This window comes from Pandoraea vervacti, assembly GCF_000934605.2.
Classification (GTDB): domain Bacteria; phylum Pseudomonadota; class Gammaproteobacteria; order Burkholderiales; family Burkholderiaceae; genus Pandoraea; species Pandoraea vervacti.
Genome location: NZ_CP010897.2, coordinates 461,371 through 575,549, shown reverse-complemented (window position 1 = coordinate 575,549; position 114,179 = coordinate 461,371). Strand labels below are relative to the sequence as shown.

Annotated in this window: 108 protein-coding genes (1 of these 108 running past the window's edge); 54 read left to right on the top strand and 54 right to left on the bottom strand. The window is 64.2% G+C overall.

The window, feature by feature from the left end; translation table 11 throughout:
• Positions 1-99, bottom strand: partial view of a methyltransferase domain-containing protein gene (locus tag UC34_RS02590; RefSeq protein WP_044453723.1) — the start only. 822 nt of this gene lie to the left of the window's left edge; only the first 99 of its 921 coding nucleotides appear in the window; its start codon is at positions 97-99; its stop codon lies beyond the left edge, outside the window.
• A 214-nt stretch (positions 100-313) separates the two neighbouring features.
• Between UC34_RS02590 and UC34_RS02585 the strand changes: the two genes are divergently transcribed.
• Together UC34_RS02585 and trmL are read left to right on the top strand one after the other, a co-directional pair.
• On the top strand, positions 314-1,159 hold the full coding sequence (locus UC34_RS02585) for a ComF family protein (RefSeq protein ID WP_044453721.1): 846 nt from the start codon (positions 314-316) through the stop codon (positions 1,157-1,159).
• A 10-nt stretch (positions 1,160-1,169) separates the two neighbouring features.
• Positions 1,170-1,640, top strand: a complete 471-nt coding sequence (gene trmL, locus UC34_RS02580) for a tRNA (uridine(34)/cytosine(34)/5-carboxymethylaminomethyluridine(34)-2'-O)-methyltransferase TrmL (protein ID WP_044453719.1) — start codon at positions 1,170-1,172, stop codon at positions 1,638-1,640.
• Between the two features lie 46 nt (positions 1,641-1,686).
• Here the strand turns inward: trmL and UC34_RS02575 are convergent, their stop codons facing one another.
• The 5 genes from UC34_RS02575 to UC34_RS02555 all read right to left on the bottom strand — a co-directional run bounded on the left by UC34_RS02575 (position 1,687) and on the right by UC34_RS02555 (position 4,719).
• A complete protein-coding gene (locus UC34_RS02575; protein WP_044453717.1) occupies positions 1,687-2,214 on the bottom strand; it encodes an O-acetyl-ADP-ribose deacetylase in 528 nt (175 codons plus the stop codon).
• A 164-nt stretch (positions 2,215-2,378) separates the two neighbouring features.
• Positions 2,379-3,398, bottom strand: coding sequence for an NAD(P)H-dependent glycerol-3-phosphate dehydrogenase (locus UC34_RS02570; protein WP_044453715.1), 1,020 nt, complete (start codon positions 3,396-3,398; stop codon positions 2,379-2,381).
• 63 nt (positions 3,399-3,461) lie between these two features.
• Positions 3,462-3,968: a protein-export chaperone SecB gene (secB, locus tag UC34_RS02565; protein WP_010804753.1), complete on the bottom strand. Its 507-nt coding sequence runs from the start codon at positions 3,966-3,968 to the stop codon at positions 3,462-3,464.
• A gap of 65 nt (positions 3,969-4,033) precedes the next feature.
• A complete protein-coding gene (gene grxC / locus UC34_RS02560; protein ID WP_044453710.1) occupies positions 4,034-4,294 on the bottom strand; it encodes a glutaredoxin 3 in 261 nt (86 codons plus the stop codon).
• Positions 4,295-4,311: 17 nt separating this feature from the next.
• Entirely contained in the window at positions 4,312-4,719 is a 408-nt protein-coding gene (locus UC34_RS02555; protein WP_044457658.1) for a rhodanese-like domain-containing protein, read from the bottom strand.
• 232 nt (positions 4,720-4,951) lie between these two features.
• On the opposite strand from UC34_RS02555, the gene gpmA reads away from it, so the two are divergent.
• The 3 genes from gpmA to UC34_RS02540 all read left to right on the top strand — a co-directional run bounded on the left by gpmA (position 4,952) and on the right by UC34_RS02540 (position 8,611).
• Positions 4,952-5,698, top strand: a complete 747-nt coding sequence (gene gpmA, locus UC34_RS02550; RefSeq protein ID WP_044453708.1) for a 2,3-diphosphoglycerate-dependent phosphoglycerate mutase — start codon at positions 4,952-4,954, stop codon at positions 5,696-5,698.
• A 533-nt stretch (positions 5,699-6,231) separates the two neighbouring features.
• The gene (locus UC34_RS02545; RefSeq protein ID WP_044453707.1) at positions 6,232-7,788 is read left to right on the top strand and encodes a S41 family peptidase; all 1,557 of its coding nucleotides are present in this window, start codon (positions 6,232-6,234) and stop codon (positions 7,786-7,788) included.
• A 70-nt stretch (positions 7,789-7,858) separates the two neighbouring features.
• Complete coding sequence (locus UC34_RS02540) at positions 7,859-8,611, top strand: HesA/MoeB/ThiF family protein (RefSeq protein ID WP_044453705.1); 753 nt, start codon at positions 7,859-7,861, stop codon at positions 8,609-8,611.
• A gap of 135 nt (positions 8,612-8,746) precedes the next feature.
• On the opposite strand, the gene ptsP is transcribed toward UC34_RS02540, so the two are convergent.
• The 9 genes from ptsP to UC34_RS02495 form a co-directional block, all read right to left on the bottom strand.
• Positions 8,747-10,483: a phosphoenolpyruvate--protein phosphotransferase gene (gene ptsP / locus UC34_RS02535; protein WP_044453703.1), complete on the bottom strand. Its 1,737-nt coding sequence runs from the start codon at positions 10,481-10,483 to the stop codon at positions 8,747-8,749.
• 143 nt (positions 10,484-10,626) lie between these two features.
• Complete coding sequence (locus UC34_RS02530; protein ID WP_044453701.1) at positions 10,627-10,896, bottom strand: HPr family phosphocarrier protein; 270 nt, start codon at positions 10,894-10,896, stop codon at positions 10,627-10,629.
• Between the two features lie 3 nt (positions 10,897-10,899).
• A complete protein-coding gene (locus UC34_RS02525) occupies positions 10,900-11,313 on the bottom strand; it encodes a PTS sugar transporter subunit IIA (RefSeq protein WP_044453699.1) in 414 nt (137 codons plus the stop codon).
• A gap of 186 nt (positions 11,314-11,499) precedes the next feature.
• Positions 11,500-12,438, bottom strand: a complete 939-nt coding sequence (gene gshB, locus UC34_RS02520; RefSeq protein ID WP_044453698.1) for a glutathione synthase — start codon at positions 12,436-12,438, stop codon at positions 11,500-11,502.
• A gap of 133 nt (positions 12,439-12,571) precedes the next feature.
• A complete protein-coding gene (locus tag UC34_RS02515; RefSeq protein ID WP_044453696.1) occupies positions 12,572-13,831 on the bottom strand; it encodes a hypothetical protein in 1,260 nt (419 codons plus the stop codon).
• Positions 13,832-14,324: 493 nt separating this feature from the next.
• Positions 14,325-15,614 carry a glutamate--cysteine ligase gene (gshA, locus tag UC34_RS02510; protein ID WP_044453694.1) on the bottom strand — a complete coding sequence of 430 codons (1,290 nt, stop codon included), beginning with the start codon at positions 15,612-15,614 and terminating at the stop codon, positions 14,325-14,327.
• A gap of 306 nt (positions 15,615-15,920) precedes the next feature.
• A complete protein-coding gene (amt, locus tag UC34_RS02505) occupies positions 15,921-17,399 on the bottom strand; it encodes an ammonium transporter (RefSeq protein WP_237165302.1) in 1,479 nt (492 codons plus the stop codon).
• An 85-nt stretch (positions 17,400-17,484) separates the two neighbouring features.
• Positions 17,485-17,823: a P-II family nitrogen regulator gene (locus UC34_RS02500; RefSeq protein WP_010804740.1), complete on the bottom strand. Its 339-nt coding sequence runs from the start codon at positions 17,821-17,823 to the stop codon at positions 17,485-17,487.
• Positions 17,824-17,836: 13 nt separating this feature from the next.
• Positions 17,837-18,682 carry a TorF family putative porin gene (locus UC34_RS02495; protein WP_044453691.1) on the bottom strand — a complete coding sequence of 282 codons (846 nt, stop codon included), beginning with the start codon at positions 18,680-18,682 and terminating at the stop codon, positions 17,837-17,839.
• A 396-nt stretch (positions 18,683-19,078) separates the two neighbouring features.
• On the opposite strand from UC34_RS02495, the gene UC34_RS02490 reads away from it, so the two are divergent.
• Both UC34_RS02490 and UC34_RS02485 read left to right on the top strand, forming a co-directional pair.
• On the top strand, positions 19,079-19,327 hold the full coding sequence (locus tag UC34_RS02490) for an accessory factor UbiK family protein (protein WP_069340380.1): 249 nt from the start codon (positions 19,079-19,081) through the stop codon (positions 19,325-19,327).
• Positions 19,328-19,741: 414 nt separating this feature from the next.
• Complete coding sequence (locus UC34_RS02485) at positions 19,742-21,352, top strand: YifB family Mg chelatase-like AAA ATPase (RefSeq protein ID WP_044453689.1); 1,611 nt, start codon at positions 19,742-19,744, stop codon at positions 21,350-21,352.
• Here UC34_RS02485 and UC34_RS02480 read toward each other — a convergent pair.
• Positions 21,312-22,898, bottom strand: coding sequence for a helix-turn-helix domain-containing protein (locus UC34_RS02480; protein ID WP_044453688.1), 1,587 nt, complete (start codon positions 22,896-22,898; stop codon positions 21,312-21,314). The two genes, UC34_RS02485 and UC34_RS02480, sit on opposite strands and share 41 nt — an antisense overlap.
• A 289-nt stretch (positions 22,899-23,187) precedes the next feature.
• The gene (locus UC34_RS02475) at positions 23,188-23,727 is read right to left on the bottom strand and encodes a hypothetical protein (protein ID WP_052811242.1); all 540 of its coding nucleotides are present in this window, start codon (positions 23,725-23,727) and stop codon (positions 23,188-23,190) included.
• A 78-nt stretch (positions 23,728-23,805) separates the two neighbouring features.
• Between UC34_RS02475 and UC34_RS02470 the strand changes: the two genes are divergently transcribed.
• Both UC34_RS02470 and UC34_RS02465 read left to right on the top strand, forming a co-directional pair.
• Positions 23,806-24,513, top strand: coding sequence for a thioredoxin domain-containing protein (locus tag UC34_RS02470; RefSeq protein ID WP_237165215.1), 708 nt, complete (start codon positions 23,806-23,808; stop codon positions 24,511-24,513).
• A 57-nt stretch (positions 24,514-24,570) separates the two neighbouring features.
• Positions 24,571-25,095, top strand: a complete 525-nt coding sequence (locus UC34_RS02465) for a TlpA disulfide reductase family protein (protein WP_044453687.1) — start codon at positions 24,571-24,573, stop codon at positions 25,093-25,095.
• Positions 25,096-25,197: 102 nt separating this feature from the next.
• Here the strand turns inward: UC34_RS02465 and UC34_RS02460 are convergent, their stop codons facing one another.
• The 12 genes from UC34_RS02460 to UC34_RS02405 form a co-directional block, all read right to left on the bottom strand.
• The gene (locus UC34_RS02460; RefSeq protein ID WP_418303919.1) at positions 25,198-26,550 is read right to left on the bottom strand and encodes a sigma-54-dependent transcriptional regulator; all 1,353 of its coding nucleotides are present in this window, start codon (positions 26,548-26,550) and stop codon (positions 25,198-25,200) included.
• Positions 26,547-28,562, bottom strand: a complete 2,016-nt coding sequence (locus tag UC34_RS02455; RefSeq protein ID WP_044453686.1) for a sensor histidine kinase — start codon at positions 28,560-28,562, stop codon at positions 26,547-26,549. The genes UC34_RS02460 and UC34_RS02455 overlap by 4 nt, the downstream gene beginning before the upstream one ends.
• Before the next feature lie 167 nt (positions 28,563-28,729).
• A complete protein-coding gene (locus tag UC34_RS02450; protein ID WP_044453685.1) occupies positions 28,730-30,016 on the bottom strand; it encodes a dicarboxylate/amino acid:cation symporter in 1,287 nt (428 codons plus the stop codon).
• A gap of 44 nt (positions 30,017-30,060) precedes the next feature.
• Entirely contained in the window at positions 30,061-30,855 is a 795-nt protein-coding gene (locus UC34_RS02445) for an ABC transporter ATP-binding protein (protein WP_044453684.1), read from the bottom strand.
• A 13-nt stretch (positions 30,856-30,868) separates the two neighbouring features.
• Positions 30,869-31,660, bottom strand: a complete 792-nt coding sequence (locus tag UC34_RS02440; protein ID WP_044453683.1) for an ABC transporter permease — start codon at positions 31,658-31,660, stop codon at positions 30,869-30,871.
• 86 nt (positions 31,661-31,746) lie between these two features.
• A complete protein-coding gene (locus UC34_RS02435) occupies positions 31,747-32,715 on the bottom strand; it encodes an ABC transporter substrate-binding protein (protein ID WP_044453680.1) in 969 nt (322 codons plus the stop codon).
• 414 nt (positions 32,716-33,129) lie between these two features.
• The gene (locus UC34_RS02430; protein WP_044453679.1) at positions 33,130-33,909 is read right to left on the bottom strand and encodes an IclR family transcriptional regulator; all 780 of its coding nucleotides are present in this window, start codon (positions 33,907-33,909) and stop codon (positions 33,130-33,132) included.
• Complete coding sequence (locus tag UC34_RS02425; protein ID WP_044453677.1) at positions 33,909-34,811, bottom strand: N-formylglutamate amidohydrolase; 903 nt, start codon at positions 34,809-34,811, stop codon at positions 33,909-33,911. The genes UC34_RS02430 and UC34_RS02425 overlap by 1 nt, the downstream gene beginning before the upstream one ends.
• Positions 34,812-35,257: 446 nt before the next feature.
• A complete protein-coding gene (gene lipA, locus UC34_RS02420) occupies positions 35,258-36,265 on the bottom strand; it encodes a lipoyl synthase (protein WP_044453675.1) in 1,008 nt (335 codons plus the stop codon).
• Between the two features lie 24 nt (positions 36,266-36,289).
• Positions 36,290-37,003 carry a lipoyl(octanoyl) transferase LipB gene (lipB, locus tag UC34_RS02415; RefSeq protein ID WP_044453673.1) on the bottom strand — a complete coding sequence of 238 codons (714 nt, stop codon included), beginning with the start codon at positions 37,001-37,003 and terminating at the stop codon, positions 36,290-36,292.
• Positions 37,004-37,184: 181 nt separating this feature from the next.
• Positions 37,185-38,117, bottom strand: a complete 933-nt coding sequence (locus UC34_RS02410) for a DMT family transporter (protein ID WP_084070317.1) — start codon at positions 38,115-38,117, stop codon at positions 37,185-37,187.
• Between the two features lie 229 nt (positions 38,118-38,346).
• On the bottom strand, positions 38,347-38,679 hold the full coding sequence (locus UC34_RS02405; RefSeq protein ID WP_052810870.1) for a DUF2917 domain-containing protein: 333 nt from the start codon (positions 38,677-38,679) through the stop codon (positions 38,347-38,349).
• Between the two features lie 100 nt (positions 38,680-38,779).
• Between UC34_RS02405 and UC34_RS02400 the strand changes: the two genes are divergently transcribed.
• Entirely contained in the window at positions 38,780-39,820 is a 1,041-nt protein-coding gene (locus UC34_RS02400) for a transcriptional regulator GcvA (protein ID WP_044453669.1), read from the top strand.
• Positions 39,821-39,859: 39 nt separating this feature from the next.
• Here UC34_RS02400 and UC34_RS02395 read toward each other — a convergent pair whose 3' ends face one another.
• The 11 genes from UC34_RS02395 to UC34_RS02345 all read right to left on the bottom strand — a co-directional run bounded on the left by UC34_RS02395 (position 39,860) and on the right by UC34_RS02345 (position 50,843).
• Positions 39,860-40,132 (bottom strand): HP0495 family protein, encoded by a 273-nt coding sequence (locus UC34_RS02395; RefSeq protein WP_044453667.1) that lies wholly within the window; start codon positions 40,130-40,132, stop codon positions 39,860-39,862.
• Entirely contained in the window at positions 40,129-40,977 is an 849-nt protein-coding gene (locus UC34_RS02390) for a D-amino acid aminotransferase (protein ID WP_044453665.1), read from the bottom strand. Before UC34_RS02390 ends, UC34_RS02395 begins: the two co-directional genes overlap by 4 nt.
• Positions 40,978-40,996: 19 nt before the next feature.
• On the bottom strand, positions 40,997-42,184 hold the full coding sequence (locus tag UC34_RS02385; RefSeq protein ID WP_052810869.1) for a D-alanyl-D-alanine carboxypeptidase family protein: 1,188 nt from the start codon (positions 42,182-42,184) through the stop codon (positions 40,997-40,999).
• A gap of 259 nt (positions 42,185-42,443) precedes the next feature.
• Positions 42,444-43,073 (bottom strand): alpha/beta hydrolase, encoded by a 630-nt coding sequence (locus UC34_RS02380; protein ID WP_044453663.1) that lies wholly within the window; start codon positions 43,071-43,073, stop codon positions 42,444-42,446.
• Between the two features lie 45 nt (positions 43,074-43,118).
• Complete coding sequence (locus tag UC34_RS02375; RefSeq protein ID WP_044453661.1) at positions 43,119-43,448, bottom strand: (2Fe-2S) ferredoxin domain-containing protein; 330 nt, start codon at positions 43,446-43,448, stop codon at positions 43,119-43,121.
• 290 nt (positions 43,449-43,738) lie between these two features.
• The gene (locus tag UC34_RS02370; RefSeq protein WP_044453660.1) at positions 43,739-45,280 is read right to left on the bottom strand and encodes an MFS transporter; all 1,542 of its coding nucleotides are present in this window, start codon (positions 45,278-45,280) and stop codon (positions 43,739-43,741) included.
• A 293-nt stretch (positions 45,281-45,573) separates the two neighbouring features.
• The gene (locus UC34_RS02365; RefSeq protein ID WP_044453658.1) at positions 45,574-46,746 is read right to left on the bottom strand and encodes a VanZ family protein; all 1,173 of its coding nucleotides are present in this window, start codon (positions 46,744-46,746) and stop codon (positions 45,574-45,576) included.
• A 15-nt stretch (positions 46,747-46,761) separates the two neighbouring features.
• Complete coding sequence (locus UC34_RS02360) at positions 46,762-47,802, bottom strand: ABC-type transport auxiliary lipoprotein family protein (RefSeq protein ID WP_052810868.1); 1,041 nt, start codon at positions 47,800-47,802, stop codon at positions 46,762-46,764.
• Between the two features lie 14 nt (positions 47,803-47,816).
• Positions 47,817-48,785 (bottom strand): MlaD family protein, encoded by a 969-nt coding sequence (locus UC34_RS02355; RefSeq protein ID WP_044453656.1) that lies wholly within the window; start codon positions 48,783-48,785, stop codon positions 47,817-47,819.
• Entirely contained in the window at positions 48,775-49,722 is a 948-nt protein-coding gene (locus UC34_RS02350) for an ABC transporter ATP-binding protein (protein WP_084070313.1), read from the bottom strand. Before UC34_RS02350 ends, UC34_RS02355 begins: the two co-directional genes overlap by 11 nt.
• Entirely contained in the window at positions 49,722-50,843 is a 1,122-nt protein-coding gene (locus UC34_RS02345) for an MlaE family ABC transporter permease (protein ID WP_044453652.1), read from the bottom strand. Before UC34_RS02345 ends, UC34_RS02350 begins: the two co-directional genes overlap by 1 nt.
• Positions 50,844-51,059: 216 nt before the next feature.
• On the opposite strand from UC34_RS02345, the gene UC34_RS02340 reads away from it, so the two are divergent.
• Genes UC34_RS02340 through UC34_RS02330 form a run of 3 tightly spaced genes read left to right on the top strand, consistent with a single transcriptional unit; the run spans position 51,060 to position 54,257 of the window.
• Positions 51,060-52,154 (top strand): biotin--[acetyl-CoA-carboxylase] ligase, encoded by a 1,095-nt coding sequence (locus UC34_RS02340; RefSeq protein WP_063389809.1) that lies wholly within the window; start codon positions 51,060-51,062, stop codon positions 52,152-52,154.
• Positions 52,151-53,401 (top strand): type III pantothenate kinase, encoded by a 1,251-nt coding sequence (locus tag UC34_RS02335; RefSeq protein WP_052810866.1) that lies wholly within the window; start codon positions 52,151-52,153, stop codon positions 53,399-53,401. Before UC34_RS02340 ends, UC34_RS02335 begins: the two co-directional genes overlap by 4 nt.
• A gap of 1 nt (position 53,402) precedes the next feature.
• Positions 53,403-54,257 carry an SPOR domain-containing protein gene (locus UC34_RS02330; protein WP_044453650.1) on the top strand — a complete coding sequence of 285 codons (855 nt, stop codon included), beginning with the start codon at positions 53,403-53,405 and terminating at the stop codon, positions 54,255-54,257.
• A 259-nt stretch (positions 54,258-54,516) separates the two neighbouring features.
• Here the strand turns inward: UC34_RS02330 and UC34_RS02325 are convergent, their stop codons facing one another.
• The 3 genes from UC34_RS02325 to UC34_RS02315 form a co-directional block, all read right to left on the bottom strand.
• Positions 54,517-55,524 (bottom strand): asparaginase, encoded by a 1,008-nt coding sequence (locus UC34_RS02325; protein ID WP_044453648.1) that lies wholly within the window; start codon positions 55,522-55,524, stop codon positions 54,517-54,519.
• The gene (rfaE2, locus tag UC34_RS02320; protein ID WP_044457649.1) at positions 55,521-56,024 is read right to left on the bottom strand and encodes a D-glycero-beta-D-manno-heptose 1-phosphate adenylyltransferase; all 504 of its coding nucleotides are present in this window, start codon (positions 56,022-56,024) and stop codon (positions 55,521-55,523) included. The genes UC34_RS02325 and rfaE2 overlap by 4 nt, the downstream gene beginning before the upstream one ends.
• 146 nt (positions 56,025-56,170) lie before the next feature.
• Positions 56,171-57,043: a ferritin family protein gene (locus UC34_RS02315; RefSeq protein ID WP_174556777.1), complete on the bottom strand. Its 873-nt coding sequence runs from the start codon at positions 57,041-57,043 to the stop codon at positions 56,171-56,173.
• Between the two features lie 716 nt (positions 57,044-57,759).
• On the opposite strand from UC34_RS02315, the gene UC34_RS02310 reads away from it, so the two are divergent.
• The 3 genes from UC34_RS02310 (at position 57,760) to UC34_RS02300 (ending at position 59,592) form a co-directional block, all read left to right on the top strand.
• Positions 57,760-58,365: a chalcone isomerase family protein gene (locus UC34_RS02310; RefSeq protein WP_084070308.1), complete on the top strand. Its 606-nt coding sequence runs from the start codon at positions 57,760-57,762 to the stop codon at positions 58,363-58,365.
• A 30-nt stretch (positions 58,366-58,395) separates the two neighbouring features.
• On the top strand, positions 58,396-58,833 hold the full coding sequence (locus UC34_RS02305) for a nuclear transport factor 2 family protein (protein WP_044453644.1): 438 nt from the start codon (positions 58,396-58,398) through the stop codon (positions 58,831-58,833).
• Positions 58,834-59,004: 171 nt separating this feature from the next.
• On the top strand, positions 59,005-59,592 hold the full coding sequence (locus UC34_RS02300; RefSeq protein WP_044453642.1) for a LysE family translocator: 588 nt from the start codon (positions 59,005-59,007) through the stop codon (positions 59,590-59,592).
• A gap of 4 nt (positions 59,593-59,596) precedes the next feature.
• Here UC34_RS02300 and UC34_RS02295 read toward each other — a convergent pair whose 3' ends face one another.
• From UC34_RS02295 to UC34_RS02270, 6 genes are all read right to left on the bottom strand, one after another.
• Positions 59,597-60,448 carry an AraC family transcriptional regulator gene (locus tag UC34_RS02295; protein ID WP_044453640.1) on the bottom strand — a complete coding sequence of 284 codons (852 nt, stop codon included), beginning with the start codon at positions 60,446-60,448 and terminating at the stop codon, positions 59,597-59,599.
• A 28-nt stretch (positions 60,449-60,476) separates the two neighbouring features.
• The gene (locus tag UC34_RS02290; RefSeq protein ID WP_044453638.1) at positions 60,477-61,775 is read right to left on the bottom strand and encodes a patatin-like phospholipase family protein; all 1,299 of its coding nucleotides are present in this window, start codon (positions 61,773-61,775) and stop codon (positions 60,477-60,479) included.
• Between the two features lie 102 nt (positions 61,776-61,877).
• Positions 61,878-62,891 (bottom strand): PhaM family polyhydroxyalkanoate granule multifunctional regulatory protein, encoded by a 1,014-nt coding sequence (locus tag UC34_RS02285; protein ID WP_052810865.1) that lies wholly within the window; start codon positions 62,889-62,891, stop codon positions 61,878-61,880.
• A 188-nt stretch (positions 62,892-63,079) separates the two neighbouring features.
• Positions 63,080-63,901: an enoyl-CoA hydratase/isomerase family protein gene (locus tag UC34_RS02280; protein ID WP_044453636.1), complete on the bottom strand. Its 822-nt coding sequence runs from the start codon at positions 63,899-63,901 to the stop codon at positions 63,080-63,082.
• A 161-nt stretch (positions 63,902-64,062) separates the two neighbouring features.
• Positions 64,063-65,214 (bottom strand): ABC transporter substrate-binding protein, encoded by a 1,152-nt coding sequence (locus tag UC34_RS02275; RefSeq protein ID WP_044453634.1) that lies wholly within the window; start codon positions 65,212-65,214, stop codon positions 64,063-64,065.
• Between the two features lie 363 nt (positions 65,215-65,577).
• The gene (locus UC34_RS02270) at positions 65,578-66,564 is read right to left on the bottom strand and encodes a fumarylacetoacetate hydrolase family protein (protein WP_044453632.1); all 987 of its coding nucleotides are present in this window, start codon (positions 66,562-66,564) and stop codon (positions 65,578-65,580) included.
• A 220-nt stretch (positions 66,565-66,784) separates the two neighbouring features.
• Here UC34_RS02270 and UC34_RS02265 point away from each other — a divergent pair, with 220 nt between their 5' ends.
• The 4 genes from UC34_RS02265 (at position 66,785) to UC34_RS02250 (ending at position 70,486) form a co-directional block, all read left to right on the top strand.
• On the top strand, positions 66,785-67,648 hold the full coding sequence (locus UC34_RS02265; protein ID WP_044453630.1) for an IclR family transcriptional regulator: 864 nt from the start codon (positions 66,785-66,787) through the stop codon (positions 67,646-67,648).
• A gap of 246 nt (positions 67,649-67,894) precedes the next feature.
• Positions 67,895-68,986, top strand: a complete 1,092-nt coding sequence (locus tag UC34_RS02260) for a DUF3108 domain-containing protein (protein WP_157122978.1) — start codon at positions 67,895-67,897, stop codon at positions 68,984-68,986.
• Between the two features lie 252 nt (positions 68,987-69,238).
• Complete coding sequence (pcaD, locus tag UC34_RS02255) at positions 69,239-70,033, top strand: 3-oxoadipate enol-lactonase (protein WP_044453628.1); 795 nt, start codon at positions 69,239-69,241, stop codon at positions 70,031-70,033.
• Positions 70,034-70,228: 195 nt separating this feature from the next.
• Positions 70,229-70,486 (top strand): BTH_I0359 family protein, encoded by a 258-nt coding sequence (locus tag UC34_RS02250; RefSeq protein WP_044453626.1) that lies wholly within the window; start codon positions 70,229-70,231, stop codon positions 70,484-70,486.
• A 143-nt stretch (positions 70,487-70,629) separates the two neighbouring features.
• Here the strand turns inward: UC34_RS02250 and UC34_RS02245 are convergent, their stop codons facing one another.
• On the bottom strand, positions 70,630-71,022 hold the full coding sequence (locus tag UC34_RS02245) for a rhodanese-like domain-containing protein (protein WP_044453624.1): 393 nt from the start codon (positions 71,020-71,022) through the stop codon (positions 70,630-70,632).
• 154 nt (positions 71,023-71,176) lie between these two features.
• On the opposite strand from UC34_RS02245, the gene UC34_RS02240 reads away from it, so the two are divergent.
• The 4 genes from UC34_RS02240 (at position 71,177) to UC34_RS02225 (ending at position 76,550) form a co-directional block, all read left to right on the top strand.
• Entirely contained in the window at positions 71,177-72,262 is a 1,086-nt protein-coding gene (locus UC34_RS02240; protein ID WP_044453622.1) for a homocysteine S-methyltransferase family protein, read from the top strand.
• A gap of 164 nt (positions 72,263-72,426) precedes the next feature.
• Positions 72,427-75,132: a methionine synthase gene (gene metH, locus UC34_RS02235; RefSeq protein WP_072617548.1), complete on the top strand. Its 2,706-nt coding sequence runs from the start codon at positions 72,427-72,429 to the stop codon at positions 75,130-75,132.
• Positions 75,133-75,255: 123 nt separating this feature from the next.
• On the top strand, positions 75,256-75,966 hold the full coding sequence (locus UC34_RS02230; RefSeq protein ID WP_157123300.1) for an MgtC/SapB family protein: 711 nt from the start codon (positions 75,256-75,258) through the stop codon (positions 75,964-75,966).
• Positions 75,967-76,223: 257 nt separating this feature from the next.
• A complete protein-coding gene (locus tag UC34_RS02225; protein WP_044453619.1) occupies positions 76,224-76,550 on the top strand; it encodes a hypothetical protein in 327 nt (108 codons plus the stop codon).
• Between the two features lie 198 nt (positions 76,551-76,748).
• On the opposite strand, the gene UC34_RS02220 is transcribed toward UC34_RS02225, so the two are convergent.
• Entirely contained in the window at positions 76,749-77,072 is a 324-nt protein-coding gene (locus tag UC34_RS02220) for a DUF1840 domain-containing protein (RefSeq protein WP_044453618.1), read from the bottom strand.
• Between the two features lie 154 nt (positions 77,073-77,226).
• Between UC34_RS02220 and argS the strand changes: the two genes are divergently transcribed.
• From argS to UC34_RS02200, 4 genes are all read left to right on the top strand, one after another.
• Positions 77,227-78,990, top strand: coding sequence for an arginine--tRNA ligase (gene argS / locus UC34_RS02215; RefSeq protein WP_044453616.1), 1,764 nt, complete (start codon positions 77,227-77,229; stop codon positions 78,988-78,990).
• Between the two features lie 60 nt (positions 78,991-79,050).
• Complete coding sequence (locus UC34_RS02210) at positions 79,051-79,725, top strand: SPOR domain-containing protein (protein ID WP_044453614.1); 675 nt, start codon at positions 79,051-79,053, stop codon at positions 79,723-79,725.
• A 267-nt stretch (positions 79,726-79,992) separates the two neighbouring features.
• Positions 79,993-80,673, top strand: coding sequence for a thiol:disulfide interchange protein DsbA/DsbL (locus UC34_RS02205; RefSeq protein ID WP_044453612.1), 681 nt, complete (start codon positions 79,993-79,995; stop codon positions 80,671-80,673).
• 46 nt (positions 80,674-80,719) lie between these two features.
• Positions 80,720-81,577 (top strand): SDR family oxidoreductase, encoded by an 858-nt coding sequence (locus UC34_RS02200; RefSeq protein WP_044453610.1) that lies wholly within the window; start codon positions 80,720-80,722, stop codon positions 81,575-81,577.
• Here the strand turns inward: UC34_RS02200 and UC34_RS02195 are convergent.
• The gene (locus tag UC34_RS02195) at positions 81,566-82,516 is read right to left on the bottom strand and encodes a LysR family transcriptional regulator (protein ID WP_052810863.1); all 951 of its coding nucleotides are present in this window, start codon (positions 82,514-82,516) and stop codon (positions 81,566-81,568) included. The two genes, UC34_RS02200 and UC34_RS02195, sit on opposite strands and share 12 nt — an antisense overlap.
• Positions 82,517-82,687: 171 nt before the next feature.
• Here UC34_RS02195 and UC34_RS02190 point away from each other — a divergent pair, with 171 nt between their 5' ends.
• From UC34_RS02190 to UC34_RS02155, 8 genes are all read left to right on the top strand, one after another.
• Entirely contained in the window at positions 82,688-83,359 is a 672-nt protein-coding gene (locus UC34_RS02190; protein ID WP_044453608.1) for an aspartate/glutamate racemase family protein, read from the top strand.
• Positions 83,356-84,129 carry a cysteate racemase gene (cuyB, locus tag UC34_RS02185; protein WP_044453606.1) on the top strand — a complete coding sequence of 258 codons (774 nt, stop codon included), beginning with the start codon at positions 83,356-83,358 and terminating at the stop codon, positions 84,127-84,129. The genes UC34_RS02190 and cuyB overlap by 4 nt, the downstream gene beginning before the upstream one ends.
• A complete protein-coding gene (hydA, locus tag UC34_RS02180) occupies positions 84,126-85,607 on the top strand; it encodes a dihydropyrimidinase (RefSeq protein WP_044453604.1) in 1,482 nt (493 codons plus the stop codon). The genes cuyB and hydA overlap by 4 nt, the downstream gene beginning before the upstream one ends.
• Positions 85,608-85,652: 45 nt before the next feature.
• Positions 85,653-86,600: an N-carbamoyl-D-amino-acid hydrolase gene (locus UC34_RS02175; protein ID WP_044453602.1), complete on the top strand. Its 948-nt coding sequence runs from the start codon at positions 85,653-85,655 to the stop codon at positions 86,598-86,600.
• A 163-nt stretch (positions 86,601-86,763) separates the two neighbouring features.
• A complete protein-coding gene (locus UC34_RS02170; protein WP_174556776.1) occupies positions 86,764-87,936 on the top strand; it encodes an MFS transporter in 1,173 nt (390 codons plus the stop codon).
• Positions 87,937-87,996: 60 nt separating this feature from the next.
• Positions 87,997-88,584: a flavin reductase family protein gene (locus UC34_RS02165; RefSeq protein WP_044453600.1), complete on the top strand. Its 588-nt coding sequence runs from the start codon at positions 87,997-87,999 to the stop codon at positions 88,582-88,584.
• 267 nt (positions 88,585-88,851) lie between these two features.
• A complete protein-coding gene (locus UC34_RS25275; RefSeq protein ID WP_052810862.1) occupies positions 88,852-89,292 on the top strand; it encodes a hypothetical protein in 441 nt (146 codons plus the stop codon).
• Positions 89,293-89,464: 172 nt separating this feature from the next.
• Positions 89,465-90,784, top strand: coding sequence for an MFS transporter (locus UC34_RS02155; RefSeq protein WP_044453598.1), 1,320 nt, complete (start codon positions 89,465-89,467; stop codon positions 90,782-90,784).
• Positions 90,785-90,910: 126 nt separating this feature from the next.
• Here UC34_RS02155 and UC34_RS02150 read toward each other — a convergent pair whose 3' ends face one another.
• The gene (locus UC34_RS02150) at positions 90,911-91,993 is read right to left on the bottom strand and encodes an MBL fold metallo-hydrolase (protein WP_044453597.1); all 1,083 of its coding nucleotides are present in this window, start codon (positions 91,991-91,993) and stop codon (positions 90,911-90,913) included.
• Between the two features lie 155 nt (positions 91,994-92,148).
• Here UC34_RS02150 and UC34_RS02145 point away from each other — a divergent pair, with 155 nt between their 5' ends.
• The 16 genes from UC34_RS02145 (at position 92,149) to UC34_RS02070 (ending at position 110,170) form a co-directional block, all read left to right on the top strand.
• A complete protein-coding gene (locus UC34_RS02145) occupies positions 92,149-92,583 on the top strand; it encodes a MerR family transcriptional regulator (protein ID WP_044453595.1) in 435 nt (144 codons plus the stop codon).
• Positions 92,584-92,863: 280 nt separating this feature from the next.
• A complete protein-coding gene (locus tag UC34_RS02140; RefSeq protein WP_044453593.1) occupies positions 92,864-93,346 on the top strand; it encodes a PaaI family thioesterase in 483 nt (160 codons plus the stop codon).
• 109 nt (positions 93,347-93,455) lie between these two features.
• On the top strand, positions 93,456-94,637 hold the full coding sequence (locus tag UC34_RS02135; RefSeq protein WP_044453591.1) for an isovaleryl-CoA dehydrogenase: 1,182 nt from the start codon (positions 93,456-93,458) through the stop codon (positions 94,635-94,637).
• A gap of 57 nt (positions 94,638-94,694) precedes the next feature.
• Entirely contained in the window at positions 94,695-96,506 is a 1,812-nt protein-coding gene (aceK, locus tag UC34_RS02130) for a bifunctional isocitrate dehydrogenase kinase/phosphatase (protein ID WP_044453590.1), read from the top strand.
• 65 nt (positions 96,507-96,571) lie between these two features.
• The gene (gene can, locus UC34_RS02125) at positions 96,572-97,252 is read left to right on the top strand and encodes a carbonate dehydratase (protein WP_044453588.1); all 681 of its coding nucleotides are present in this window, start codon (positions 96,572-96,574) and stop codon (positions 97,250-97,252) included.
• A 172-nt stretch (positions 97,253-97,424) separates the two neighbouring features.
• Entirely contained in the window at positions 97,425-98,609 is a 1,185-nt protein-coding gene (locus UC34_RS02120) for an acetyl-CoA C-acetyltransferase (RefSeq protein WP_237165214.1), read from the top strand.
• A 67-nt stretch (positions 98,610-98,676) separates the two neighbouring features.
• On the top strand, positions 98,677-99,354 hold the full coding sequence (locus UC34_RS02115) for an SDR family oxidoreductase (protein ID WP_044453584.1): 678 nt from the start codon (positions 98,677-98,679) through the stop codon (positions 99,352-99,354).
• A gap of 134 nt (positions 99,355-99,488) precedes the next feature.
• Entirely contained in the window at positions 99,489-100,094 is a 606-nt protein-coding gene (locus UC34_RS02110) for a 2-hydroxychromene-2-carboxylate isomerase (protein ID WP_044453582.1), read from the top strand.
• A gap of 19 nt (positions 100,095-100,113) precedes the next feature.
• Positions 100,114-100,521, top strand: coding sequence for a YchJ family protein (locus UC34_RS02105; protein WP_044453580.1), 408 nt, complete (start codon positions 100,114-100,116; stop codon positions 100,519-100,521).
• An 88-nt stretch (positions 100,522-100,609) separates the two neighbouring features.
• On the top strand, positions 100,610-102,217 hold the full coding sequence (locus UC34_RS02100; RefSeq protein ID WP_044453578.1) for a carboxyl transferase domain-containing protein: 1,608 nt from the start codon (positions 100,610-100,612) through the stop codon (positions 102,215-102,217).
• Positions 102,218-102,299: 82 nt separating this feature from the next.
• A complete protein-coding gene (locus UC34_RS02095) occupies positions 102,300-103,091 on the top strand; it encodes an enoyl-CoA hydratase/isomerase family protein (protein WP_044453576.1) in 792 nt (263 codons plus the stop codon).
• A 327-nt stretch (positions 103,092-103,418) separates the two neighbouring features.
• Positions 103,419-104,813 carry an adenosylmethionine--8-amino-7-oxononanoate transaminase gene (gene bioA, locus UC34_RS02090; RefSeq protein WP_044453574.1) on the top strand — a complete coding sequence of 465 codons (1,395 nt, stop codon included), beginning with the start codon at positions 103,419-103,421 and terminating at the stop codon, positions 104,811-104,813.
• Complete coding sequence (gene bioF / locus UC34_RS02085) at positions 104,810-106,018, top strand: 8-amino-7-oxononanoate synthase (protein ID WP_044453573.1); 1,209 nt, start codon at positions 104,810-104,812, stop codon at positions 106,016-106,018. The genes bioA and bioF overlap by 4 nt, the downstream gene beginning before the upstream one ends.
• Complete coding sequence (gene bioD, locus UC34_RS02080; RefSeq protein WP_084070305.1) at positions 106,011-106,796, top strand: dethiobiotin synthase; 786 nt, start codon at positions 106,011-106,013, stop codon at positions 106,794-106,796. Before bioF ends, bioD begins: the two co-directional genes overlap by 8 nt.
• A 45-nt stretch (positions 106,797-106,841) precedes the next feature.
• On the top strand, positions 106,842-107,933 hold the full coding sequence (gene bioB / locus UC34_RS02075) for a biotin synthase BioB (protein WP_157122976.1): 1,092 nt from the start codon (positions 106,842-106,844) through the stop codon (positions 107,931-107,933).
• 215 nt (positions 107,934-108,148) lie between these two features.
• Positions 108,149-110,170 carry an acetyl/propionyl/methylcrotonyl-CoA carboxylase subunit alpha gene (locus UC34_RS02070; RefSeq protein WP_044453572.1) on the top strand — a complete coding sequence of 674 codons (2,022 nt, stop codon included), beginning with the start codon at positions 108,149-108,151 and terminating at the stop codon, positions 110,168-110,170.
• A gap of 110 nt (positions 110,171-110,280) precedes the next feature.
• On the opposite strand, the gene UC34_RS02065 is transcribed toward UC34_RS02070, so the two are convergent.
• A complete protein-coding gene (locus UC34_RS02065) occupies positions 110,281-111,084 on the bottom strand; it encodes an AraC family transcriptional regulator (RefSeq protein ID WP_044453571.1) in 804 nt (267 codons plus the stop codon).
• A gap of 329 nt (positions 111,085-111,413) precedes the next feature.
• Between UC34_RS02065 and UC34_RS02060 the strand changes: the two genes are divergently transcribed.
• Positions 111,414-112,304, top strand: a complete 891-nt coding sequence (locus UC34_RS02060) for an NAD(P)-dependent oxidoreductase (RefSeq protein ID WP_044453570.1) — start codon at positions 111,414-111,416, stop codon at positions 112,302-112,304.
• A 228-nt stretch (positions 112,305-112,532) separates the two neighbouring features.
• Entirely contained in the window at positions 112,533-113,744 is a 1,212-nt protein-coding gene (locus UC34_RS02055; RefSeq protein ID WP_044453569.1) for a porin, read from the top strand.
• Positions 113,745-114,179: the final 435 nt, after the last annotated feature.

The following is a 114,179-nucleotide window of genomic DNA, read 5'->3' as shown; positions in this document are numbered from 1 at the left end:
GGCGTCCGGCCATTTCGACGCGCGGCGATCGAAGGCGGTGCGCAAAAAGCGTGCGGAAAACGCAGAAGACGGGGTTTGGGGAGCGTCGGAGGGCTTCATGGGACAGGCGAAAAGACGAGTCGGCAGTATACTCGCTGCTGTCGGAACGCATCGGTCACCGCCAAGCAGCCCGGGCGCATCCAATCATGGACGGCTTCCGTCGTGAGCATCGACTTGCCGACCTCCGCATGGAATTGCCCGGCAGCCTGCCGCCGACCGGACGCCGTAGCCGCCGCACCCTGCCCTTTCAGCCGTCATACCCACTGCCGTGCCAATGCTCCTATCCCGCTTTCCCACGCTTGCCAGGCTCGCAGGCGGACTGCTGGACATCGTGCTGCCGGACCATTGCGCCGTCTGCCGTCAACGGACGCCGCGCCAGATCTGTGCAGACTGTGCCGCTGGCTTCGATGTGTCCTGCGCCATCGCCCCGTTGCGATGCCGTCGATGTGCGATTGCGCTGCCGCCGCAGTGGCTCATGGAAGACGGAACGTCAGCATGCCGCACCGAAAGTGCGACAATTCGTCGCACCCCTGACACGGCGCTGTGCGGACAATGCCTGCGGCATCCGCCAGCGTTCGACGGCACATTGACGCTCGCAGACTACGTGACGCCCCTCAACAACCTGATGATTCGTCTGAAATACCACGGTGCTCTGCCGCTTGCGCGAGAATTTGGCGAACGCCTCGGCGATGCCATTGCAGCCCACCATCGAAGTCCGGATCGTAACGGCAACCGCGACGCCTGGGCCGACTCGACGGCACCGCTGCTCGTACCCGTGCCATTGGCGCCGTCGCGGCTCGCGTCACGCGGCTTCAATCAGGCGTGGGAACTGACGCGCGTAGCATCCCGGCGAGCGCGTCTGCCAGCGAGCGCCAATATGCTGCATCGCGAACGTACGACAGCGGCACAGCGACGGCTGTCGCGCGACGAGCGCCGACGTAATCTGCGCGGCGTCTTCGTCGCCGACGCTCGCGTGCGCGGGCGGCATGTCGTGCTGATCGACGACGTGATGACCACCGGCGCCACCTGTGACGCGGCCGCTGCCGCGCTCAAGCATGCCGGTGCGGCGCACGTCCTCGCAGCCGTCGCGTTGCGCACACCGCCCCTCCCTAACCTCTAGCCGCCCCCTCATGTTCAACGTCGTTCTCGTCAGCCCTGAAATCCCGCCGAACACCGGCAACGTGATCCGTCTGTGCGCCAACACCGGCGCGCGGTTGCATCTGATCGAACCGCTCGGCTTTCCGCTCGACGACGCTCGCATGCGACGCGCCGGACTCGACTATCACGAGTATGCGCAAATGAAGGTTCACCGGGATTGGGCCGCGTTTCTTGCGGCCGAATCGCCGGACCCCACGCGAATGTTTGCATTGACCACGCGCGGTTCGCGTCCTTTCGGAGAGCTCGCATTCGCGCCGGGAGACTGGTTCGTCTTCGGTTCCGAGACGCGCGGTCTCGATCCGCAATTGCTCGACACGTTCGCCACGACCCAGCGCGTGCGGCTGCCGATGCGTCCCGGCAATCGCAGCCTGAATCTCTCGAATACCGTCGCCGTGGTGGTCTTTGAAGCGTGGCGTCAGCAGGGGTACGCGGGCGGGTCCTGATCGCTGAATTTGCGATAACGCAGATCTGCGTTATCGCGCGGCGACCTCACGTCGCCAACGCTCGCTGGTAGGCGGAGAACATGGCCGCATCGAAGCACACGAACTCCACATGCTCGATGCCGGGAAAATGCGGGAGTGCGTCGCGCACCGTGAACACGGCCAGGGGGACGGCAAGCTCGGCCGGATACCCATACACGCCGCAACTAATGGCCGGGAAGGCGATGCTACGGCATCCGTGCTCAGCGGCCAGACGCAAGCTTTCGCGGTAGCAACTCGCCAGCAGCGCAGGCTCGTCATTGGCGCCGCCATGCCACACGGGGCCGACAGTGTGAATCACGAACTTTGCCTTGAGGCGAAATCCCGGCGTGAGCTTCGCTTGCCCGGTCGGGCAACCCTGGAGTTTTCGGCAGACTTCAAGGAGTTCCGGTCCGGCGGCACGATGGATCGCGCCGTCGACGCCGCCACCGCCGAGCAGCGACTCATTCGCGGCATTGACGATAACGTCGAGCGTCGAGCGCGTGATATCGCCCAGAGAGGCGGTAAGACGAACATGGGAGGGGATGACGTGCGACATGGGCTTGACTCCCTTGTGGCGAGTGTCGACGGCGGGGCGCCGTCGCCGGGAAGCGTGATGACAGGCGGTGATGACCGGCGGTGATGACCGGCCATCCATCGTGCGACAGCGCGGCGATTTACTGTCGGTCGGACAAAACCGTTATTGCCGGCCGGGCGGACGATTCAGCCCTGAAGGCCGTCATCCTCGCGCTCCGCACGGGCATCGCGGCGCAGCAGGGCTTCGACTGCCGCACGGGCAGGCAATCCGTCGAACAGCGTCGCGCAAACGGCGTCGGTGATCGGCATTTCGACACCGTGCGCGCGCGCCAGATCGCGCACCGCACGCGCACATCGTACGCCTTCGGCGACATGGCCGAGCGACGCGAGCACTTCGTCCAGCGTCTTGCCCGAGGCCAGTTGCAGTCCGACGGTACGGTTACGCGACAGATCGCCGGTCGCCGTCAGAATCAGATCGCCCATGCCAGCCAACCCCATGAACGTTTCGGGCTTGCCCCCGAGCGCCACGCCCAGACGCGTCATTTCGGCCAGACCGCGCGTAACCAGCGCAGCGCGCGCATTCAGGCCCAGACCGAGGCCGTCGCTCACCCCGGTGGCAATCGCGAGCACGTTTTTCACCGCCCCGCCGACTTCAACGCCGATGAGGTCGTCGCTCGAATAAATGCGCAACGCGCCGAAGTGGCACGCCGCGATCGTCAGTTCACACAGGGGCGGCGCCGCGCTCGCAATGGTCAGCGCGGCAGGCAGGCCTTGCGCGACTTCACGCGCAAAGCTCGGGCCGGACAACGAGCCGCCGGCGACCGCCGGAAATACCTCCGCGACGATCTGATGCGGCAACAGGCCGGTATCGGCCTCGAAGCCCTTGCAAAGCCAGATGAGGTTCTGCGGCGCATGATCCGCCAGCACCATGTGGCCGGCCAACGCACGCAGTCCGGCCACGGGCACGGCCGCAACACACAATGCACGCTCGCCCGTGCCATGCGCCATAGCCGTCGCAAAATCGGCTTCGAATCGCAGACGGGGGGACAACGGGGAACCGGGGAGGTAAGCAGAATTTTCGTGCGAAGCGCGCAATTGCGCCACGAGGGCGGCATCGCGCGCCCAGAGGACGACGTCATGGCGCGTTGCCATGTGGCTCGCCATCGCGGTGCCCCAGGCACCTGCACCGAATACGGCAATCTTCATGAGAGAGGTCTCGACGCCATCGCCGGCACGGGGCCAGCCATGGCGTCGATGCAGCGCATGCGCTTAGTGGGTCTGCGCGGACGAGCCGTCGGGCATCACGATACCCGGGGCCGGCGTCTCGCCATTGGCCGCTTGTTGCTCGGCCAGTTGCGCCAGACGCTGCTCGTACAGCGCCTGGAAGTTCACTTCCGCCAGATGAATCGGCTGGAAGCCGGCACGGCTGATGGCGTCGGCCACGTTGGCGCGAAGGTACGGGTAGACGATCGTCGGGCAGGCAATGCCGATGAGCGGATCGAGCTGTTCGACCGGCACGTTGCGGATTTCGAAAATACCGGCTTGCTTGCCTTCGACCAGGAACGCGACCTTGTCCTTGATCTTGGCCGTCACGGTGGCGATCACGGCGACTTCGAAGATTTCCTCGGCCAGGCGTTCTGCTGCCACGTCCAGCTGCACTTCAACGGTCGGCATCTCCTGCTCGAGGAAAATCGCGGGCGAATTCGGCTGCTCGAGCGACAGATCTTTCAGGTAGGCGCGCTGGATGCTGAAAAACGGCTGATTCTGGTCGGACATTTCGTTTCCTTGGAATGAAGACAGCCGCGCAATCACGCGGCTGGGCGACTATTTTGCAGGCGGGATCAGGCAGCTTGCAAGAGCGGTACGAGGCCACCGGCACGATCGAGCGCCGAAAGATCGTCGTAACCGCCGATATGGCGCTCGTCGATATAGATTTGCGGTACGGTACGACGCCCGGTCCGCGTCATCATTTCCTCGCGGCGGGCGGGATCCTTGTCGATCAGAATCTTTTCGATTTCCTGAACACCGCGCTGACGCAGCAGACGCTCCGCCATCTGGCAATACGGGCACACTTGCGTGCTGTACATCACGATCTTCGGCATGACTTGCAACTCCTCGATTACTTGACTACCGGCAGGCCGGCTTCCTGCCAGGCGGCAACACCGCCCTGGAGGCTGAATGCCTCAGCATAACCAAGATTGCGAAGGAGCGTCTGCGCGCGCGCCGAGCGTTGACCGCTCTTGCACACGATAAGGACCGGGGCCGCCTTGTTCTTGATGACGCCGGCGACCTTTTGCTCCACGTCGTCGAGCGGCACATTGCGTGCGGAAGGCAAGTGACCGGTGGCAAACTCCTCTGCCGTACGGACATCGAGCACCACGGCGCCCTTGCGGTTGATAAGCTGGGTCGCTTCCATGGTCGACAGACCGCGACCGCCACGCTTGAATACCGGCCAGGCCAGCATGCCGCCCGAAACGAGAGCGATGGCGATCAGCGCGAGGTTGGTGTAATCGGCAAAGAACTTCACAAACCACCTGAAAATAATCAAAAGAATCCGATCATTATAAAATATTCCGTGATTGCGCCGACGAGTGACGTTGCCAATCGTTGCGCCGGACCCCGGCAGCCTCGTTTTCGGGGCGCCGAACCTGTCCGGGAGATGGCGCCAAACCCTTACCAGGCTTGGCTGCGCCACTCGCAACGAACCCCACGCACCCAGCCGGCTGCCCCCGCTTTCCTACTCTGACTGAAGTTTGCTCATGTACAAGCTCGTTCTCATCCGCCACGGCGAATCGACGTGGAACAAAGAAAATCGCTTCACGGGCTGGGTCGACGTCGACCTGACCGAGAAGGGTGTCGCCGAAGCCGGTCACGCCGGCAAGCTGCTGGCCGAAGCCGGCTTCAAATTCGATCTTGCCTATACCTCGGTGCTCAAGCGCGCGATCCGCACGCTGTGGCACGTGCAGGACGCCATGGATCAGATGTGGATTCCCGTGGTGCACAGCTGGCGCCTGAACGAGCGCCACTACGGCGCGCTCGCGGGTCTGAACAAGGCCGAGACGGCAGCGAAGTACGGCGACGATCAGGTGCACGTGTGGCGTCGCAGCTACGACACGCCGCCGCCGCCCCTGGCCGCCGACGACGAGCGCAGCTCCTTTAACGACCCACGCTACGCCAAGCTCAAGCGCGAAGAGATTCCGCTCACCGAGTGCCTGAAGGACACCGTGGCGCGCGTGCTGCCGTTGTGGAACGAGTCAATCGCCCCGGCCGTGCGCGCCGGTAAGCAGGTGCTCATCGCCGCGCACGGCAACTCGCTGCGCGCGCTGATCAAGCATCTCGACAACATCTCGGACGACGACATCGCCGGCCTGAACATCCCGAACGGCACGCCGCTCGTGTATGAACTGGACGCCGAGCTCAAGCCGATTCGTCACTACTATCTCGGCGATCAGGACAAGATCGCCGGTGCGCTGGCCGCCGTGGCCGCGCAAGGCAAGTCGAAGTAAGCATCAAGCGTCGTCTGCGGCGATCCGGCCTCGCGCCGACGCCGCAGACGGCATATCCCCGCTATCCGCCCTCGCGCTGCAGGTCCGACGGCGATCCATCGTCTGTCGCCTGCGCCATATCGGCGTCAGGTTCCACCTCCAGCCCCCGGGCAATCCCGGCCGCTCGCGAGCCCACGGGTGCACCCATGCGCCGCTAGCAATGCGCAACGGTGTGCCAGCGCCCCAATCCGCGACCGAACGTTGCGCCGCGTAATAAGCGGTAACACGTCTAGCCCCGTCGATAGCGTTCCTCGCATCGCGCGGTGCGCGCACCGGCAAGGCCGCGCCCCGCCGACTCAAGCGCCCCAACACCGGGCGACGTTCGCCGAAATTCGCGGTGCGACGTCGCATGGAATGGAACTTTTCGTAGAACCACTCAGGAAAACCCCCTGTCGAATGGGCAATGTCCCGCCTGCGGGCAAACGGTTATACTTCGCCAAAGTGCGCGCGCCCATTGGCGTGCGCCCCAAAATTCCGGGAAATTCCACGCCTATATGCGCCAAACCCTCAAACACATCGGCCTGATCGTGCTGGGCCTCGCGACCGGTGCGGCAGCCACCCTCGCGTTCTCGCAGGCTTCCGCACAAAGCGCTACCACGCCATTGCCGCTCGAACAGCTTCGATTGCTGGCCGAAGTGTTCGGTCAGATCAAGCGCGAGTACGTGCAGCCGGTCGACGACAAGAAGCTGCTCACCGCAGCCATCAAGGGCATGGTGTCGAGCCTCGATCCCCACTCGTCGTATCTCGACAAGGACGAATACAAAGAGCTGCAAGAGCAGACGCGCGGCCGTTTCGCAGGTCTGGGCATCGAGATCTCGCAGGAAGACGGTCTCGTGAAGGTGATCTCGCCGATCGAGGACAGCCCGGCGTTCAAGGCCGGTCTGAAGCCCGGCGACCTCATCACCCGCATCGACGACAAGCCCGTGCGCGGCATGACGCTCGATCAGGCGGTCAAGCGTATGCGCGGCGCGCCGGGCAGCAAGGTCACGCTGACGATTTTCCGCAAGTCGGAAGAGCGCACGTTCCCGGTCTCCATCGTGCGTGCCGAAATTCGTGTCCAGAGCATCAAGGGCAAGTTGCTCGAGCCGGGTATCGGCTACGTGCGCATTACCAGCTTCCAGGAACGCACCGTGCCGGATCTGGCCAAGAAGCTCCAGGAACTGGCCAAGGACCAGCCGCTCAAGGGTCTGATCCTCGACCTGCGTAACAACGGCGGCGGCATCCTCCAGTCGGCCGTGGGCGTGTCTGCGGCGTTCCTGAAGGAAGGCGCCACGGTCGTGTCGACCAACGGTCAGATCGAAGACGCCAAGCAGACCTACAAGGCGACATTCGACAATTACCGTCTGTCGGCAAGCCCGGAAGATCCGCTCAAGGGCGAAGCCCCGATCTGGAAGACGGTCCCGATGGTCGTGCTGGTGAACGCCTACTCGGCGTCGGCATCGGAAATCGTGGCGGGGGCGCTCCAGGACTCGAAGCGCGCCATCATCATGGGCAAGACGACCTTCGGCAAGGGCTCGGTCCAGACCGTGCGCCAGATGGGTCCGGATACGGCGCTGCGCCTGACCACGGCGTACTACTACACGCCGAGCGGTCGCTCCATCCAGTCCATCGGTATCAAGCCGGACGTGCCGGTCGACCAGAACCCGAAGGGCGATCCGGACGACGTGCTGGTGACCCGCGAAATCGATTACCAGAACCACCTGCACAACACGCAGACGCCTGACGAGCAGAAGGAAATCGACGCCCGCGAAGCCCGCCGCCTGGAAGAGCTGCGCCGCCTCGAAGAAGAGAACGCGAAGAAGACGCCGGACGAGCGCAAGAAGGAGCGCGAGGAACGCCTGCCGGATCTGGGTAGCGCTGAGGACTTCATGCTCCAGCAAGCGGTCCACCAGCTCAAGGGCGAGCCGGTCCAGCGCACGAAGTCGCGTCTCGAAGCGAACGCTGGCCCGCTGCCGAAGGACGCTTCGAAAGCCGCCACACCGGCCACCGGCGCCAAGACGGATCCGAAAACGGACACCGTCGTCCCGGCCAAGCCAACGGACAAGAAGTAAGCAACGGCTTTACACTACAAACCGTGCCCGCGAAAGCCGGCACGGTTTTTTTATCCCTTTGCGTTTTGCGATGAACGACGATCAGCTGCTGCGTTACTCCCGCCATATCCTCCTCGACGAACTCGGCATCGAGGGTCAGGAGCGCCTGCTCGCCGCCCATGCCGTCATCGTCGGTGCGGGGGGGCTCGGCTCACCGGCCGCGCTGTATCTGGCGGCATCCGGTGTAGGGCGCATCACGCTGATCGATGACGACGTCGTCGATCTCGCCAACCTGCAGCGCCAGATTCTGCATGACACGCAAAGCGTCGGGCAGCCCAAGGTCGATTCCGGACGCGCACGCATCGCGCAAATCAACCCGGGGGTGAGCGTCGACGTGGTCAACGAGCGTGTGGACGAAGCCCGGCTCGCCGCGCTGGCGCGCACCGCAACCGTCGTGCTCGACGGATCGGACAATTTCGCTACGCGTCACGCCGTCAACCGCGCGTGCGTCGCGGCTGGCGTGCCGCTCGTCTCCGGCGCAGCCTTGCGCTTCGACGGACAGATCAGCGTGTTCGATGTGCGCAACGATGCATCGCCCTGTTATGAGTGCATCTTCCCCGCCGACGAACCCTTCCCCGAGCAGGCGTGCGCAACGATGGGGGTTCTGGCGCCGCTCGTGGGCATTATCGGCAGCATGCAGGCAGCGGAGGCGATCAAGCTGATCACCGGCGTGGGCACGCCGCTCGTCGGCCGTCTTCAGATGCTCGACGCACGAAAGATGAGCTGGCACACCATGCACTGCGCACGCAACCCGGAGTGCAAGGTCTGCGCACAGCGTCACTGATCGCTTGGGCATCGGCTGACGGCCACCACGGCGTCGTCCCAAATTCGAAGACAAAAAAGCGGACGCTCCGTGAAGGAAGCGTCCGCTTTTTTTTCCTTGCGCGACGACGGGATCTGCGTTTTTCGAGACGATCGGTCAGGCGACTGCCAGCCGCGCCAGCGCCGCCTGCATCTCCTCGGGTTCCGTCGCCGCGAGCAACTCCTGCACCGGCCGCTCCAGATCGGGCAAATGCGCCCGCAGAATTTCCTGTTTGACCTGCAGCAACTGGCTCGGATGCATCGAGAATTCGCGCAGGCCCATGCCCAGCAGCAAACGCGTGGCCGTCGGGTCGCCTGCCATCTCGCCGCACACCGCCACCGGCACACCGAAGGCGTGTGCCTCGCGAATCGTCATGGCGATCAGGCGAAGGACGGCCGGATGCAGGGGGTCGTACAGATGCGCGACGGCATTGTCCGCCCGGTCGATGGCCAGCGTGTACTGAATCAGATCGTTCGTACCGATGGACAGGAAGTCGAGCCGCTTGAGGAACATCGGCACCGTAAGCGCGGCGGCCGGGACCTCGATCATGGCGCCCAGCTTCACGTTCGGGTCGTACAGCAAGCCTGCTGCGTCGAGTTGCGACTTGGCTTCGCGCACGAGTTCGAGCGTCTGATCGATTTCCTGCGCATGCGCGAGCATCGGGAACAGGATCTGCACCTTGCCGAACGCCGAAGCCCGCAAAATCGCGCGCAGTTGCGTGAGGAACATGCGCGGTTCGGACAAACTCCAGCGAATCGCCCGCAACCCCAGGGCCGGGTTCGGCGCGGTCTCGTACGTCTCGTGACTGTCGAGGGGTTTGTCGGCGCCCACGTCGATGGTGCGAATGGTGAGCGGCAGCCCCTGCATCGCTTCGACCGCACGTTTGTACGCCTCGAACTGCGCTTCCTCCTCCGGCGCCTCCTCCTCGTTCATGAAGAGGAATTCCGTACGGAACAGGCCGACGCCGACAGCACCCGCCGCCACGGCGGTCTTGGCATCCTCCGGCAGTTCGATGTTGGCGAGCAACTCGATATGCGTCCCGTCGATGGTCTGCGCCGGCGAATGCTTCAGACGCTGCAGGCGTCGCTCTTCGAGCGCACGCTCGCTCTGGCGATAGCTGTACTCCTCGAGCACGATCGGCGCAGGGTCGACGATGACGATACCGTGATCGCCGTCGATGATGATGACGTCATCCTGCTTGATAAGCAGACTGGCCTGGGCGACGCCGACAGCGGCGGGAATCCCGAGACTGCGCGCCACGATGGCCGTGTGCGACGTCTTGCCGCCGAGATCCGTCACAAAGCCCTTGAACGTCTGCGACTTGAATTGCAGCATGTCGGCTGGCGCGATGTCGCGCGCCACGACGATCATGTCGTCGCGCGGCGTCTCGGTCGCCACGTGGCGAATGCCCGGGCTCCCGGCGAGCGCCTTGAGCACGCGCTCGGTCACCTGCTCGATGTCCGCGCGACGCTCGCGAAGGTATTCGTCCTCGATGTCTTCGAAACGCGCGACGAGCACTTCGAGCTGCGTCGTGAGCGCCCACTCGGCGTTGTAGCGGCGCTCGCGAATGAGCTTCATCACGGCATCGACGAGCAGCGTGTCGTTGAGGATCAGGGAGTGAACGTCGAGAAACGCGCCCATCTCGCCGGGGGCGTCGTCAGGGAGTTCCTCTTTGAGCGTATCGAGTTCTTGCTGGACGGTCGCCTGAGCGCTTTCGAAGCGTGCGATCTCGTCGTCGATCTGGCTGGGATCGAGCAGATAGTGCGGAACATCGAGCGTCGCGGGCGCAAGCAGATAGGCGCGTCCGATCGCGATGCCGCGGGAAACGGGAATGCCGTGCAGGGTGAAAGACAAGGAAGTCTCCCCAGTTCAGAGGCGGGTGATTCGACCGTATTCTGTGTGTTGGCTGTCGTTGCGGACAGTGAGCGGCGGTGCGGCGAAAGCACGGCCAGCGTGACACGGCGCGCCTGCCGACGCCGCATCACCACAGCAACGTATTATTCCCCTTCGCCGAACTTGTTCGCGATGAGGTCGAGAATTTCCTGCATGGCCTGCGCTTCATCCGGGCCCTCGGTCTCGACTTCGACCTTCGAGCCGATGCCGGCCGCCAGCATCATAACGCCCATGATGCTCTTCGCGTTGATCCGACGACCGTTTCGGGTCAGCCAGACCTCACTCTGAAATTTTGCCGCCAGCTGCGTCAGCTTTGCGGATGCCCGGGCGTGCAAGCCCAATTTATTTACGATCGTCGTTTCTTGTCGAAGCATGTTTCAGTGTGACGTAGTGTGTGTGGCCGGCGCACCCGCGCCGACTTCCAGAATACCTTTAGATCCGCCCGAAAGCACCTTCTCCGCCAGCGTGTCGAGGGGCACCGAGCGATAGCAGACCGCTTTGATGAGCATCGACAGATTCACGCCCGCGAGCACGCGCACCTTCGGCCCCACGAGTTGCGCCGCCACGTTCGAGGGCGTCGCCCCGAACAGATCGGTGAGCACCAGCACGCCGTTCTCTTCGTGCAGTTGCGCGAGGCGTTCTTTTGCGACGTCTACGAGCGCCGCCGTGTCCTGGTCGGGGACAACGTCGATCGCGCCGATGCGCGACGGACACCCGCCGTAGATGTGCGAGACGCACTCGCGAAGGGCCGAAGCCAGCGGTGCGTGGGCAATGATCAGAATTCCAGCCATGATGCTAGGCACGCCGGGCGCCGCAGGTGTTCTGGATACAAACACAACGACGAACGCGAACCTGTCGATTTTGGGATTCTTATTTTAGCAGGCGCGACAAAATCCCGAATTATTCCTGAAATTTCAGCAGGTTAGGGTTCGACCCCGACGCGGTTTTTTGCCGCACGAACCCTTTTCACATCCGCGTCAGACGGCCAGTTCGAGCGCGTCGATAAACATCTTCGGCACGTCGAAACCGGTCTGGTCGGTGATTTCCTGGAAGCACGTCGGACTCGTGACGTTCACCTCCGTGAGGTAATCGCCGATGACGTCGAGGCCCACGAGCAACAGGCCGCGTTGCCAGAGAACCGGCGCCAGCGCTTCGGCAATCTGACGATCGCGCGCCGAGAGGTCGCGGGCCTCGCCAAGGCCGCCCGCCGCGAGGTTGCCGCGCACTTCGTTCCCTTGCGGAATGCGCGCGAGCGAATGGGGCACCACTTTGCCGCCGATCACGAGCACTCGCTTGTCGCCGAGCTTGATATCCGGAATGAAGCGTTGCGCCATGACCGAACGCGCCCCGTTCTCACCCAGCATTTCAATCACCGAGCCGAGATTACGGCCATCCGGACCGATGCGGAACACGCCCGTGCCCCCCATGCCGTCAAGCGGCTTGTAGATCACGTCGCCATGTTCCGCGTGAAAGGCGCGCAGACGCACGGCGTCGCGCGTGACCAGCGTAGGCGCCACGAATTGGCCGAATTCGGCAATCGCCAGCTTTTCCGAGTGATCGCGAATCGCGCTGGGCTTGTTGAAGACACGCGCACCGGCGCGCTCGGCAATTTCGAGCAGCCACGTGGCGTTGATGTACTCCATGTCGAACGGCGGGTCCTTGCGCATGAGCACCGCGTCGAATTCGGCGAGCGCTGCCACACGCGTATCGACGACTTCATACCAGGTGTGCGCGTCTCCCGTCAGACGAATTTCCTTCACGCGCGCATCGACCGTTGCGCCTTGCCACGCCATCTCGTGCGGCTCGCAAGCGAAGATGCGGTGCCCGCGACGCGCGCCTTCGCGCATCATCGAGAACGTGGTGTCCTTGTAGATCTTGAATTGGTCGAGCGGGTCGGCGATAAAGAGAATCTGCATCGATCGGCGGGAATCTTGGAGGTTCGGATGCACACACCGCAAGCTGCGGCGACAGGCGTCTATTCTAGCCGAGGCGTCGTTTTGCCGCTGCGTACCGCATTGCCTTGCCTCGGAATAGTTTTGGTAGAGAAAATCACGGCCGGGCAGCGCTCGCGTCCCCTCTGGTCGCGTCGACGGCGCCTGCTGCACCCATTCCGCCCAGCCCCAGCAGCAACGACGCGTCGCGCACCGGGTCGAGTCGCGCACGCATGAGTGACAGATGCGTCTTGAGCGTCTGCACACCGATCGCGCACGCTTCACGCGTCGCAGTGCGCGACTGTCCGGCCAGCAAGCGCATTGCAATCTCACGCTGTACAGGCGTGAGCGCCGTCTCGCACAATCGCTGCAGCAACCGCATGGCGGGTGGCACGACGAGATGCAGCGCGATGCGCACGCGCTCGGTCGCACCGCCGCCCATGCCGCACAGGTGCGTGGCGTGCAAATGCAGCGTGCCGCCGGGCACGGGGACACGCGCACCTACCTGCGCGAGGGCGGAAGCGTTGCCGCCCGGATACCGCGTCAGGTCGTCAGCGAGACGCTGGCATGCCTGAACCACCACACAGGCGTCGGGCCACCCACGCCCAGGCGCGTGTCGCCAGACCCGACGCATGAGCGCGAGTGCCGCAGGATCCGCCCACTCCGGCTGCCGTCCGCGCCACACGAGCGTGCCCGCGATATCGGCACAATGGGCACGAGTCGTCTCCTGAACGACTTCCGGCGACGCAGGCACCATCGCACCGAACGGCGGGAATTGAGGGCGTTCCGGCACGACGGAGAACTCCGCTGCGGCCATTTCGAACGCGCCGATTTCGCGCGTCGTGAACGACGGGCGCTCGCGGCCGCGCGACACGAGCAAACGTAACGCGCCAATCGACGTCGCACAGAGTGCGGCGGTGTCATCGCAAGGCGGCCGCGCGTCGGCGGCGCGCGCCACCGGCAAAAGGCAGACATCGAGCACATCGCCGTCGGCCAGGCATGCGCTCAGTTCTGCCGGGCGACGCAGCATGTCCGCCACGCAGCGCTTGCCGCCACGCTGCCGATGTCCTGCGTGGCGTTCATGCCGTTCATGCCGCGCATGAGCGCGCAGCATCGCACCGTCGACCAACGCGTGTTGCAGCGCTGCCGCAGGCGGCATCAGCGCTGCGCCAGCGGCAAGACGTTCACACGCCGCGACCGACGCCTGAGGCGCATACCAACAAGCGCCGCCCGCTGCCGCTGCGTCGGCCGTCACCACTTCGGTCGTCTCAGGCGCGGGACACCAGAGTGCGGCCACGCTGTCGGCATCCAGCCACAGGCGTAACGTCTCCAGCCACAGCGGCAGATAGCCGAGCGTGGGGACCGGCAACTGATGCATTTGACGAAGGCATGTGCGCAAATCCCCCTGCATTCGCCTGTCTCTCCCAGTCAAGAACCATCCCGAGGATCGTCGAGGAAATTTCCTATTCCACTTGAACATGGACGGACATCCCCCATTCGGGGGATGTTGGATGCGTCGAACCGCCGCATCATCGCTACATGACTGACGCGAACCGGACGACGGACCGGCACAGTACACCGATCCGAAGAATGAAGGAGAAGCGAAGGGAACCAGTTTGCGGGGGGGACCGCCCAGGAAAGCCCCGATTTCCGGCCGTTGCATGAGGCGGCCGGCAAATGTGACGCCCGGCTAGTCGGGGGGCCGGCCGGGCGTCTTTTTCGTTTCGCTTCTCTGACAGAGAAGCCCATGGGAGCGCCGCCAGCCGGACCGCGCCCCACATCAAAATCAGAAACTTCTCAAAACGGCTCTGCGCCCCGAAGTACGCAGCGGGCTGTCACTCGGTGCGCGACAGCCCATGCGCCGACGTCGCTCAATAGGTTTCCGGGTCCGGATCGGTGCGCTCGAGTTCGACCGATGCCGCGAGCAACGCAAGCCGTGCCACCACGCCATACATGTAGAAGCGATTGGGCGGCGCCGCCCCCGGCTTGGCGTGGACGTCGGGAAGCGCCGTGTGCTCGAATGCGAGCGGCACGAAGTGCATGCCCGGCGCGTTCAGGTTCTCGTCGGTACCCCGGCCGGTGTGCACGCGATAGAAGCCGCCCACCACATAGCGATCGATCATGTAGACGACCGGCTCGGCCACCGCTTCATTGATGCGCTCGAACGTGTAGACGCCTTCCTGCACGATGAAGTCGTGCACTTCGAGTCCTTCCTTCACCACGCTCATCTTCGTGCGCTCGCGGCGATTCAGGTTTTTGAGCTCGGCGGCGTCGTGCACCATCATCACGCCCATGCCGTAAGTGCCGGCATCCGCCTTGATCACAACGAACGGCTTCTCGGTGATGCCGTACTCGCGATACTTCTTGTTGATCTTCTTGAGCACTGCGTCGACCGTGTCGGCAAGCTTTTCCTCGCCCACTCCTTCGTCGAAATCAACGCCCTCGCACTTCGCAAAGTACGGATTGAGCATCCATTGGTCGACGTCGATCATCTTCGAGAACTTCTTGACGATGTCGTCGTACGCCGAGAAATGCTGGCTCTTGCGGCGCATGGCCCAGCCGGCGTGCAGCGGCGGCAACAGATACTGCTCGTGCAGGCCTTCCAGAATCGGCGGAATGCCAGCCGACAGATCGTTATTGAGCAGAATCGAGCACGGATCGAAGTTCTTGAGTCCCAGACGGCGCGGGGTGCGCTCCAGCGGCTCGATCACGACATGCTGGCCGTCGGGCAGCTCGATGGTCGTCGGTTCGGTAATGTCGTCCGACAGACTTCCCAGCCGCACATGCAAACCGGCGTGACGCATGATCGTCGACAGACGCGCAATGTTCTGCAAATAAAACGAGTTACGCGTATGACGTTCGGGAATCAGCAGCAGATTCTTGGCATCGGGGCAGATTTTCTCGATGGCGGCCATCGCAGCCTGCACGGCGAGCGGCAGGACCTCGGGCGCCAGATTGTTGAAACCACCGGGGAAGAGGTTGGTGTCGACGGGAGCGAGCTTGAAGCCGGCATTTCGCAGGTCGACCGAACAATAGAACGGCGGTGTGTGTTCCTGCCACTCGAGCCGGAACCAGCGCTCGATGGCGGGCGTCGCATCGAGAATCTTCTTTTCCAGGTCGAGCAAGGGGCCTTTCAGGGCCGTGACGAGATGCGGAACCATGCTTCTCTCATATCCAGATGGAATATCGATTGTAGAGCATCCGCCCGGCGCCCCCGCCGTTTGCCATGCCCCACGAAGGGGCTCCAGCCGGGAAACCGCGGTGCGATGCGGTGAGAAGACATGGGGACGAAATGCCCGATCGCAAGCATGCGTTTGGCACGCCTGCCATCGCCGGGCAAAAAAAACGGGCACCCGACGGGTGCCCGCGCAATGCCGGTGCCGGCTGTCCGACCGACCACCAGCGACTCCTTCTGTCAGCCCGGCTTACGCCGGGGCAAATCCTTTCAACCTTGCGATGAGGTCAGATCAGTTGTGGTAGGCCGACTCACCGTGCGAGGTGATGTCCAGGCCTTCGCGTTCTTCGTCTTCCGGCACACGCAAGCCCAGCACGATGTCCGCAATCTTGAAGGCGATGAAGGCGACCACACCCGACCACACGAGCGTGGTCACAACGCCCTGGAACTGAATCCAGACCTGCCCGCCGATCGAATAATCCGGCGCCACGGCATTGGCCACGTAGTCGTAGATACCCGTGCCGCCCAGCGACGGGGCAGCGAACACGCCCGTCAGAAGCGCGCCGAGCATACCGCCCACACCGTGCACGCCGAACACGTCGAGCGCGTCGTCCGCCTTGAGCAGACGCTTCAGACCGTTCACGCCCCACAGGCAGATCACACCGGCGAGCAGGCCGAGCACGATCGAGCCCATCGGCCCGACGAAGCCTGCCGCCGGGGTGACGGCCACCAGACCGGCCACAGCCCCCGAGGCGCCACCCAGCATCGACGGCTTGCCCTTGCCGATCCACTCACCGGCCGTCCAGGACAGCGTAGCGGCGGCAGTGGCCAGCAGCGTGTTGACGAAGGCGAGCGCAGCGCCGCCATTGGCTTCCAGACCCGAGCCGGCGTTAAAGCCGAACCAGCCGAACCAGAGCAGCGAGGCGCCGATCATCGTCATGGTGAGCGAGTGCGGCTTGAACGCTTCCTTGCCGAAACCCACACGCTTGCCGACCATGTACGAGCCCACCAGACCGGCAATCGCCGCGTTGATGTGCACCACCGTACCACCGGCGTAATCGAGCGCCCCCTTCTGGAACAACCAGCCGGCGTGTGCGTTGGCGGCGTCGGCAGCAGCGGCGTCGACGTAGGCATCCGGGCCGGCCCAGAACCACACCATGTGGGCCATCGGCAGGTACGAGAACGTGAACCAGATCACCGTGAAGAGCAGCACCGCCGAGAACCGGGCGCGCTCGGCAAAGGCGCCGACGATCAGCGCGCAGGTGATGGCAGCGAAAGCGGCCTGGAACGCCATGTAGGCGTACTCGGGCACATTCACGCCCTTGCTGAAGGTCGCGGCCACCGAGTCCGGCGTCATGCCCTTGAGGAAGATGCGATCGAAGCCGCCGAAGAACGCCCCGCCTTCCGTGAATGCGATGCTATAGCCGTAGATCGCCCAGAGCACGACCACCAGCGAGAAGATGATGAAACACTGCATCAGCACCGAGAGCATGTTCTTCGAGCGCACGAGACCGCCGTAGAACAGACCCAGGCCTGGCAGCGTCATGAGAATGACGAATGCCGTGCAAGTGAGCAGCCACGCCGTGTCGCCCTTGTTCGGCGGCACAGGCGTTGCCGCGGCAGGCGCGGCCGGTGCGGCGGCCTGAGCGGCAGGCGCCGGTGCGGCCGCAGGGGTCGCCGTCGCAGCAGCAGACGCAGGCGCGGCCGTTGCCGAAGCGGCGGCAGGCGCCGAGGCGTCCTGCGCCAGTGCAGCGCTCGAGCCGAGGCCCATGGTGCCCACGACGCCCGCGAAGGCGGCGGCGAGCAAGAGTTTGGCAAGCAGTTTTTTCATGATTATTGTCTCTTTTGTGGGACCTTTACAGCGCGTCTTCGCCGGTCTCTCCAGTACGGATACGGACCACGTGCTCGACGTTGGACACGAAAATCTTGCCGTCGCCGATCTTGCCGGTACGGGCTGCCTGCTCGATGGCGTCGATCGCCTGGTCGAGCAAGGCATCGCCGATTACCGCCTCGATCTTCACCTTCGGCAGAAAGTCGACGACGTACTCTGCGCCCCGGTACAACTCGGTATGGCCCTTCTGACGGCCGAAGCCCTTGACTTCGGTCACCGTAATGCCCGCCACGCCGATGTTCGAGAGGGCTTCGCGCACCTCGTCGAGCTTGAAGGGTTTCACAATTGCGGTAATCAGCTTCATGATGAGTCGCTCCTTAGAATGTCTTCGACAACCCAACGACGACCGTCGCTTTCGAGAGCACCTTGCCGGAATTCGCGGCGGTGTAGTACTTCTCGTCGGCGTTCGTATCGACGTAGGAGACCGACACGCTGAAGTTCTTGCCCAGATCCTTCGTCAGGCCGATCTTCCAGTCGGTGTAGCTTGCGGGGCTGAAGTTGTGCACCCACTGATGACCCACGTGGCCCACGGCCGAGAGGCCCCAGAAGCCGAGGTCATAGGTGCCCGTCAGGTCGAGATAGCCGCTGTTGGACGTATCCTGGCCACCCGGACTCACGAGACCGAAAAGACGGGTCAGTGCGTGCGAGTACTTCAGCGTTACGGTCTTCCAGCCCACTGCGGCATACAGCTCGAACGTATGCGGACGCGGGTAAAAATCACCCGACGGATAAGTGCCCGGGTAGTAGTACTGCAGACCGCCGAAATCGATGGTCCAGTCAGGGATGATTTCCTTCTTCCAGCCACCGTAAAAGTCCATCTCGATGGGCGCGCTCACCTGCGAATTCCCATCCGAAATCCAGCTGATGTTCGAAGCCCACACGCCGGCATACAGACCGGATTCATGCGCGATATCGAAACCGCCCTGCACCGCCGGACGCTTGGCCGTTTGCGAAATACCGCGGAAGCGATAGTCCGAGAACAGGCCGATGTTCGCGGTAATCGTCAGCGGCTCTGCCGCCGCGGCAGCAGCTTCGGTCGGCGCCGCCGCGGGTGCGGCGCCATCGGCGGCCGCCTGCGCGAACGCGCCGCTCGACACTGTCATGGCGCCAAAAACCACAACGCCAGCCACTGCATTGCAAACCGCTGTTGACACTTTTTTCATCACTTTCCCCTAAGTTGATTGTTCGACGTCTTGGTACAGCGTGCGGCAAGTTCCGACATGGGTAGAGCAACTCCCGTGCCAGGTCTTTCGACCGCTTTCGCTGCGAGGCGCACGATACGAATTTCGGGATAAAAAATTGGCAAAATTGCGGGGGAAAGCGACGTTGGCATGCGACAAGCCGACAACAATGAAGCCCGGCGCGCGGTGTCCCGGGCCTGCGTGAGGGCCGCTGGCCGGGCCGCTTGGCTGGCTGGGCGCAAAAAACGGTGTTAGAGTTGCGCCAATCCATGAGGTCCATGCCGGATGCACCACCTTGCACCGGTCAGACCGGCACGGCGAAGCACGTTGACGGTGCAAGCACCACATCGGTGCAAAGATTTGATGAGAGGAAGGCTTATGAAACCGAACGAGATCCTGCAAGACATGCAAGCCAAGGTGAGCGAGATGCTCAAGCAATCGCCCGCGAAGGATATCGAGCGCAACGTCAAGAGCCTGCTCAACCAGGGTTTCACCAAGCTCGATCTGGTGACGCGCGAAGAATTCGACGTGCAGGCCCAGGTGCTCGCCCGTACGCGCGAGAAGCTCGAGGCGCTCGAGAAGCGCGTAGCCGAACTCGAAGGCCTGCGCAGCGAAGCGCAAGACTGACGACTTGCCAGGGGCGCGAAAGCGCCCCTTGTTGCATCCGGCCCCGCCCGAGCGGGCAATGTCGCCGGACTGCCAGGAAATCCACGCCCTTTACGGCCGCCGTCACATCTTTCCCGCGCCGAGGTTCGGTGCACTCCCTTCCGCCTCCTCCGTTCTTCTTCCTCCCCTTTTCCACCCCCGTCTCCGGTTGCGCTTCCCCTATAGCGCGTAGCCTGCGAATTCCCTGTCCACCACTCGGAATTCTCTTATTCACTTCGCAGCGAGTTCCGAACAGGCAATGGCCTCCATCCGAATTCCTGCCCAGCGCCCCACATTTGCGCCGATGAGGCATTGCGCCGCGCCATAGGCCGGAGCGACGATTCCCCATCGAGTCGAACGCCGAGCGCGTTATGAGATCAGGAGGGAAGGGAAGACATGTCATTGGCAGTGGTGAGCAGTCGGGCAATCACAGGAATGGCGGCACGTCCGGTCACGGTCGAAGTGCATTTGGCAAACGGGTTGCCGGGCCTGTCGCTGGTCGGTCTGCCGGATACGGAAGTCAAGGAGAGCCGCGAGCGCGTGCGCTCGGCGTTGCAGAACAGCCGGTTCGAATTTCCGGCGCGACGTATCACGATCAATCTCGCGCCAGCGGATTTGCCCAAGGCGTCGGGCTGCTTCGATCTGCCGATCGCACTGGGCATTCTGGCGGCGAGCGGCCAGTTGCCCGAGACGGGACTGCGCACGCACGAGTTTGCCGGCGAGTTGTCGCTCACCGGCGAGCTGCGCCCGATTCGCGGCGGGTTGGCCATGGCGAGCGCGATGGCGCAAAGCCGGTCTTCACGAGCGCTGGTGCTGCCCGCGAGCAGCGCGCAGGAAGCCGCGCTGGTGGAAGAGGCAACTGTCTATGGCGCGCGGACTTTGCTCGATGTCTGCGCGCATCTTGCCGAACCGGACGTCGCCACGCGACTGCCGCGCGCCACGGTGCCACGCAGCGTGGCCGACGACGCGACGCTTCCGGGACAATCTCAGCAGGCGTTGGCGGGGCCACTTCAGGGGCTGCATCAGAGAACACATCACGAGACACGACAGGGAGCGCACACCGGCGAGATCGCCGACATGCTCGACATCAAAGGACAGGAACACGCCAAACGGGCGCTGGAAGTCGCGGCGGCAGGCGGGCACCACATCCTGTTCCACGGGCCGCCCGGCACCGGCAAATCCATGCTCGCCACACGACTTGCCGGATTGCTGCCCCCATTGAGCAAGGCACAGGCGGTCGAGGCCGCCACGCTCGCGAGTCTCAGTGCACACGGCTTTGACATGCAGCACTGGGGACGGCGCCCGTTTCGCGCGCCGCATCACACGGCGTCGTCGGCGGCGCTGGTGGGCGGAGGCAGCACGCCGCGCCCCGGAGAGATCAGTCTCGCGCATCGGGGTGTGCTTTTTCTCGACGAGTTGCCCGAGTTCCAACGCAGGGTGCTCGAGGTGTTGCGCGAGCCGCTGGAACTCGGCCACGTGACGATCTCCCGTGCCGGGGGACACGCCACGTTCCCCGCCGCCTTCCAACTGGTCGCGGCGATGAATCCCTGCCCCTGCGGTGATCTGGGGCATCCATTGCGAACTTGCCGTTGTACCGGCGACGCAGTGGCGAGATATCGCAACCGGCTTTCCGGCCCGTTGCTCGACCGGATCGACTTGCACGTGGAAGTGCCGGCGCTGAGTGCGGAGACATTTGCCGCCCCCGCATGCGGCGAACGCAGCGCCGAGGTTGCGAAACGCGTGGCGCAGGCGCAGGCGAGGCAGCTATCGCGTCAGGGGCAATTGAATTGCACGCTGTCGAACCGCGCGCTGGAAACCCAATGCCCGTTAAGTCCCGAAGCGAAGGCAGTCCTGCACCGGGCGGTCACCCAGCATCATTGGTCCGCGCGCACCTATCACCGAGTGCTGCGTGTGGCACGCACCATCGCCGACCTTGCGCAGCGCGACGCGATCGACATACCGGAGATCACCGAGGCTGTTCAATATCGCGAGATAACCATGTCCTGAGACGATGTCGCCAGCGCTGCTTTGCCGCTCTTTCCGCTGCCGGAGACGCATGCGGCGCGTCATGCGCTGACACCACACCGAGCCGGTACTCGCCAGAAGGTGTCAGAGTCCCGTCCGCTCGAATGAAGCTCTTCAACGACCCGTAAGCGACATCGTACCTTTCGGCCAGACCCGTCAGCCCGCCCGCGCTCCGGATGCCCGTTCGACCGAGCGCCTGTATTTCGCCCAGGATGTCTTCAGTGACCAGGTTCCGGGGCGGGAACGCCTTTTCCCGAAGCATGCACTTTGCGCGCGAGCTCAAGTTGCCGTCGTCATTGACATACTGACGCAGCGAAGTAAACGGCACGCCGTACGCGTCGGCCAGCGTCCGCAGATCGACCCTGGCACCGCCCGACTGCCGAATGTGCGCATGTATCTGGTGAAGAAGATCGGCGTCGATCGCGCGACGAGGCTTCGCGGACGCAATGAGCCGGGCGTAAGCCCGTGGCGTGAGTTGGCCGTTCGCTTCGAGCCAGTGGTTCAACGTGAGCGGCGAAATATTGAAGATCCTGGCAATCGCCTTGCGCCCCCCGGCTTCGCTGATGCGACGTGGTCCCAGCGCCAGGAGGGTCCGCAAGATGTCGGCCGACATTCTGCCGGCCGTCGCGACGCTTCCAGGCCCGAGCTTGATTTGCCCCGTCACGGACAACGTGCCGTCAACACGTAAATAACGCTTCACCGTCTTGTATGAGACGTGAAAACGCGCTGCCAGCGCGGCTTGCTGCTCGACATCGAGCGTGCCGGCGGGCGCCTCTAGCGCCGCCTGCAAGAATGCGACCACGCCCCGGCCACGCAGCGGCGCAGCCAGCGCCCCTGCCGGTCCGGTGCGCACCACTGCGTCGTCGCGACCGGACGTCTCGGGTGCAGTGAAATGCGACGCATTGCATGAGGCGTTCGACACTCGCACATCTGCACGCTCCTGATGTGGGAGATTGGCATGCGTGCGGCCTGTCGTGACGTCAGCTGCCCCGATGATCTCGCTGGGCGACGTCGTGAGGCTGTCGCTCAACGCGCCTTCAGACGATTGGGATTCGACGGAGTCGGTGAACGCCGCCAGCAAACGCGTTCCCCGCTCGGTCGGATCGGCATTCTCATCGACATGGGCGCGTAACGCCTCGAAGGAAACACGATGATTCGCGGCAATCGCCTCGAGTCCGCCGGACAGACGCACTTGTTCCGCCCCCATGACCATCAGCATGCAAATCAACTCCGCCGTGACGGGTTGCAAGCCGCCCGGCGAGGCGATTGGCGAAAAGGCAGGGCCGAACGTGCGGACCCAACCCGGCGTCGACTCGACACCGTTCCATCGCGACGCGCCAACGTCGTTCAACGACAGCGCGCTTGACGCGCCGGCCTGTCGAACATTGCGAAGGTCGCTGACGAGCCCGCTCGGGCCGCCCGGCGCTTCATTGCCGACCCGCGCCACGTTGGTCATGCCGATGGCCGAAGGTCCCCGGCGACCCGAGTCAGGCTGACCACGGGTCAGCAGCGAGATAAGTTCGTACATGGGCGTCGGCAGGCAGGACACGTCGACGCAAGCCCCGCCGGGTGTCATTGGACGATATAGCGTTGCAAGCGGGTGAAGCGAGGGCTCCGGACATGCTGCAAAACTCGCATGTGTCGGCGTGACCATCTTGCACAGATCGCTCAAATCCGACAGGACGCCCGCGCCGAACAGCCTCCGATATGGGGGCCGCAATGCTGGAGGTCAACTGACACTGACCGGCATCAATCGGCACCCGTCGACACCCGTCGACACCCGTCGACACCCATCGACACCCATCGACGGTATCCGCCTACTCCAGAGTGAACGAGTCGAGAAACTGGTCGACCTGCTCCTTGCCCGGCGCTTTCGTCGCCATGACGACAACCTGATAGACGTGGTTGCCGCGTCCGACGAAACGCGCGAAAACGTACCGCTCGGCCTTGTCGCCCGCGACGCCCTGCGCCGAGACGGCCAATCCGGGAAGCGCGGGGGCGTCGCCGGCCTGACGCACCATCACCTGCGACGGCGTCGCAGCGCGCTCGTTCACGTTGGCGAGTAAGCCGTGCTGCAATTCGTCGACGACGGTCTGGCGCAACGTCGCGTCGTCGCTGGGCAGCGTGACTACGCCGACGGCGAAAAGCGCCGCGTCCACCCGCGCTGCCTGCATGCGCATCGGCAACGGTCCGGCAACGAACTTCACTTCACGCGCGTCCTGCGTCGGTTTGGCGGGATAGGTCACCGCGTACGCCCCGTCCTTGTCATGGACCTCACGCCAGTCGTAGCGGGGCGAACAGGCAGCAAGCACTACCGTTGCGGCGAGCACTGCGCAGATACGGACGACGCGATTCATTGACATAACGAGGACCGGCGGATCGGGGATGGGCAAGCCGCCATTATCCGCCATCGGTTGCAGCACGAAAAACCCGCAATGGAGATGACGACGGTTCCGGAAGTTCGCGCACTTCCCGGTATCATCGGGCGCATGACACCCGCTCTCGCCCATGCAATCTCCCGCCAAGGCCGCGCCCGTACGCGCGCCGCCGTGGCGCTCGCATGGCTCATCGGCGCGAGCGTCCCGGGCGCGACCGTCGGCGCTACCGCATCGGACGCCTCCCACGCAACGGCACGGACGCTTACCGTGGCACAGGCGACCGGCATCACGTATCCGCGCGAGGGCGTCACAGCCGCGCCGCTCGACAGCCGGAGCGCGGCGCGGCCGCAGGCCGCCGTTGCGCTGGCCACGGACTTCGCGGCGCATGCCCGTCGCGCCGCATCGCTCGGTGTCCCGCTGATCGTGCTGGTGTCGCTTCGCGATTGCGTCTATTGCGGTCCGATCCGTGAGCGTGAGCTCGCGCCATTGGTGCGAAGCGGCAAATATGAGGTGCGCGAGATCGGCATGGACAGCGCGACGCCGATACGGGATTTCGACAACTCGACAACGACCGGCGTGGCCTGGGCACGTGCCCACGGCGTCAAGGTTTCGCCGACCGTTTTGTTCCTCGATACTCAGGGACGCCCGGTTGCCGACCCCTTGATCGGCGCCGGCCTGCCCGACTTCTACGGCGCCTATCTCGAGGACGCCATCGCCCGTGGCCGCACGCGTGTGCGGCCGTCCGGCGACGCTACGGCACGCTGAGATTCAGAGTAGAATCGACGTCGACTCGTCATCCTCCCAACCTCACACGGCTGTGTCATGAGCGCTACGACCTCCCGCAAATTTCCTCTGGGCAAGCTCATCGCCATTGCGATCATTGCCGCCGTGGCCATCGCCGCGTATTTCACTTTCGCCGGCCAGAAGCGCGCGCCGGAAGCCACGTTCACCCTGCTCTCGGGTCAAAAACTGGGTCCGGATCAGCTCAAGGGCAAGGTCTATCTGGTCAACTTCTGGGCGACGAGCTGCGTCACGTGCATGAAGGAAATGCCGACGATGGTGAAGACCTACGAGAAATACAAGGGCCAGGGACTGGAATTCGTCGCCGTCGCCATGAGCTACGATCCGCCGATGTATGTGATGAATTACGCGCAGACGCGCCAGTTGCCGTTCAAGGTCGCCATGGATTCGGACGGCAGTGTCGCCAAGCAGTACGGCAACGTTCAGCTCACGCCGACGACCTTCGTCGTGGATCGTAACGGCAAGGTGCTCAAGCAATATGTCGGCGAGCCGGAGTATGCGGAACTGAACAAGCTCATCGAGACGGCGCTGGCGAAGCAGGCCTGATGCCGGACGATCGTGCGCATCGACGGTCCGACGACATCCAATGAAAAAGCGCCCTGCGGGGCGCTATCGCGGCCATCGCGCCTCAACGGCCATCAGCGGCCATCAGCGGCCATCGCTGCCGTCGCCATGCCCGCGCGTATGCAGGCCATAGCGCTTGAGCTTTTCATATAGCGTGGCCTTCGGCACATGGAGCGCTTCGGCCGTCGCCGCCACGTTGCCCTTGCTATGTTCCAGCGCTTCTTGCAGCACGGCACGCTCGAAGCGCTCGACCTGCTCCTTGAGGGGCAATGGCGCAAGCGAATCCCCCTCGGGCGCGCTCGCCACGCCCAGCACCAGCCGGTCCGCCGCGTTGCGTAGTTCGCGCACGTTTCCCGGCCAGTCCGACTGCAACAGCTCCTGACGCATCCGGTCCGAGACCACCGGCGCCGGGCGTCCGTAGCGCACCGCAGCGTCGAGCATGAAGTGCTCGAACAGCGGCAGGATATCTTCGCGACGCTCGCGCAACGGCGGCAACGCCAGTGTGACCACATTGAGCCGGTAATACAGGTCGCGACGGAAAGTCCCCTCGCGCACCAGCGCTTCCATGTCGCCCTTGGCTGCCGCCACCACACGGCAATCCACGCGGATCGACTGGTTCGAACCGAGGCGCTCCAGCACACCGTCCTGCAACACCCGCAGCAGCTTGACCTGCAACGCCGCGGGCATGCTCTCGATCTCGTCGAGAAATAACGTGCCACCCGACGCATGCTCCAGCTTGCCGATCCGACGCTTCGCCGCACCGGTGAACGCGCCGACCTCGTGGCCGAACATTTCGCTCTCGAAAATCGCCTCGGGCAATGCCCCGCAATTCAGGGCGACGAACGGCGCATCGCGCCGACGCGACAACTCGTGCAGGCTTCGCGCGACCAATTCCTTGCCCGTGCCGGTGTCGCCGTTGATGAGCACCGGGGCATCCGTCATGGCCACGTTGGCGATCAGCGTGCGCAGCGTCTCCATCGAGGGGCTGCGTCCGATGATGCGCGAGGCGCGCCCGCCCTGCTCCGCCAGTTCGCGCCGCAGCGCCTGGTTTTCCAGCATGAGCTTGCGGGTTTCGAGGGCGCGCTTGACCGACTCGATCAGGCGATCCGGCGCGAAGGGCTTCTCGATGAAATCGTAAGCGCCGTCGCGAATGGCCTGCACGGCCATGGAGATATCGCCATGACCGGTGACGAGAATCACCGGCACTTCCGGCGCATGCTGACGCAAATGCGCGAGCAATTCGAGCCCGCTCATGCCGATTAACCGGATGTCCGACACGACAATGCCGGCGAAGTCCGGTGTGATGCGCTCACGCGCAGCCTCGGCCGAGGCCAGCCCGAAGGCGTCCAGCCCGGCGAGTTGCAGGCTTTGCAGCGTGGCACGCCGCACGAGTTCGTCGTCTTCGACAAATAGGATCTGGAGGTTCTTGTACATCATGCGTTTGTCGCGCCCGCGGGTTGCACGCGGCGCAGCGTCACGAGAAATTCTGCGCCACCGCCCGGAACGTTGCGAGCGACCAGCTGGCCGCCGTTCTCTTGTGCGATGGATGATGAAATTGCGAGTCCGAGCCCCATGCCCTGACCGCCCTCCTTGGTACTGAAAAACGGCTCGAACAGACGCGGCATATGCGCCTCGGCGATCCCCGGCCCATTGTCGCGCACGTAAATGCGCACCCAAAGGTCGTCCGCATCCACATCGATCCAGATCGACGGCGAGGCCTGCGGGCCAGGCGCTCCGACCACGGCGTCGATGGCGTTACCCACCAGATTGATCAACACCTGCTCCAGGCGCAAGCCCTCGCATGCGACCTGCACATCGTCCAGCCCGTTGGCAAAGGTCGTCGTCACCTGAACACCGGCCAGACGTCCGCGCAGCAGCATCAGCGTGTTGTCGATCGCACGGCGCACCGAGGCGTCCATGTCGCCGCGACGCGCGCGACCGGCGAAGAGCCGCAGTTGCCCCGTGATCTTTCCCATGCGATCGGTGAGCGAGGCAATGGCTTCGAGGTTTTCCTGCGCGGCGTGGTACTCGCGACGCTCGATCAGCACACGTGTGTTGTCCGAGAAGCTGCGCAGCGCCGAGAGCGGCTGATTGAGTTCGTGCGTAATGCCCGCCGCCATTTGCCCCAGCGCCACGAGTTTCGACGCCTGTACGAGTTCGCTCTGCGCCTCGCGCAATTCATGTTCGGTGCGTGCGCGCTCCTGCACTTCGGTTTGCAGACGTTCGTTCGCCGATTGCAGATCCGCCGTACGCTCGGCCACGCGCTCACCAAGTTCTGCGTAGGCCGATTGCAGCAACTCACGGCTCTTGAGCATGTCGCGCACGCGCTGACGCCGCTGATTCCACGCCACGCCCAGCAAACAGGTGAAGGCCGCAAGACACGCTGCGGCCACCGCCGCGATCCGTGCGTTGGCGATCACCTGATCGAGCGGTGCGAAGTACATGAGCGTCCAGTCCGGCTCGCCGAGCTTGCGCTGCACGGCGAGAAAGCGCCGGGTCTTGCCCGTCGCGCGAGCCCCGGCCGCGTCACGCACGGTCACCACTTCGCCATCGGCGTCGAGCCGTTCGTCTTCGCTCCATGCGAGCGGCGTCACATGCTGGTTGTAGTACTGACGCGTGCTGTCGAGCGCCGCCTTCACATCGGGCGTGAGCGGCGTGAGCGAGCGGTACTGCCAGCGCGGCTCGGACGACAGGAAAATCACGCCGTGATCGTCGGCCACCACGACCGGCTCGGCGGCATCGGCGCCGGCGCGCTGGAACCATTCGAGGTTCAGCTTCACCACGACCACGCCATGAATCTGTCCGTCGACGAGAATCGGCTGAGAGACGAAATACCCCGGCTCGCCGGAGGTCGTCCCCACGCCGTAGAAGCGGCCGAAGGCGCCCTTGATGGCATCGATGAAATACGGACGGAAGCGATACTCCTGCCCGACGAACGTGGCCTTTTCGCGCCAGTTGCTTGCCGCGAGCGCGAGTCCGTTGGCGTCGATCACATAGGCCGCGGACGCCTTCGCACGCTGGTTCACGTCGAAAAGATAATCGTTGGCCCGCTGCACTACCGCCTTGTCCTTGGGATTGAGCAGCAGGTCGTGGACGTACGGATGCAGCGAGAGCAGATAAGGCAGAAATTCGTAGCGGTCGACGGTGCTGCGCAGGCTGCCTGCGTAGCGCTCCACACGCGCGCCGGCATTCACGCGCAGGTCGGCCACGCCGCGCTGCCAGCTCAGGGCGTACGTCAACCAGCAGAACAGGACACTCGCCAACAGCATGACGACGATCCATGACCAACGGCGCATCGGGGCAGTCCTCTCGAGATCGATGGGGACTTCGTCGCGCCGGTCGTCCGCAGCGTTCCCGGCGTTCCCGGCTTTCGCAGCCATGGCGGCGCCCGAGGGGGCGGCATGGCGACGGATGCGGGCGCGGATCGTGTTGTCTTGCAGGGTGGCCATTAGGGGCGCAGGGGCTCAAAGGTCCACCGGGCGGCGAAGCTCAGGCGCTATTGTGCCTGTGCCGCGCCGCCCGGTGGCGAACGTCATGTTGACGCGGAGTTGGCAGCGCATGCCGGCGTCGCGTGATCGTGTTCACGCGACGCATCGGACACGGCTGCCGCCGGCCGTCAGGCCAGCTCCGGACCTTGCTTGCCCGACATGGCGTCGGCCAGCTTCTTGCGATCCAGTTCCTTTTCCCAGGCCGACACAACGATGGTGGCCACGCCGTTGCCGCAGATGTTCGTCAGCGCACGGCATTCGCTCATGAAGCGGTCGATACCGAGGATCAGCACCATACCGGCAACCGGGATCGTCGGAATCACGGCGAGCGTGGCGGCCAGCGTGATGAAGCCGGCGCCGGTCACGCCCGAAGCGCCCTTCGAGGTGAGCATCGCCACGGCGAGCAGCGTGAGCTGTTGGCCCCAGGTCAGGTCGATGTTCGTCGCCTGCGCGATGAACAGCACGGCCATCGTCATGTAGATGTTGGTGCCGTCGAGGTTGAACGAGTAACCGGTCGGGATCACGAGACCCACCACCGACTTCGAGCAACCGGCCTTTTCCATCTTTTCCATCAGGTGCGGCAACGCCGCTTCCGACGAGCTCGTGCCCAGCACGATCAGCAGCTCTTCCTTGATGTAGGCGAGGAAGCGGAAGATCGAGAAGCCGGTGAATCGGGCGATCAGGCCCAGCACGACGATCACGAACAGGAACGACGTCAGGTAGAAGGTGCCCATCAGCTTGGCCAGCGGCACCAGCGAGGCAATGCCGTACTTGCCGATGGTGAAGGCCATCGCACCGAACGCGCCCAGCGGCGCGACCTTGGTGATGATATGCACCACGCGAAAGAGCACGCCCGACACGCTGTCGATCCAGCTCGTGACCACGCGACCGCGCTCGCCGATCGCCGCCAGTGCTGCACCGAACAGGATGGCGATCACGAGAATCTGAAGGATTTCACCCTTGGCGAACGCATCGGTGATGGTGTTCGGGATGAGGTGCAACAGGAAGTCGGTGAACGTGTCGCCGTGCGCGGCCTTCTCGGCGTAGCCGGCGATCGCCTTCGGATCGAGCGAATTGATGTCGACGTTGAAGCCCGCGCCCGGCTTGAGCACGTGCGTGGCGATCAGACCGATCACCAGCGCAAGCGTCGAGACGACCTCGAAGTAGATCAGGGCCTTGCCGCCAACGCGGCCGACCTTCTTCATGTCTTCCATGCCGGCGATGCCGGTCACGACCGTACAGAAGATCACCGGACCGATGATCATCTTGATGAGCTTGATGAACGCGTCACCGAGCGGCTTCATCTCGACGGCCAGATCGGGCCTGAAATGCCCGAGCAGAATGCCGACGACGATGGCAAACAGCACCTGCACATACAGGATGCGGTAGAAAGGTTTCTTGGTCTGAGTTTGCATGTTGTTTCCTCTTCAGGCGGCGGGGCAAGCCACCGCCCTTGTTATCAATCCGCGGTGACGCCGCGAATCTCGCTTTGCGCAAAGCGCATTTGCTCCTCCATCACCATCTGGGCCAGCTCCTTCTTCAACTCGTTGAATTCACTGCCTGCCGTGTCGCGCGGACGGGGCAGGTCGATGACCACGTCCCGCTTGACCGTGCCCGGCCGGTACGTCATGACGACGACACGGTCGGCCAGATAGATCGACTCCTCGATGCTGTGTGTGACGAAAATGATCGTCTTCTTGAATTCCTCCCAGATGCGCAGCAGCTCGTCCTGCAACGTACGACGCGTGAGCGCGTCGAGCGCGCCGAACGGTTCGTCCATGAGCATGATCGGACTGTCGAGCGCGAGCACACGGGCAATGGCCACGCGCTGACGCATGCCGCCCGACAGATCGCGCGGAAAGCGATCGCGAAATTCGCGCAGGTTGAGCTTGCCCAGCAGAAGGTCCACGCGCTCGTTGATCTCGGCGCGCTTCATGCCCTTGATTTCCAGACCGAAGGCGATGTTCTGCGCCACTGTCATCCACGGAAAGAGCGCGTACTCCTGGAACACCATGCCGCGATCCGGGCCCGGCTCGGCGGCCGCATCCGCGCGTCCGTCGATACGGATGACGCCCGAGCTCGGCTGCACGAAGCCGGCGAGCGCATTGAGCAACGTCGACTTGCCGCAGCCCGACGGGCCGAGCAGGCAGACGAACTCGCCCGCATCGATGCGCAGGTCGATGTCCTTGAGGGCGTCGACGACACCGCCGGGAACGGGGAACTGTTTGTTGACGTGGTCGATTTGAATCAGCATGTCGCTCGTCTCCTCACTTCGTTTCCAGACCACGGTGCCACTTGAGCAGGTGGTTGTTGAGACGATCCATACCGAGGTCGATTACCAGGCCGAGCAGGCCGATGGTCAGCATGCCGGCGATGATCTTGTCGGACCACATGTATTCGCGGGCTTCCAGAATGCGGTAGCCCAGGCCGTTGTTCACGGCAATCATCTCCGCCACGATCACGACGATGAACGCCGTGCCGATACCGATACGCACGCCCGACAGAATGTAGGGCGTCGCGGCCGGCAGAATCACGCGACGGAAGATGGTCAGCTGACCCGCGCCGAGGTTGCGCGCAGCGCGCAGATAGATACCGTCGACATGGCGCACACCGGCGATCGTGTTCATCAGCACGGGGAAGAATGCACCCAGTGCAATGAGGAAGAACGCGGGCGGATTGCCCAGCCCGAACCACAGGATGGCGAGCGGAATGTATGCGATCGGGGGAATCGGACGCACCACCTGCACCAGCGGATTGAACAGACCGTAGACACGCGTGCTCGTACCCATGAGCAGGCCGAGCGGCAGCGCAATGCCTGCGCCGACGAGAAAGCCCATGACCACGCGGTACAGGCTGTGCGTGGCGTCCATGAGCAATTCGCTCGATTGCAGCCATGCGCTGAAGCCGTCGGCCATCGCCACGGTCGGCTTGAGGTATTGCCACCACTTGACCACGACGGCCAGCGGCGACGGGAGAATGATCGGGTTGATCCAGCCCAGGCCGGTGACGATCTGCCAGATCACCACGACCGCGAGCGGAATCAACACACCGCGCAGCATGCGCGCGGTGCGTGAAGTACCTGACGTACCTGAGGCGCCCGAGGCGCCGGGTTTCGCAATGACAGCGGACATCCGGTCGCCTCGCCTTACTTGATGTTCAGCTTGGTTTTCGCCTTGGCGAGCAGGTCGAGCTTGACCCAGTCGTCAGCCTTGGGCACCGGATCCTGCAACTTGCCCACGCCGTATTTCTTCATCAGGTCGGTCGTGAGTTGCACATGCGAGAGGTTCAGGTCGTAGCTGTACGGCGAGTTGCCGATGGCGTCCGTGAAGTCCTGCTCGGTGATCTGGTTCTTGAACATGTCCTCGCGAACGAACTTCTCGGCCGCCTTCGGATTCTTGATGAAGTAGTCGGTCGCTTCGACGAACGCGTACATCAGGCGTTGTGCGACGTCCGGCTTTTCCTTGTAGAGCTTCTCGGTGATCACGAGCGCACGCACCGGTTCGCCGATCGGCGTGTCGTACGGCTTGAGCACTTCGACGCCGAAGCCCTTGTTGATGGATTGCGAGGCTTGTGGCTCGGACTGGCACATGGCGTCGATGCTGCCGGCGGCGAGCGCCTGATTCAGATCGGCGAAGGCCATGAACATGATCTGCACGTCCTTGCCCGGCTGATCCGACCACGTCAGACCGGCCTTGGCCAGTTCCGCGTACAGAATCAGTTCCTGAGCGCCGCCGCGCGCCACCCCGACCTTCTTGCCCTTGAGATCGGCCACCTTGGTGATCGGAAGTCCCTTCTTGGCCACGAGGCGCACACCGCCCTTGGCAAAGCCGGCCACCGCATAGATCGGCGCGCCCTGCGCACGACCCGCAATCGCGGCATCAAGCGCGCTTGCCGACACGTCGATCTGCCCCGCCACGATTGCCGGCATGATGTCCACGCCCTTGGCAAACATGCGCTCCTCGATCTTCAGGCCATACTTCGGTCCGATCACTTTCATGTACGACACGGCGCCGTAATGGGCGAACTTCAGGTTCCGCAGACGCACCACGTCGTCGGCAAAAGCGTGTAGCGAGGCTGCACACAACGCAGCGGCGGCAAGGCATTGCTTGAACATAAGGTCTCCTCTCTTATTAGAACGGCTTGCTCTGGTTTTCCGGATTCCGGATGGGATTCCGTCCGACACGGCAGCACGCGCGTTAAAAAGCAATACTTATGCCAACAATGCAAGTCGTTGATTTTATTGTGGGAAGCTGTGGAAAACCCGATGATCCGTTATACGAAAAACCGGAAAACAGGCACATAACGATTCTGGATTTCCAGAAAATCAGGCGAAATTGGGAAGTTTCGCGCGCACAATGGGTCGTCGACCCCCTATCCCGCAGAGCGGCTACAACACAACGGCTCGTTGAAAAAACGAACCCTCGATTCGACATGCCTCACCAGCAGCGGGCGATTGTCGAGCGGAGGGTTCGATGACGGCGAGCAATGCGTCTCGCCATCCTTGCCATGCTGCGGGCGCTGGCAGCGCTCAGGCAGACAGCACTTCCGGCACCGGCGTCTGATAACCGAGCGCCGCCGAGATTTCCGCCGCACACGCCGAGAGGCGTGACGAGATGTCCGGCAACAGCGCACGCGTCATGCGCGACGACGGGCCCGAGGCCGACAGCGACGCAATCACTTCACCCGACGCATCGCGAACCGGCACGGCAACGGAGACGGCTTCGGGGGCCAGTTCGCCGAAGCTCACCGCGCAATCCTGACGCCGCACGTTGAGCAGTTCGGCGGCGAGTTCGTCGCGCTCGATGAGCGTGCCCGCCGTGAAGCGCTTGCGCGGACGGCCCAGCACCTGTGCGCGGACGTCGTCCGAAGCGAAGGCCAGCAACACGCGACCCGACGCGCCAACATAAAGAGGACGACGGTTGCCGACCACACCGTGCACGCGCAACTCATGCGTCGATTCGACGCGCGCGACGCACAGCGACTCCAGATCATCGCGCACGCGCAACTGAATGTTCTCGTTGAGCGCGCGATTGAGCGCCTGCAGATGGCGATGCGCGACCTTCACGAGATTGACCTGCTCGTGTCCCGCCACACCGAGCACCAGCGCCTGGGCGCCCAGCACGTACGTGACGGGGCTACCCTCACGGACGACCCAGCGGTGCTGCTCGAGCGTCGCCAACAGACGAAAGGCCCGCGACTTGTTCAACCCGGCGCGCTGCGCCAGTTCCGTCACACCCAGGCCGGGGCACTCCCCGACCAGCGACAACAGCGAAAGCGCCGTGTCGACCGAAGCGACTGTGTAGTCCATCAAACTTCCTCGCTATGTTGTTCGGCATACGCGGCGAGCCTCGCCGCAAATTGGCCAAGTTGCGATTGCAGCGTCGAAAAGCCCGAATGTCTTCCCGGCCTGCCGACGCTCGATTCATCCAGATAAAGCGCCTGATTCAGTTCGATCTGCACACTGTGACGCCCCTCGGCGGGACGTCCGAAGTGGCGCACCAGGTCGCCGCCGCGGTACGGCGTGTTGTAGGCCACGCGAAAGCCCAACCGCGTGAATTCCGCCATCACCCAGCGCGAGAACGCGGGGTCGGCCGTGGTGCCGTCGCCGTCGCTCACGAGCACGTCAGGGCGCGCCATGCCCGCATCGGGGTCCAGCGCACCGCCGCGCGAACGCATCGAGTGACAGTCGAGATGCCAGACGACGCCATGACGCTGCCACGCGGTGTCGAGCGCGTCGCGCAATGCCTGACGGTACGGCCGGTAATAGTCATGAATCCGGCGCTCGACTTCGGGCACCGTCAGACGCCGGTCGTAAAGCGGCACGTTGGGCGCCGCGAACCGGTGCAGCAAGCCGACGCCACGCTCGCTGTACGCTTGTGGACGTGCGTCATGCGGCCACAAGCTCGCAAGCAATTCGGGATCGAGGTCGTGTTCGGCGCGATTCGGGTCGATGTAGGCCCGGGGAAAGAGCGCCGCGACCAGTGTCGCACCGTGCCGGGTGGCCACTGACCAGAGTTCGTCGACATAGGCATCGCCGCAGGCAAGGATCGCTGCCGTCGGGGCAATGGTGTCGAAATCCGGGGGAAGCACATGTCCGCTGTGCGGCACATCGATCACGAGTGGCAAGCGCCTGCCGGCACGCTTCGCGCCGTTCAAGTCACCTTGCGGCGCCTCCACAAAAAATCGACCCTCAGTGACCTGACGGGACATGCTGCCTCCTGGCGTGCATCCGGAACCTCCGCCCGAAATAACCATTTCGGGAACAGTGTTTTGCTACGCAAAACGCCGTTCGAATATTCTGAAACATCGTCAGAAAGGCGACAAGGTGATGCTTGTTACAACATATTTCGAGGCAGCGGGAGAGGCAGGCGCCGGCGGAAATGGAACTTTCGGCGACGATGGGGGCAAATGGCGGTGCGTATCGACCGGTTTCGTCGGTATCTGCGAATGGCGACGACGCGTATCGGCTGTCGAACCGAGCGCGGCTTGTGACGTCTCGTAATCGACATCGGCCCCACGCCGCAGCGTTTGAGCGCCTTACGGGGTATGCCAGGACGGCATTTTTACCGCGCACCACGGCGAAAACGAAAAAACGCGGATCGCCATGAAACGATCCGCGTTTTTACACGTCACCGGGCAAATTCTGATCGTACCGATCAGATGGCGTCGGCAACCCCCGCTTCGTGCGCCTGCACGTCGGCGTGATAACTCGAACGCACCATCGCGCCCACGGCGGCGTGCGTGAAGCCCATCTTGTAGGCCTCTTCCTCGAACATCTTGAAGGTGTCCGGCGTCACGTAGCGGCGCACCGGCAGGTGGTGCTCCGAGGGTTGAAGATACTGACCGATCGTGAGCATGTCGACGTTGTGCGCACGCATGTCGCGCATGACTTGAAGAATTTCCTCGTCCGTCTCGCCCAGCCCGACCATCAGGCCCGACTTCGTCGAGACATCCGGATGCGCCGCCTTGAATTCCTTGAGCAGGTTCAGCGAGTGCTGATAGTCCGAGCCCGGTCGTGCTTCCTTGTACAGACGCGGCACCGTTTCCAGGTTGTGGTTCATCACGTCGGGCGGTGCGGCATTCAGGATGCCCAGCGCGCGATCCAGACGAGCGCGGAAGTCCGGCGTCAGAATTTCAATGCGGGTCGACGGCGAGAGTTCGCGAACGTGACGGATGCAGTCGACGAAGTGCTGCGCACCGCCGTCGCGCAGGTCATCGCGGTCCACGCTCGTGATCACCACGTACTTCAGGCGCATCGCGGCGATGGTCTTCGCCAGATTGAGCGGCTCGTCGGCGTCGAGCGGGTCCGGACGGCCATGGCCGACGTCGCAGAACGGGCAACGACGCGTGCACTTGTCGCCCATGATCATGAACGTGGCCGTGCCCTTGCCGAAGCACTCCCCGATATTCGGGCAGCTCGCCTCTTCGCACACGGTGTGCAGATTGTGCTCGCGCAGGATCTGCTTGATCTCGTAGAAGCGGGAGGTGTGGGTGGCCGCCTTTACGCGAATCCAGTCCGGCTTCTTCAGACGTTCGATCGGCACGACCTTGATCGGAATGCGCGCCGTCTTGGCTTGGGACTTTTGCTTGGCGGTGGCGTCGTATTCGCCGTCGATCGAGCGAACTTCCTTGCTCGTGCTGTCGTTCTGAGTCACGGTGGTCATAGTGGGGGCGTTCCAGGCGTCCAATCAGGCGGCGGCGTTTGCGCTCGTGACCGGATCGTTACCGGCCTGCGGCGCGACATCGGTCGTCGCGGGGTGCTGTTCGAGATGTTGACCGAGTTGCTGCGCCAGTCGCGCGGCCACTTCGTCCCAGCGGGGAGCCACGCCAAGCGTGGCCATATCTACGGTTTGCAAGCCGGCGTATCCGCACGGATTGATCCAGTCGAACGGGCGCAGATCCATGGCGACGTTCAGCGACACGCCGTGATAACTGCATCCGTTGCGGATCTTCAATCCAAGCGCAGCGATCTTCGCGCCGGCATGCGCTGCGGCGCCGTCGCCCGGGCTCACGTAGATGCCCGGCGCGCCGGCCCGGCGCTCAACGTCGAGATTATACGCGCCAAGGGTGTCGATCACCGCCTGCTCGATCAACCGCACCATTTCGCGCACGCCGAGCTTGCGCCGACGCAGGTCGACAAGCAAATAGACCACCACCTGGCCGGGGCCGTGATACGTGATCTGACCGCCGCGATCGACCTTGACGAGCGGGATACCGGTGTTGGCGACGAGCAGGTGAGCGGGATCGCCGGCGAGTCCGAGCGTGTAGACGGGCGGATGCTGGACGATCCAGAGCTGGTCGGGGCCGTTCGGGCCGCGCGTATCCGTGTAGGCGCGCATGGCGTCGAACGATGTGGCGTAGTCTTCCGTGCCGCGCCAGCAAACTTCGATCGGGGATGTCATGGCCGCAATTTTAGCGAAACCGCGCCGGTCTTGCTCGGGGTCCCGCCCCACAAGGCTCAGCGCACAGGTGTTGCCCGGTCGCAACGCTCGCACGAGGCCGCTCGTGCGGTATCGTTCGTCCTTCCGAACCCCGCAGGGAACGCGTTTCGATCCCGCACCTGCCGCAGTGGCCTTGCGCCGCTCACGCGGCCTTTCGGGTCGTCGAAACGCCCATTCCTCGCGCGTACCAGCCCGCCGCCAGCACGATCATCGCGCCGCCAAGCCACTGGGTCGGATGCAAGACGATGTCGAACGCCAGGAAATCGACCGCCACGGCGACGACCGGGTAGACGAAACCGAATACCGCGAGACTTGACGTCGACGCCTTCTGGAACGCGCCATAGAGCAGTAAATACATGAACGTCGTATGGAAAAGCCCCAGCGTGACGATCGCGCCCCACTCGCGCGGCGCCGACGGCAGCTGTCCGAAATCGGCCATCCAGACGAAGACGACCGCGCCGATCACCATGTGCAGTGCGGCAATGTTTTCCGGTCGGATCGTCCCGGCGAGTTTCTTGGTGAAGAGCGTGGTGGCCGCGTAAAGGGTCGCGGCGGCCAGCGCACTCGCCACGCCGAGCAGATAGCCCTGCCCATGCACGCCGCCCGGTTCGGCCAGAATGACCAGACCGGCGAACGCCACGCCAAGGCATCCCATCGTGGCAAGCGACGGTCGCTCACGCGTGACGACGATGCCGGCCAGCACCAGCAGGAATGGCTGCACGTTATAGACGACCGTCGTAATACCCACCGAGGTGAGCTTGTACGCCGTGAACAGGAAGTACCAGTTCGAGACGAGCGTCACCGCCCCTAGCACAACGTTCACCACTTGCCAGCGCGCCATGCGAAAACCGCGCCAATAGCCGCGATACGCGCACCACGCGCACAAACTCAGCGAACCGATCAGGCACCGGAAGAACACCACGTTCAGCGCGGGCTGCCCCGACATCAGGACGAAAAAGCCGATGGTCCCCGAGATCACCATGGCGGCGATCATCAGCAGGCGTCCAAGGCGCTCATCGGCTTGAGGATTCGGTGTGGTGGCTGAAGGCATCGGTGCGGGGGGCGCTGGATTCATCGGGATTGGCTCAGGGGAACGATTACGCTGGTTTCGACGTGTTATCAGGGTATCGACGTTCGATTATTGCGCGCTCTGTTGTGAATTCGATTAACACATCCGGGTGACAGACAGTATCGTCCTCAATCATGAAAACGGCACGCAAAATGAAACACGCGCTCCTCGGCAATCTTTGCCTCGGAGCGCGTGACGAGTCTGTGGAACGATGCCCGGCAGTCCTCAGCTTACGTCAGGCGGCCGCTGTGCACGAATTGGCCTCCCGCGCGGCGCGACGACCGGCCAACCACTTGCGAAGCACGCGCATCAGCGAGAAGCGGTGCGCCACTTCGCGCTCCAGTTCGGCTTCGGCGGTTTCCTCGGAAGACAGCCAGTAGCGGCGTCCCGGCTCGACGGCGAGGCGCTGGCCCGGCGCGAGCCAGTAATCGCGCGGATCGCCCGCTCGCGTGACCCAGACCGACGCGCCGCGCGCGACAAGCGTATGCTCATGGTGCAGGTCGAGCGTGATGACTTCGCCCGGGCGAAGACCGTAGAAGTACTGAACCTTTGTCAAATTGTTTTGCATTTTACGACCCCCACTCAGTGCGAGACAATGACTGAATCATAGGGACTGGCAGGCGCCGCACCAAACGACATATTTTCACGGCCTTGCGAATAAAGCTCACATGGATCTTCGGAGACTTCCCAATCTAAGCGCCTTGCGCGCCTTCGAGGCGGCCGCCCGCCTCGAGAGCTTCTCACGTGCCGCCGAGGAGTTGTTCGTCACGCATGGCGCCATCAGCCATCAGATCCGCGCGCTGGAGCAGGAGTTGGGCACTACGCTCTTCGCCCGCAACGGCAAGCGCATCAGCATCACGCCGGCGGGACGCCAGTACGCGACGTCGATCCGCGCCGCGCTCACCGACATCGCGCAGGCCACGCGCAAGCTTCAGGCGGGCACGCGCAGCGAGCGCCGACTGGTACTCACAACCATGCCATCGTTCGCCAGTCGCTGGCTCACGCCGCGCATTGGCCGGTTCATCGACCGGCACCCGGAACTGGAAGTCGAACTGCGATGCAGCGCCCAGTTGAGCGACTTCGAACGCGACGACGTCGACGTTGCCCTGCGCATGGGCAAAGGCAACTGGCCCGGACTGCACATCGAGAAAGTGCTTGACGACGTATTCTTCCCCGCGTGCAGCCCGACCTACAACGACGGCAAGCTGCCGCAAACCGCCGAGGAATTCCGTGCCAGCACCCTGCTGCGCTCGCAGGACGAGCCTTGGGCGCCCTGGTTCGCCTCCGCTGGCTTCGACCTGCCCGAGCCGATGCAAGGCATGATGTACGAGGATTCGGGAATGCTGTCGCAGGCGGCCATCGTCGGTCAGGGCGTGGCGCTGGTGCGGCGCTCGCTGGCGGTCGGGGACATCATGGCCGGGCGCCTGGTGCGTCTGTCCGATGTGGATACGCCGTGCGAATGGGATTACTTCTTCGTGTGTCCGCACGCGGTGCTCGAGACGCAGCGCGTTCAGGCGTTCAGGACATGGTTTCTGGAGGAAGTGGCGGCGTTCGATCTGGTCAAGGACACGCGCGCGCGGCCCACACAGCCCAGCCATGCCGCGCTCGCCGCGGGCATGGCTGCGACGGCGGGGGAGATGACGACGCATGCCCAACTGGGGCTCGGCCCCAAGGCGATGCCCGATGACGGGGCGCCGACGAATGCCTGAGCTGGAGCCCGAGCCTGCGCCGACGTCCCTTCACGTCGGTTAAAGCACTACCTTGACCATCGGGTGGCTGGTGAGCTTGCGATAGATGTCGTCGAGATGCGCCTGCGAATGGGCACGAACCGTGACGGTTAGCCCCAGATACTTGCCCGAACTCGACGGACGCATTTCAATCGTGGCTGCGTCGAACTGCGCATCGAACTCACGCAGCAATTCCGCAATCGCCTGCGCAAAACCGTCTTGCGCATGGCCCATCACCTTGATCGGGAAGTCGCACGGAAACTCGATCAGACTCTTCTTCTCTTCCGTCGTCATAGTGCCTCCTTGGCGCGTTGATACGCCGCATAAAGCGCGCGGAAGACCGGGCCCGGCTTACCGTTGCCGACCGGCTTGCCATCGAGCGAGACGACCGCCAGCACTTCCTTCGTCGCCGACGTGATGAGCAGTTCATCGGCGTCGCGCACTTCCGCTTCGCTCACCGCACGCTCCTCGAACGCAATGCCGCATTCCTGCGCCAGCGCTTCGAGCGCGCCGTAGCGAATGCCTTCGAGAATACGATTATCGCGCTGCGGCGCGGCCATTGCACCGTGCTTGATGACCCACACGTTGCTCGACGACGCCTCGGTGAGCAGGCCATCACGGAACTGGATGGTCTCCTGCACGTCGTGATCCGCCGCGTATTGCGCCATCAGCACGTTGCCCAGCAGCGAGGTCGACTTGATGTGGCAGTTCAGCCAGCGGCGGTCCTCATGCGTGACCGCGCCAACGCCCTGCTCCACTTTCTCACGGCTCGGCAGCGTGAGCGGCGTGGCGATGCCGAACACGGTCGGCGTCACATCCTTCGGGAAGGTGTGCGCACGCGGTGCGACACCACGCGTGACCTGCACGTACACGCTGTGCGGATCGGCCGAGCACGTGGACGACAGGCGCGCGAACAGCGCCTCCCATTCGGCACGCGTGTATGGGTTGGCGATGCGGATTTCGGCGAGACTGCGCTCGAGGCGGTCCAGATGCTGCGCGAGACGGAACGGCTTGCCGTGATAAACCGGCACGACTTCGTAGATCCCGTCGCCAAAGAGAAAACCTCGGTCGAGCACGGAAATCTTCGCGTCGGCGAGCGGCACCAGTTCGCCATTGAGCCAGACGGTGGGGTTGTTCATGATGCTGACGTCTTCCGGATTACTTCTTCACGAACATCAGACGCAGGGCGTCCCACGCACGGCCGATGAAGCTGGCCTGTGCCACGTCGCTCAGTGCGACGACCGGGAATTCGGCCAGTTGCTTGCCGTCTGCCATGACCTTGACGGTGCCCACCTGCGCGCCGTTGGCGATCGGTGCGATCAGCGGCTCACGCAGTTCGAGCTGCGGCTTGATCTTGTCGGCCACGCCCTTGGGCACGGTGATGAAAGTGTCCTTCTTCACGCCGATCTTCAGCTCGCTGTCCTTGCCCTTCCAGACCTTGGGCGTGGCAACCACCTGGTTGGCGCCGTACACGCGCAGCGTGTCGAAGTTCTGGTAAGCGTAGTTCAGGGCCGAGAGGCTGTCCTGCACGCGCGCGCGCTCGGTCGGCTCGCCGACGACCACCGACAGCACGCGGCGGTTCACGCCCGGCGCGCCCGGCAGCGGACGCGAGGCGGTCGACACGAGGCAGTAACCGGCTTCCTTCGTGTGTCCCGTCTTCAGACCGTCGACGGTGGGGTCGAGGTACAGCAGACGGTTGCGGTTCGGCTGGCGGATGTTGTTGTACGTAAAGCTCTTCTCCGAATAGACCTTGTAGTACTCGGGGAAGTCCTGAATCATGCGCGTCGAGAGCGTGGCGATATCGGCCACGGTCGTGTAGTGCTGCGGGTCGGTCAGACCGTCGACGTTCGTGTAGTGCGTGTTCTTCAGACCCATGCGCTGCGCGGCACGGTTCATCAGTTCGACGAAGCCCGGCTGCGAGCCGCCGACGAGTTCGGCCAGCGCGATGGAAGCGTCGTTACCCGACTGGATGATCATGCCGTAGACCAGATCGTGCACCGAGACCGGCTTGCCGGCCTCGATGAAGGTGCGCGACTCGTCGCGGCCCACCTTGCGCACCGACTCGCCCGGTATCACGGTCTGCTCCCACGAAATGCGCTTGTCGCGCAGGGCTTCGAAGACCAGATACGTCGTCATGATCTTGGTGAGCGAGGCCGGCTCCACACGGGCGTCCGGGTCGCCGGAGGCCAGCACCTGACCGCTGGTCACGTCGACGATGGCCCACGCCTTGGCCGTCATCGGCGGCGGCGGGATTTGTTGAGCACGAGCGGGAAGCGTAGCGAGCGAGCCACAAGCGACAATCGCCGCGGCGACGGCGGCACGGGACAGCGAAGCGTTGAATTTCATTGGCGATGAAGAAAACGAAGTGAGCGATGTAAGACTCAGGGGCATCTGCGCTTGAAAGAGCGCCGTGCAACCGACGCTTTGGCGAGCGCGGCACGGCGAAGGAGACGGCGGCACCGGAGCGCCGGAGCCATGCCTGTCGGGGACATAGACCCGACACGGCACGACATGGTTCAGAGGCGAATTATACCCGTCGCGATTTCACGTCCCCAGCGAAGCGAGCGCTGGCTGTCGAAATTGCGCGAAATTCTTCGGGGATGTATCAATGACGCCACGCGTCGACCACGATCTGTTTCAGCAGAGGCAACAGGCCGTGGAAGAAATGCTCGCCGCCGGGGATTACCACGACCGGCAAGGTTTGCGGACGCGCCCAGTCGAGCACCGATTGCAGCGGCACCGTGTCGTCTTTTTCGCCGTGGATGACGAGCGTGTCCGCCGGTACCGTCGCCACGTCCCAATTGCTCGCGGCGGTGCCGACGAACACCAGACGTTGCGCGGGCGTGCCCGCCGCCTCCAGCGTTTTGGCGACGTGCGAGAGCACGAACGTGCCGAACGAGAAACCCGCGAGCGCCAGCGGCAGCGTTTCCCAGCCCGGCTGCTGACGCATCCAGGCAATGACCGCGAGCAGATCGTCGCGCTCGCCGATGCCCTTGTCGTGCTCGCCGGCTGTCTTGCCTACGCCGCGGAAGTTCGGGCGCACGACGGCGTAACCGAGCTGGACGAAAGCGCGGGCGAGCGTCTGGGCCACCTTGTTGTCGAGCGTGCCGCCGAACAACGGATGCGGGTGTGCGACGAGCGTGATGCCGCGCGGCGCGCCCGCCGGGCGATCGATGGCGACTTCGATGGCGCCGACCGGGCCGTCGATGGTGAAGCGTTCAGTCTGAGCGTTCATGAGCGATGGTGATCTGAAATGCGGAGCTGCCGAATCCGTCGCGGATCAGTCGATCAGCAGGCGCTCGACGATTTCGCCTTGCGCCAGATGCTTCTCGACGATCTCGTCGATATCGGTTTCGTCGATGTACGTGTACCAGGTCCCCTCGGGATAAATCACCACGACCGGTCCCTGTTCGCAGCGATCCAGGCACCCGGCCTTGTTCACGCGCACCTGACCGGGCCCCGCGAGACCGAGCTGTTTGACCTTCTTCTTGGCGTATTCCTGCATCGACTGCGCATTGCAGTTCGCGCACGACGGGCGGTCGGCGCCCGCTTCGCGCTGATTGAGACAGAAAAACACGTGATGTTTGTAGTACTGCGTGGGGGTAGTCATGTCGGATTTGCGGGGGAATGGGCGACTTAACGACACGCGGCAAGCGTGCGGCTGACGATTGCGAGCCATTCTAACCGACCTTCCCGGCCATTGCGGCACGCCCGGCAGGCCGGCCGGGTGCGGCATCGGAACAGATTGCGAAAATGCGGATTCCGGGACGGACCGCCACGGCGTATCGACGGCGCTCGCCCGGCGCCCGTGCCCGCCCCGACTGTCGAACCGTCCGAAGGGTCCGGCTGGGTCCGGCTGGGTCCGGCTGGGTCCGGTCGGGTCCGGTTGGGATCGGGGGATCAGCGAAGACGCCGTTGTACCGCCATGAACAAGGCGCAGAAACCTGCCAGACAGGCGAAGCCGAAGAACACGTTCACGCACGAGAGCACAAGCGCCTGCTGCGAGGCGAGGCTGCCGACCCATGCAGACGCCATGTGGGCGGCCGTCGTCGGATCGACGCTTGCCGCGAACGTCTGTTGCGCCTGCGAAACTGCGGCGTTGTAGGCGGGGTTAAGCGGCGTCATGGCGGGCGTGAGCTGATGCATGAAGACTGCCTGACGATCCTGCATGAGCACGGCCATCACGGACACCGACATCGAGCTCACCAACTGCCGCACGATGTTCTTCGTCTGGTAGCCGTGCTGGAACACGTATTCGTCCATGCCGCGAAACGTCAACTCGGCGATCGGAATCATGGCGAACACACCGCCCAGGCCGCTCAGCACCATCGGGGCAATCAGCCACGCGCTCGACACGCCCTGATAACTTTGCGAGAGCAGGAACGCGTAGCCCAGCAGACACAGATAGCCGAGCAGTACGAACGGCTTGAGTTGCACGAACTTCGGGCGCGCCAGCGTGTACAGGACTGCGACGACCAGACTCGTGACCGAGGCGACCGCCTGCAGATATCCCGTATGTTCCACACTCCAGTTCAGCCCCTGCTGCATGTAGATCGGGAACAGATACGAGGTCGAGTAGGAGAAGAAGTAATACACGGCGTACCCGCCTAGACCGAGAACATAGACGGGGTTGCGCACCAGCACGCGAAAGTCGATGAGCGGCTTGTGATGCGAATACTGATGCCACATGTAGCCAATCGCACAGACGGCGCCTACCAGACACAGTTCAAGCAGATGCAACGGATTGGAAAAGAAATCGAAGCGCGAGCGCTGCATCATTACTTCGACGAACAGCACGCCCGCGGCAAAGAACACGATGCCACGCATCTCGAACTCGCCTTCGTCACGCAGGCGTTCACGAAAGTCGGGAATGAAGCGCCACGACGCGAAGGCGCCGGCCAGCGCAATCGGCACCATGGCGAAGAACACCGACGACCACAGGAAGTGATCGACGAGATAGCTGGCCAGCAACGGCGCGGAAATCTGCGCGCCGAAAAATCCGTACGTAAAGAAGAGCAGCGCCCGCATGCGCAGTTCGGGCGCGAAGCACAGATTGATGAGAATACGGCTGGCGGTAAACAACGATCCCGCGCCCAGTCCGAGAATGAATCGTGCGACGGCAAGTTGTGTCGGGTTATGGGCCATGCCGCACAACCAGGCGCCGAATGCCATGAGCGTCAGCGCACCGGTCAGGAACCCGCGATACCCGAGGCGCGCCGCGAGCCAGCGCTGCTTGAGAATGACGAGGATGCCGGCCACGGCATAGAGGGTGGAGACGAAGGCGTATTCCTCGGGCGCCGCACCGACGCCGCCCGCGATATGCGACGACGCAAACACGAACATGCCGTTCTCCAGCATTTCGATGCCCGTGGCGGCCGCAATCACGGCCATCAGCACACGCTGCCGTGTCTTGTGCGCAAACACCAATCCCCAGGTGCTCATCTTCCCTCCCAATGAAAACCGCCCGGGATCTGCCTGAGGATGCCGGGCGGTCATGGCACATCAAGTATCAGCGTGCCTTACACAGGAGTTTAGGAGTGGCGCGTCGTCTCACCAATGGATTGCAGGCCAATACGCTATTTCCAAAATGGAAACAATCACAAGGTGAAATCTACCGCCGAGCCCTTGTCTGGCGGGGGTTTCGGCGAAACAGCGCCGGGAAATAGCAGAAATAGCACCGAGGCACGCCCCCGAAGCGTGGGGAACAGCCCGGTGAAAGCGAATGGCGCTCAGCGTCAGCGCTGCTTGCCGACGCTACGTGCAGGCCCGTGATGGCTGGGATCGAACATCGCGAGCAGGTAGATCAGCACAAGATACGGCCAGGTCCAGGCGAGCCAGCGCGCCAGCACGTTGAAGTGCACGTACTGCCCCTGCCGCCATGACTGAAGCGCGGCCTCGTAATACGGGTTGGCGGGCAGAAGATTGACGAAGACCAGCAGCACCACGAGCGCCGCCAGCGCGAGCGCACCGCGAAGCGAGCGAGGCCCGCGCCCGGCCACCGCGAGCACCAGCGCGCCGATGATCAGCCCGTAGATTGCTCCCGCCGTCACCCAGTCGAACGCTTGCGACGGCGAAAACTGCCATGCCGAAGTGATCGCCTTGATCGCGAACGCGCTGATGAACATGGCGCACAACAGCGGCACGCGCGGCGCCGAGCGACGCATCGCCAGCGTCGCGAGCAAGCCGGCCAGTACCGTGCCGCTTGCCGTGACGACCGTTTCCCACAACGCGTGGCTAGCCACCGCGTCGAGCGCCGACAGATAGTCCTGCAGTTCTCCGAGCTTCGGCACCCAATCGAGCACCAGATCGGTGATGTCGGGGTCCTGCCAAAGCCAGATCTGGCGCACGAGATCGCCGTCACCGAAGAGGAATTGCTGGGGATAGGCTTGCGCCCAGGGCCATAGCGCGAGCAACACGAGCAGCAGACTCGCATGCCGTTCGAACCACGCGAAACGCAGGTGCCTGAGCCACCCGCGATCGAGCAGCGGGCTCGTAAGCGGCACAGCAATCGCACCACCGATGAGCGCGCCGAGGGCGTTCGTCGCCAGATCGACGTTCGACGCTACGCGCGTCGGCAGATACGTCTGCAACGCCTCCATGCCGCAAGAGAGCAGTGCGCCAAGCACGAAGGCGGCGAGCACCGCACGCGTACCTCGCCACGCCGGGTGCAGCGCCAGCACCGTCAGCACACCGAGCGGCACGTAGCCCAGCACGTTGGTCACGACGTCGAACATCGTCATCCAGCGCGGAAGCGGCGCGAACAGGTAGTCGAAAGGGCCGACGGCGGCGCGTTGAAATTCGAACGGATAAAGACTCGCGTACGCCACCAGCAGAATCAGACACAGCAGTGCCTGACGCGTGAGCGGAGAAGCGCGTCGTTGCCAGGGTTTGATGTTCTGCTCGGGCATGGGCGAGACAGCCCGCTATCGCGACGGTGCCGCGGCGCGCGCGCCAGTCGAAGGCGGCAACGCTGACGACGTCGCTGCCGGCAATGCGCGCGTTTGCGCCGGTGCGCGAGTCGTGGCCGAGGGGGCGGGCACGCGGCCGGCGAGCCACTGAATCAATTGACGCTGCACGGTGTCGCTTGCCGATGCGAGCGCCTTGGCGCCGCCGGCCGCATCCGCCGTAGCCGCGGGGGCCTGCCCGCGAAGCGTGGTCTGGGCAAGCAGTTTCGGGCCATCGAACAACGTCGCCCGAACCTGCACTACGCCGTGACTTGCCGACGTGCTGTCGAAGTACTGCGCAAACTCCTCGATGTCGACGCGCAGCGCAGGCGCCGCTGCAGGGTCCCCTGCGGCGAGCACGACCCGATCGACCGCCAGGGCAGCGCGCAGACGATCCCCGAACAGCCGTGCGGGCGAAGACAGCCAACGGCTATTTGCATACACGCGCGCCTGGTCGCCCTCGCTGGCAGGCAGACGGTAATAGATCATGTCGGAGTCAAGCCAGCTCGGCGCATTGACGACGACCTTGAGCGGCGAGAGCTGCGGCGTACTGGCAGCGGCGACATCGGATGTCGGCGCATTCACGCCATTCGCACCATTCACGCTGCCCGGAACGCTCGCCCCCTCGCCGCTGCTCTGGCCGTTTGTGCCGACAAGCGCCGACGCAGGAATCGTGGGCGGGCCAAGGTCGAAGCGCGCCAGCGAAGCGGACGGCGCCGGGGCGGCGCAACCGGCCACCAGGACAGCCGTCCCCGTGACCATGCCCAATGCCGTCAGGACCGCCGTAGCCGCGCGCCTGGCAGCGTCACGGACCGAACCGTTGGCTGTGCACTGCGCGACACCGCGCAGCCGTGCGTTGAATCCACGCTTGGGGTTCACCGAATTCCTCGTCGTCGTGTTCAGTTCGTTCACCGTTGTTGCCCCAGTCCCGTCGAACGTGCGGTTCGTGTCGTCAAGCCCGACCGCCCCAGCCCTTGCCATCCATCCGTTCGGTCCACCCATGTCGATATCCCCTTGCATGACGGTGTCGCGCCTCACTGACTTGCCCCGCTCGTCGCGCCCGGCCAAGTGAAACCGGTCTCACCTGGTCCCGGCGGGGGCGGCGTTGTGCCGAACAGCAGCGCGCGCGGATTGCGGTTGATCGTCTCGGCGGCCTGCCCGACTGCCTGCGAGGTGAAGCGCAGATCGTCGGAGAGCCGGTTCAAACGCGGCAGCGCTTCCTGTTGCAGCGAGCCTTCGAACGTCTGCATCGTGCCCTGGAAGGCGGCAAGACTCGACGTCGCCTGATCGGCCGCGCGGCCCACGCTATCCAGATTGCGCACGAGCGGACCTTGCGGATCGGTCAATTGACTCGTCAGGCGATGCGCGCCCGCGAGCGTACCGTTCAACTCGCGCACCGTCTCCGGCAATTGCTTCGTGACGGGCTCCAGTTGCGTGGCCACGCGATTCACGCTCTGGGCGGCCGTCTTCACGCTGTTGATCGAATCCAGAATCGCCTGTCGGTTTTCGGGGGCTAGCAATTTGTTGACCGACGACGTCGCCTCTTCCAGTTGATGCACGAGATTGTTCCCGCGACGCTGGAGTTCGTCGACGAAGCTCGGACGCAACCGCAACTGTGCGACCTGTGTCTCCGAGGACGGCAACAACGTGCGGTCGTGTCCGTCATCGTCGAGTTGCACGAACGCCAGCCCCGTCACCCCCTGGTAGCTCAGCGTGGCGAACGTCGACCGGGTCATCGGCGTGCCTTCGTTCACGAGGATGCGAATCAAAATCTGCCCGGGTTTGCGCCGATCGAATTTGATCGATTCCACCTTGCCGACAGCAAGACCGCGATAGCGCACCGCCGACTCGGGATTGAGGCCTGTCACGTTGGTAGTCGCGACCAGGTCGTAAGGCACCCGCACACGGTTGTCGCGATTGAACCAGTACACCGAAGCGGCAACGGCAGCGAGCAACAGCAGTGTGAACAGGCCCGCCATAAAAGCGTGCGATTTATTTTCCATCGTCGAGTAACTCCGAAATCTTGGCGCGTCGTGCCGCAGGCAAGGCCAGCAAAGCGCGTCTGCCACGCTCACCGAGGAAGAAGGTGTGGATGAACGGATGATCGACACACACCACATCTTCGACCGGCGCATTGACGAGCACCTTACGCTCGGCCAGCACAGCCACGCGGGTAGCGAGCATCATCACCGTATCCAGATCGTGCGTGACCATGACGACGGTCAGGCCGAGCGAGCGATGCAGGCCGCGAATCATGTCGACGAATTCGTCGGACGCCTGCGGGTCGAGACCAGCCGTCGGCTCATCGAGGAAGAGCAGCTCCGGCTCCAGTGCAATGGCGCGCGCAATACCGACACGCTTGATCATGCCTCCCGACAACTCGGACGGCATGCGGTTGGCCATACGCCCCGACAACCCGACCATCTCGAGCTTGTACATCACGACGTCGCGAATCAGGTCTTCCGATAGCGTGTGCAACTCGCGCAAGGGTTGGGCAATGTTGTCGAACACCGTCATCGCCGAGAACAACGCACCACGCTGGAACAGCATGCCCGAGCGACGGCGCAGCAAGTGCGCAGTGCGACGGTCGATCATCGTGATGTCGTGGCCAAACACCCTGATGTGCCCGCTCGTGGGGGCTTCCAGTCCGATGATCTGTCGGATCAGTGTGGTCTTGCCCGACCCCGATCCGCCAACCAGCGCGATGATCTCGCTTTGGCGCACGGTGAGATCCAGATGCTCGTGGATCGTGTGCGTGCCGTAACGCTTGGTGAGGTCGCGAACTTCGATGACCGGTTGCGCTTCACCCGGCAACGTTGAGGACACCGGAGGGCAACTGGCCGATGCACCGAATAACACATCGCCACCCTGCGACGGCACGGCCGCGGAGGCGAGCGAAGGAGATGATGCAGATGAAACGCGCGCAGTGGAATCGCTCATCAGCCGATCCCCACGTTACGGAAAAGAATGGCGAAAACGGCATCCGCCAGAATCACGACCGTAATCGACGTGACGACCGACTGCGTCGTGCCTTCGCCGAGACTCTGGGTATTGGGCTTCACGCGCATGCCGAAGTGGCACGCCACCAGGGCGATCAACATGCCGAAGACAATGCCCTTGCCGAGACCGATCCACAGGTTCGCGATGCGAACGGCGTTGGGCAGCGTAGTGAAGAAGTAATGCAGCCCGATGCCGAGTTCGTACTTTGCCGCGATCGCGCCCCCAAGCAGGGCGACCACGTTCGTCCACATGACGAGAAGCGGCATGGCAATGGCCAGCGCGATGACCTTGGGCAGCACCAGACGCAGGCCATGCGGGATGTCCATCACGCGCATGGCATCGAGTTCCTCGGTCACGCGCATGACACCCAATTGCGCGGTAATCGCCGAACCGGAACGTCCGGCCACGAGAATTGCCGAGAGCACGGGGCCGAGTTCGCGGATCACCGCCAGGCCCAGAATATTCACAATGAATGTACTTGCCCCGTACAACTTCAGTTGCTGGGCGGACAGATAGGACAGCACGATGCCGATAAGAAACGCCACCAGTGCGGTGATCCCCAACGCGCGGGTGCCGGCGCTGTAAATGTTCGCGGACATTTCCAGCCATGGCGCGCGCGCGGGGTGTCGGACGACGCGACCGAGGTCGATCACGAAACGTCCGAACATCGTGATGCCGTCACGCAGATGTTCGCCGAGGGTGAACAGCGAGTAGCCCAGACGGCTGACCGGGTCGACGCGACGCGCAGGCACCGGGCTCTGCCGCGTGCGGTCGAACTCGGCGAGGTGGTCGAACAATGCGCGCTGCGTGGGGGTGAGTGCGATGCGTTGGGGATACTTGCGTTGCCAGTAGCGCCATAGCGCTTGCGCACCGACGTGGTCCAGACGTTCGACACAGGTCAGATCCCACGCCAGTTCGCCGCGAGGCAGGGCGCGAACCAGTCCCAGCAGCGTCTTCTTGCGCTGCGAGAGCGCCAGCGCCGTCCACAGGCCGCGCAGCATGACCACAGGGCCTTGCGCCGAGGTGGTCAGCTCGAGAGTGGGAACGGCATCGAGGTTCAAAACGTTGGATCTCCTGACGACAAACTGGCCGGAATCCGGCATGAATCCAGCAAAACGCGGTCATTGTACGGTACAGGTGCGACCTGTCGATGGCAACCCGGCGCGGGCTGAAAACCCGCCGGAATTGTCCGATGCACGCCCCGGATCATGCCGAAATGCGCGATCCGACGCAGGACAGCCCGGCGCAGCACCAGCCTCGCCGCTACAATAGCAGCCATGAATAACGCCGCATCTTCTACTCCTGACACGCCCGGCGCCGTGACACCTTCCGCCCTGCCGGAAAGCCAGTCCAGCGGAGGGCCGATGTCGTCGATGGCCGCCCCCGCGCGTGAGCTTGACGGCGAGCGCATACGGTCCCGTCTGGTCACGTCGTGCAGGAGCTGGCAGGTCGAAGTCGTCGACGCCACCGGCTCCACCAATCTCGACTTGCTTGCACGGCTGCGCGAAGACGTCTCGTGCGCTCCCATCGTGCGCGCAGCGATGCATCAGACGGCAGGACGTGGTCAGCGCGGACGCGTCTGGCAAAGCCTGCCCGGCGACAGCCTCACCTTTTCACTCGCCTACGTCATGCCCGGTGGACCGGCCGAACTGGCGGGGTTGTCGCTCGCGACAGGGGTTGCCGTCGTCGAGGGGCTCTCCGACCTGCCCTTGTCTGCACCGCAGGCGCTGGGCCTCAAATGGCCTAATGACGTGCTGCTGCGTGGCGGCAAGCTCGCAGGCATTCTGATCGAGACCGTGCCGGCAGGACCAGGCCGCATCGGGGTCGTCATCGGCATCGGGGTCAATCTTCGACACGCGGGCGATGTGGCGACGCGCATCGACAGCGCTGCCGCTGGGGCGAGCGCATCGGCCTCGTCGGGTCTCGGGGCACCCCTCGCGACGCCTGCGGCGTCCGCCCCCTCGGTTGACCGGGCACGCGCCGCTACCGAGACGCTCCCCACCACTCCGACGATTCCCGCCACACCGCCGGCGGCCCTGGAATCGGTGCTCGCGGAACCGGACATGTCATCGGTCCTCATCGCTCTGGTGCAACGTCTGGCCACGATGCTCGAACGGTTCTCGGCGCAACGGTTCGCAGCATTTCGCGAAGACTGGGAAGCCATGCATGCCTACGGAGGATCGTCGATTCGCGTGATCGAACAGGGGCGCGACGTGTTGCACGGTGTCGCGCTTGGCGTCGATTCCCACGGATGTCTGCGGGTAGCGACAGACGAAGGCGAACGCACGATTGCCAGCGGCGAAGTCTCGGTGCGATTGCTCGATCCGTCGTCGGCCGCTGGGGCATCGGGCGCTGGGGGAGTTCGCGAATGAGCCAATCATGGCAGACATCCCCACAACCGACGCTCACGTCGCACGAGACACAGAACACGGGCACGAGCGCCGCCCCCTGGTTGCTCGTCGACGCGGGCAACAGCAGGATCAAGTGGGCACTGGCGCCCGCAACACGGCCCGCGAACTGGCGCGCGGCGGCGCCATCGTTTCTGGCCAGCGGTGCCGTGGACCACGCGCAGTGGCGATTGCTTGCCACGCAGATTCGCGCCGGGTGGGCAACGCTGAGTTCGAACGTCCCGGACGCCTCTGGCGCCGCTGGCGCCTCCCACGACGCTGACGACGCCGACGACGCCGATGCCTCGGGTGTTTCCGCCGCCGATAGGCGCCGAAGCGACCGGCACCCTTTCCCCAATACCGCGCCGCTGGCGCTTGGTCAGGCAGGTCGCAGCACGCAGGACGACGACTTCGTCTGCCCTGCGCCCACTGGCGTGTGGCTGACGAATGTCGCCGGGGAAGCGGCCGAACAGGCCGTGCGCATGACCTTGCAGACCTTGTGGGGCATGGCGTCCGCCGACTGGCTGCAAGTTCTGCAGGCGAGCGAGTCGGGCGCGGGCGTTCGCAACGGTTACCGTGAGCCGTCGCAACTCGGCAGCGACCGATGGGCCAGTCTTATCGGCGCACACGCCGCATGGCCGGACGAACATTTGCTGATTGTCACCCTGGGCACTGCCACCACCGTGGAGGCGCTGCGCAGTGACGGCCAATATCTCGGCGGGCTGATTGCCCCCGGTCCGGCATTGATGCTGCAATCCCTGGCGCAAGGCACCGCACAGTTGCCGACAATAGAGGCGACTACGCCGTCGGGCGGACAAGCCTTCGCGCGCAGCACCGCGGAAGCCATTCTTCGGGGATGCGCCGCTTCGCAGGCCGGTCTCGTGGAGCGCAGCCACGCACAACTGGAATCGCAACTCGGCGCAACGGTGCGCTGTGTGCTGTCGGGCGGCGCACGTCATGCGCTCGCCCATGCATTGACGCTGCCGTTCACCGAACACGATCAACTCGTGACTGCGGGACTTTACGAAGTTGCGCTGCGAGCGGCCGAAGCGTCGCCAGGCGCCGGACCCGCGGCGCGTGACGCCGTCACGCCGTCCGTCAACCCCTCCGCCACATCCCCCGCCACACCTCATGGGGCAGCCAACACGACGGCCGCTACGACAACCCATACGACAACTGATACCCCGGCAAGCAAATCACGCGACGCCGGGCATGCGGACGGAGGCGTCTGAGATGTTGCGCGCATTATTGCTCGTCATGTTTCTTGCTGCGAATGCAGCGTTGGTCGCCGTGCAACTGGGCTGGCTGAAATGGCGTGACGTGCTGCCCGACACCGGTCGCGAACCGGCACGTGTCACGACACAGGTCGACCCCACGCGCGTTCGCCTGACCGGTGCGCAAATCAGTGGCCCGACATCAGCCAGTGCGGCCAGCGCATCCCCCGGGACCTCCGAAGCTCCCGGCGGCGCAAGCGGCACCGAGGCGACGGCCTCGGCAGCATCCGCCGTCGAGGCCGCAGCGAGCCACGCCCTTGCCACAACAGCCCCCGGCGCGGTGTCGAGCGAGCCCGGCGCGTCGCAAGCCGCCGCCGCCGTGACGGCCTCCACCTGCCTCGATGTCGGTCCGTTCGCGGCGGCGGACGCGCAACAAGCGCGGGGCCTGCTTCTCGCGGCACTCCCGGCGGGGCAAGGCGATATTCAGTCGATCTCGGTCGACAAGCGGTACTGGGTGCATCTCGATGCCGTGCCCAACAAGGCCGCTGCCGACAAGCAGGTGGCGCAACTGCGCGCGGCTGGCGTGACGGAGTACTTTCTTGTGAACGACGAGGGCTCAACGCTTGTCGTCTCGCTCGGCCTGTTCAATGACAAGGATCGTGCGACGCGCCTCATGGCGGCGGCGCAAAAGAAGGGCCTCACGCCGCAGTTGAGCGAGAGACCGAATGCCAGGAGCCGAATTATCTATCGCATCGCGGGTATCAATGCGAACGCGGCGACGCAAGTCCGCGGGGTTGTCACCCAGCAATGGTCGGCACAGTTGGTCAAGGCTTGCCCCACACCGGCAGGTAGTCCACCCGCCGGCGTGCATTAGCCGCCTGCCCTGCCCCGCCATCGCAGGTGGTAGGGCTTGGGGGCTGGCGGCTGGCGGCTGGCGGCTGGCGGCTGGCGGCTGGCATCATTCTCGATGTCGTTGCGAATGCCATGCCGCCATAGATGGTCGGTCGTTGGTCGTTGGTCGTTGGTCGTTGGTCGTTGGTCGTTGGTCGTTCGTCGTTCGTCGTTCGTCGTTCGTCGTTCGTCGTTCGTCGTTCGTCGTTCGTCGTTCGTCGTTCGTCGTCGGCCAATACCGGTCAGGACACGCGCCTGAGTTCCACTACTGGGCGCACTACGCCCGTGCGCGTGCCACGCGCGTTCTTGACGACTGGGGCGACCCAGGGGGCCAGACCGGTATCCTCGGGTACGGTCACGAGACCGAGCGCCTTGAGTACCGCAACGGCTGCGGTGTAAAGCGCCCGCATATTGCCGTCGACGACTTTGATCGCAATACCGAGTCCGGCCGAGCGCACGCCAATGGTCTGCACACCGTCTGCGCCGATCTTCGCCACCCAGTCGCCCGGCGCCATGCGCATGAACGCCAGATCGTTGCGCGCCGTGCCGGACACCATCTCGGGTTGCGCTGTCATGGCGGCAAACAGCGTCGAGAGCGCGGCCTCGTCGCTCGCGGCGAGCCGCGCGTACGCCGCTGCCAGCTTGTCGAGCGGCAGCGCGTAATTGGGCGCTGAGCATCCATCGATACCCAGGGGCAACGCACCGCCATCGACACCCACGACATCGCCCACGCGCGCGCGAATCTTCTGCTGCAGCGCATGGTTCGGGTCGAGATAACTGTCGAGCGGCAGGCCATGCTGCACGCAATACGCGAGAAAGCCCGCGTGTTTGCCCGAACAATTGTGGTGCAGCGGCGTCGGCTTCAGATCGGCAGGTGCACGTTTGCCGGTGGCGGAGTAAAACGTCGGCACGTGGCAGCCGCACTGCAAATGGTGCTCATCGCAGCCCGCCTTGTTCAGCAGGCGCTTCACCCCATCCACGTGAAACGATTCGCCGGAATGGCTGGCGCACAGCAATGCCAGTTCCGCCTGCGACAGTCCGAAATGCGCGACGCCGTCCCCTTCCACGAATGGCAGCGCCTGAAATGGCTTGAGCGTGGAGCGAGAGAACGTGAGGAACGAAGGATCACCGGCGGCGTATCGCAGGCGGCCTTGCGCGTCGACAACTGCGACCGAACCGTAGTGCACGCATTCGACCGTATCGACGCCATTCGCGCCGCGCGTGACTTCAACGAGAGGCGCCAGATTCATGATTGTGCCCGCACCTTCTTGAGCAGCGACGTCGTGGAGCGTTGGTGTTCGAACGGAATCGCCAGCGCCCTGCCGCCCCAGCCGCGCACCAGCGCGGACTCGGGAAGCTTGTCCATGTCGTAGTCGCCCCCTTTGACGAGAATGTCGGGCCGCACGGCCGCGATGAGTGCTTCGGGCGTCGTCTCACCGAACGTCACGACGTAGTCGACGCTTTGCAGCGCCGCGAGCAAGGCGGCACGATCGTTCTCGTTGTTGATGGGGCGATCATCGCCCTTACCCAGGGTACGAACCGACGCGTCCGTATTCACCCCGACGACCAGACACGCGCCGAGCGCACGCGCCTGCGCCAGATACGTTACGTGCCCGCGATGCAGAATGTCGAACACACCGTTGGTGAACACGAGCGGACGCGGCAACGTCGGCGCAAGCGCGGCCAACGCTTCGCGCGAAAGAATCTTGGCCTCGAAGTCGGCCTGGGGAATGACTTGGGAAGATGACATGACGATCGATCGAAGTAGGCGCACCTGGCGCTGGAAACGCAGCACGAGCGCTGATGGTCGCTATTGTCCCACGACGCACCAACAAAAAAGGGGCCGAAGCCCCTTTTTCGCTGATACCGCAACGCTCGGCTCGCGCCGACGCCCGTTCAGGCAGATGCCGCCACGGCCGGTGCCGGTGCAGCCACCGCCGCCAGGCGAACGGTGATTTCCTTGCGGTAGCGGTTCAGGTCCTGCGCCGTCGCGAACGTACGCTCGAACAGCAGCGACATGTTGTGCAGAATGCGCTCGACCACCTTCTTTTCCCAGCTGTCGTCGAACTTGATCTGTTCGTCGAGCCAGTGCTCGAGCCACTCCGGCTCCGGCAGACGCGACTGCACCGTGTCGTTCGGGAACAGTTCCTTGTTCACGTGCAGATTGGTCGGGTGCAGCGGCTTTTCAGTGCGGCGCGCCGCAGCCATCAGCACGCCGATCTTCGCGAACGCAGCACGTGCGTTATCGCCGAAGTTCGTCAGCGCCTTCTTCATGTAACGCAGGTAAGCGCCGCCATGACGGGCTTCATCGCGCGAAATGACTTCGTAAATGTGCTTGATGACCGGCTCGGTGTGCCACTCGGCAGCACGGCGATACCAGTGGTTCAAACGGATTTCACCGCAGAAGTGCAGCATCAGCGTCTCGAGCGGCGGCGCCGGATCGAACGGGAAGCGCACGGCGTGCAGTTCTGCCTCGGTCGGTACGAGATCCGGGCGGAAGCGGCGCAGGTACTCCATGAGCACCAACGAATGCTTTTGCTCTTCGAAGAACCAGACGCTCATGAAAGCGGAGAAATCGCTGTCGTCACGGTTGTCGCGCAGGAACATCTCGGTGGCCGGTAGCGCCGCCCATTCCGTGATCGCATTCATCTTGATGGTGCGCGCCTGATCGTCGGTGAGTTGGCTCGCGTCGAACTTGTCCCACGGAATGTCCTTCTCCATGTTCCAACGCACTGCCTCCAGCGACTTGTACAGTTCGGGATACAGCATTTCGGTCATTTCAATTACCCCCAAGGTCGCGAGACCTTACACCAGGACTCAAGATAGTATTGTGAAAGTTTACGCCGAATTTCGACAGACAAAACGGTGAGCGTGTCACGGTCGGCCCCCGCCGTCCGGTTCCACGTCTTGAACCCTGCCGTCGCATAAGGACGGCGATTTCACGCCTGTAATCTGGCCGCATCCTGGCGATATGGCTTAGAGCGACCCTACTAAAATATGGGCAAACTCTTGAATCATAACATAATTCCCCTTCATTACCGTGACGTTTGACACGCACGTGACGGTAATGCGTCGTAATTTTGACGCGAGTCAAATTGTCATGCCAAGCCCCTAAGCTCAAGAGGGCGACGGGCTTTCCCGAACACGTGACGCCCCCCTTGTTGTCGCCCTGTGGAACGACGGTCCGACGCGCTGTCGACGGCGATTCGTACCCTGTACGGCGGCGCAGATCAGGGTATTTCCTTGTGCCTCGGGCCTGCGCGAGTGGCGTCCGATGGTCTACGCTGGAAACATTCTGGCGGCATTCCAGAGACATTGGTTACGCGTTTGCGACGCCCTATCCGGCACTGATCCGCCTGTTTTGAGGATAGTTCTCAGTCGCAATTACGCAACACGTATGATGGGCAGACGCCCGGCCGACGCAGCCGGACGTCCCCGACGGGCCCACCGACTCGACTGAATCCTTGCGCGATAAGGAGCCGAGCATGGCACTTCGAGCACATCGGGCAAGCCGGGCGCGCCTGACACATCAGGCATTTCGCCCCGCTTTTGCCGTATGGCTGCGCACCGTCTGCTTTTTGATGGCGGTCGCGGCAGCGCCCGTCGCACAGGCGTTCGACGCCGGCCAGTTGGCCTCGCAGGAGGTTCCCGCCGCCCATCTGGTCGGACAAGGATCGTTCTCGCGAATGGGCTTCCATCTCTACGACGCAGCGCTGTTCGTCGGCGCCGAGCATGTCGGGCCGAACTGGAGCGCCCATCCTCTGGTCCTCGACGTGCGCTACGCACGTAGTTTCAAGTCGCGCACGCTCGTGCAGCGCAGTCTGATCGAGATGAGCAAGTTGCAAGTGGGGACCGAGGCCGAAAGGCAGCGCTGGGCCGACGAGCTCGCCCGCATTCTGCCCGACGTATCGGCAGGACAGCACATCACAGGGGTTTTCCGACCGGGCGACGGCACGCGCTTCTTCTCCGACGGCAAGCTCATTGGCCAGATCGCAGGCGACGCCTTCGGGCGCGCCTTCTTCGCTATCTGGCTGGACCCGCGCACCAGCGCGCCCGACCTTCGCGCGGAATTGATCAGCGACGCCCGCTGACCCGCGCCCGGACTCGTCGCCTATGGATCTATGGAAATCGACCACACGGCAGCGCTCACACGCCTTACACACTACGTCGAGACCCTGACGCGTCAGAGCGTCGACAATCTGGGCGAGTTCTACACGCCCAACGTCTACGTGAAGACACCGCTTCACGAAGTTCGCAGCGCCGCCGAAGTCGCCGGACTGCTCACGCATCTGTTCGAGCGCCTTGACGTGCCGCGCATCGAAGTGACCGCCCAGTTGCTGCAACACAATCAGGCGCTGATCGTGTGGAATCTCCACTTCCACGCCAGGCGTTGGCTCGACGACGAACAAGTCATCCACGGCGCCTCGCATTTGCGCCTTGCCGTGGACGGGCGCGTCGCCTACCAGCGCGACTATTGGGACGCCACGGAAGATCTCTATCTGAAACTGCCCTTGCTTGGCCGCCTGATACGGTGGCTGCGTCATCGACTTTTCCGCTAACTTTTCCCGCGAGATCTGCGCCGACTTGTCCTCCGACGCCGGACACGGCGCCTCGTCGCCACCGTCGATGATCCGAGGGCAGTTTTCTTCAATACGCCGCAGACATCCCCGTCTACAGTCGGAATCCAGCACTGAGCCCCCGCTGCGCACGTGCTTGCAACGAGGATTCCGATGACACTTTTCTATTCGATGGCCGCCTTCGCGCTGGCCGCTTCCATCACCCCTGGTCCCGTCAATGTCGTGGCGCTCGGTTCGGGCGCGCGTTATGGCCTCGTGCCGAGCCTGCGCCATGTGACCGGCGCGACGGTAGGGTTCGTCGTGTTGCTCGTCGCCGTGGGCTTCGGCGTCTACGAACTGCTGCAACGCGTGCCGGCGCTGATGCGGGCGATTCAGTGGTTCGGCGTCGCGTTCTTGCTGTACATGGCGTACAAGCTGGCGGTCGACGACGGCGAACTCGGCGACGCCGACCCGCAACGTGGCCCGTCGATGTCGCACGGCGCCATCATGCAATGGCTCAACCCGAAGGCCTGGCTTGCCGCGCTGGCGGGCATGGGCGCCTACACCGGTGGCGACGCCAGCCGCATCTGGCAATTCGCGGCGATCTACTTCGTCGTGTGCTGGTTGTCGGTGGGATGCTGGGCGGCGGCGGGGGCGATGCTGCGCCATCATATGCGCCACCCCAGGCGCGTGCGCCATCTGAACCGGGTAATGGCCGCGTTACTGGCAGGCAGCGCCGTCTATCTCGTCGCGGCAGGGTGACAGCTCAGGCCGCGCGCGGCTCCCGGTAATGGCCGGGCGTGGCGGCAAGCAACTGTTTGAAGGTGCGCTGGAAGTGCGCCTGATCGGCGAAACCGGCATCGAGCGCCACCGCCGCAATCGCATGTCCCCGACGCAGGCGCGCCCGGGCGTACTGAATCCGCTGATTCATGAGAAAGGCATGCGGCGTGAGGCCATACTGCGCGCGGAACGAACGCGTCAGGTACGACGCCGAGAGCCCCGCCGCCTCACAGATCTGCGCGAGCGTCAGGGCTTCGCGGCAATGCGCACGGATGAACTCCGCCGCGCGGTTGAGCTTTTGTGAATCGTCGCGCATCGGCGTCGGTGCGGGATTCAACCGCTCGTGCACATCGATGAAGAACTGCTGCACGACACCCTCGCGCTCCAGGGTATCGCGCGACGCGTCGGTACACACGTCGTAGAGCCGGTTCAGACCTTCGTACAGCGCAGGATCGTTCGACGACATCGGGTCGAACAGGTGTAGATCGCGCCCATGCGAAAACCCCAGTTCGCGCTGGAGATCGCGCAGCCACGTCGTGTCGACGAACAGCATGCGATACGCCCACGCCTCATCGCCGATGGGGTTGCATGCATGCACCGCGTCCGGGTTCATCACGACGACGCTGCCACGCCCGACCGTCTCGCGCGCGCGGCCGTTCAGATACGTGCTGCGTCCGCCGGTGACCGCGCCGATGGAAAACGTCTCGTGGCTATGCAACGCGTAGCACACGCGACGTCCGTCGAGCACTTCGCGCGCTTCGATGAACGGCAACGACGGATCACGCCAGAACGTGGACGGATAGGGACAAGCGACACTCGACGAGACAGGTTTCGACATGGGTTGGCAAAGCAATGAAAACGCGCGCTCACGCGGCCGGTTTGCCGGTATCCACCGATGCGGCCACGGCGGCGGCAGGATCGACCGACAGCGGCGAGTTCGCCGGGGGCGCAGCGCCGCCGACGGCACCGGCCTCGACGTCGTCGAGCGGGCTCGTGCCGTCCGCTTCGGCGACGAGCCACGCGGCAATCGCGTCGCGCTGTGCGTAAGCGTCCGCCTCTCCCAGCGCGATAAGTTCCTGAGTGTACGCCGATTCGAACAGCAGATAGCTCGCGAATGCCGCGCCGCGCTCGGCGTCGGCGCCGATGGCGCCGAGCATGGTGCGCACCGCACGCGGCAATTGTTTCAGATGGCGCGCGGCAATCGGCTCCAGTCGCTGGCTCGGCGAGATCAGCAGCGTGTCGATGGGACGCCATCCGCTCGACTCGCGCTGCGCTTCGGGCACGTATCGCAGCACATTGTTGATGTGCTGCAATCGCTCCAGATCCGCCGACAATCCGTCGATGAACACGCTCGCGAGCGCCTGCCCGCCAATCTGCGCCAGACTCGGATAGCCCCCGATACGCTCGCCACTGCTGTCGAGTCCGTACTGCCCGTGCGAAGCGCCGATGATGAGCACGCGTGTCGCGCCCAGATGGATCGGCGGACTGAGCGGCGCGATCTGACGCATGGAGCCATCGCCGAAGTATTCGGACTGTCCGTCCAGATCGAGTTCGATCGCCGGAAACAGATACGGAATGGCGCTCGAGGCGAGCAAGTGTTCCACCGTCAGCGGCACATTACGGGCCAGACGCAACGAACGCTTCCACGCCTGAATCGGTTCGGCGCTCTGATAGAACGTCACATGCTTGCCGGACGAATACGAGAGCGCGGTGACCGACAGGGCTTCGAGCGCGCCGCACGCGAACACTTCCGGCAGGCGGTCGAGACGAATCGCCTGACGCAGCATGTCGGCGAGCGGCGACCAGTCGAACAGCGAGCGCGGCGAACGGCGCAATGCCCAGCCCAAAGAAAGGGCAGCGAGCCAGCGTGCGCCGGTGCCCGCCATGCCCAGCGAATCGGCGCGGAACACCTGCCCCGCGTGGAACTGCCGCCAGACGGCGTCGAGCTTCATGACCCCGTGCTGAAAGTCGTCTGCATGTGAAGCAAGCGCGGCCGCGTTGATCGCGCCGGCGGAAGTGCCGCACACCACGGGAAATGGGATCGCCCGCCGCGACGGCAGGACCTCGCGCTGAATCGCGGCAATCGCCGCGAGCACGCCGACCTGATACGCGGCACGTGCGCCGCCGCCCATCAGGACGAGACCGGTACGTTCGCCTGAGATCATGGGGCCTCCCTCCTGCCGTCGTTGTGCTTTTCACCCGGTCAGCGACCGGGGCCTGCGGCCCGATTCACAGACTTCACGGACCCCGGCGCCTCCAGCCTCCGGTTACCACTTCCAGGCGGCTTGCTTGCCCGTCGTGCCTGCGGCTTTGCCGGCCGACTTCACCGCCGCTTTGGGCGACGTCTTGGCGGACGTCTTTGCGGATGTGGCGGACTTGGCGGAAGTCTTGGCAACAGCCGATTTTGCAGGCGTCGTCTTGCTGGCAGGGCGGCGTCCAGCGGACTTGCCCGACTTCGGCGCCGCCTTGCCGGATGTCCCGGTGGCGGTCTTCTTCGCCGCCGTGCGCGCCTTGCTGCCCGTGGCCTTCCCTGCCGACGATGCCTTTGCCGCACCCGCGCTCGCATGCGTGGCCTTGGCCGCAGCCTCCGACATTTGCGCCGCCGCCGCTTCGGTCATCTGCGCAGCCGACACGCCTGCGGCCTGCGCTGCCGCCGCGATCTGATCGAACTGGGCGCGCATCGCGTTAAACCACATCGACGGGTCCAGCGCGCCATACGCGCTGCCGGCCTGTGCGAATGGCGATTCGGAGGCGCCGGCATGCCCGGCGTCGCTCGCGCCCGCTTCCGTGGCGTCATCCGCGTCATCCGCGTCCTGCGCTTGGTGCGCTTCCTGCGCGGGCGGCTCGGGTTCAGTTTCGCTGGCCTGCGACTCGACGTCCTGCGCGGGTTCCTGCGTCGCGAACGGCGAGCGCCAGAAGTGGGACGCACCTGCCTGGCCGGTGGTGTCGGCGGCGTCGGACGCGCCGGTGGCCGCCGTGTCCGACGCCCCCGCCGCGCCGAAGCTCCCCGTGCCGAATGCACGCAGCGTGGCGTAGGTGGCGCGTTGCACTTCGAAGGCCTGAATGGTCGAGCGCAACACGTTCAGATTGAGCGTGAGCCACTGTTCGACGGCGCGCATCTCGGCGATGCGGTTTTCGATTTCGTCGGGATCGAGCAGCGGCGCGGCGCTCTGCATCAACTGCGTTAGCGGCGAGGTGAAAGTCGCGGGCGGACTGAATGCCTCCCACATCTTCTTGAGAATGTCGAAGCCGTTGGGCATGGCACTCGTCGAATCGCTCATTACGATCTCCAGTCACGGTCGGGAACGCACGGCTTGTCGCGCAAGCCAGGCGCACAGGGCGTATGGCTATCGATCATACGCCGAGCGTGCGCCCCTCGTGTGTCAAAACGGCGCGGCGCGGTCGTAAACCCCGATTCGCGTGATGCGGCAGGCGCACGGGAGCAGCGCGCGAGCGAGCCATACGCGACTCAAAAGGGTGCGTCACCGCTGAAGTCGGGTGCACGACGCTCACGCAACGACGCAAGGCCTTCGCGTACGTCCGGCCCCGAAAATCCCATGAATTCGAGCGCCAGCGACGCATCGAACGCCGGTCCGGCGCTGCGCAGCCAATTGTTGAGCGTGTATTTCGTCCAACGAATCGCCGTGGTCGAACCGCGCGCGAGCTTATCGGCCACTTCGAATGCCTTGGGCAGCAGATCCGCTTCGTCGACGGTCAGTGAAACGAGGCCGATGCGCTCGGCTTCTTCTCCTGTGACCGGCTCGCACAACAGCAGGTAGTACTTCGCCTTGGCCATACCGCACAGCAACGGCCACACGATGGCGGCATGGTCGCCCGCTGCGACGCCCAGGCGCGTGTGACCATCGATGATGCGCGCGGTCTTCGCGGCGATCGAAATGTCGGCGAGCAGGCCCGCAACGAGTCCGGCTCCGACCGCCGGACCATGCATTGCAGAGACGATGGGCTTGCTGCAATTGATCACGTTGTAGACGAGATCGCGCGCTTCACGCCATACACGGGCGCGAACGGCGAAGTCATCGGCCATGTCCTCCACGAGCGACAGGTCGCCACCGCCGGAGAACCCCTTGCCTTCGCCGCGAATGACGACGGCGCGCGTGTCGGCGTCCCGATCGATGTCGCGCCACACGTCGGCCAGTTCCTGATGCATGCGATGGTCAGCCGTCGACAGGCCGCTCTTGTTCGCGCCGGCGCCCATGATGAGTTCGAGCACGCCGTTCGGATGCCGCTTGAATTGCAGCGACTGATAGTGTTGATACGGATCTAGCGACATGGATTACCGCTCCGGAAAAAAATATCCCCGCGCAGGCGGGGATGGAACAGCGGCACCGGACATCGGCCGGCACCGCCGACGGTCAACCGTCGATGGCGAGGCCTCTACGGCCTCTCGCCTTCATGTCGTCGCCACAGCGGCGGCGGTCATGATGCGGGTCATTACGGGGCAATCACCCACTTGCCGTTGTCGATCTTGACCATCACGCGCGCGCGCTGGTCGAGGCCGAGGTGATCGGACGGGCTCATGTTCGTCACGCCATTCGACACGTGCACGTCCTTGCTCGTTTCGAGCGCGTCGCGCAGCGCCTTGCGGAATTCCGGCGTGCCCGGCTTGGCGCTCTTGAGCGCAATCGGGATGGCACGTTGGAGCAGAATGCCGGCGTCCCAGGCGTATGAGCCGAACGCCGCCACCTTGCCCGCGCCGTACCTGGCGTCGAACTTCTTGATGTAATCGAGCGCCACGGCCTTGGCGGGGTGATCGTTCGGCAATTGCGACGCCACGAGCACCGGGCTGGCCGGCAGATACGTGTTATTGCAGTCCTTGCCACACACGCGCAGGAAGTCGTTATTCCCCACGCCATGGTTGTGATACACGAGGCCCTTGTAGCCGCGTTCCGCCAGCGCCTTCGGCGGTAGTGCCGCCGGCGTGCCTGCGGCGCCGACGACAACGGCGTCCGGGTTCGTGCCCATGATCTTCAGAATCTGGCCGGTCACGCTCGGGTCCGTGCGGGCAAAGCGCTCGCTCGCGACCATCTTGATCTTGTGAAGGCCGGCGAACTTGGCGACTTCTTCATAGAAGGCTTCGCCCAGCGCGTCGCCCTGACCGATGAAGGCCATCGTCTTCACGCCGTGCTTGCTGGCGTGCTCGGCGATCGCGGAGGCCATCTGTGCGTCGGTCTGCGGGGTCTTGAACATCCAGTAACGCTTTGCATCGACCGGTTCGATGATGCGCGCGGACGACGCGAGCGAGATCGTCGGCGTCGTGCCGGCAGCGATCACGTCGAGCATGGCCAGCGTGTTGGGCGTGATCGACGAGCCGATGATGGCGTCGACGTGATTCTCGGAGATGAGCTTCTTGGTGTTCTGAACGGCGGTCGTGGTGTCGGACGCGTCGTCCAGCACGATGTAGTCGACCTTCTCGCCGCCGATTTCCTTCGGCAGCATGCTGATCGTGTCGCGCGCGGGAAGGCCGAGCGAAGCGGCGGGGCCGGTGAGCGAGATGCTCACACCAATCTTGACCTGAGCGGCAGCGCCGCCGGCCAGCGCCAGCAACATCGCACCCAGCAGGGCAGTGCGCACGGGGTTTCGCATGAAAAATCTCCTGGTCTGGCCTGCGCTGGTTTTTTCTGTCGCGCGGGCACCCCGGGACGGATACCTCGCGCCGCGCCGGCGAAAGTTAGGGCCGATGCGCATACCCGCGAAGGGTGCGCAACGACTCAAGGAGACAAAGAATAGCGGAGCCAGAATTCCCCGCCATATCCGGGTTCACCCTATGCGAGCATCGCCCGACAGGCCGTAAAGCCTTGCCGGGCAAGGCATTCAGGCCGGTTCAATTTCCCGTCCGGGTGGTCGGCCGTTGCCGTCTGCGGCCCCCAGGGACTGACGACGGGAAAGCGACCGGCGATCGCGCGCGCCGGATCACACACGCGACCGATGGCGACGAACGCGGGACGCTTACTCGTCGAGCGGCGCGACCGCCTGATCGATCGCGCCGAAGATCGTCTTGCCCTGCGCATCGAACATCTCGATGCGCACCCGGTCGCCGTATCGCATGAACGCGGTCTCGGGGGCGCCTTTCTCGATGGTTTCGAGCATGCGCTTCTCGGCAATGCACGCACTGCCGCGGCTGCGATCCTTGTTGGAAATCGTGCCCGAGCCGACGATCGTCCCGGCGCGCGCGTTACGGGTCTTGCACACGTGCGCGACCAACTGGCCGAAATCGAACACCATGTCCTCGCCGCACTCCGGCGCACCGAACTTCTTGTCGTTCCACTTCACCGTGAGCGGACGGTGCACGCGTCCGTCGCGCCAGGCGTCGCCCAGTTCGTCCGGTGTGACGGCCACCGGCGAAAAGGCGCTCGCCGGCTTGCTCTGGAAGAAGCCGAAACCCTTGGCCAGTTCGGCCGGAATCAGGTTGCGCAGGCTCACGTCGTTCACGAGCATCAGCAAGCGCACCCCTTCGAGCGCACGCGCCGGGCTTGCGCCCATCGGCACGTCCGAGGTCACGACAGCCACCTCGGCTTCGAAGTCGATGCCGAAGTCTTCCGAGGCGCAGACGATGTCGTCCGTCGGACCGATGAAGTCGTCGCTGCCGCCCTGATACATGAGGGGGTCCGTCCAGAACTCCGGCGGCATTTCCGCGCCGCGCGCCTTTCGTACCAGTTCGACGTGGTTCACGTACGCCGAGCCGTCCGCCCACTGGTAGGCGCGCGGCAACGGGGCCATGCATTCGGCCGCGTCGAACGCGAAGGTATTGCGCGCACGACCATGATTGAGTTCGGTGTACAACGAATGCAATTGCGGGGCGTAGAACGTCCAGTCGTCGAGCACGCGTTGCAGCGTGGGAGCGATGGCGTCGGCGATGCAGGCGCTCGACAGGTCACGCGAGACGACGATCAACTGGCCGTCGCGGGTGCCGTCCTTACGGGTAGCGAGTTTCATGGCAATGGAGTCTGCGAACGGGTTCGGATGTTCAGCGGCAATTCGAACGCCGGGCCGGGGCAATCGTGCATGATGCCGACAGGCATGGAGCAGGACACCGCAGGCCCGATAGAATGACGCTTGAAGCCGAGGATTCTACCTGAGCGCACCACGTGCGCTTGCGGACATCGATCACGAACGATCGCGAATCGAGCGGCCATGACGACAACAAAAGAGACACATGACAGTGCCTGAACACGACAACGACATCGGCCAAGACAGCGAGGGCAACGCCGCCGCCCCCGACGAGGAAAAAACCCGTTCGGGCATTCAGTCCATCGAAGTGGGCTTCCGGCTGATCGAAGTGCTGACCGAAGCGTCGAACGCCATGATGCTGCGCGATCTCGCGCACGCCGCCGGTATGAACCCGGCAAAGGCGCACCGCTACCTCGTAAGCTTCCAGCGACTCGGCCTCATCGTGCAGGATCCGGTAAGCGGGCGCTATGACCTCGGCCCATTCACGCTGCGCATGGGCCTTGCGCATCTCGCGCGTATCGACGCCTTCAAGGCCGCCCGTTTCGCCATGTCCGAACTGCGCGACGCGATCGATCAGACCGTGGGGCTCGCCGTGTGGGGCAATCAGGGGCCGACCGTCGTGCATTGGCTGGACTCGACGTTTCCGATGCGCGTGCCACTGCGACTGGGCGACGTCATGCCCATGCTCGAATCGGCGGCCGGACGGCTGTTCGCCGCCTATCTTCCGGAGCGCCAGACCGCGCCACTCATCGACGCCGCACTCGCGGCCGTGCAGCACGCGTCGCGTCACCGGTTGCCCGCCACGCGCGCCGACTACGACGCCGTGCTCGACGATGTGCGTGCCCATCGGGCCGCGCGTGTGGAGGGCACCGTGCTGCCGTCCGTCAACGCATTCTGCATGCCGGTATTCGACGCGACGGGACAGTTGGTGATGGGACTGATGGCGCTCGGGCCGGAGAGCCGCTTCGACGCACGCTGGGGCGGCCCCATCGACACGGCGCTGCGCACGCTCGCCCAAAAGTTGTCTGCCGATCTCGGCCATGCCCACGCGCCCGGCCGTCCGACGTGACGCACCCACGGCAGTCGAGCGGCACGGCCGGGCGAGCGATGAACGGCCCCGGCCGGCGCGTGTCGAACCAAACTCGTTCCGATATGCGATCCTGACGCTCTGACGTCCCGATTATCGATCCTCGTGTCTTCGCGCCCCTCCCCTCCTAGCGATCCTGCAGGTCATTCGGGTCCTTCCGGCCCCGATCGCCATGACATTCCTGAAGCCCCCGACCTGTCTTCGGCGTCGGACGCTTCGGCGATGGCGATGCCGGCGCCTTCGGCCCAGCGCCCGAAGGGACGGGGAAAACGCCGGGCGCTCTGGGCGGGCGTGCTGATGGCAGTCTTCGTCGCGCACCTGGTCATCGCGCTCTGGGTCGCGCGCCATCGCACGACGCTCGAAGACAAGCCGATCCCCAGCATTCCGATCACCCTGATCCCGCTCAAGCCGGTCGCCCCGCCCGCGCCTCCGGCCTCTCCTGCCCCTCCTGCCCCGCCACCGCCTGCGCCAGCGGCCGCGGTGAAGCCGCCTCCCCCTGCCCCAGCGACCGCCCCGCCCGACTCGCTCGCCGCGCCGGTGACCACCGACACGCCGGGTCCCCAGGCCGCCTCGACGACGGTGGCCGGCACGGGCGACGCCCCCGGCGCAACGGCGTCGGCGCCAACGTCGCCACCGAGCGTGGCCCTCACGGCAGCCGCCGCCAATGGCGACAAGTTCGACCCGCCGCCATCCGTCACGCTGACCTACGACGCGCTCATGAACGGCGTGCGCAATCAGACCGGCCAACTCCACTGGGTCAACGACAACGGGCATTACCGGTTGCGCATCTCGGTGCCGATCCTCTTTTTCGGCACCTTCGAATTCATCAGCGAAGGCGGGTATGACGTCAACGGCATCGCGCCATCCCGCTATGTGGAAAAGCGCGGTCGCCGCGCGGAATATGTGACGGACTTCCGTCGCGAGGCGACGCCCACACTGCAGTTCTCGCGCTCGGGGCAGTCCTTGCCGCTGGCGCCCGGCGCGCAGGACCGTTTCAGCGTGATGATGCAGTTGGCCGGCTACGCCAGAGGCAATCCCGAGCGCTACACCCAAGTGGGTGTCACCCACGAATTCACCGTGGTCGATACGGACAGCAGCGAAGTGTGGCCGGTGCAGTACGTGGGGAGCGAGACGATGACGACGCCGCAGGGTTATCTCGAAACGCGTCACTTCACTCGCCTGCCGCGCAAGGCGGGCGATGAGCGACGCGTGGACATCTGGCTTGCCCCCTCGCTCGACTGGCTGCCGGTGCGGGTCAAGCAAACGGAGCCGTCCGGTACGGAATTCGAGCTCATTTTCACGCAGCGCACGGCCCCGTGACGCATGGCCCATGGCGCAGTCCGGCGCCACGCGTCCATGACCGGCACAGGGTTTTCCGTATCGAAAACCGGCGTGCAAATCCTTAGAATCTCAAGCGATGCCGTGCCCATGCGGGTATGCGGCAAAGTGTTGCCCAACTACGACGAAACGCTCAGCAGAAGTCCGATGTTCCTGACATAATCGGAAACATCCCACCGCATCGACGCCATCGACACTACCTCGCAACGCATCGACGAACCTAGGGGGCCGCACATGAAGGTCAGTGCCAATGGAGCATCGATTCATTACGCGGTCGATGGACACGGTCCGTGGCTCACGCTGGCGCATCCGTTGGGGGCGGACCTCAGCGTATGGGACGATCTGGTCCCCGCGTTGGCGGCGCATTTCCGGGTGCTTCGCTACGACAGCCGGGGTCACGGCAAGAGCGACGTCACGCGCGGCCCGTACTCCGTCGCGCAATTGGCTGCCGATGCCACTGCCTTGCTCAGTTCCCTGGAAATTCCACGCACACACTTCGCCGGCATCTCCATGGGCGGCGCCGTTGCCCAACAGGTCGCGCTGGACGCTCCCGAGCGTATCGCGAGCCTGACCCTGATCGACACCACCGCCGGCTACGATGCCGCCGATGCCGACCTGTTCCTGCAGCGAGCGGCCACGGCGCGCTCGCAGGGGATGAAGGAACTCGCCGCAGGCACCCTCGAACGCTGGCTTGGCGAGCGCTTTCGCAAGCATCATCCGGCCACTAGCGAGCGTATCCGCGCACTGGTGGCGCAGGCCGACCCGGAGGGCTTCGCCGCCGCGTGCGAAGCGCTGGCCGCGTTCGATGTGCGAACACGTCTTGGCGAGATCGAAGCGCCCACGCTGGTGCTCGTCGGGGAAAACGACCCGTCGACGCCCCCGGCGGTGGCCCGGCGCATCGCGAGCGGTATCGCCGGTGCTCAGTTGGAGATCGTGCCCGACGCGGCCCATCTGTCCATCGTCGAACAGAAACAGTTCGTAACGAATGCCCTTGCAACATTTTTGCAAGGGACCGCATCTAACGTATGAACCTGCAAAAAGTGGTTGGAAATGATGGACTTGCGGGACTTGTTGCGGAACCTTTGACAAATGGAGGGCCAAAACCATTGAATTCGTCAGCCGGTGTGCCGATAAGCGAATCATGGGGTACTGCCTCTTGAAATCGCGCCGCGTCGCCCCTATGTGGGTTACCAAGGACCATGCAGGAACACCAGGAGAGTTGCCATGCTCATGATTTACAACAGCCCGAATTACTGTGTCGTTGAGTTTGCCGCGGATAACGGCAATCACTCGCTGTCCGCCGGTGGCTATGAAATCGTGGACAAGACCGCCGGCCGCGAGATTTTCCTCGACGGCTCGCTTGCCCGGCAATTCCGTGAAGAAGTGCAGAAATTGATCGCCAGCGAGCCGTCGGAGGACGAAGTCGATGAGTTCCTCGGGCAGTTCGACAACTTCATGACGAATCCGGTCGTGCTCCACTGACATCCCCGGATGTCGATACGTCGATACCCACGCGGTGCGACCCCACAAAAAACCCTCGCATCGGCGAGGGTTTTTTCATGGACTGAGAATTCGACGTCATTGACGTCATGTCAGACTTTCGCGCCGTCCGACGCGGGTCCGTCTCAACACTGTTGCCACGGCAGCCCATCGAAGCGCCAGCCGTTCAAGGCATTGCGGTGGTGTGTCGCATCGAGATCGCCCTCGAAACCGTGCAGCACCCCATAGACATTCAGAAAGCCCGCCGCCTCCAGCGCCTCGCCGGCGGCCGCGCTGCGATTGCCGCTACGGCAAATCAGCAGAACCGGTCGCTCGCCGCCCGCACCGGCCAGCTTGCGCACGCTTTGCACGAAATGCGGGTTGATCTCCCAGTCCGGACCGTCGTTCCAGGCCACGTGGATCGCGCCGACGGGGTGTCCGACGAACAGGTGTTCCATCTCGCTGCGGCAGTCCACGAACAGCGCGTTGGCATTGGCTTGCAGGAACTTGTGAGCGGCGCTCGGGAGCAGGAATTCCATATTTTCAGCTTCGTCGACAAAACTTCGGGATCAGTGGGCGAGCAAACCCGGTGGCCGCGCGGGGGCGCATTCGATCAGGCGCCGGCACACAGGCGCAAACCGCGAAAACCATTACAATTATAGGTTTTCCGGCCACTTCAAGGCGACGTCCGTCATGACCACCGCAACCCCACCCGCCGCGAACGCTCTGCCCACCGCCTTGCCATACACGCGCGGACAGGCATTGCCCGCGCTGCTCGAACAGCGCATCCTGATTCTGGATGGCGCGATGGGGACGATGATTCAGCGCTACAAGCTGGACGAAGCCCAATACCGCGGCGAACGCTTCGCCGATTTCGCGCACGATGTGAAGGGCAACAACGAGTTGCTCTCGCTCACGCGGCCGGACGTCATCAGCGAGATCCATCGTCAGTATCTCGCTGCCGGCGCGGACATCATCGAGACGAATACCTTCGGGGCAACAACGATCGCCCAGGCCGACTACCACATGGAAGACCTGGCCGACGAGATGAACCGCGAGTCGGCGCGTCTGGCGCGCGAGGCGTGCGCCGCTTTCAGCACACCGGACAAACCCCGGTTCGCCGCCGGCGCCATCGGCCCGACCCCCAAGACCGCCAGCATCAGTCCGGACGTAAACGATCCGGGCGCACGCAACGTCGACTTCGACCAGTTGCGCGACGCTTACTACGCGCAGGCGAAGTCGCTCATGGAAGGGGGCGTGGACCTGTTCCTCGTCGAGACCATCTTCGACACGCTCAACGCCAAAGCGGCGCTCTTTGCCATCGACGAACTGTTCGAGGACACCGGCGAGATTCTGCCGATCATGATCTCGGGCACCGTAACGGACGCCTCCGGGCGCATTCTGTCCGGTCAGACGGTCGAGGCCTTCTGGAATTCGCTGCGTCACGCGCGCCCGCTCACGTTCGGGCTGAACTGTGCGCTCGGTGCGACCCTGATGCGTCCGTACATCGCCGAGTTGGCCAAGCTGTGCAACACCTACGTATCGGTCTACCCGAACGCCGGCCTGCCCAACCCGATGAGCGATACGGGCTTCGACGAAACCCCGGACGTGACCTCGGGCCTGCTCAAGGAATTTGCCCAGGCGGGGCTGGTGAATCTGGCCGGCGGCTGCTGCGGCACCACGCCGGAGCACATCGCCGAGATCGCCAAGGCACTCGCGCAAGTGAAGCCGCGCCGCTGGCCGTCGCAGTATCGCAACGACGCAGAGGCCGACGCCTGAGCCGCGCTGCCCGCCCTTAACAAGACCGATTGCATGAAGCCCCGCGCACCCACACTCTCACCGACCCGGTCGAGCGGATCGACACGAGACGTGCGACACGCGTGCGCCACCACTGAACGGATTGCCCCATGAGTCAAACGCCTTTCGCACCGCAAGTCCCGCCGATGCGCCTGTCCGGCCTCGAGCCCTTCAACATCGGCGCGGGCACACTGTTCGTGAACGTCGGTGAGCGCACCAACGTCACCGGTTCGAAAGCGTTCGCGCGCATGATCCTGAACGGCCAGTTCGACGAAGCGCTCGCGGTGGCCCGCCAGCAGGTCGAAAACGGCGCGCAGGTCATCGACATCAACATGGACGAGGCCATGCTCGATTCGAAGGCCGCGATGGTTCGCTTCATGAACCTGATCGCCTCCGAGCCGGACATCGCGCGCGTGCCGATCATGATCGACTCCTCGAAGTGGGAAGTGATCGAAGCCGGTCTGAAGTGCGTGCAGGGCAAGGCGATCGTCAATTCGATCTCGCTCAAGGAAGGCAAGGAAGCCTTCGTGCATCACGCCCGGCGAATTCGCCGCTACGGCGCCGCCGCCGTGGTCATGGCGTTCGACGAGCAGGGGCAGGCCGACACCTACCAGCGCAAGATCGAGATCTGCGAGCGCAGTTACCGCGTGCTGGTCGACGAAGTGGGCTTCCCGCCCGAAGACATCATTTTCGACCCGAACATCTTCGCGGTCGCCACCGGCATCGAAGAGCACAACAATTACGCCGTCGACTTCATCAACGCCACGCGCTGGATCAAGGAACACCTGCCCGGTGCGAAGATCAGCGGCGGCGTGTCGAACGTGTCGTTCTCGTTCCGCGGCAACGACCTCGTGCGCGAAGCGATTCATACGGTGTTCCTGTACCACGCGATTCAGGCGGGCATGGACATGGGCATCGTCAACGCCGGTCAGCTCGGCGTGTACGAAAACCTCGATCCGGAACTGCGCGAGCGTGTGGAAGACGTGGTGCTCAATCGTCGCGAGGACAGCACCGAGCGTCTGCTGGAAATCGCCGATCGCTTCAAGGGCGGGGCCGCCAAGCGCGAAGAAAATCTCGAGTGGCGCAATCAGCCGGTCGAAGCGCGGCTCGCACATGCGCTGGTGCACGGTATCACGACGTTCATCGTCGAAGACACCGAAGAAGTGCGCCAGAAGATCGCCAGCGCGGGCGGCCGCCCGATCCAGGTGATCGAAGGCCCGCTCATGGACGGCATGAACGTCGTGGGCGATCTGTTCGGTGCGGGCAAGATGTTCCTGCCGCAGGTCGTGAAGAGCGCCCGCGTGATGAAGCAGGCCGTGGCGCATCTGGTGCCGTTCATCGAGGAAGAAAAGGCGCGCATGGCGGCTGCCGGCGAGGATGTCCGCTCCAAGGGCAAGATCGTGATCGCCACCGTCAAGGGCGACGTGCACGACATCGGCAAGAACATCGTCACCGTGGTGCTTCAGTGCAATAACTTCGAAGTCGTCAACATGGGCGTGATGGTGCCGTGCGCCGAGATTCTCGCGAAGGCGAAGGAAGAAGGCGCAGACATCATCGGGCTGTCGGGACTCATTACGCCGAGTCTCGAAGAAATGGCTTACGTTGCCTCGGAAATGCAGCGCGACGACTACTTCCGCCTGCGCAACATTCCGCTGCTCATCGGCGGAGCCACAACGTCGCGCGTGCACACCGCCGTGAAGATCGCGCCGCATTACGACGGGCCGGTGATCTACGTGCCGGACGCCTCGCGCTCGGTCTCCGTCGCCTCGAACCTGCTCTCCGACGAAGCCGCCGCGCGCTACCTCGAAGAAGTGAAGACGGATTACGACCGCGTGCGCGCGCAACACGCGAACCGCAAGGCCACGCCCATGGTCTCGCTCGCTACCGCGCGCGAGAACAAGTTCAAGGTCGACTGGTCGACGTACGTGCCGCCCAAGCCGAAATTCATCGGCCGACGTGTCTTCAAAAACTACGATCTGGCGGAGCTCGCCGAATTCATCGACTGGGGTCCGTTCTTCCAGACGTGGGACCTTGCCGGCCCGTACCCAGCGATTCTCAAGGACGAGATCGTCGGCGAATCGGCGCAGCGCGTATTCGCCGATGGCCGCGCCATGCTCGATCGCCTGATCAAGGGACGCTGGCTCACTGCGAACGGTGTCATCGCCATGCTGCCCGCGAACGTGGTGAACGACGACGACATCGAAATCTACACCGACGAATCGCGCTCGGAAGTCGCGTTCACGTGGCATAACCTGCGCCAGCAGAGCGAGCGTCCCGTGGTGGATGGCGTGCGTCGCCCCAACCGCTCGCTGGCCGACTTTATCGCCCCCAGGGACAGCGGCGTGGCGGATTACATCGGCGTGTTCGCCGTGACGGCAGGTCTTGGCGTCGATGCCAAAGAGGCCGGTTTCCTCGCCGCACATGACGACTACAGCGCCATCATGCTCAAGGCGCTGGCCGACCGTCTGGCCGAAGCCTTCGCCGAGTGCATGCACACGCGGGTGCGGCGCGACTTCTGGGGCTATGCGGCAGACGAGCAACTCGACAACGATGCGCTCATCAAGGAACAGTACGTCGGTATCCGCCCGGCGCCGGGCTATCCGGCTTGCCCGGAGCATTCGGTCAAGGGACCGATGTTCCATTACCTGCAAGCGCACGAAATCGGCATGAGCGTGACGGAATCGCTCGCCATGCTGCCGGCGGCGAGCGTCTCGGGGTTCTATCTGTCGCATCCGGACAGCACGTACTTCAGCGTTGGCAAGATCGGTCCCGATCAGGTCGAAGACTTCATGGAGCGGACCGGCGTGGACGAGGCGACAGCACGTCGCCTGCTCGCGCCGCAACTGTCCTGACGCCGTCACGTACCGGTGCGCCGGGCATGCGTTGCGGCGCTACGCCTTCCGTCCGACACATCCCGGTGCCATAATGCGGCGGCGCAACATTGCCGGATTACGTCGGGACGTCCCATGCAAGCACTGCACAGCTTTCAGAACTTCCATCTCCTGCCGCTGCTCAACACGCTCATCTCGCTGGCCGTCGCCTTTATTCTCGGCACGATCATCGGCGTGGAGCGGCAGGTCCGCCAACGTACGGCCGGGTTGCGCACCAATGTGCTCGTAGCGGTGGGCGCCGCGGCGTTCGTCGACCTGTCGATGCGTCTCATGCCCGGAGATACGCGCGTGATCGCGTATGTCGTGTCGGGGGTGGGTTTCCTCGGCGCGGGCGCGATCATGAAAGACGGCGCCTCGGTGCGCGGTCTCAATACCGCCGCCACGCTATGGGGCTCGGCGGCCGTGGGCGCAGCGGCCGGGGCGAGCCTGATCGTCGAGGCGATCATCGTGGCGCTGTTCGTGCTCGCCGCCAACACGCTGCTGCGTCCGGTCGTCAACCGTATCAACCGCGCGCCGATCAACGAGGCGACGTCCGAAGCCACATACGCGCTGTCCGTCATTTGCGCACGCACGACGCAACGCGAAGTGCTCGACAAAGTCGAAGCCTGGCTCGAAGCCTCCAACTACCCCGTGCGTGCGCTCGATATTCACCCGTTCGGCGAAGCGGAAGTGGAAATCGAGGCGCTACTCCTGCCCACCGCCGTCAAGGCGGGCGAGCTCGACGCCCTCACCGATCACCTGGAAACGCTGCCTGGCGTCAACCAGGTGTTCTGGTCAAGTCGTTCGGACGACTAATCGATATTGACGCACAGTGCGACCTGCATATGGTCTGTGCGTGATCGGATGATGCAGGCCGATGCCGACGATGCCTTGATCGTCGAAAACTTCGGCAGACGTGGAAAATTCCCGCGAAAAAGCCGAATTACATTCGATTACAAACCCTTACAGCACCGCATGCCGCAGCTTCTTAGACTGGAATCTCACTAACGCAAGTGATGCCTGCACGAAAGACGTTCCTTCAATGTGCAGCGCAAAGCAAAGGAGTCCATCTGATGAAGAAGCTGATCATTTCGGTTGCAGCCCTGACCCTCGCCGGCGCCTCGGCACTGAGTTTTGCACAAGGTTCGGCAGGCGGCGGTGCAGCCGGCCCCGGCGGTGGCACGACGACGGATCCGATCACCCCCATGCCCAGTCAGGCGTCGCCCGACGCACGTCAGTCGGCACCGACGCCGGGCGCACAAACGCTGACCCCGTCCGATCCGCAGCCGAATGCCAAGGCCCAGAAGCCGCGTCACAGCACCAAGAAGACGCCGAACAACGGCAATACGGGCAACGGCGCCACCAACGCGCCGGATAACGCCCCGGGCAAGGCGCAGTAACTTTCGATGGCATTGGGCGCTTCGCGCCCACACGGGAACCGGCGCCGCCATTGCTCACGCTTCACTGCCGAGCCCAAGCCCCTCGCCCGGGGGCGGCCCCGGTTCCTTGATGCCCTCCGGTTTTCACGAACACAAAAAAAGCAGGCTCGCATTTGCGGCCTGCTTTTTCGTTTGAACCTGTGTTCGGCGTCGGAGCGCTTAGCGACTGACTTCCCACATCACCGCACCACCCTCGGCGTGAGCTTCCTTGAGCATGTTGAGCAGCGGATAAGCGCGCTGCGACAGACGCAGGCGATTGTCCTCGTCGCGCTCGTCGGACTTCTTGCCCTCGCTTTCCTTGTCTGCCGCCGCCTTGTCTTCGGCAATTGCCGCTTCGAGCCTGGCGATGGCGTCCCCTGTTTCGTCCGATCCGATCGCACCGCGCTCGCCGAGCGTCTTGCCGACGATCCCGAGCAGCAATTGCGCGAGATTCTCGAGCATCTTGATCGTTGGCGACGCATGCGCCTTGAACGTTACCAGCATGGTTGGCTCCCTATTCGAGTTATCACCCACCACCGTCCCTGTCGATGTCACCCAGGGAGGGGTACCGTGACTTCATCATACACCTGTTAAAATCCGGTGCTGACGATTCAATTGCCTGTCCGGACGTGTCCGGACGCACCCGAAACACCCGCCAATGCTACCCGCACAAAAGAATGCTCTCGTCGCGCTGATCGGCGACGTCGTCGCCGGTTTGATGCCTGCGGACGGCACCGCGCCCGCCGCGCCCGTCATCCTGCTCGAACGCCCGAAAGTCGCCGCACATGGCGATCTGGCCTGTAACGTGGCGATGCAGATCGCCAAGCCGTTGCGCGCCAACCCGCGCGAGCTGGCCCAGAAGATCGCCGACGCGATCCTCGCCGACGCCCGCGCCAAGGGCCTCGTCGACGCCGTCGAAATCGCCGGTCCCGGCTTCATCAACCTGCGTCTGGCCAATGCCGCCAAGCAGTCGGTGGCCCGCGCGATCCTGACCGAGGGCGCCGCCTTCGGCCGACGCGCCGCCAGCAACGACGCCGCGCCGGTACTGGTCGAGTTCGTCTCGGCCAACCCGACCGGGCCGCTGCATGTCGGGCATGGCCGTCAGGCTGCACTCGGCGACACGATCTCGGCGCTGCTCGGCACGCAGGGACGTCCGGTCCATCGCGAGTTCTACTACAACGACGCCGGCGTCCAGATCCAGACGCTCGCCACGTCGGTGCAGGCCCGTGCGCGCGGCTTCAAGCCGGGCGACGCCCAGTGGCCCGAGTCGGCCTACAACGGCGACTACATTGGCGACATCGCGCAGGATTTCCTCGCCGGCAAGACCGTGCAGGCGTCCGACGGTGCGCCCGTCACGGGTAGCGGCGACATCGAGGACATCGACTCGATCCGCGCCTTCGCGGTGGCGTATCTGCGCCGCGAGCAGGACATCGACCTGCAAACGTTCGGCGTCATTTTCGATCAGTACTACCTCGAATCCTCTCTGTATGCCGACGGCAGCGTAGCGCGTACGGTGCAGGCGCTCATCGACGCCGGCGTGACGTACGAGCAGGAAGGCGCGCTGTGGCTGCGCACCACCGATTACGGCGACGACAAGGACCGCGTGATGCGCAAGTCCGACGGCACGTACACCTACTTCGTGCCGGACGTTGCCTATCACACGCGCAAATGGGACCGTGGCTTCCACCAGGTCATCAACGTGCAGGGCTCGGACCACCACGGCACCATCGCCCGCGTGCGCGCCGGCCTGCAAGCGCTCGGCATCGGCATTCCGAAGGGCTACCCCGATTACGTGCTGCACAAGATGGTCACCGTCATGCGCAACGGCGAAGAGGTAAAGATCTCCAAGCGCGCAGGCAGCTACGTGACCGTTCGCGATCTGATCGAATGGTCGGGCGGCATTACGGCGGAAACGCCGGTCACGGACCCCGTCGAGCGTGAAGACGCCCTGCGTCGTGGCCGCGACGCCGTGCGTTTCTTCCTAATTTCGCGCAAAGCCGATACCGAATTCGTGTTCGACGTGGACCTCGCGCTCAAGCAGAACGACGAGAACCCGGTGTACTACGTGCAGTACGCTCACGCGCGTATCTGTTCGATCCTCACGCAGTGGGGCGGCGACGAAGCCGCACTGGCGAACGCCGATCTCGCCCCGCTCGACAGCGAACGCGCCCTCGCGCTGCTGCAACTGCTCGCCGAGTACCCGGACATGCTCACGCGTGCCGCCGAGGAACTTGCGCCGCACGCCGTGGCCTTCTATCTGCGGGATCTGGCAGGCGCGTTCCACTCCTTCTACAACTCGGATCGCGTGCTGGTCGACGACGAGACCGTGAAGCATGCGCGTCTGGCATTGCTTGCGGCCACGCGTCAGGTGCTGCGCAACGGGCTTGCCGTGCTGGGCGTGTCGGCCCCGGCCAAGATGTAAGTTACCCACCACTCCGAACGGCAAACCGCATCGGAACTCTGTAAGGACGGAATCGACTCGATGGCAAACACACGTCGACCACCCCGCCAGCGGGGCGGTACTTTTCTGGGCATCGTGCTCGGCCTGATCGTTGGGCTGGCCGTTGCCGTCGTCGTTGCGCTCTACATCACGAAGACACCGACCCCGTTCGTCGAAAAGACGCCGCCGCGCCCCGCCGAGAATTCGCCGGCGGCGCAAGCGCCGGATCCGAACAAGTCGCTCCAGCCGCGTACGCCACTGCCGGGCGCGTCGGCGCCTGCCACACCGGACACCGCGTCGGCCGTCGAGTCGTCGCCGCTCGTGCCCGGGACGCCGGTCACGCCGCCGGCGGCTTCTGCCCCCACGGCACCGGCACAGCCTGCGCAAAAGCCGTCGCCGGCCGACATTCTGAACGGCAAGTCGACGGTGCCGGTCGCCCCGCCGACCACGCCGCCGGCCAGCGCCACGGATAACGCCAGCACGGGTTACTACCTGCAAGTGGGTGCGTTCAAGTCGCAAAGCGACGCGGAACAACTGCGTGCCAAGCTGGCCCTCTCGGGCTTCGAGGCGAAGATCACGCAACGCGACGCCAACGGCCTGACGCTCTTCCGCGTGCGTCTGGGCCCGTACGGCAAGCTCGACGAGATGAATCACGTGCGTCAGCGCCTGCAGGATGGCGGTTACGACACGGCGGTCATCCGTTTCACGAAGCAATGAACGAGAAAGGCGTTGCACCGAAAGGGCAACGCCTTTTGTTCCCCCGGCGTCCCGGTCGGCAAGTCTCGTCAAACACCCGCATCATTAGGTTCGTAGGGCCGGGAAAAGGGAAAAGGGAAAACGAGGAAACGGGGACGTTGAACCCGGCAGCCCATCGCCGGTCATATGCACTGGCTCATTTGCCTGAATTCGGGATATGGTTTCGCTCACACGCTGCCACTCGCTCCTTGCGGGTCCGCGTGTTTGCCTCACTCCTATACAACGATCATGAAAAAACTTCTTGGTGCCTTACTGATTTCTTTCGGTTTCCTCTCTGGCGCCGCTTCGGCCTCGCCTGAAGCACCGGTCGCGGGAACCGACTATCTGACGATTTCGCAGCAACCGTTGACCGCCGGTGCGGGCAAGATCGAAGTAACCGAGTTCTTCTGGTACGGCTGCCCGCATTGCAGCGCGCTCGAGCCGACGCTGGAGAAGTGGGTCAAGGCCCAGGGCAAGGATGTCGTGTTCAAGCGCGTGCCGGTCGCCTTCCAGAGCCGGTTCGAGCCGCATACGCGCATGTTCGTCGCGCTCGCGGCGCTGGGCAAGGAAGCCGAACTCACGCCGAAGGTTTTCAATGAAATCCACGTCAAGCACAACTACCTGCTGACGGCCGATCAGCAGGCCGATTTCCTGGCGACGCTGGGCGTCGACAAGCAAAAGTACCTCGATGCGTACAAGAGCTTCGGCGTCGACAACGGTGTGAAGGTCGCGAACAAGACGTGGCAGGACTACAAGATCGACGGCGTGCCGACGATCGCGATCAACGGCAAGTACCTCGTCTCGCCGGCCACGTCGGGCGACGCGCTGCAAAAGCAGGGCAAGCCGGCCACGACCGAGCAACAGACGTTCGATGCGGCGCTCAAGACGGCCGACTCGATCATCAACCAGATCCGCGCGAAGAAGATGTAAGCTTCGCCGCTCACAAAGCCCGGCCCCGGCCGGGCTTTTGCGTTATATGGCTACTCACACGACATCACCGAAGGTCTTCATCACCGGCGCGTCCAGCGGGCTGGGACAAGCGCTTGCGCGTCACTACGCGGCGCAGGGCGCCATTCTCGGTCTCGTTGGCCGCCGGGGCGACAAGCTCACCGATCTGGCCGCTACGCTCCCCCATCCGCATGCGGTGCATTGTTATGCGCTCGACGTGCGCGATGCGCTGGCGCTGCGCGCCGCGGCCGGGGACTTCATGTCGCGCCATGGCGTGCCTGACATCGTGATCGCCAACGCGGGCATCAGTCACGGCGTGAATACGGAGGACGCCGCGGATCTGCCGCATTTCGCGTCCGTCATGGACACGAACTGGATGGCGATGGTCGCCACCTTCAGCCCGTTCGTCGGCCCCATGCGCGAGCGCAAGCGAGGCACGCTCGTGGGAATCGGCAGCGTAGCAGGCGTGCGCGGGCTGCCGGGACATGGCGCATACAGCGCGTCCAAGGCGGCAGCCATGACGTATCTGGAGAGCCTGCGCGTCGAATTGCGCGCCGACAAGGTGGCCGTCGTGACGATTGCGCCCGGTTACATCCGCACCCCGATGACGGACGGCAATCCGTTTCCCATGCCATTCCTGATGGACGCGGACAAGTTCGCGCGCAAGGCGGCAGCCGCGATCGCGCGTCGCAAGCGCTTTGCCGTGCTGCCGTGGCAGATGGGCATCGTGGCATGCCTCATGCGACGCCTTCCCCGCTGGCTGTACGACGCGCTCTTCGCCCGCGCGCCGCGCAAACCGACGATGGCGCAAAAACAGGCGCGTGACGCTGCCCCGACGGCGAAAGACAAAACCCCCAAACCAGGCGACGACAACCTACCCGGCTGATCTGCGCAGCCCGTCCACCGCACGAAGATGGTCGTCGAGAATCGACTGAAGCATCCGGATGAAGGCGCGTCCGGCATGCGATAGCGGCTCCGCCTGCGAGTAGACGGCGTGCACGCGCAGCTTTCTCGCCGGACGGATTTCGTGAACGTCGATCCGCTGGAACGTCGACGCGTCGATACAAAACGGATCGACGATCGCCACCCCGACGCGCTCCTTGACCAGCACCCGCGCGCTGATCGCCGAGCGCACCTCCACGATGGGCGAGGGCCGGCGATGCCTGCCGAAGATGTCCCCGACGATCGCCCCCAGCGGCGTGTCGTGTCCGTAGTCGATCCACGGATGCGACGGCAGATCGTCCACCTTCACGATGCCCCCCGGCGCGAGCCACCCCGGCGGACTGATGCACATCATCGGCCCGTCGACCAGCGCCTCCATCTTCAGGTTGTTCGAGTTCACCGCGAACATCGATATCCCCAGGTAGTCCTTGCCCAGCAGCACACGAGGAATCAGATTGTTGTGCGTGAGCGGTTCGAAGTGAATCGGCAAGTCCGGATACCGCTGGTTGAACAGCGCAATCGCTCGCGGCACCAGTTCCGCGCCGAGGCTCGGGCTGCACACGATGTTCAGTTTGCCGCTCTTGCCTTCGATGATCGCGCGCACCAGATCGTCCACGCGCAGCACGCCGGCGTATGCCGTCTCCACTTCGCTATAGATGCGCCGGGCCTCGGGCGTAGGGAAAAGACGCCCCTTCGAGCGCTCGAACAGCGCGAAGCCGAGCCGACTCTCCGCCGCCGCAAGAATTCGACTGGCTGAAGGCTGCGTGATGAAGAGCATCTTCGCCGCCTCGGTGATCGAGCCGGTCATCATGACGGCACGAAAGGTCTCGATCTGCCGCAAGCTCATGGCGAGCGGACGCTGTATGGGGGCGGCGGATACCACGTGTGCACCTGTCTGAAGGGGTCTCGATGGTGCAAAAGCTTACCTCAGGCACCCTCGTGGTGCGAACCCATGCATTGAGGCTATAAGGTCCGAAAATCGTTCTATTGGACCCCTCGTCGATGCGGTTGCTATCGTGAATCCGTCACATTTGCCGTGTAACGGGTTCCCTGCATGCCACCTACCCTGCTTGTCCTCAACCCCAACGCCCTTGTCAGCGTGACGCAGAGCATTGCGTCGACGGCCAGTGCCCAGTTTCGCGACAGCCCCGTGCGGCTCACGTACGAAACGCTGACGGACGCCCCGGCGGGCATTGCCACGCAACGCGACGCCGAGCGCGCCGCCGTTCTGGTCGCTAACGCCATCGAGCGCAACTTGCAGAGCGACGACCCCGCAGACGCTTTCGTCCTCGCCTGTTACAGCGACCCGGGCCTGGCCGCCGCGCGCGAAATCACGCGCAAGCCGGTTATCGGCATCGGTCAGGCCGCGTTAGGCGCAGCCTCGGCCCTGGGTGAGCGCATCGGTGTGGTGGCCATCACGTCCGGTAGCATCGCGCGGCATTGGCGCGCCTATCGCGCCCACGGATTCGCACAGAAAATCGTCGGCGAGCGCGCCATCAATCTGAGCGTGGCCGAATCGGGCGACGACACCCTCGCCGTTCCTCGCATTGTCGAGACTGCGCGGGCACTCATCGATCAGGATGGCGCCGATGTCGTCGTGCTCGGCTGCGCGGGCATGGCTGCACTGCGCGCCCGCATCGAACACGCGGTCGGCGTGCCTGTCGTCGAGCCATGCATGACGGCTATCGCACTGGCATCGAACGTGCTCACCGGAGCTGCCCGATGAGCGCCGCCGCCCCCGCCTGTTCACCGATACTCGGTGTGCTCGGCGGCATGGGGCCGCTGGCGACGGCTGACTTCATGCGCAAGCTCGTGCAGAGCACCCCGGCCACGAAGGATCAGGACCACATGCCGGTGTTCGTCCACAGCGTGCCCCAGATTCCCGATCGCAGCGAATCGTTTCTCGCCGGTTCCGACGCCCCCTGGCCATTCCTGCTCTCGGGGCTGCGCGTTCTCGAAACGGCGGGCGTCGGCGCCATCGCAATTCCCTGCAATACCGCACATCTCTGGCATGCGCGTCTGGCGGCAGCCACGGACCTCGAAGTGCTGCATATCGGCAGCGCGGCGTCCGAAGCCGTCGCCTCACATCCGGCAGGACTCACCCGCGTGGGTCTGATGGCCACGTCGGCAACGATCGAGGGACGCATCTACCACGAGGCCCTGCGCGCGGCGGGCATCGACGTCATCGTCCCCTCGGCGCGGGACCAGTCCGAGCACGTCATGGCGGGCATTGCGGCCGTCAAGGCTGGCGGCCTCGACACCGCGACGTCGCTGCTGCAATCGGCCGCAACCCGACTGATCGACGACGGCGCGCAAGGCTTGATTCTCGGATGCACGGAACTGCCGCTGGTCCTCGGCGGCGCATCGCCCGACGAGTGCAACGAATCACGCGCCGTTCCCTTCTTCGACACCACTCAGTTGCTGGTGAAGGCTTGCCTTGCATGGTGGAGCCGGTCAAAGGCAGCCCAACCCCGGAGCGAGAGCTTTTCACAATGAACGACTTCGATCTGATCATTCGCGGCGGCACTGTCGTCAATGCCACGCACACCTGCGAGGCCGACGTCGCGATTCGCGGCGACAAGATCGCCGCCATCGGCACGCATCTGCCGGGCAGCGCAGCACGTGTCATCGACGCGACCGGTCGTCTCGTGATGCCCGGCGGCATCGACACGCACTGCCACGTCGAACAACTGTCCGGCATGGGCAAGATGGGCGCCGACGACTGGTACTCCGCCAGCGTGTCGGCCGCCTTCGGCGGCACGACGATGATCGTGCCCTTCGCGGCGCAGCATCGCGGCAACTCGCTGCGCAAGGTCGCCGACGACTACGCCGAACTCGCGCGGCGCAAGTCCGTGATCGACTACAGCTATCACCTGATTCTCTCGGAGACCGATCCGCAGACGCTGCACACGGATCTGCCCGAACTCATTCGCAGCGGCATCACGTCGTTCAAGGTCTACATGACGTATGACCAACTGAAGATCGACGACTACCAGTTGCTCGACGTGCTCGCCGTCGCCGCACGCGAGCGCGCGCTGGTCATGGTCCATGCCGAGAACAACGACGTCATTCGCTGGGTCTCGCAGCGCCTGCTCGAGCGCGGCTACACCGCGCCGAAGTTCCACGGCGTGAGCCACGTTGCGCTGGCCGAAGCCGAAGCCACCCACCGCGTCATTCAGCTCTCGCGCCTTTTCGATGTGCCGGTCATGATCGTGCACGTCTCGGCCGTCGAAGCGCTCTCGACCATTCAGGCGGCGCGCCAGATCGGCGCACAGGTCTATGGCGAAACATGTCCGCACTACCTCGTGCTCACCGAAGACGACATGGACCTGCCCGGCACCGAAGGGGCCAAATACTGCTGCAGCCCGCCACTGCGCGACGCACAGGCGCAGGCCAGTCTGTGGGAAGGGCTGGCCAACGGCACGCTGCAAACCCTGTCCTCCGATCACGCGCCGTATCGCTACGACGAGAGCGGCAAGATTCCCTACGGCGACAAGACCACCTTCAAGCAGATGGCCAACGGCATGCCCGGCCTCGAAGCGCGGCTGCCCCTGCTGTTCTCCGAGGGCGTTGGCGGCGGGCGTCTGTCCCTGCAGCAGTTCGTGGCGCTGAGCGCAACGAATCACGCAAAGATGTACGGCATCTTTCCGCGCAAGGGCCACATCGCGCAAGGCGCCGATGCAGACATCGCCATCTGGAATCCCGAGCGCGAAGTCACCCTCACCGTCGCCGCGCTGCACGATCAGGTTGGCTACACGCCGTACGAAGGGCGCACGGTCAAGGGGTGGCCGGAGACGGTCGTCAGCGCGGGGCGGGTGATCGTGAGCGACGGCCGTCTCGACGCCGCCCCCGGCAGCGGCCGCTTCATCGCACGCGGCGTGCCCGAACCGCACACCGTCGAGCGCGAGATCTCGCCGCGCGCGACGTTCTTCCGCACGCTGGCCCTGACCCAGGAGAAGCAGAAGAACTATTGATTTTCCGGATGACGGATTGCCTTTTGTTATTTGAAGAGAGTGGATATGAGCAAGAGCAGAAAACTTGGACTGGCCGTCGCACAAATGGGCGCAGTGAACCTGGCGGACGATCGCCGCAGCGTCGTCGCGCGCCTGGTCGAGATGCTGCGTGAAGCGGCCGGACGCGGCGCGAAACTCGTGGTGTTCCCGGAAATGGCCCTCACGACCTTCTTCCCGCGCTACTGGATGCCCGAGGAGGAGGCCGTCGCGCGCTACTTCGAGAAGTCGATGCCCAACGCCGACGTGCAACCGCTGTTCGACACCGCGAAGCAACTCGGCGTCGGTTTCTATCTCGGGTATGCCGAACTCACCCCCGACGGCCGACGTTTCAACACGTGCGTGCTGGTGGGTGCCGACGGCAACATCCTCGGCAAGTACCGCAAGATTCATTTGCCGGGCCACGCGGATCACAAGACCGACGCGCCCTTCCAGCATCTGGAGAAGAAGTTCTTCGAAGTCGGCAACTCCGGCATTCCGGTAATCGAGTCGTTCGGCACGCGCGTGGGCATGTGTCTTTGCAATGACCGCCGCTGGCCCGAGACGTGGCGCGTCATGTCGCTGCAAAGCGCCGAGATTGGACTGGTGGGCTACAACACGCCGTCGATCAACATTCACTGGAACGAGCCGGTGCATCTGCGCATGCACACGCATCTCGTATCGCTACAGGCCGCCGCGTACCAGAACGCGATGTTCATCGCGGCAGCCGCCAAATGCGGTAGCGAAGACGGCCATCACATGATCGGCGGATCGGTCATCGTGGCGCCCACGGCCGAGATCGTGGCGCAGGCCGTTACCGAAGACGACGAAGTCATCGTCGCGTCGGTCGATCTGGCGGTCACCGAGGGCTTCCGCCATCACGTCTTCAACTTCGCAAAGCATCGCCGTCCGGAACATTACCGCCTGATCGTGGAGCGCACGGGCGCCGGCGCCCCGCTGCCGCAGGAAGACATCTGAGACACCTGTCCATATCGCGTGCCGAGCGCACGGAGGAAACATCATGAGTGGCTATGAAACGAACAGCCTGAGTCCCGCGCAAGGGGCTCAAGACCGACCGGGGGTGTCCGCAACACAGGGCACAGGCACGGGCGCGGGCGCAGGACAGCCGGGCAATAGTCCGATGCGGGCGCTGATCGCAGCCGTATCCGGCTATGCCATGGACGGCTTCGACCTTCTCATTCTGGGTTTCATGATGAGCGTGGTCAGCGTCGATCTCGGGCTCAGTGCGACGCAAGGCGGCTCGCTGGTGACGGTCACGCTCATCGGCGGCATCTTCGGTGGCATCGGCTTCGGGATTCTGAGCGACTACTACGGCCGCGTTCGCGTATTGACGTACACAATCCTCGTGTTCGCGCTCTTTACCGGTCTGTGCGCCTTTGCCACGGGCTATTGGGACTTGCTGGTCTATCGATTCCTCGCGGGCCTCGGTCTGGGCGGCGAGTTCGGCATCGGCATGGCGCTGGCCATCGAGGCGTGGCCGGCGGAGAAGCGCGGGCGGGTATCGTCTTATGTCGGCATGGGCTGGCAACTTGGCGTGCTGCTCGCGGCAGTGCTCACGCCGCTGTTGTTGCCGCATATCGGCTGGCGCGGCATGTTCGTCGTGGGTGTGCTGCCGGCGCTCGGCTCGTTCGTGATCCGCAAGGTCATCGGCGAATCGGAGATCTTCCTGAAGTCGGCACGCAAGAAGCGTGAATTTCCCATCAAGACGTTGTTCCGCGACGCCCAGACGACCAAGCGAAGCATCGGCGTCATCATCCTGTGTTCGGTGCAGAACTTCGGCTACTACGGGCTGATCGTGTGGATGCCGGCGTATCTGTCGAAGATGTTCGGTTACAGCCTCGCGAAATCGGCGGTGTGGACCGGCGCGTCGATCATCGGCATGCTCGTGGGCATCTGGATCTTCGGCCAACTGGCCGATCGTATCGGGCGTCGCCCGACGTTCATCGGTTATCAGATCGGGGCGCTGGTGATGGTGTTCGTGTACTCGCAACTGACCACACCGGAAGCGCTGCTCATCGGCGGCGTCGTCATGGGCGTTTTCGTCAACGGCATGATGGGCGGCTACGGTGCGCTGCTCGCCGAACTCTATCCGACGCATGCCCGTGGCACGGCGCAGAACGTGCTGTGGAGCATCGGCCGGGGCTTCGGCGGTCTGAGTCCGCTGGCGATCGGCGTGATCGCGGCGCACTACTCGTTCGAAATCGCGATTGCAGCGCTCGCGGGCATCTACGTCATCGACATTCTTGCCACGGTATTCCTCATCCCTGAACTGAAGGGCGTGGAACTGGAGTAAACCGGAGAAGGCGGGGCGAAGCCGCGCGCCCGCCTTGTCGGCTCCGCCACTGGAGATCGCGTGGAAATCGATTTTGGAGACCTCACGCCTTACGAGCGTTACAAGCTGATGAGCAGCCTGATCGTGCCCCGGCCCATTGCGTTGATCACGACGCTCAGTGCCGACGGCACCGTCAACGCCGCGCCCTTCTCGATGTTCAACATGCTCGGGGAGGACCCGCCCATCGTGATGGTGAGCATCAACCGGCACGACGACGGCGCGCTCAAGGACACCGCCGTCAATATCGCGCGCGCGGGCGAGTTCGTGGTGCATCTGTGCGACGAACGGATTGCCGACAAGATGCACCGATGCGGCGCGCGACTGCCGTCGGACATCAGCGAGCTCGACGCCGCAGGCTTTACCACGGCAGCGAGTGTCGACATTGCGCCACCTCGTATCGCCGAGGCCCCGGTCGCATTCGAATGCACTGTCTGGGAGACGCTGAGTTCCGAGAGTCGTCGGATCTTCATCGGCCGCGTACTGCGCCTGCATGCGCGCGACGGCCTGGTCGATCGTGACACGTGTCGGATCCGTCTGGACGATTACGCTCCCGTCGGGCGACTCGGTGGCGGCTTCTACACGACGACCCGAGATCGCTTCACCCTGTGACGGCCTCCGTCGGCGCGTCGGCGCGTCGGCAACGTCCGCTGCGCCGCGACACCGTCACGACACCCTCCGGCCTGCGCATTCGGCGGCCACGACTCGGACATTCCCCAAATCGCAGGACGAAGCGCAGGCGTGCGGCATTGGGCGGGGTACAGTGCCCCGCCTTCCCAACCCTGCGGTGTCCCCATGAACGCCATCTTCCCGCGAGCGGCGCCCCGCGCTTGTTCCTCATCCAGCGTTGTCCTGCGTCGTCACTCCGGCTTGTTTCTGATGCGACCCGCCGTCGCGCTGTCCGTCGCGCTGCTGGCAGGATGCGCCGCGATGGACCCCGGCAACTGGCAGGTCGTCGGACCGCCATCGTCCTATGTGCGCCCCGCGCCAACCGTCGTCGTCCCTGCGCCGGTCATCGTGCAGCCGGGTCCCGCCATCCTGGCTCCGCCGCCAGTCGTCATCACGCCGGCGCCGGCCATCGTGACACCGGCCCCTGTGATCGTCGGTCCCCGTCCGCCTGCGCCCGTCATCGTCGCGCCCGTGCAGCCTCGCACCTCACGCGACGCCGCCCACTTCCTGCGGGAGCGCTGCTATCTGGAAAAGGGCGGCTGCTACACGTCCGAATCTCGTCAGGGGTACGAATTCAATCCGTACACCGGCGACTGGGACTGGGTGAATCAGACGGATTACCACTGGAAGGGACGGCGCGGACATCGTTGATTTTTGACCCATTGTGGTGCATTCCAAACCTGCGTTAGAGTGTTCGGGTAACTTGAACAGAGGTAAACACGACGTTAATCCGGACTCGCCGCCATAGAGCGGACGCGTGTCGACGACCATTCTGTCGGCTACCGATCCGCCTGCGGCACTCCCAACCAAGCAGGAGAGGCACATGCAGACAACCCCCACCGGTACGCCGGTCATCGATCCGGCGCTGCGTCGCAAAGCGGTGATCGGCTCCACGCTGGGCAATGCGTTCGAATGGTTCGACTTCACGGTCTACGGGCTTTTCGCCGTCGTGATCGCGAAACTCTTCTTCCCTGCCGATAACGATACGACCTCGCTGCTCGCGAGCGTGGCGTCGCTCGGCGTCGCGTTCTTCTTCCGCCCGATCGGCGGCCTGGCCTTCGGTCTGTACGCGGACCATGCAGGCCGCAAGTCGGCGCTGTCGGTGATGGTGCTGTTGATGGCGCTCGGCACGGGCCTCATCGGTATCGCACCGACCTATGCGCAGATCGGCTTTGCTGCACCGTTGCTGATTCTGCTCGCCCGCGTGATTCAGGGCTTCTCGGCGGGTGGCGAGTTCGGTGGCTCGACGGCCATGCTCATCGAGTTCTCTCCGCCGAATCTGCGCGGCTTCTACGGCAGCTTCCAGATGTGTTCGCAAGCACTGGCCGTCGCGCTCGCAGGGTTGTGCGCGTATGCCCTGAACACCGGGCTGACGAAGGAAGCGCTCGAGTCGTGGGGCTGGCGTCTGCCGTTCCTGTTCGGGATTCTGATCGGCCCGGTGGGGTTTTACATTCGTCGCCGCATGACGGAGTCGCCGGAATTTCTCGCCTACGCCGCGGCGCGTGAGCCGGCCCGTCGTACGCCGCTCGCCGATGTGTTCTCGAAGCACTACCGCGCGCTGATCGCGGGCTTCGGTCTGACCGTGGCGGCCACGACGTCGTTCTACGTCACGCTGATCTACACGCCGATCTACGCCGTCAAGCAACTGGGCCTGACGCAAGGCGCTGCGAGCCTGTCGACGTTTACCGCCGCCATGCTGATCGCGTGCCTCTGTCCGCTCACCGGCTGGATCTCGGATCGGGTGGGGCGCAAGCCGCTGATTCTGCTTTTCGTGCTGCTCTACGGGCTGACGTCGTTCTGGATGTTTACGCGGTTGCACGGCGCGCCGTCGATGGGCAATCTGCTGCTCGCGCAGATTCTCCCGGCCATCTGCATGGGCTTCGTGTGGGGGGCATTCCCGACGGCCGTCACGGAAGTGTTTCCGGTCGGCGTGCGCTCGACGGGTGTCTCGATTCTGTACAACATTTCGGTGATGCTGTTTGGCGGCCTCGCCCCGTTCTGGATCACGTATCTGATCAAGATCACGGCGAACCCGCTGGCACCCGCCTATTACATTTTGCTGACGGTGACGATCAGCCTCGTGACCTACGGTCTGCTGGGTCGCGACGGCCGAAACATTCAGGCGTCGCCGCAACACGCCTGACGTCGCACGCCGGAGATCGGCGTAAGCAGGAACGGCGCGCGTGTCGCGCCATGAATAGCGCCCCGCAGATTTCGGTCTGCGGGGCGTTTTGTTTACTGCATCATGAAAGTAAAGCGCTAAGGACGATCAGACCGGCGAGAAGCGCCACACGCCCTTGGTATCGCGCTCGCGTTTGAGTTCGCCCGAGCGCCAGAGCATATGCAGGTGCGCAAGCGCTTCGCCCATGGCGAAGGTGGTTTGATGCGCGTCGAGCTTGCGATGGAACATGATGGGCACGATGTCGCCCGCGCTTTGCGGCGACTTCGCGCATGCCTCGCGCACTTCTTGCAGGCGCGCGGCGTGGTGATCGCGAAGCTGTTGAATTCGCGTGTGCAATCCGGTGAACGGCCGACCATGCGACGGCAGGACAAGGCAGTCGACCGGGAGTTCGAGATAGACGCCGAGCGAGTCGAGGAACAGTTGCAGCGCGTTGGCCTCCGGCTCGATGTCGAAGACGCTGACGTTGGTGGAAATGCGCGGCAGCACCATGTCGCCCGAGATGAGCACGTTATGCTGCTCGGAGTAGAGCGCCATGTGCTCCGGTGAATGACCATACCCGGCGATCAGACGCCAGTCGCTGCCGCCAATGCGCAGCGAGTCGCCATCTCGCAGACGGAAGTAGCGCGACGGCACTTCGGGCACGAGGTCGCTGAAGTACGACTTGCGGTTGCGGATCTGCTCGATCATGGCCTCGTCGACCAGCCCGTGCGCGAGGAAGTGCGCAACGGCGAATTCGCCCCCGGCGTTGGCCGCATTGTTGTTGTCGCCCTCGGACATGAGACGCCCCCAGGCATAGTCGCCCAGCGACATGGCGAGGCGCGCTTGCCAGCGTTGCTTGTCGCCGCCCTTGCAGATCCAGTGTGCGAGGCCGAGGTGATCCGGGTGGAAGTGGGTCACGACCACGCGCAGCACCGGTTCGCCGCCGAGCGCGCTGTCGAACACTTGTTCCCAATACGCCTTGATCTGGGGATGCGTGATGCCGCAGTCGACAACGGTCCATCCCTTGACGCCGTCGATTTCATCGCGCAGCAGCCACAGGTTGATGTGATCGAGCACGAATGGCAACGGCATGCGGACCCAGAAGACGCCGGGGACGACTTCATGCACGGTGCCGCCGTCGGGCAGGAAATCGCCAAGGGGATAGTTCAGTTGTTGTTCGAGGGCATTCACGGGGACCACACTCCAGAGGGACTTGTTCTCTTGTTGTCGGTTGACGCCATCACCGATTGCATACGATGCAAGTTGACGCTAACGTAAACGGCAATTCTATCTGCAATGGTAAGCATTCGCTTAACCCTGTGCTTCACATCGCATAACCCGACCCGATGCTCACATACACGATTACCGACCTCGCCCGCGAGTTCGACATCACCCCCCGCGCGATCCGCTTTTACGAGGATCAGGGTCTGCTCACGCCCGCCCGCGAAGGCCCCGGCGGGCGCCATCGTGTCTATACCGGTCAGGATCGCACACGCCTGAAACTCACCCTGCGCGGCAAACGCCTCGGACTGACCCTATCCGAAATCAAGACGATTCTCGACCTTTACGAGTCGCCGAAAGACACGGTGCCGCAACTGAAAGTCTTCCTCGAAACGCTCGCCCAGCATCGTCAGGTGCTCGAACAGCAACTCGAAGACCTCCACGCCACGCTCGACGAAGTCTCCCAGCACGAGGCCCAATGCCTGTCGCTGCTCGAAGCCGCCGGTGAAGCCGTGCCGCCCATCGCCCGACGCCCCAAGGCTGCGGCGGCCTCTCACTGACAACACCACATCCCGCTTCACTCCCCCTCGCCCTCCGCCCACCCCCAGGGCCGCGGGGACCAGCACTACCCTGACTCCGTTCCACCTGAAAGTCTCTCCGTCAGGGCAGCGCCGGTCCCCGCCCATCCAACGCCCTCACCCCCTCACCCCCTCACCCCCTTACCCCCTTACCCCCTTACCCCCTTACCCCCTCACCCTCTGGAAAGTCCTTACTTTACGTTTACGTAAACGTTAAGTAACATCGGGGCACTCGGCTTCTCACTGCCCTTTCATCGCGACCATGGTCAACGCCCCTGCCCCTCACGCCGCTCCGCTCGACGACGCCGTCGCTGCGAAAATCCGCGCCAGTTTTGACAAACAAGGCGTGATGACCCATTGGGGCGCGCGGCTCACGCATCTGGCCGATGGGTTTTGCGAGATCTCGCTGCCGTTCTCCGACAAGGTCAATCAGCAGCTCGGCTACTTTCACGGTGGCGTGATCGGGGCCATCGCCGATTCGGCAGGGGGCTACGCCGGTTACACGCGCATCTCGCCCGAGCAGGAACTGGTCACCGCAGAGTACAAACTGAATATTCTGGCCCCCGGCAAGGGCGATACACTGGTCGGACGCGGTCAGGTCGTGAAAGCCGGGCGCACCCTGATCGTCGCCACGGCCGAACTGTTCGCCGTCGATCACGGCCAATGGACGCTTTGCGCCCTCATGCAGCAAACGCTCTTCGTGCTGCCCGTCAATTCCGCCACGGCGGCAGGCACGGCACGCTGATCGGTTCGCATCACCGGACGCATCGCAGCAACATCGCTTTAGAAGCCCACTACATCATCGAACATGCGCGCGGGCCGAACGCCACGCGCCACCCTCTGGAGACTGTGTCATGACGACGTTGCCCGGCCTCAATTTCATGCTCGGCGAAGACCTGGACATGCTGCGCGAATCGGTCGCGAACTTCGCATCGAAGGAGATCGCGCCACGCGCGGCGGAAGTGGACCGCACCGACCAGTTCCCGATGGACCTGTGGCGCAAGATGGGCGATCTGGGCGTGCTCGGCATGACAGTCTCGGAAGAGTACGGCGGCGCGAACATGGGCTATCTCGCCCATATGATCGCGATGGAAGAAATCTCGCGCGCCTCCGCTTCGGTCGGCCTGTCGTACGGCGCGCATTCGAACCTGTGCGTGAATCAGATCCATCGCAACGGCACGGCCGCGCAGAAGGCGAAGTATCTGCCCAAGCTGGTGTCGGGCGAACACGTGGGCGCGCTGGCAATGAGCGAGCCGAACGCCGGCTCCGACGTCGTGAGCATGAAGCTTCGTGCCGAGAAGCGCGGCGACCGTTATGTGCTCAACGGCACGAAGATGTGGATCACGAACGGCCCGGACTGCGACACGCTGGTCGTGTACGGCAAGACGGACATCGACGCCGGCGCGCGCGGCATGACGGCATTCCTCGTCGAGAAGGGCATGAAAGGCTTCTCCGTCGCGCAAAAGCTCGACAAGCTCGGCATGCGCGGCTCGCACACGGGCGAACTGGTGTTCGAGAATGTGGAAGTGCCGGAAGAGAACGTGCTCGGGCAGGTCGGCGGCGGCGTGAAGGTGCTGATGAGCGGGCTGGACTATGAGCGCGCCGTGCTCGCCGGCGGCCCGCTGGGCATCATGCAGGCAGCCATGGACGTGGTGGTGCCGTACATCCACGACCGCAAGCAGTTCGGCCAGTCGATCGGGGAATTCCAGCTGATTCAGGGCAAGGTCGCCGACATGTACACGATCCTGCAGGCAAGCCGCGCGTATCTGTACGCGGTGGGCCGTCAGCTCGATTCGCTCGGCAGCGATCACGTGCGTCAGGTGCGCAAGGACTGCGCCGGCGTGATTCTCTATACGGCGGAAAAGGCGACGTGGATGGCGGGCGAGGCGATTCAGATTCTAGGCGGCAACGGCTACATCAACGAATACCCGGTCGGACGTCTGTGGCGCGACGCCAAGCTTTACGAAATCGGCGCCGGCACGTCCGAGATCCGTCGCATGCTGATCGGTCGCGAGCTGTTCGCCGAGACGATGTAAGCGCAGCGACGCACGTCATCACTGTCATTGCCGTCATCGTCATCACCGTCGCCCGGTATGAACCGCTTCCCGAAACTCCTGTCGTCGCAGGTCGCTTTCGATGTCGCCCGCCTGATGCTGGACGGCTTCGACAAGCATTACCGCATCTTCCGCGAGGTATGTGTGGCGGCGCGGGCCTGTTTCGAGGCGGGCGATTTCATGGGCATTCAGAAACTCCAGCGTGACCGCATCGCCTATTACGACGAACGGGTTCGCGAATGCATCGTCACGCTGGAAGACGAGTTCGACGCGCAATCGCTCGACGACGACGTCTGGCAGCAAGTGAAGCTGCACTACATCGGCCTGCTCACCGAGCATCGTCAGCCGGAACTCGCCGAGACGTTCTTCAACTCGGTGTGCTGCAGGATCCTGCACCGCTCGTACTTCAACAATCGCTTTATCTTCGTGCGCCCTGCGGTCGCGACGGAGTACATCGAGAACGACGCGCCGGCGGCCAGACCAACGTACCGCGTCTACTATCCGGCGCAGGACGGCATGGCGGCGACGCTCACGCGCATCGTCACGAACTTCCAGTTGCAGCGTCCGTTCGCCGATCTGTCGCGCGATGTGGGCTACGCGATGCGCGCCATCGAAGAGGCTTTCGGCACGTTCGAGGCCGCGCCCAACTTTCAGATCCACGTGCTCGCGTCGCTGTTCTTTCGCAACAAGGCGGCGTACATCGTCGGACGCATCGTGAACGGGGACGCGACGACGCCGTTCGCCATCCCGATCGTGCATGACGGCAACGGTCATCTCGCACTCGACGCCGTGCTGCTGCGCGGCGAGCACCTGCGCGTCATGTTCAGTTTCTCGCACGCGTATTTCATGGTCGACATGGAAGTCCCGTCGGCCTACGTGCACTTCCTGCGCACCATCATGCCGGGCAAACCGAAGGCGGAGATCTACACGTCGGTCGGCTTGCAAAAGCACGGCAAGAATCTGTTCTACCGCGATTTCCTGCATCACCTGAAGCATTCGAGCGACAAGTTCGTCAGCGCCCCCGGCATCCCCGGGCTGGTGATGCTGGTGTTCACGCTGCCCTCGTATCCGTATGTCTTCAAGCTCATTCGCGAGCGCTTCGCGCCGCCCAAGGAGACGACGCGCGAACAGGTGAAAGCGAAGTATCTGATGGTCAAGCAGCATGATCGCGTGGGACGCATGGCCGACACGCTGGAGTTCTCCAGTGTGGCCTTCCCGCTCTCGCGTTTCGACGACGCCCTGCTCGCCCAGTTGCAAAGCGAAGTGCCCTCGCTGCTGGAGATCGACGGCGACGCGCTCGTCATCCGTCACTGCTATATCGAACGCCGCATGACGCCACTCAATCTGTGGCTGCAAACGGCCTCCGACGCGCAGGTGGATCACGCGATGCGCGAGTACGGCAACGCGGTCAAGGAATTGATGGCGGCGAACGTGTTTCCGGGCGACATGCTGTACAAAAATTTCGGCGTGACCCGTCACGGCCGGGTGGTCTTCTACGATTACGACGAGCTGGAATATCTGACGGATTGCCACATCCGCCGGGTGCCGGAACCCCGTAACGAAGAAGAGGCGATGTCGGGGGAAGTCTGGTACCGTGTAGGCCCGCACGACGTGTTTCCCGAGACGTTCGAGACGTTTCTGACGGGAGACGCGCGCGTGCGGCACTATCTGAGCCAGCATCATCCGGATTTTTTCGACCCCGCCCTGTGGCAAGGCTTTCAGGATCGGGTGCGAGCCGGACAGATGCACGACTTCTATCCGTACGATGTCGCGCTGCGTTTCGTCAATCGCTACGGCGCCGGCCGCCATGCCGACGCCCCGGGTGCGCCGCCGCGCGCGGCGGCTGCCTGAGGCTTGCGCCCTCTGGACGATATCGACGAGACCAGCCAAGGACACGCCCGCCGGATGACACGATCATGACCGAAGACAAAGACCAGCCTCTCATCCATCTGCTCGATAACAACCGCGCCTGGGTCGCCAGCGTGAACGCGGAAGATCCCACGTTTTTCGAGCGACTGGCCAAAATACAGACCCCGGAATACCTCTGGATCGGCTGCTCGGACTCTCGCGTACCCGCCAATCAGATCACGGGGCTGGCCCCGGGTGAGGTGTTCGTCCACCGCAACATCGCGAACGTGGTCGTGCACAGCGATCTGAACTGCCTGTCGGTGTTGCAGTTCGCCATCGAAGTCCTGAAGGTGCGCCACATCATGGTGGTCGGCCACTACGGCTGCGGCGGCGTGGGCGCCGCGCTCGACGGCGCGAAGATGGGCCTCGTCGACAACTGGCTGCGCCACGTACGCGATGTCTACGAGCGCCACGTCGACCAGATCGACGCACTGCCCTCGCGCGACTCGCGCCACGACCGCCTGTGTGAGCTGAATGTCATCGAACAGGTCGTGAACATCTGCCACACGACCGTGTTGCGCGACGCCTGGGCCCGCAACCAGCCAGTCACGGTGCATGGCTGGGTGTACGGCCTGCGCGACGGACTGGTGCGCGATCTGCGCATGTCGGTGAACAGCCTCGAAGCCCTGCCGCGCGTCTATGACCGCTGCGTGGAAGCGATGGCCGAATTGCGTCATCCACGGGCGTAGCGACGCCGTCCGGCATGGCCTCGTGCCGCCGGACACCCCTGAGCCGGTGCGCGCTCGCGTGGACGTGGAAGGACGCAAGCTTTGAATATCCGGGCGTTGGCCGCCCGTCCGAGAGGACAACGGCGCCAGCGCCTTAACCCGTTCAATGCATCAACGAGTCAAGGAGATTGCCATGCAACACGACCCGATCGTCATCGTCTCGGTAGCCCGCACCCCGATGGGCGGCCTGCAAGGGGTTTTCGGCGACGTCGCCGCCCCGCAACTGGGCGCCGCTGCCATTCGCGCCGCCGTCGAGCGCGCCGGCCTCAAGCCGGAACAGGTCGACGAAGTCGTGATGGGCTGCGTGCTGCCCGCAGGCCAGGGACAAGCGCCGGCACGTCAGGCCACGCTGGGCGCCGGCCTGCCGCTCGCCGCCGGCGCCACCACCATCAACAAGATGTGCGGCTCGGGCATGCGCGCCGCCATGTTCGCCCACGACATGCTTGTCGCAGGCAGCGCCGACGTGATCGTTGCGGGCGGCATGGAAAGCATGAGCAACGCCCCCTATCTGTTGCCCAAGGCGCGCGCCGGCATGCGCATGGGGCACGGCCAGGTCATTGACCACATGTTCTTCGACGGTCTGGAAGACGCTTACGACAAAGGCCGCCTGATGGGCACCTTCGCCGAGGAATGCGCCGACCGTTACGCCTTCACCCGCGAAGCGCAGGACGCTTTCGCCATCGCCTCGCTCGAACGCGCGCAAAACGCCACGAAGGACGGCTCGTTCGCCTGGGAAATCACCGCTGTGACGGTGCCGGGCCGCAAGGGCGACACGCTTGTCGAACAAGACGAACAGCCGTTCAAGGCCAATCCCGAGAAGATCCCGACGCTCAAGGCCGCGTTCCGCAAGGACGGCACGGTGACCGCTGCGAACTCGTCGTCGATCTCCGACGGCGCCGCAGCCCTCGTGCTCATGCGCGAATCCACCGCGAAGCGTCTGGGTCTCGCGCCGCTCGCGCGCATCGCCGGACACAGCACGTTCGCACAGCAACCGGGCCTGTTCACGACCGCCCCGGTCGGTGCGATGCGCAAGCTCTTCGAGAAGACCGGCTGGTCGACGACGGACGTCGATCTTTACGAAATCAACGAAGCGTTCGCAGTCGTCACCATGGCCGCGATGCACGAGTTCGATCTGCCGCACGACAAGGTGAATATTCACGGCGGCGCCTGTGCGCTCGGTCACCCGATCGGCGCCTCCGGCGCACGCATTCTGGTCACGCTGATCGGCGCCCTGCGCAAGACCGGCGGCAAACGCGGTGTGGCTAGCCTGTGCATCGGCGGCGGCGAAGCGACGGCCATGGCCATCGAACTCGTCTGACGCCCCCCCGCTCACGGCACTTGTCGCATCGCGCGGCTACCGCCCCGGCTAACAGGACACGTATCTCATGAAAACAGCGCTCATCATCGGCGCCTCACGCGGCATCGGCCTGGAATTCGTACGGCAATATCGCGAGGACGGCTGGCGTGTCTTCGCGAGCGCACGCAGTGACGACGCGCTGGCCGCCCTGCGCGAGTTGGGGGCCGAGGCCCTGAAGCTGGACGTCACGCGTGTGGAATCGCTCTCGGGGCTGTCCTGGCAGCTCGACGGCGTGGAACTCGATGTGGCGATCTACAACGCGGGCGTGAATTCGGTGCGCACGACAGGGCTCGCGCCGATCACGCAACCGGAGTTCGATCGGGTGTTCCACACCAATGTGCTGGGCGCCATGCAGGTCGCACCGCTCGTGCTGCCCTTCGTGGAAGCGGCGGGCGGCGCGTTCGGTTTCCTGTCGAGCCGCATGGGCAGCGTCGCGCTGATGGATTCGAACGGCAGTTGGCTCTATCGCGCAAGCAAGGCCGCCGTGAATTCGGTAGTGAAGGCCGTGTCGCTCGAAGCGCAGCGCGCCACCTGCGTGGCCATGCACCCGGGCTGGGTGCGCACCGACATGGGCGGCGAGAACGCCGACATCGACGTGCGCACAAGCGTGTCCGGCATGCGTGGCGTGCTCGCGCGAGCAACGGGCGAGCGCGCCACGTACAACGGCGCGTTCTACAACTACGACGGCAACGCGCTCACCTGGTAACGCGCGCCGCAAGGACTAGGTCGAACAACGAATAGACGAATCACGTCATTCATAACAAGCTGTTGCCACACCGCCGTATCTTTTGATTCGCGGGCCAGAAACGTCACTCGGAAACACTCGGAAACGGAGCGAACATGACGTCCGCCATCGACTTTTATTTCGACTTCGCATCCCCTTATGGGTATTTTGCGAGCACCTGCATCGACGACATCGCCTCACGCAACGGGCGCGGCGTCGCGTGGCATCCGATTCTGCTGGACATCGTCTACAAGGTGAACGGCACCGGCGCGCCGTTGCAGCATCCGATCAAGACGGAGTATCTGCGCCACGACGTGGAGCGCACGGCCCGCTTTCACGGCATCGACTACCAGCGTCCGACACATTTCCCGATCCCGACACAGGCCGCCGAGCGCGCCGTGCTGTGGGTGCAGGACCATCGGGGCGGCGACCTGTCCGCCGAATACGCGAAGTCGATCTTCCGTGCGCTTTACGTCGACGACGTGAACATCGGCGAGCCGGCCGAACTCGTGCGCCTTGGCGAAGCGCTCGGCATCGACGGCAAGGCCCTCGAAGTCGGCATGAACTCCCCCGCGGCCAAGGATCATCTGAAGGCCGAGATCGATCTGGCGATGGCGCGCGGCGTGTTCGGCTCGCCGTTCGTGATCGTGGATGGCGAACCGTTCTGGGGCTTCGACCGATTCTCGCAGGTCGACGCCTGCCTGAAGCACGGCAAGCTCTGACAACAAGGCAAGACACACCATGGCAAGCCCCCAACCGTCGCAAAACAATGAACACGACGCCTGCCCCTGCGGCGGTCTCTCGTTCGACGCGTGCTGCGCCCGTTATCTCGAGCGCGGCGAGATTGCGCCGACGGCCGAAGCGCTGATGCGTTCGCGCTACACCGCATTCGTTCGTCACGACGCGCCGTATCTGCTCGAGACGTGGGCTGCCCGCACGCGCCCCGCGACACTCGACTTCGACGACGCGCCACAGTGGCTCGGCCTTCAGGTCAAGGCGCATCTGCAACGCGACGACTCGCATGCGGAAGTCGAATTCGTGGCGCGCTACAAAGTCGGTGGACGCGCACACCGCCTGCATGAGCGCAGCCGTTTCGAGCGCACCGACGACGGCCGCTGGCGTTATATCGACGGCGATCTGTTCGACTGACACCGCATTCGCACGCGAGCGTGGTCGTGCGCGACAGCCGCCTGCACAAGCACTCAACGACAACTCACACTCCACCGGATTTCGTCACATGCCGATTCTTGAAAGCAAACTCAACCCGCGCAGCGAAGACTTTGCACGCAATGCGTCCGCCATGCAGACCGTCGTTGACGAACTGCGCGCCCGTATCGCGCAACTGGCCGGCGGCGGCGGTGAGGCGGCACGCAAGAAGCATGTCGGTCGCGGCAAGCTGCTGCCGCGCGATCGCGTGCAGCAACTGCTCGATCCAGGCTCGCCCTTCCTCGAACTGTCGCAACTCGCCGCGACGGGCATGTATCACGACGAGGCGCCGGGCGCGGGCATCATCACCGGCATCGGCCGCGTGTCCGGTCAGGAATGCGTGATCGTGTGCAACGACGCCACGGTCAAGGGCGGCACCTACTACCCCATGACGGTCAAGAAGCACCTGCGCGCCCAGGAGATCGCCGAGCAGAACCATCTGCCGTGCATCTATCTGGTCGACTCGGGCGGCGCCAACCTGCCGAACCAGGACGACGTCTTTCCCGATCGCGACCACTTCGGCCGCATCTTCTACAACCAGGCGCAAATGTCCGCGCAGGGCATTCCGCAGATCGCCGTGGTGATGGGCTCGTGCACGGCCGGTGGCGCGTATGTGCCGGCCATGAGCGACGAGTCGATCATCGTCAAGGAACAAGGCACGATTTTCCTCGGCGGCCCGCCGCTGGTGAAGGCCGCGACGGGCGAGGAGGTCAGTGCCGAAGACCTCGGCGGCGCCGACGTGCACACGCGCCTGTCGGGAGTCGCCGACCACTTCGCGCAGAACGACGCGCATGCGCTGTCCATCGCGCGCAGCATCGCGGCGAACCTGAACCGTCGCAAGCCGGCGACCGTGGCCGTCAGGACACCGGTCGAGCCGAAGTACGACGCGCGCGAACTCTATGGCGTGATCCCCGCCGACACGAAGAAGCCGTTCGACGTGCGCGAAGTCATCGCGCGTCTGGTCGACGGCTCCGAATTCGACGAATTCAAGGCGCGTTACGGCACCACGCTGGTTTGCGGCTTTGCGCACCTGTGGGGCTATCCGGTGGGTATCGTCGCGAACAACGGCATTCTGTTCTCCGAGTCCGCGCAAAAGGGCGCGCACTTCATCGAACTGTGCTGCCAACGCAAGATTCCGCTGATCTTTTTGCAGAACATCACCGGCTTCATGGTCGGTCGCAAATACGAAAACGAAGGGATCGCCAAGCATGGCGCGAAGATGGTGACGGCCGTCGCCACGGCCAACGTGCCGAAGTTCACCGTCATCATCGGCGGCTCGTTCGGCGCTGGTAACTACGGCATGTGCGGTCGCGCCTACTCGCCGCGCTTCCTGTGGATGTGGCCGAATGCGCGCATTTCCGTGATGGGCGGCGAGCAGGCCGCGTCGGTGCTTGCAACCGTCAAACGCGACGGCATCCAGGCAAAGGGCGGTCAGTGGAGCGCGGAGGAAGAAGATGCCTTCAAGCAACCGATCCGCGACCAGTACGAGCGTCAGGGCCATCCGTTCTACGCGAGTGCGCGCCTGTGGGACGACGGCGTGATCGATCCCGCCGACACGCGCACCGTGCTCGGACTCGGGCTGTCCGCAGCGCTCAACGCCCCCATTCCGGAGACACGCTTCGGCCTGTTCCGCATGTAAGCCGTGAGTGGCGCGGGTGGCGTCGGTAATACGCCAATACCACACGCCATACCGCGTCATCGAATCGTCAAGGATTGCCGTCATGAACCTCGCAACGCTCAAGCTCAGTGTCGATGCCCACGTCGCCACCGTCACGCTCAACCGACCGGATGTGCGTAACGCCTTCAACGAAACCGTCATCGAGGAATTGACGGGCACGTTCCGGGCGCTCGCCACGAACGACGACGTGCGCGCCATCGTGCTGGCGGCCGAAGGTGTCGCCTTTTGCGCCGGCGCCGATCTGAACTGGATGAAGAAGATGGCCGGTTACTCGGACACCGAGAACCGCGCCGACGCCATGACGCTCGCCGTCATGCTCAACACGATCTATCGCTGCCCGAAGCCGGTGATCGCGCGGGTGCAGGGCGACACCTATGCCGGTGGCGTGGGACTCGCGGCAGTCGCAGACGTGGTGGTGGCCGTTGACACCGCGCACTTCTGTCTGTCGGAAGCGAAGCTCGGGTTGATTCCCGCCACCATCGGCCCGTACGTGATCCGTGCGCTGGGCGAGCAGGCGTCGCGACGCTACTTCGTGACGGCCGAACGCTTCACGGCGGCCACGGCACAGCGCCTCGGTCTCGTGCACGAAGTCGTGAGCGCAGACGCCCTCGACAGCACGGTCAGCGCGCTGACCAAGGCGCTCGTCGACAACAGCCCGAACGCCGTGAAGGAATGCAAACGTCTGGTGCAGGACTTCGCCGCCCGCGCCATCGACGAGGCCGCCATTGCCGATACGGCCGATCGCATCGCCAGGATCCGTGCCTCCGACGAAGGACGCGAGGGCGTGCGCTCGTTCCTGGAGAAGCGTTCGCCGTCGTGGCGCGACGTTTCCTGATCGAGCGCAGATCGTCGCCGGTCGGCGCCGATCGACGCATGCCGTCGGTTACAAAATTTATTTGCGAGGGGTGGCGGCGGAGATGCCGCAACGTTGACGGCGAGATTTACGAAATTGTCGATAACGTCTCTTTACGGCCAGCAAAACAGCGATTTTTCGCACCAATTCCGCCTATTGCCCTGCCAAATCGCTTTGCCTACCATGCGCCCATCCCCCACCTCCGGCCTCGTGCAACCCAGCGCAGTTTCCTGCGCCGCACCGGCCAGCCGCACGAACGGCGATCGTCGCGACGATCGTTGTTTTGTACGGCCCTCCAAGGAGTCAACGATGGACGCCTCCACGCGCCCCCCCACCGGTCCCGGTGATCTCGCCGCGCGCAGTCTGCGACAGGTCTGGCACCCCTGCACGCAGATGAAGCAACAGGCAAAGCTGCCCCTCGTCGCGCTGTCTCACGGCGAAGGCCCCTGGCTCGTCGATACTGCCGGCGAGCGCTACCTCGATGCGATCAGCTCGTGGTGGGTCAATCTGTTCGGCCATGCCAACCCGCGCATCAACGCGGCGCTCGTCGATCAGCTTGGCCGCCTCGAACACGCCATGCTCGCGGGCTTTACGCATGAACCGGTCGTCTCGCTAGCCGAACGGCTCTCGGCATTGACCGGCGGGGTGCTCGGCCACGCGTTCTTTGCGTCCGACGGCGCGTCCGCTGTCGAGATTGCCCTGAAGATGAGTTTTCATGCGTGGCGCAATCAGGGCCACGGCGACAAGCGCGAGTTCGTGTGCGTGCGCAACGGCTATCACGGCGAGACGCTTGGTGCGCTGGCCGTCACCGACGTGGCGCTGTTTCGCGACGCGTACGATCCGCTGTTGCGTCATGCGCACGTTGTCGCATCGCCCGACGCGCGCAACGCACGCGACGGAGAAACGTCGGTCGATGTGGCGCGCCGCGCTGCCGCCGAACTCGATACGCTGCTCACGCAACGCGAAGGACGCATCGCCGCGGTCATCGTCGAGCCCCTCGTGCAGTGCGCAGCGGGCATGGCGATGCACGATCCCGAGTATCTGCGCCTCGTGCGTGCGCTGTGCGACCGGCACGGCGCTCACATGATCGCGGACGAAATTGCCGTCGGGTGCGGCCGCACCGGCACGTTCTTCGCGAGTGAGCAAGCGGGCATCTGGCCCGATCTGCTTACGCTGTCCAAGAGCATCAGCGGCGGCTATCTGCCGCTCTCGCTCGTGCTCTCGCGCGACGCCATCTACGACGCCTTCTACGACGACGACACCGCCCGTGGCTTCCTGCACTCGCACTCGTACACCGGCAATCCGCTGGCGTGCCGCGCCGCACTGGCCACGCTGGATATCATCGCCGACGACGACGTGCTCGCCGCCAACGCCATGCGGGCGCAACGCCTCACGCGGGGCCTGGCAGCGCTGGCCGACGATCCGCGCGCGAAACACGTGCGTCATCGCGGCATGATCTGGGCGTTCGACGCCGTGCTGCCGCAGGCGCCCGGCGTAGCCGGCGCGTTCGCGAAACGCTTCTACACCGAAGCCCGTGCGCGCGGCGTGTTGCTGCGTCCCATCGGCGCGACCGTGTATCTGATGCCGCCCTACGTGCTGGACGACGACACCATCGACTGGCTCGCCCGGCAAACGCTCGCCGCCTTCGATAACACGATGGGCGCGATGCGCACGACGACATCGCACGAGGAGATGACGGTATGACGAACCATCCCCTGCTCGATCGTCTCGACGCCGGCCTCGCGGAAATCGACCGGCAGCATCTGCGCCGACGCCATCGCGTGGTGTCCACCCCGTGTCAGCCGCACGTGCGCGCGGACGGTCGCGACATTCTCGCCTTCGCCAGCAACGATTACCTCGGACTTGCCGCGCACCCCAAGGTCGTCGAAGCCCTCATCGAAGGTGCACAGCGCTACGGTGCGGGCAGCGGTGCATCGCACCTGATCAGCGGACACTCGCAAGCGCACGCGGCGCTCGAAGACGCCCTCGCCGAGTTCATGTCGCCGCATCTGGTCGACGCTCGCGCGCTGTACTTCTGCACCGGCTACATGGCCAATCTGGCCACGATCTCGGCGCTCGCCGGCAAGGACGCCGAGATCTTTTCCGAAGCGCTCAACCATGCATCGCTGATCGACGGCGCCCGTCTGTCGCGCGCGAAAACGCACGTCTATGCCCATGGCGACGTCGACGCCCTTGCCGCGCTGCTCGACGCGAGCGCCGCGCAGACGAAGCTGATCGTGACCGACGGCGTGTTCTCGATGGACGGCGACATCGCCCCGCTGCCGCAACTGCTCGCGCTCGCCGAGCGCCACAATGCCTGGCTGATCGTCGATGACGCGCACGGCTTCGGCGTCGTGGGCGAGAACGGTCGTGGCGTGTTCGAGCACTTCGACATGTGCTCGCCCAACCTCGTCATCATCGGCACGTTAGGTAAGGCGGCAGGTGTCGGCGGCGCGTTCGTCGCGGCCAACCGCCGCGTCGTCGAATGGCTCATCAACCGGGCGCGTCCTTACATCTTCACGACGGCGGCGGCGCCGTCGCAGGCCCATGCTCTCATCGCCAGCCTGAAGATCATTGCCGGCGATGAAGGGCGCGAGCGGCGCGCCGCATTGCAGGCGCGCATCGCGCAACTGCGTGACTCGCTCGCGCTCACGCACTGGCATCACATGGTCTCGCCCACGGGCGTGCAGCCGATCATCCTCGGCGAGAACGCCGCCGCACTGCACGCGCAGGCGGGGCTCGCCGAGGCCGGTCTGTGGGTACCTGCCATCCGGCCGCCGACGGTGGCGCCCGGAACATCGCGCCTGCGTCTGACGTTGAGCGCAGCGCATACGGTTGCTGATGTCGAGCGTGTGACGCGCGCCATCAATCAACTCGATCGGGACTGGACGGAGCACGCCCATGGCTGAACACACTCTCCCTCTCGCCCTCCAGACGCCGGTCGCACGCATCGCACCGGCGCGTCACGCCTTCTTCGTCACCGGCACGGATACCGAAATCGGCAAGACGCTCGTCTCGTCGGCATTGCTGCATGCGGCGGCACGTCGCGGGTTGGTGTGCGCCGGGCTGAAGTCGGTCGCCGCCGGTGCGTCGGAGCGCAATGGGCGCTTCGTCAACGAAGACGTCGAGCAACTGCATCACGCAAGCAGTCTGAAGTTGCCGGACGACTGGTACTGCCCCTACGTGCTCAAAGACGCGAGCGCGCCGCACATCGCCGCTGCCGCCGAAGGCGTGGCGCTCGATTGCAGCGTGATCCGGGCGGGCTACGCCCGCGTCGCGGCGCGGGCGGATCTGGTGATCGTCGAAGGGGTCGGCGGCTTTCGTGTGCCGCTCGGCCCTGACGCCAGCGCCCCCGACACCGCCGACCTCGCACGCCAGCTCGCCCTGCCGGTGATCCTCGTCGTCGGCCTGCGGCTGGGCTGCATCAGCCATGCACTGTTGACCGCCGAAGCGATCGCCTCGCGAGGCCTGACACTGGCAGGCTGGGTGGCGAATCACGTCGACCCGGACATGCGTCACGTGGACGCCAACATCGAGGCGATCGCCACGCGACTGGACGCACCGTTGCTCGGACGCGTGCCGCATCTGCCGCACCCCGATGCGGCGACCGCCTCCGGATACCTCGACATCGCCCCCCTGGTCGACGCGTCCAGGCATCGTGCAGCGCCCCGAGCGCATGCATGCTGACTGTCGCACCGGCTAACGAAACTACGGAATTCAAGGAATCACACCATGCAAGTTCACGCCCACACCGCCGCTCACGGACACGATGAAGCCCTGCGTCGCAACGACACGCCCTGGACCGTCGCGCAGATCGAAGCGCTGTTCGCGCTGCCGTTCAACGATCTGATCTTCCGCGCCCAGCAGGTGCATCGCGAGCATTTCGACGCCAACGCCGTACAGCTCTCCACGCTGCTGTCGATCAAGACCGGCGGCTGCCCGGAGGACTGCTCGTACTGCCCGCAATCGGCGAAGTACGACACCGGCGTGCAAGCCGAGAAGCTCATGCCGATCGACGAAGTCGTGGCCGCCGCCCAGCGCGCCAAGGACGCAGGCGCCACGCGCTTTTGCATGGGCGCCGCATGGCGCAGCCCGAAGCCGCATCAGGTCGATGCCGTGGGCGAAATGGTGCGCAGCGTGAAGGCGCTCGGCCTGGAGACGTGCGTGACGCTCGGCATGCTGCGCGACGGTCAGGCGCAGCAACTGCGTGACGCGGGCCTCGACTACTACAACCACAATCTCGATACGTCCCCCGAGTTCTATGGCCAGGTCATCACGACGCGCACCTATCAGGATCGTCTGGACACGCTCGCCCGTGTGCGCGACGCGGGCCTGAAGGTCTGCTGCGGCGGGATCGTCGGCCTGGGAGAAACGCGTCGCGAGCGCGCCGGGCTGATCGCTCAACTGGCGAACATGTCGCCGTATCCGGAATCGGTGCCCATCAACAACCTGATGAAAGTGGAAGGCACGCCGCTGGAGCACAACGAGAGCGTGGACCCGTTCGACTTCGTGCGCATGATCGCGGTGGCCCGTATCACGATGCCGCGCGCGATGGTGCGTCTGTCGGCAGGACGCGAGATGATGGACGACGCGCTGCAATCGCTGTGCTTTCTCGCCGGAGCGAACTCGATGTTCTATGGCGAGAAGCTGCTCGTCACGCAAAACCCGCAGGCCGAGCACGACCGCGCACTGCTGGCGCGACTCGGCATGCGCACGTCGACGGAGGAAAAGCTCGGCGCGCAGAACGTCGACGGCGCCGACGCCGCCTTGAGCGCCGATAACGCTGGTGCATGCGACAACCTCAAACCCTGTGCGAAGCATTAAGTGAGCGCGAGGCGAGCGCGCTGGCGCTGAACGAGTGAAGGATTGAAGGCTTGAAGGTATGAAGGGCCGCCGCAGCGGGAAAATCGCACGAGACGATTCGCCGTGGCGGCATCGCTGAATTGCAAAGAGAATGGGGCAAGTGTGAGGGAATGGCGTCACAAGCGACATTTCCCGCGCACAAGCGCCGCCCAAATCGATCATTTTCCGGAGGCAACATGTTCGACAAGATCCTCATCGCCAACCGCGGCGAAATCGCCTGCCGTGTGGCAGCGACGGCCGCCCGTCTGGGCATTCGCACGGTCGCCGTCTACTCCGATGCCGACGCACAGGCCAAGCACGTTGCCGTGTGCGACGAAGCCGTGCATGTGGGGGGCGCCGCCGCACGCGAGAGCTATCTGCGCATCGACGCCATTATCGATGCGGCCAAGGCCACCGGCGCTCAGGCCATCCATCCGGGCTACGGCTTCCTGTCCGAGAACGAAGCGTTCGCCGCCGCATGCCACGACGCCGGCATCGTCTTCATCGGCCCGCCGGTCGGCGCCATCCGTGCCATGGGCAGCAAGAGCGCGGCCAAGACACTGATGGAAGGCGCAGCGGTGCCGCTGGTGCCGGGCTATCACGGCGACAACCAGGACGCGGCGTTTTTGCATGCACGCGCCGACGAGATCGGCTATCCGGTGCTGCTCAAGGCCAGCGCAGGCGGTGGCGGCAAGGGCATGCGCGTGGTCGAGAGCAGCGAAGCGTTCCGCGCCGCGCTCGCCTCGTGCCAGCGCGAAGCCGCCAGCAGCTTCGGTGACGAACGGGTGCTGGTGGAGAAGTATCTGACGCGTCCGCGTCACATCGAAATTCAGGTGTTCGCCGACACGCACGGCAACTGCGTCTACCTGTTCGAGCGCGATTGCTCGGTGCAGCGGCGCCATCAAAAGGTGCTGGAAGAGGCCCCGGCGCCGGGCATGACGCATGAGCGCCGCCGGGCGATGGGCGAGGCCGCATGCAATGCCGCGCGCGCCGTGGGTTACGTGGGCGCAGGTACGGTCGAGTTCATCGCCAACCAGGACGGCTCGTTCTACTTCATGGAGATGAATACGCGCCTGCAGGTCGAGCATCCGGTCACGGAGATGATCACCGGTCTCGATCTGGTCGAATGGCAATTGCGCGTGGCCGCCGGTGAAGTGCTGCCGCGCAAGCAGGAGGAGTTGCGCATTCACGGGCATTCGCTCGAAGCGCGCATTTACGCCGAGAACCCGGACAACAACTTCCTGCCGTCGACCGGCAGGCTCTCGACGTTGCGTGCGCCGGCGGCGGTGCAGTTCGATATCGGCAGCGCGACGTCGCCCGCGGCCGTGCGTATCGATTCGGGCGTGCGCGAAGGCGACACCATCTCCCCGTTCTACGACCCGATGATCGCCAAGCTGATCGTGTGGGGGCAGGATCGCGACGAGGCGCTCGCGCGCATGCGCCGCGCGCTGGGTCAATACCGTGTGGTGGGCGTACAGACGAACATTGCGTTCCTCGGACGCCTCGTGGCGAGCGAGCCCTTCGCCGGCGCCGACCTCGACACGGGTCTCATCGAGCGCCATCGCGACACGCTGTTTCCGGCGGCTGCGCCTGTGCCCGCCACGACGCTGGCGCTTGCCGTGGCTGCCCAGCTCGCTCGCGAGACGGTCGTCGGCTTGCGCAAATATCAGGACAGCATCGACCGTCATTCGCCCTGGCAGCTTGCGACGGGCTGGCGTCTGAACTGCGACTATCAGCGTACGCTGTCGTTCGATCACGGCGAGACACGCCTGGATGCCGTGCTCACGAGCGGCGCGCAGGCCAGCACACTCGCCATCGGCGGGCAGACCTACCCGTACCGCTATGTGCACGAGGCCGGCGTGTACCGCGTGACGCTTGGCGAGCGCCGCGTGCAGGGGCACGTCGACTTCGAGCATGAGACGGCCCATGTCTTCGCCGACGGGCTGTCGTGGACGCTGCGCTGGCATGACCCGCTGGCGCAGGCCGGTGCGCACGAAGGCGGTGAGGGCCGTCTGACGGCCCCCATGCCGGGCAAGGTCATTGCCGTGCTTGCCGCCGCGGGCACGAAGGTCGAGAAAGGCGCGCCGCTGCTGGTGATGGAGGCGATGAAGATGGAGCACACCATCAGCGCACCGGCAGACGGCGAGATCGAGGAAGTGCTTTACGCGGTCGGCGATCAGGTGCCCGAAGGCGCGCAGTTGCTCGCGTTCAAGCGGTAACGTCGATACCGGGCGCAGATGCGGGCGGTGTGTGTGCGGTGTTCGTGCGGTGTTCGTGCGGTGTTCGTGCGGTGTGTGTGCGGTGTGTGTGCGGTGTTGGAGCGAAACCTTCACGTCGCGTCGCGCGCCATCGTACTGAAAATCACCTGACGCCGGAACTGCTCCGGCGTCAGTCCCGACTGGCGCGTGAACATCTCGATGAAGGTCGAAGGCGTGGCGTAACCCAGATCGAACGCGATCGACTTCACCGTGCGCCCCGCCTCCAATGCCTCGATGGCGCGCAAGAAGCGCATGCGCTGGCGCCATTGCCCCAACGTCATCCCCAGCTCCATCAGACAGTGACGCGCCAACGTGCGCTCCGTCATGGAGACGGTCTTCGCCCATTCGTCCACGGTCCGGTTGTCCCCCGGCTCGCTCTGTAATGCATCGAGCACACGGACCAGCGAAGGCGATCTCGCCTGCGGCAGGAAACGCGGTTCGGCGGGGGCGAGCGCAATCTGATCGACCAGTACGTGCGCAAGCCGCTTGTCCGCCTCGGTCTGCGGACACGCCACACCGCGCTCGGCGAAGTCGTTCAGCATCGCGCGCAACAGCCCGCTGATGCGCAACGTCGCCGCCTGCGCCGGTAGCGCGGTGGCAAGCGAAGCGTCGATGTACACGGACCGGTAGACGATGGCTTCGGCGTTGAAGCTCGCGTGCGTGGCCTTCGGCGGCACCCAAACGGCGTACTGTGGCGGCGACAGGAACCGCGCGCCTTCGATCTCCATCTGCATCACGCCACGGGCCACGTAGCTGAACGTTCCCCAGTCGTGGCGATGCGGTACCCATGCGGTCTGCGCGTCGAACTCGTCGTTGCGGAAGTAGACCGGATACGGCAGCGTCTGGAAGGTCGGCCAGTGGTAACGAACGGTCATTGGTGGCTGGGGACAGTCGGTGGGTCGGGCCGCACACGGTGGCAGACAGGGGCCGAGGGTTCGACGACGCCGGAACCTGCCTAAATGAACGCCAAGGTGAACGCCAAGGTGAACGCCATGGGTGTGCAACACGCACGCGCACAAACCCGACAATGGCGAACATCTTACCGGTACGCCCGTCTGCCCTGCGAAAACCCGCGTCCGGTGTCATGCTTTCGATGGGTGCCGGCGCCCCGCGCCCCGCAGGGTGTGTCGATGGACACGTGGGCCCGGCGCTGCGGGCGCCGTCGCCCGCGCGTCAACCTCACCCCAGGCATCAGGAGAAGGTAATGAATATCGGATTTCTCGGACTCGGCACGATGGGTGCCCCCATGGCACGCAATCTACTCGACGCCGGCTTCGCGCTGCGTGTGTGGAACCGCTCGGCCGAGCCCGTCGACACGCTGGCGGCGCACGGCGCATTCGCCGCATCCAGCCCCGCTCAGGCCGCCCTCGGTGTCGACGTCCTTATCGCCATGCTCGCCGACGATGACGCCTCGCGCGACGTGCTCGTCGACGGCGGCGCGCTCGCCGCGCTCACGCCGGGAGCGATCGTCGTGAACATGGCGACCGTCTCGCTGGCATTTGCCCGTGAAATGCGCGCGCATTGCGAGGCGCTCGATCTGCGCTACGTGGCAGCCCCCGTGCTCGGCCGCGTGAATGTTGCGCAAGCCGGCAAGCTCAACATTCTGGCAGCCGGTCAGCCGAACACGCTCGATGCGCTTGCGCCGCTGTTCGACGTACTCGGTCAGCGCACATGGCGTTTTGGCGATGCCCCCGAGAACGCGAACGTGGTGAAGCTCGCCTCGAACTTCATGATCGCCAGCGCCATCGAGTCGATGAGCGAAGCGGCCGCGCTCGCACAGGGACACGGCGTGGCGGGGAGCGATTTCCTCGACATGATCACGACGACGATATTCAACACGCCGGCGTACACCGGATACGGCGCGTCGATTTCGAAGCAGGTGTTCGAACCGGCGGGGTTCAAACTCTCGCTGGGCGCAAAGGACGTGCGTCTCGCCCTGCTCGCAGGAGAAGCCGCCAACGTGCCGATGCCCTTCGCGAGCGTGCTGCGCGACAATCATCTCGACAGCCTCGCACACGGCGAAGGACAACGCGACTGGGCCGCGCTGTCGCGGGTGGCGTTGCGGCGCGCGGGTCTGGCAACGGACGAGACCTGAGGCTATCGCGCGCTACAGGTGTGGCGGAACCCTTCGCAAGGCCGCTTATCGCGGAGTCCTGGCGAGTTTCCTAAGGAGGGTTCCTAGAAAAATTGGCGGCGACACAGAACGATGGTCGCTGCCATGGGGCTTTGCGCGGTTTCGGAATTTTCATAAGGAATCCGAATAGGGGTTCAGAAATATTCTCGGTGTCGATTTCAACCCTGCGCGCCAAGAGCGCCCGACACCATGACCCAACGTCCACACTCGACCACCGGCGTGCGCGCCCTCGCGCTCGCCGCCACGCTTTCGTTGTTCGCGCTGCCCGCGAGCGTCAGCGCCAGCAACGTCACCCTCTACGGCACCATCGACTCCGGCTTCGTGCACGCGAATCACACCGCGCAACCCAATGGCCCCGAGTCGTTCTCGGGCATCACAAGCAACATCATCGGCGGTAGCCGCTGGGGCCTGCGTGGCACCGAGCCGCTCGGTCGCGGCCTTTCCGCCCTGTTCCAGATCGAAAGCGGGTTCAACGCTGTCAACGGCAGCATGGGCAACGGCGGACTCGCGTTCGGCCGGAAGGCCATCGTCGGCCTCAAAAGTGCCGAATGGGGCGAAGTGACGATCGGCCGTCAGTACGATCCTGTCGTCAATCTCGTGCAGGGTCTGACCGCCGACGGTTACTTCGGCGGCTTCTTCGCCACGCCGGGCGATGTCGACAACTACGACAACGGGGCACGCATCAACAACTCGATTCGGTACGCCACGCCGAACTTCGGCGGTCTGCAATTCGAGGGAATGTATGCGACGGGCAACGTCGCGGGGAAGGTAGGCGCGGGCCGCGCGTATGGCCTCGCGGGCGCCTACAGCAATGGGCCGGTTGCCCTCGCCGCAGGCTACTTCTTCGCCGATGGTGGCAGCAATCGCGGACGCTTTGGCGTGAACAGCGACTGGCCTTACCGCGAATGGACCAGTAGCGCCGGCTCGCTGTTCAACTCGCCGATCAACGCCGGATTCCGCACGGCGAGCAAGGTGCGCATTGCCCGCGTTGGCGGCAAGTACGCGATCGGTCCGGCCATTCTGGGCGTGTCGTTCTCGAACGCGCAGTACGCGAGCGATGGCCTGTCGAACTTCTCCGGTACCGCAAAATTCGACACCATCAACGCCTTTGCGACCTATGCGCTCACACCGGCAATCAACACCGGCGTGGGTTACAGCTACACCCGCATGCGCGCGGACGGCACGATCGGTGCGCATTACAACCAGTTCAACGCGGGTGTCACTTACGCGTTGTCCAAGCGTACGTCCACTTACGTCATTGGCGGTTATCAGCAAGCCGTAGGCAAAACGCTGAATCAGGGACGCGCGGTGGAAGCGACGGCTTCCGTCGGATCGTATGGCATCGATGCAGGTGCGCGGACCCAATTGCTGGTGGGTATGGGGTTAAAGCACAGCTTCTGATCGCGAGCTCGTGACCTCTCTCGGCCCGAACGCGTTCACCCATGCGGGTTTGGGCCGGTTTCTTTTGTGAAATCAATCACCGCTCCCTAACGCTCAATCACCCCAGTCATTCAAACGATCGTTTGGAGTTTCGGGATTATTCGTCTAAAAAAATACACTCTTTACAATTTTAAGGGTTTACCCTATTCGGGAATCTATTTAGAATTCACCCCCATTGAAGTGACATGCAGTCGCAACCGGCGGTTACCACGCTTTTTGATTTCCCTATGAATTCGATGCGCACCGGTTTGTTCTGGCGCTGCAAACATCAGGGAGAAACGTTGTGGTGTTCACGAGTTGGTTGTTGATCGCGGCATTTGCGATTTCCGTGTCGGCAGCACGTGTCAGGCAATTGCATCGACGTTCGATGCACACGGCCGCTGCGGCCCACGTTGA

Excerpts from the sequence above, each read along its gene's own strand:
- UC34_RS02585 (WP_044453721.1), top strand. The coding sequence starts at position 314 with ATGCTCCTATCCCGCTTTCCCACGCTTGCCAGGCTCGCAGGCGGACTG.
- trmL (WP_044453719.1), top strand. The coding sequence starts at position 1,170 with ATGTTCAACGTCGTTCTCGTCAGCCCTGAAATCCCGCCGAACACCGGC.
- UC34_RS02575 (WP_044453717.1), bottom strand. The coding sequence starts at position 2,214 with ATGTCGCACGTCATCCCCTCCCATGTTCGTCTTACCGCCTCTCTGGGC.
- UC34_RS02570 (WP_044453715.1), bottom strand. The coding sequence starts at position 3,398 with ATGAAGATTGCCGTATTCGGTGCAGGTGCCTGGGGCACCGCGATGGCG.
- secB (WP_010804753.1), bottom strand. The coding sequence starts at position 3,968 with ATGTCCGACCAGAATCAGCCGTTTTTCAGCATCCAGCGCGCCTACCTG.
- grxC (WP_044453710.1), bottom strand. The coding sequence starts at position 4,294 with ATGCCGAAGATCGTGATGTACAGCACGCAAGTGTGCCCGTATTGCCAG.
- gpmA (WP_044453708.1), top strand. The coding sequence starts at position 4,952 with ATGTACAAGCTCGTTCTCATCCGCCACGGCGAATCGACGTGGAACAAA.
- UC34_RS02545 (WP_044453707.1), top strand. The coding sequence starts at position 6,232 with ATGCGCCAAACCCTCAAACACATCGGCCTGATCGTGCTGGGCCTCGCG.
- UC34_RS02540 (WP_044453705.1), top strand. The coding sequence starts at position 7,859 with ATGAACGACGATCAGCTGCTGCGTTACTCCCGCCATATCCTCCTCGAC.
- UC34_RS02530 (WP_044453701.1), bottom strand. The coding sequence starts at position 10,896 with ATGCTTCGACAAGAAACGACGATCGTAAATAAATTGGGCTTGCACGCC.
- UC34_RS02525 (WP_044453699.1), bottom strand. The coding sequence starts at position 11,313 with ATGGCTGGAATTCTGATCATTGCCCACGCACCGCTGGCTTCGGCCCTT.
- gshB (WP_044453698.1), bottom strand. The coding sequence starts at position 12,438 with ATGCAGATTCTCTTTATCGCCGACCCGCTCGACCAATTCAAGATCTAC.
- UC34_RS02515 (WP_044453696.1), bottom strand. The coding sequence starts at position 13,831 with ATGCATCAGTTGCCGGTCCCCACGCTCGGCTATCTGCCGCTGTGGCTG.
- gshA (WP_044453694.1), bottom strand. The coding sequence starts at position 15,614 with ATGGTTCCGCATCTCGTCACGGCCCTGAAAGGCCCCTTGCTCGACCTG.
- amt (WP_237165302.1), bottom strand. The coding sequence starts at position 17,399 with ATGGGCCTCGGCTCGAGCGCTGCACTGGCGCAGGACGCCTCGGCGCCT.
- UC34_RS02500 (WP_010804740.1), bottom strand. The coding sequence starts at position 17,823 with ATGAAGCTGATTACCGCAATTGTGAAACCCTTCAAGCTCGACGAGGTG.
- UC34_RS02495 (WP_044453691.1), bottom strand. The coding sequence starts at position 18,682 with ATGAAAAAAGTGTCAACAGCGGTTTGCAATGCAGTGGCTGGCGTTGTG.
- UC34_RS02490 (WP_069340380.1), top strand. The coding sequence starts at position 19,079 with ATGAAACCGAACGAGATCCTGCAAGACATGCAAGCCAAGGTGAGCGAG.
- UC34_RS02485 (WP_044453689.1), top strand. The coding sequence starts at position 19,742 with ATGTCATTGGCAGTGGTGAGCAGTCGGGCAATCACAGGAATGGCGGCA.
- UC34_RS02480 (WP_044453688.1), bottom strand. The coding sequence starts at position 22,898 with ATGTACGAACTTATCTCGCTGCTGACCCGTGGTCAGCCTGACTCGGGT.
- UC34_RS02475 (WP_052811242.1), bottom strand. The coding sequence starts at position 23,727 with ATGAATCGCGTCGTCCGTATCTGCGCAGTGCTCGCCGCAACGGTAGTG.
- UC34_RS02470 (WP_237165215.1), top strand. The coding sequence starts at position 23,806 with ATGGAGATGACGACGGTTCCGGAAGTTCGCGCACTTCCCGGTATCATC.
- UC34_RS02465 (WP_044453687.1), top strand. The coding sequence starts at position 24,571 with ATGAGCGCTACGACCTCCCGCAAATTTCCTCTGGGCAAGCTCATCGCC.
- UC34_RS02460 (WP_418303919.1), bottom strand. The coding sequence starts at position 26,550 with ATGATGTACAAGAACCTCCAGATCCTATTTGTCGAAGACGACGAACTC.
- UC34_RS02455 (WP_044453686.1), bottom strand. The coding sequence starts at position 28,562 with ATGGCCACCCTGCAAGACAACACGATCCGCGCCCGCATCCGTCGCCAT.
- UC34_RS02450 (WP_044453685.1), bottom strand. The coding sequence starts at position 30,016 with ATGCAAACTCAGACCAAGAAACCTTTCTACCGCATCCTGTATGTGCAG.
- UC34_RS02445 (WP_044453684.1), bottom strand. The coding sequence starts at position 30,855 with ATGCTGATTCAAATCGACCACGTCAACAAACAGTTCCCCGTTCCCGGC.
- UC34_RS02440 (WP_044453683.1), bottom strand. The coding sequence starts at position 31,660 with ATGCTGCGCGGTGTGTTGATTCCGCTCGCGGTCGTGGTGATCTGGCAG.
- UC34_RS02435 (WP_044453680.1), bottom strand. The coding sequence starts at position 32,715 with ATGTTCAAGCAATGCCTTGCCGCCGCTGCGTTGTGTGCAGCCTCGCTA.
- UC34_RS02430 (WP_044453679.1), bottom strand. The coding sequence starts at position 33,909 with ATGGACTACACAGTCGCTTCGGTCGACACGGCGCTTTCGCTGTTGTCG.
- UC34_RS02425 (WP_044453677.1), bottom strand. The coding sequence starts at position 34,811 with ATGTCCCGTCAGGTCACTGAGGGTCGATTTTTTGTGGAGGCGCCGCAA.
- lipA (WP_044453675.1), bottom strand. The coding sequence starts at position 36,265 with ATGACCACCGTGACTCAGAACGACAGCACGAGCAAGGAAGTTCGCTCG.
- lipB (WP_044453673.1), bottom strand. The coding sequence starts at position 37,003 with ATGACATCCCCGATCGAAGTTTGCTGGCGCGGCACGGAAGACTACGCC.
- UC34_RS02410 (WP_084070317.1), bottom strand. The coding sequence starts at position 38,117 with ATGAATCCAGCGCCCCCCGCACCGATGCCTTCAGCCACCACACCGAAT.
- UC34_RS02405 (WP_052810870.1), bottom strand. The coding sequence starts at position 38,679 with ATGCAAAACAATTTGACAAAGGTTCAGTACTTCTACGGTCTTCGCCCG.
- UC34_RS02400 (WP_044453669.1), top strand. The coding sequence starts at position 38,780 with ATGGATCTTCGGAGACTTCCCAATCTAAGCGCCTTGCGCGCCTTCGAG.
- UC34_RS02395 (WP_044453667.1), bottom strand. The coding sequence starts at position 40,132 with ATGACGACGGAAGAGAAGAAGAGTCTGATCGAGTTTCCGTGCGACTTC.
- UC34_RS02390 (WP_044453665.1), bottom strand. The coding sequence starts at position 40,977 with ATGAACAACCCCACCGTCTGGCTCAATGGCGAACTGGTGCCGCTCGCC.
- UC34_RS02385 (WP_052810869.1), bottom strand. The coding sequence starts at position 42,184 with ATGAAATTCAACGCTTCGCTGTCCCGTGCCGCCGTCGCCGCGGCGATT.
- UC34_RS02380 (WP_044453663.1), bottom strand. The coding sequence starts at position 43,073 with ATGAACGCTCAGACTGAACGCTTCACCATCGACGGCCCGGTCGGCGCC.
- UC34_RS02375 (WP_044453661.1), bottom strand. The coding sequence starts at position 43,448 with ATGACTACCCCCACGCAGTACTACAAACATCACGTGTTTTTCTGTCTC.
- UC34_RS02370 (WP_044453660.1), bottom strand. The coding sequence starts at position 45,280 with ATGAGCACCTGGGGATTGGTGTTTGCGCACAAGACACGGCAGCGTGTG.
- UC34_RS02365 (WP_044453658.1), bottom strand. The coding sequence starts at position 46,746 with ATGCCCGAGCAGAACATCAAACCCTGGCAACGACGCGCTTCTCCGCTC.
- UC34_RS02360 (WP_052810868.1), bottom strand. The coding sequence starts at position 47,802 with ATGCAAGGGGATATCGACATGGGTGGACCGAACGGATGGATGGCAAGG.
- UC34_RS02355 (WP_044453656.1), bottom strand. The coding sequence starts at position 48,785 with ATGGAAAATAAATCGCACGCTTTTATGGCGGGCCTGTTCACACTGCTG.
- UC34_RS02350 (WP_084070313.1), bottom strand. The coding sequence starts at position 49,722 with ATGAGCGATTCCACTGCGCGCGTTTCATCTGCATCATCTCCTTCGCTC.
- UC34_RS02340 (WP_063389809.1), top strand. The coding sequence starts at position 51,060 with ATGAATAACGCCGCATCTTCTACTCCTGACACGCCCGGCGCCGTGACA.
- UC34_RS02335 (WP_052810866.1), top strand. The coding sequence starts at position 52,151 with ATGAGCCAATCATGGCAGACATCCCCACAACCGACGCTCACGTCGCAC.
- UC34_RS02330 (WP_044453650.1), top strand. The coding sequence starts at position 53,403 with ATGTTGCGCGCATTATTGCTCGTCATGTTTCTTGCTGCGAATGCAGCG.
- UC34_RS02325 (WP_044453648.1), bottom strand. The coding sequence starts at position 55,524 with ATGAATCTGGCGCCTCTCGTTGAAGTCACGCGCGGCGCGAATGGCGTC.
- rfaE2 (WP_044457649.1), bottom strand. The coding sequence starts at position 56,024 with ATGTCATCTTCCCAAGTCATTCCCCAGGCCGACTTCGAGGCCAAGATT.
- UC34_RS02315 (WP_174556777.1), bottom strand. The coding sequence starts at position 57,043 with ATGCTGTATCCCGAACTGTACAAGTCGCTGGAGGCAGTGCGTTGGAAC.
- UC34_RS02310 (WP_084070308.1), top strand. The coding sequence starts at position 57,760 with ATGGCACTTCGAGCACATCGGGCAAGCCGGGCGCGCCTGACACATCAG.
- UC34_RS02305 (WP_044453644.1), top strand. The coding sequence starts at position 58,396 with ATGGAAATCGACCACACGGCAGCGCTCACACGCCTTACACACTACGTC.
- UC34_RS02300 (WP_044453642.1), top strand. The coding sequence starts at position 59,005 with ATGACACTTTTCTATTCGATGGCCGCCTTCGCGCTGGCCGCTTCCATC.
- UC34_RS02295 (WP_044453640.1), bottom strand. The coding sequence starts at position 60,448 with ATGTCGAAACCTGTCTCGTCGAGTGTCGCTTGTCCCTATCCGTCCACG.
- UC34_RS02290 (WP_044453638.1), bottom strand. The coding sequence starts at position 61,775 with ATGATCTCAGGCGAACGTACCGGTCTCGTCCTGATGGGCGGCGGCGCA.
- UC34_RS02285 (WP_052810865.1), bottom strand. The coding sequence starts at position 62,891 with ATGAGCGATTCGACGAGTGCCATGCCCAACGGCTTCGACATTCTCAAG.
- UC34_RS02280 (WP_044453636.1), bottom strand. The coding sequence starts at position 63,901 with ATGTCGCTAGATCCGTATCAACACTATCAGTCGCTGCAATTCAAGCGG.
- UC34_RS02275 (WP_044453634.1), bottom strand. The coding sequence starts at position 65,214 with ATGCGAAACCCCGTGCGCACTGCCCTGCTGGGTGCGATGTTGCTGGCG.
- UC34_RS02270 (WP_044453632.1), bottom strand. The coding sequence starts at position 66,564 with ATGAAACTCGCTACCCGTAAGGACGGCACCCGCGACGGCCAGTTGATC.
- UC34_RS02265 (WP_044453630.1), top strand. The coding sequence starts at position 66,785 with ATGACAGTGCCTGAACACGACAACGACATCGGCCAAGACAGCGAGGGC.
- UC34_RS02260 (WP_157122978.1), top strand. The coding sequence starts at position 67,895 with ATGCCGGCGCCTTCGGCCCAGCGCCCGAAGGGACGGGGAAAACGCCGG.
- pcaD (WP_044453628.1), top strand. The coding sequence starts at position 69,239 with ATGAAGGTCAGTGCCAATGGAGCATCGATTCATTACGCGGTCGATGGA.
- UC34_RS02250 (WP_044453626.1), top strand. The coding sequence starts at position 70,229 with ATGCTCATGATTTACAACAGCCCGAATTACTGTGTCGTTGAGTTTGCC.
- UC34_RS02245 (WP_044453624.1), bottom strand. The coding sequence starts at position 71,022 with ATGGAATTCCTGCTCCCGAGCGCCGCTCACAAGTTCCTGCAAGCCAAT.
- UC34_RS02240 (WP_044453622.1), top strand. The coding sequence starts at position 71,177 with ATGACCACCGCAACCCCACCCGCCGCGAACGCTCTGCCCACCGCCTTG.
- metH (WP_072617548.1), top strand. The coding sequence starts at position 72,427 with ATGCGCCTGTCCGGCCTCGAGCCCTTCAACATCGGCGCGGGCACACTG.
- UC34_RS02225 (WP_044453619.1), top strand. The coding sequence starts at position 76,224 with ATGAAGAAGCTGATCATTTCGGTTGCAGCCCTGACCCTCGCCGGCGCC.
- UC34_RS02220 (WP_044453618.1), bottom strand. The coding sequence starts at position 77,072 with ATGCTGGTAACGTTCAAGGCGCATGCGTCGCCAACGATCAAGATGCTC.
- argS (WP_044453616.1), top strand. The coding sequence starts at position 77,227 with ATGCTACCCGCACAAAAGAATGCTCTCGTCGCGCTGATCGGCGACGTC.
- UC34_RS02210 (WP_044453614.1), top strand. The coding sequence starts at position 79,051 with ATGGCAAACACACGTCGACCACCCCGCCAGCGGGGCGGTACTTTTCTG.
- UC34_RS02205 (WP_044453612.1), top strand. The coding sequence starts at position 79,993 with ATGAAAAAACTTCTTGGTGCCTTACTGATTTCTTTCGGTTTCCTCTCT.
- UC34_RS02200 (WP_044453610.1), top strand. The coding sequence starts at position 80,720 with ATGGCTACTCACACGACATCACCGAAGGTCTTCATCACCGGCGCGTCC.
- UC34_RS02190 (WP_044453608.1), top strand. The coding sequence starts at position 82,688 with ATGCCACCTACCCTGCTTGTCCTCAACCCCAACGCCCTTGTCAGCGTG.
- cuyB (WP_044453606.1), top strand. The coding sequence starts at position 83,356 with ATGAGCGCCGCCGCCCCCGCCTGTTCACCGATACTCGGTGTGCTCGGC.
- hydA (WP_044453604.1), top strand. The coding sequence starts at position 84,126 with ATGAACGACTTCGATCTGATCATTCGCGGCGGCACTGTCGTCAATGCC.
- UC34_RS02175 (WP_044453602.1), top strand. The coding sequence starts at position 85,653 with ATGAGCAAGAGCAGAAAACTTGGACTGGCCGTCGCACAAATGGGCGCA.
- UC34_RS02170 (WP_174556776.1), top strand. The coding sequence starts at position 86,764 with ATGCGGGCGCTGATCGCAGCCGTATCCGGCTATGCCATGGACGGCTTC.
- UC34_RS25275 (WP_052810862.1), top strand. The coding sequence starts at position 88,852 with ATGCGACCCGCCGTCGCGCTGTCCGTCGCGCTGCTGGCAGGATGCGCC.
- UC34_RS02155 (WP_044453598.1), top strand. The coding sequence starts at position 89,465 with ATGCAGACAACCCCCACCGGTACGCCGGTCATCGATCCGGCGCTGCGT.
- UC34_RS02145 (WP_044453595.1), top strand. The coding sequence starts at position 92,149 with ATGCTCACATACACGATTACCGACCTCGCCCGCGAGTTCGACATCACC.
- UC34_RS02140 (WP_044453593.1), top strand. The coding sequence starts at position 92,864 with ATGGTCAACGCCCCTGCCCCTCACGCCGCTCCGCTCGACGACGCCGTC.
- UC34_RS02135 (WP_044453591.1), top strand. The coding sequence starts at position 93,456 with ATGACGACGTTGCCCGGCCTCAATTTCATGCTCGGCGAAGACCTGGAC.
- aceK (WP_044453590.1), top strand. The coding sequence starts at position 94,695 with ATGAACCGCTTCCCGAAACTCCTGTCGTCGCAGGTCGCTTTCGATGTC.
- can (WP_044453588.1), top strand. The coding sequence starts at position 96,572 with ATGACCGAAGACAAAGACCAGCCTCTCATCCATCTGCTCGATAACAAC.
- UC34_RS02120 (WP_237165214.1), top strand. The coding sequence starts at position 97,425 with ATGCAACACGACCCGATCGTCATCGTCTCGGTAGCCCGCACCCCGATG.
- UC34_RS02115 (WP_044453584.1), top strand. The coding sequence starts at position 98,677 with ATGAAAACAGCGCTCATCATCGGCGCCTCACGCGGCATCGGCCTGGAA.
- UC34_RS02110 (WP_044453582.1), top strand. The coding sequence starts at position 99,489 with ATGACGTCCGCCATCGACTTTTATTTCGACTTCGCATCCCCTTATGGG.
- UC34_RS02105 (WP_044453580.1), top strand. The coding sequence starts at position 100,114 with ATGGCAAGCCCCCAACCGTCGCAAAACAATGAACACGACGCCTGCCCC.
- UC34_RS02100 (WP_044453578.1), top strand. The coding sequence starts at position 100,610 with ATGCCGATTCTTGAAAGCAAACTCAACCCGCGCAGCGAAGACTTTGCA.
- UC34_RS02095 (WP_044453576.1), top strand. The coding sequence starts at position 102,300 with ATGAACCTCGCAACGCTCAAGCTCAGTGTCGATGCCCACGTCGCCACC.
- bioA (WP_044453574.1), top strand. The coding sequence starts at position 103,419 with ATGGACGCCTCCACGCGCCCCCCCACCGGTCCCGGTGATCTCGCCGCG.
- bioF (WP_044453573.1), top strand. The coding sequence starts at position 104,810 with ATGACGAACCATCCCCTGCTCGATCGTCTCGACGCCGGCCTCGCGGAA.
- bioD (WP_084070305.1), top strand. The coding sequence starts at position 106,011 with ATGGCTGAACACACTCTCCCTCTCGCCCTCCAGACGCCGGTCGCACGC.
- bioB (WP_157122976.1), top strand. The coding sequence starts at position 106,842 with ATGCAAGTTCACGCCCACACCGCCGCTCACGGACACGATGAAGCCCTG.
- UC34_RS02070 (WP_044453572.1), top strand. The coding sequence starts at position 108,149 with ATGTTCGACAAGATCCTCATCGCCAACCGCGGCGAAATCGCCTGCCGT.
- UC34_RS02065 (WP_044453571.1), bottom strand. The coding sequence starts at position 111,084 with ATGACCGTTCGTTACCACTGGCCGACCTTCCAGACGCTGCCGTATCCG.
- UC34_RS02060 (WP_044453570.1), top strand. The coding sequence starts at position 111,414 with ATGAATATCGGATTTCTCGGACTCGGCACGATGGGTGCCCCCATGGCA.
- UC34_RS02055 (WP_044453569.1), top strand. The coding sequence starts at position 112,533 with ATGACCCAACGTCCACACTCGACCACCGGCGTGCGCGCCCTCGCGCTC.